The sequence below is a fragment of the Bradyrhizobium sp. STM 3562 genome, assembly GCF_045571435.1.
Lineage (GTDB): Bacteria > Pseudomonadota > Alphaproteobacteria > Rhizobiales > Xanthobacteraceae > Bradyrhizobium.
On record NZ_CP120694.1, the window covers coordinates 2,049,771 to 2,164,561 of the forward strand.

Consider the following 114,791-nt stretch of genomic DNA (forward strand, 5'->3'; position numbering starts at 1 on the left):
AATCCAGATCGGAATGAGCGGTGTGCTGCGGGCGGCGCTGCGCGAGCGGGCGCTCGATCTGGCTATCGGACCGGTGCTTCCCTCTGATGAGCAGGAATTCCGGCACGAAGCCTTCGGCATCGACGAAGTCGTGGTCGTGGCGGCAAAAAATCATCCACTGTGCGGCAAGCCGCTCACAATCAACGATCTTGCCAGCTCGAAATGGGTGCTCCCGGCGCGCAGCGTCGCGATGCGCCAATGGATCGACAATGTATTCGAGGCCCACGGGCTGCCGTTGCCTGTGGTCCAGATTGAAACCAACTCGATCACGACATTACCGAAACTGATCGCCGACACAGCGCTGCTAAGCTTCACCTCGACCCGAAACCTGCACCCGCTGCGGCTCGGCAGCCAGCTCGATCGGCTGATGATCGACACTACCACGATGCGACGGCCGCTCGGCTTCGTCACCCGCCGCGACGGCTATCTCTCGCCGGCGGCGCAGCGCGTCGTCGCCCTGCTCAAGGCGAAGGGCCGCGACTTCCTCGATCAGATCACGCTGCCGGGCATGACCGAAGCCCCGATGCCTGGGGTCATCGTCAGCCGTGCGGAGCGAGCCCATAAACGCGTGCGGCAGTCGCACTGAACAGACTGGTTAGGTCGCTGTCGCCGGCGTTTCGGGTCAGGCGCTTGAACGCGTTCCAGATGGTTCCGTAAGAATAGGACCCCTTGTCGACCGGAAAATTGCTCTCGAACATGCATCGCTGCGGCCCGAACGCCTCGATGCAGGTTTCGATATAGGGCCGCCACGTTTCAGCGAGAACTTCGGAACTCGGCGGCGCGTCTTTTTCGAAACCGAAGCCGTTGATGCGCATGCCAAGCCCGCCAAGCTTGACGCAAACATTGCCGCAGGTGGCGAGCTCGCGGATCGAACGCGACCAGCCGGCGAAAATTTCGTCGCGGCGATCCTTGTAGGCGCCGATCCGGACGATGCCGCCGAGATGATCGAGCACGATTGTGGTTTGCGGAAACGCCCGGGCGAGTTCGGTCAGCTCGGGAATTTGCGGATGAAACAGCCAGGCATCGAAGAGAAGGCCGAGCGGCGCGAGTCGCGCAAACCCCTTGCGGAATGTTTCATCGCTCAGCACGCCGGGCGGTCCGGCACTGAGCGGATTCATCAGGCTCCGGTCCGCATCCCAGACAGTGATATGCCGGATGCCGCGGAAACGATTGGGCGCAGCGGCAAGATGTGCCTCCAGCACTGGTGCGACGCCGTCACCAAGCCGAGGATCGGCATGACCGATGATGCCCGCACAGAGGCGCCGCGGGCCGTAGTTGCCGCTCGCGCTCATCGCCGCAACGCCGTTGACGAACTCGGTCTCCCCGACCACCCGCATTTCGGCCGGGCCGTCGCTGCGGTACATCGCCTGGCACTGCATGAAGACGCTGGCGGTTATGTTGTGTCCGCTGGCGGCAATGTCTGCGTTGTATTCGTCGAACAGGTATCGCCAGTTCGGCCGGTCCCAGAGATGATGGTGGGCGTCAATGATCGGAAGATCGGGCCTCAGCGCTTGCTCGACGCCGCGCGCGAGCCAGTCCGGCCGCACCGGCAGATAGTTGCTTGCGCCCGACGGCTGCGGCGCGATCATTTTACAAAATCCCGCGGCGCGTTACCGGTGTAATGGTAGGGAATGGCTGGCGGCATCGGTCCCTTGATCCGGCCACCCTGCTGCGACTGTTCCCAGGCATGCGCGAGGATGCCGACCGAACGCGACAGAATGAACAGGCCGCGCCCCAGCGCCGGCGAGAAGCCGAGCTCGGAGTAGATGACGGCAGTGGCGCCGTCGATGTTCATCGGGATCTTGCGGCCCTTGCGCCGCTGCATCAGGTCCTCGACGCCGCGGCCGATGTCAGCGAAGCGTCCGGATACGACCTTGTTCTTTCGCGCACCGTCGACCAGTTCGAGCAACCGCGGCGATCGTGGATCGATGGGATGAAAGCGGTGACCAAAGCCGGGCACGATCTTGCCGTTCGCCGCGATGAAGGCGTCGAGGCCCTGCTCGACGGCGGCGTCAAGCGTTGCGCCCGCATCCTGACGGGTCGCGATGTCGGCATAGAGGTCCATGCACTGTTCGCCGGCGCCGCCGTGGACGTCGTCGAGCACGTTGATGGCGGAAGCCATCGCGCCGTTGAGCGGCAGGCCGCAGGTCACGGCCATGCGTCCGATCGCAATCGACGGCGCTTGCGGGCCGTGATCGACGGCGGAGACCAGCGCGGCCTCCAGCAGCGCCCCTTGTTCGGCGGATGGCAGATCGCCCTTCAGCATCAGCCAGATCATTTGCGGAAACGACACCCGGCCGATCAGTTGTTCGATCGGAAAACCGCGAAACCGGATCACGCCCGGTTTCATGTCGATGATGTCGGTCGACCACCATTGGGTGGCTTTTTGCAGCGTATCGGCGGCGGTTTGGTCGGTCACGGTTGCTCTCCTCTCTCAGGTGCTCGAGGTTTCGGCGCGCGCCTTCAGGTCGGGCATCTTTGCGGTTTCCTTGACCGTCGGCTGATTGTCGAAGGCGATGACGCCGCGTTGGCCGAACGTTTCGATCTCGGCGTCCTTGAAGCCGATCTGCCGGAGCCATTTCACGGTGTCCTGCCCGAGACTCGGCGGCGGCGATGGTTCGGGGTAATCGCTCTCGAGCCGGAAGCCCGGCCGTGTGACGCGCATGGTCTGGCCGCCCGTTACTTTTGCCTTCAGGCTTTCGACGAACTTGCGGCCGGTGACCTGTTGCTCTCTCAGCACCTCCGGCACGCTGAGTACGCAGCCGGCCGGAACGCCCTTGGCGTTGAACAGCGCCTCCCACTCGACCGCCGGCTTGGCGGCCAGCGCAACTTCGAGTTCCCGCTTCAACGCCGCGCGGTGATCCTTGCGCGACTGGCGCTCGCGAAAGCGCGGATCGGATTTCAGTTCGGGCTTGCCGACGATGTCGCACAGCGCCTCATACTGCTTCTGCTCGTTGGCTGCGATGTTGAGCGGCCCGGAGCCGGTCGCGAAGGTGCCTGACGGCGCCGCGGTGAAATTCTCGTTGCCGATCGGCTGCGGATCGACATTGGCGTTGAGATGATTCGAGACCACCCAGCCCATCGCCGCCAGCGTCGCTTCGAGTAGCGACACATCGATACGCCGGCCCCGGCCGGTCTGTCGTTGTTCCACTAGGGCTGCGGCGACGGCAAATGACGCGGTGAGGCCGGCGATGGTGTCGGCGATCGGAAATCCGGTGCGTAGCGGCGCGGTCTCGGCATCGCCAGTCACGCTCATGACACCGGACAATCCCTGCACGATCTGGTCGTAAGCCGGCCGACCCGCCCACGGGCCGTCCTGTCCGAACCCAGAGATCGCGCAATAGACGATCCGCGGATTGCGCTTCGCCAGCACCTCATAGCCGAGCCCGAGCCGTTCCATGACCTTGGGACGAAAATTCTCCAGCACGACGTCGGCCTTCTCGACCAGGCGGAGAAATATCTCCTTGCCGTCATTGGCCTTGAGATCGATCGCGACCGATTGCTTGTCGGCATTCACGGCGACGAACGACAGGCCCATCAGGTTCTTCGCCATCGCGGGATCGGCGCCGAGCCGGCGCGCCAGGTCGCCGCCCTTGGGATTTTCGACCTTGATCACTTCAGCGCCGAGACGCGCGAGATGATAGCCGCAGAACGGACCGGCGAGGACGTTGGACAGATCGAGGACGCGAATGCCGGCTAGGGGCAGTGCCATGGTGTTTCTCCGGAATTTGATATCAGACGAGGCCGAGCCAGTGCCACCAGGTCGCGGCGCACAGGGCGTAAATCAGACAGGCGACAAGGCAAGCAATGATGCCGACCTTGGGAAAATCACCGACGCGCAGCCGGCCGGTTCCGTAGACGAGGATACTCGGCAGCGTGTTGTAGAACATCAGGAGCGGATAGCCGCCGATGATCATGCCAGCCGGCAGCGCCAGCGCGACCGGATTGACGCCGGCGGTGCCGGCCATCGCCAGGATGATCGGCAACAGGCTCGTCGCCATCGCCGTGGTGCCGACGAAGATCACGTGCATGAACTGCACGATCAGGATCACCACCCCGATCACGACCAGCGCCGATGCGCCGGCGAGACCGAGCGCATGGAAGATCGAATTGGCGAGCCAGTTGGCCGCGCCGGTCTTGAGCAGGATGTCGCCGAGCGAAACGCCGCCGCCCGCGATCAGGAGCACTTGCCAGGAAACGCCCTTGTTGGCGTCGCTCCAGTCCATCACGCCGAAGCGCGGCAGGAACAGTAGGCAGGCGCCCATCAGGCAGACCACCGTGGTGTCGAGCCCGGTCAGGCCCTGCGTCGCCCACAGACACGTCACCAGCACGAACAGGATTAGCGCCCGCCATTCGGCGGATGACATCCGGCCCATCGAGGCAAGATTTTTTGAAATCCGCGCCTCGACCTGCTCATGGCCGGAAGTGAACTCCGGCGGAAGCACACGCTGAATCAGCCACCAGGTGAAGAAGGTCATCGCAAGCGCCGGCGGAAAACCATAGAGCAGCCATTCGGCATAGGTGATGGTGTGTCCGCTGGCTTTGGCGATGAACTCGACTGTCACGGGATTGGGCACCGTCGCCGTCAGGACGCCGGCGCCGATAGTGGCGTTGGTCATCGTCAGCGTCAGCAGCAGGTTGATCGCGAACGGCGAACGCGCGGCGACACCGAAGATGGTCAGGATGCTGAGGCATTCCGGCAGCAGGATCGCAGTGCGCGCGGTCGAGGATGGAACGAGAAAGGCGAGCGCAATGTTGATCAGCGTGATGCCGAGAGTGATCCGTGCCGGCGCGCTGCCGAACTTTGCCAGAATGATGTAGGTGATTCGCTCCGCAAGCCGGGTTTTCACCATCGCGGTCGCGAGGATGAAGGCGCCGATGATCAGATAAACTGGCGAGGCCGAAAAGCCGTCGAGGGCGGTGCGTAGGTTGGCGGTGCCAGACAGCACCGCGAGCGGGATCACCATCAAGCTCGCAATCGCGAGCGGGATCGCTTCGGTCAGGTACAGCACGAAGATGCCGCCGAACAGCGCCATTGCCTTGTGGCCCTGCAACGACAGATCGGCGGGTGTCGGCGCAAACCAGATCGCGGCTGCGACGATGACGGCGAGAGGAACGCCGATGGCCTTCAGGATGGCCTCCAGCGACCCGGACGCGTGCGCGCTGCTCTCCACCTGGGCGTGAGATGACACGTGTTTCCTCCCATAGGAAGCATGCGGCGATGGATCGATGCCATCAGGTTTTGCAGCCGTGCTTCACGATCGGGGATAGCTCGCGCACTGAACCAGCGTCCAATCGCAAGTTTTCAGGAAATCATAACCAGCAGGAATGTCGTGAAGGCTGGCGTCCCTGTCTGCAAAGGGTCTTGGTCGTGTAAAAACGGCCTTGCAGGGCCGTCAGTCTTGAAGCCAAAACCAGGCCGGCCTCAGGCTGCGATCGCGGCGATCAGCGGCCTGATCCCGAGGATATTCATTGCTCGGGTCAGATCATAGGCCAGAACCGAGAGGGCCATCTCGGCGGCTAGCTTTGGGAGAGTTGTGGTCAGGAAGTGCGTCGCTCCCATGCGTGCCTTCATCGTGCCGAACGGATGCTCGACTGTCTCGCGACGAAGGCGCATAGCGAGCGGGTTCGCATCGAGCCGCTGCTGCACGGCGTCGAGCAGATCCTCGTGCTCCCATCGTGTGATCCGCCGCTCTGACCCGGGCGTGCACTGGGGTTTGATCGAACAATTCTTACAGGCGTTGGTCCAGTAGCGCCGCAGCATCTTGTCGGCTTCTTCGTTTGTATAGCGATACGGCAATCGCTCCCCGGCCGGACAACGATAGGCGTCTTCCTCCGGCAAATAGACAAAGTCCTGCTTACCGAAGCGTCCGTCCGACTTGGCGCCCGAAGTCATCGGCTTGGGCAGAGTTACCGTGATGCCGGCCTCGTGACAGGCGAGGATCTCCGGGCTGCTGAAGTAGCCGCGATCGGCAACGGCCTCGAGCGTCTCTGTCTTCAGAACAGCCTTCGCCTGCCTGGCCATATTGGCAAGTTGTGCCCGATCTGAGCCGCTGTTCGTCACCTCATGCGCGATGATCAGGTGATGGTCGGTATCGACGGCGACTTGGACATTATAGCCGACAACGCCGGATCCGCGGCCACTGGTTGCCATCGAACGGCTATCCGGATCAGTCAGGGAGATTTGCTGATCCGGCGAAGCAAGCATCTGCTTCTCGTAGGCAGCAAGCTTGCCCATCTCCCCCTTCAGCTTCGTCAGCTTCTCGGTAAGCCTCGTCACCTTCGCCGCCAGCGCCTCGCTCGGCTCCTGTCGGTCGGCCGTGTCAAGTTGGCTCAGATAGCGCGCGACGCTCTCATCCAACTGAGCACGCCGCCGCTCCACCTTCGCGCGTGTGAAGTTCCTGTCCCGGTTGTTCACGGCCTTGAACTTGCTCCCATCGATGGCGACGCTCGCCGTCGTGAGAAGACCCATCTCGCGGCAGAGCTCGACAAAGCGCGCACAGACCTTACCCAGCCCCAGGCTGTTGTCCTTGCGGAAGTCCGCGATCGTCTTGTGATCGGGAGCAAGCCGACCCAGCAGCCACATCACCTCGATGTTGCGTCCGGCCTCTCGTTCCAGCCGCCGGCTTGACTGCACCCGGTTCAGATAGCCGTAAATGTAAAGCTTCAGGAGCACCGAGGGGTGATACGACGGCCGGCCAGTCGCCGCCGGCGTAACTCCACCGAAGCACATCTCGGCCAGATCAAGCGCATCGACAAACTCGTCGATCGCGCGAACAGCGTTGTTCTCGTCAATGAAATCATCGAGGCATTCAGGCAGCAGCGTCCGCTGCCCACGATCCGCCTCTTCAACGAAGCGCCTCATCAATTCCCCCAAAGAATCACAGGAGAATCATAACAGCAGCCCAGCGTTTTCACACATGGGGTAATTCCGGTCAGAGCCATACTGAGGCTCTGCGAATCAGCTCTCCAAGCCAATCGATGAGGCTCACCCCTCGGGCCTGCAATGAAGGAGAACTGCAATGGAGCATTATGTTGGACTGGACGTTTCGCTGAAGCTAACAACGATCTGCATCGTTGATCGGGCGGGGAAGATTCAACGTGAGGGAGTTGTTGATTCCGACCCGGAGGTGATCGCGGCATTCATCCAGTCAAACGCGCCGTATGTCGCGCGGATCGGGCTCGAAACAGGGGCAACGTCGACATGGCTGTGGACCGAGTTGAATAAGCTGGGGCTGCCCGTCATCTGCATCGATGCCAGGCACGCCAAGGCGGTGTTGAAAATGCAGGTCAACAAGAGCGACCGCAACGATGCCGCAGGCATCGCCCGCATCATGCAATGCGGATGGTATAAAGAGGTGCGCGTCAAAGACCTCGACAGTCATGCGGTGAAGGCTCTGTTGGTCAGCCGGGCTCTGCTCGTCAAGATCAAGCGGGATCTCGAGAACGAAATCCGCGGGCTTCTAAAGAACCTCGGGCTGGTTATTGGCCAAGCAAAGATGAACGTGTTCGCATTGCGTGCTGCGGAGCTCACCAAAGATAGGCCGGAACTCGCCGTGGCGGTAACGCCGCTACTCACCGCGCGAGTTGCCATCGAGCAGCAGATTGCGGATCTCGACCGTAAGGTTATGAAGCTCGCACGCAGCAATGCTCAAGTGCGACAGTTTATGACGGCACCTGGCATCGGACCTGTCACGGCTCTTTGCTTTCTTGCAACGATCGACGACCCTATGCGCTTCAAAAAGTCAAGAAGCGTCGGGGCCTATGTCGGACTAACGACCCGACGATACTCCTCCGGCGAGATCGACTGGACGGGTCGAATCTCGAAGTGCGGCGACAAAATGTTGCGAAGTTATCTCTTCGAGGCAGCCAATGTGCTGCTCACACGCGTGGCAAAATGGTCAGCGCTCAAAGCCTGGGGCATTCGGCTGGCAAAGCGAAGCGGGCTGCGCAAAGCCAAGGTTGCGGTCGCGCGAAAGCTCGCGGTCATTCTGCATCGGATGTGGATCGATGGTACCGAATTTAGATGGTCGTCAAAGGAGACCGCCATGCAAACAATATAGCAAACCAGCGAATTCCCGCCGACCACCGGCGGAATCCAAGGTCCCTGCCGGGACGCTGGCGTTGGTGCGATCGCCCCTGGCTTTGCGATGCTCAAAAGGCAAGCGCGCTTCACACATTGATCCGCCAGCGTCATCCTACGCCATCATGCGGAGGGCATGCCCCTACCGCGGAGAGAACCATGAACCCGGCAAGGACGTCTTTGGAGAGTCTTGACCGCAGGCCCGGAATTAGAGAACAGCCAGGGTCAAAATGCGAAGAACTCAACGTGAGCAAATCGAGTCCGTTGTACCCCTCTGTCCGCACCTCGGCGGGCGGGGCAAGCTGGTACTTCGCAGAAGGGCCAAGTACGGAAGTCTTCCTGCTCTTTTAGGGACGTGGGATGTGGAGTAGCCTTTTTAAGATGAGCTGCCACCGGGTCGTGCCGCCCTCCCGCAAATAAGTCAACGGCAGCGACAGTGCCTTCGGCGGGCAAATTATAAATCTCGTTTGATCTTGATCTGCGGGCGCGATTTGGGGCGCCCGGGACTGTGTTCGTCGGCGCCTTTTGCAGGACAACCGGACAACAGGAATCTCGAAAGCATGGCGGTCGTGCAAGCTCGCGCGCCGTCGCTTGTAAGCTGGAGAGGAGGCTTACAATGGGCACTCAGTCGGTACGAACACTGTTTGCGACCGGCCTAATCACCGCCGCGTTGGTAAGCGGCGCAATCGCCCAGCAAGACCAACCGCTCGGCAAAGTGAGCTTTCCTACATCTTGCGACCCCAATGTGCAGGCCGAGTTCGACCGCGGCGTCGCCATGCTGCATTCGTACTGGTTTCTGATCGCCAGACGGAAGTTTGAAGCGATTCTGCAGCAGGATCCCACCTGCGCCATGGCATATTGGGGGGTGGCGATGGACCTCCTTGGCAACACGCTGGCAACCACGCCGACGCGAGCGGAGGCGCAGGCAGCCTGGGACGCGTTGGAGAAGGCGCGGGCTACTGGGGTCAAGACGCAGCGTGAGCGCGACTGGATCGAGGCCCTGAGCGCCTATTTCCGCGATTATGATAGAGTCGCGGTGGATGCCCGCCTGGCGGCCTACAGCGCCGCGATGGAGCGGATGGCGCAAACCTATCCTGACGACTACGAGGTGCAGGCGTACTATGCGCTAACGCTGCAAGCCTCGGCGCCGAAAAACGACCTCACCTATGTCAACCAGCTCAAATCCGCAGCGGTTCTGGAAAGATTGTTCGAGCGGAACCCGCAACATCCAGGCGTGACCCACTATCTCATTCACGCCTACGACTTTGCGCCGCTTGCCGAGAGAGGTGTTGCGTCGGCCCGTCGCTACGCCGGCATTGCTCCGGCCGTGCCGCATGCGCGGCACATGCCGTCGCACATCTATTCCATGGTCGGACTTTGGGAAGAATCCATCGCCTCAAACGCTTCGGCGCTTGAAATCCAGCCCGACTACTATCACGCGTCAGACTTTACCGTCTATGCGCATCTGCAGCTCGCGCAGGACGCCAAGGCGGACGCGATGATCAAGAAGTCACTGGCCACCGCCGATCGCGGCGATCGACCGATCAACTTCGTCAATTTCACGGCCAAGGCCGTCATGCCGGCGCGCTATGTCCTGGAGAGGGCGGACTGGGCCGGCGCGGCCGCGATGTCGATGACACCCACCAAATATCCCATGGCTGATTCACTACTCCGCTTCACACGCGGTCTCGGCATGGCGCGTACCGGCGATCTTGCCGGCGCCAAGGGAGAAATCGAAGCGATGAAGGTGTTGCGCACGACGCTGCAGGGGGCCGACCAGTCCTACTGGGCCGACCGCACCGAAGAGCAAATGCTTGCCATTTCCGCCTGGGTGGCACTGAAAGAAGGCGACCGCGATCGGGCCCTGAAATTCATGCGGGCGGCCGCCGACAGCGAAGATGGCAGCCTCAAACACGTGGCGATGGAGAACCGCTTGTTTCCGTTCCGCGAGCTGCTGGGGGAATTGCTTCTTGAGGTCGGGCAGCCCGCAGCCGCGCTGAGCGAATTCGAGACCGCACTCAAGCAAACTCCCAATCGCTTCCGCGCGTTCTGGGGAGCTGCCCGCGCTGCCGAAGGTGCCGGCGACCGCCTGAAGGCAACCGAGTACTTTGGCAAACTGGTGGAGCTAACCAAGAACGCCGATACGGAGCGGCAGGAAATTCGTGAGGCCAAGGCATACTTGCGGAATGATACTGTAGGGAGTGCACGACAATGACCGTTCGGTTGTCTGGCTCGACGCCCGGCAGCCGTCAACACCGAGATGACAACGATGATCCGCGCGATCGCATTGGCGACAGTGCCGGGTGCACTGGTCGCCGGTATCGCCGTCTATGCGATGAGCATGCCGGAGTGGAGAACCAAACCGCTAGTCGGCGGGCTCGACCGTAGAATTGAGGCCGCGATCACGCCCGAAGCCTGGCCGATCTGCACCACCATGGCGTCAGTCGCATCGGATGCCGAGTGGGCGCAGCTCGATCCCGATTTCAAGGTCGGCAAAAGGGCGCTCGCGGCAGAGGATTGGAATGGCGCTATCGCCGCGTTCGAACTCGCCGCACTGCGGGACCCCCTTAATGCCGATATCCAGAACTATATCGGCTATGCCTATCGACGGCTCCGTCAGCTCGGTCCGGCTATTGGTCATTATCAGCAGGCGTTGATGCTGAATCCCCGCCACCGCAGCGCGCATGAGCATCTTGGCGAGGCCTATCTAGTGCTTGGCGAGCCCACCAAAGCGGAGCAACGGCTTATGGCACTCGAAAATCTCTGCCTCATTCCTTGTGCGGAGTATGATGACCTCAAGCGGGCCCTTGCGGCCTACAAGAGGTTAGCAGCGCGTTGAGATCAGATTGGGCCCCGGGGGGCGAACCGCTGCGTAGAGTTAGCCCGAGTTGTTGGTACAGAAATGAGGCGCGATCCAGCGGACCGATTATCGTGCGGGATCATCCAGCCACACTCCACGTCTTTCGCCAATGCCGCCATTTCCGCTGTCTGACGACGACGGCTTGGGTTTCCAACGCGAGTCTGCTTCGGGTCCATTGGCTGCGGACCTAGAGCGGCCCCACGACATCCCCACGGCCGCAAGCCTCTGAAAGCAGACACGATCTGCGCGTCGCAACGCACGCTCGGTGCCCTCACAAACCGAGGAGTACGATCATGCCTGACGAAGACAGCCTCTCCACCAGCTCGCCGCGGCCGCTTGCCGTGTCGGCAGCCGTTGCAAACAACGACCATGATAGTGAGCAAGCTCACACTTGCTCGGCTCCGGGTCTGCTAATTCTAACAGCGTTTGGGGATTTCAGGGGCCCAGTAGCAGGTCCCGCCGGGACACAATAATTTCGAGCCCGAGGCGTTTTTTTGACGGTCGGGCCCGAGCCGAACGCCGCGCTTACTTTGAGCGGCGGTTCTCGGCCGTCACTTTTCCACATTCGCAGCGAAATATGCAAAGGGTTCGGCCGTCCTTCGGGCTGGTGATGCTGAACATTAGCTCAGCCTTCCTATCGCAGTGGACGCAGCGAGTTACGTCCGCTTCAAACGCGACACTTTGAAGGGTCATGGGATAGGCAATCAGCCGATGCGCAGATTTTCGGCAGCCGTCTTGCCATTCCGCGTCGTGACAAGCTCATAGCTGACCTTGGCGCCCTCAGCGAGACCAGTATATCCAGCCCTTTCAACAGCCGAGATATGGACGAATACGTCCGGCCCGCCTTCGTCTGGCTTGATGAAGCCATACCCCTTCGTCGCGTTGAACCACTTCACCGTCCCAATAGCCACTTCAAAATCTCCTCAGACAAAAAGAACGATTGAACGAACGTGATTCCTCAGTCGATCTAGCGGCAAGCCCGCGGCAAAAAGCCGTCGCTGAATGGTCACGGCGACGGCTGTCCGCCATAATTGTTAATAATTTATTACCGCCTAAGCCGCCTTGCTTGTCTCGCCAGCCGCTGCCGGTTCTTATGCGATCGGCGCTCGCGGTTCATGCTGCATCGCGCTCAATGGCTGCCAGCGCCTTCCGCGTGATCTTCGAGATCCGCGCGCCGCCTGCTCGTGACACAGGCGCTCCCAAGCCCGATACTCTTGGCTAGGCGGCACATGGGACGATCAGGATCAACTTTTGCGGGAAGATCAGGACCGATGAGCAGCGAGAGGGCGAACATGACGGACGATCAGGTCAATCGGATTGTCGAGCACCTTTGCCACCACTTGCACGTGGCGATCCAGTTGAAGGGCACACAGCCCGAGGTACGCCCGCCAAATCTCAAGGATCTTGATCTTAATCCTGTGTCTGTAAAAGCCGTATTGTTGACAGGCTTACATTGGGCGGGCGTCACAGTTGCCGAGAAGACAGAGGCTAGCGAGGAGCCACCTTGGTCGTGACGAAAAGCGCGGGACCGAAGCCCGAAAGCGCCGTTCCGGATCCTTCGGGCCCAACGCGCGTTGAGGAGCCTGGAGCAGGAGGATCGGAGGTGGGTCGTGTGTACCGTCCCTCTCGACCTTCAAAGAAGGTCCGAAAAGCGTTGGGCCGCGCGGCCTCAGCGGCGGGCGGAACCGGCTGCAACTCTAGACATCGGCTTAAAGAACAGGATCGCCAGCCCGCCGCGTCCAGCCACCAAGAAAACTCGGCCGGCTAAACTGGCGGGTTTGAGGTCTGCGCCCGCGGTGTGAGCGCACAATGAGCCGCGCGCCCTTGCTCGTCACCGCCTTACCGGAGCAAATCCGGCCGTGATCCAGCGAACGTTGCAGACAATCGAATGGAACGCGTATCCACTTCGAACGCCACCGGCGAAGGAGCGCCTGCTGTTGATCGTGTCCGCAGCCGGCCAACCGCCAAGTCTCAAGCTCATAGGCAAGAGTGAGGTTGCGATCGGATATTGGACGGGCGACGCCTTTCGGGTGATCTCCGGCTATTCGCGACCGCGACTGATGTCCCTCGATTGGCAGCCGACAGTTACCCATTGGGCGAGGATTGCGTCATGTTTGCCCGAGGCCATCGATCTCGTTCGCGACAGAAGATTCGACCCTGACGTTAAGGATTGAGCGCGGCATCCCGCGCCCGAAACAAAAACCCGCCGACGTTTGTGGTCGCCGGCGGGCAGGTCTGTGATCATGCGCAGCATCACGGCCAGGTTAAACCGTGATGCGGCCAGCTCGATTAAGCCTTCCCTACCGCGTGTGTCGCCAACCGCTGACGGTTACGCTTACCGCAACCAGATGGTGTCACCCGTCTCTATGGCATGAGATTGAGACTGGCTCCTTCGGGTCGGAAGCGGAACCCCGTCCTGAGGCTGGTTGAGTTCAGACCCTAGTCTAGTCTCGCAACATCTGGTGGCATGGTGGGCTGGTTGTGAGTTACGTCGAGGAAAGAATGCGAGCGCGGCACGCTCTAGCGGTCGCCTCAGGCGTTCCCGAGGCATCGATGATCGTCCAGTCGATATTGCCGAGCTCATATTGCTCCTGAAGGCGGGCGACTTCCGCCGTCGCATCCGAGGCATCGGCCTCGCGCTGCGAAACTCTTGCCTGGCGGGTTTGAAGATCGGCCACCAAAAAGATGCCGATGAAGCGAACGTTGGAACTGTGGGCGACATCGGCGATGGCCGTCCGCTCGGCCCCGCGGGCAAACACCGCGTCCGCGATCGCGGAATGGCCTTGGGAAATGACGCGACCGGCGCGCTCGGCGAGAATGTCGTAAACGTCGTGGCTGACGTCCGCGCGATAGGCGCTGCCGGGCAGTGCTTCCTTCTCGCCGATTCCGAAGAGATGCTTGCGCAGCACGTCGCTGCGCAAGACCACAGCGCCGGGTTCCGGAAGAATGCCGGGCGCAAGCGCTCGCGCCAGCACCGATTTGCCGGTTCCGGACAATCCGCCGACGGCGATCAGCGTCGGCGGGCACGGATCGATCAATCGTCTCGCCAGATCAAAATACGCGCGGGCATGCTCGGTGATGGCCGCTGCCTTGCCGGGCTTGGCCGGATCGATCCGCACCGCGAGCACATGCGCGCGAATGGCAGCGCGGATCGACATCAGAAGCGGAAGCGCCGACAGCGCGTCGAGGTTCTCGGCGGGCGTGAGCGCGAGATAACGGTTGAGAAGCGCATTTGCGGCTTCCCGCCTGCCATAACGAAGCAGGTCCATTAGCGGGAATGCCAGATCGTAAAGCACGTCAGTGGAAGCGATCTGTTCATCAAATTCAATCGCGTCAAAAAGAATCGGTCTTCCTGCGATCACGACGATGTTCGCCAAATGCAGATCGCCGTGGCAGCGCCTGACATATCCCGCTTTGCCGCGTTGCTGCAGCAAGTCGCGTACGCTGGAGAATGCAGCCTGCGAGGCCTTGCCAAGCTGCTCGACATCGCCAGCGGAGAATAGCGACGCCGCTCGCAGCGCGGCCGTATTATCTTCAATAATTTTTGGAATCGATCGCAGCCAGGATTCGGCTGCTAGCTGGCGGGCGGTCAGATGGGAGGCCGCAATGGTGTCGGCAACCGCATCGACGAGATCGCGGTTGAGCGCGCCGGCTCGTGCGAGATGATCGATCGTCTGGCGTTCGTCGAACCGTGTCATTTCGAGGGCGTACTCGACCGGTGTACCATTTCCATCGATGCTCAGTGATCCATCCGGCGTTTGGGTGATTGGCACGACGCGGCGGTAGAGTTGTGGCGCAAACTGCCGATTGACCTTCAGCTCCTCGTCGCAGGCGGCCTTTCGTTTTTCGAGCGTGGAATAGTCCAGAAACGGAAAGCGGACGGCCCGTTTGATCTTGAGCGCGCGATTGCCTTCGAGGAAAACCGACGCGGCGTGCGTGTCGATCCGCTCTACGTTCGGGTGAACGGCAGGATCGGTCAGAAAAGCAAAAACGCGCTGTTGCAGATGAGAGTCGCTCGTCGCTGAAACCATCATACCTCACCTGCCGCGGTTAAGGTCGGAGTACGGCCGCGCCCAGGATCTGTCCTGTTCGCAATCTCGTCAGAACGTCGTCGGCCTGCTCGAGCGGGAAAGCGGTCGTTTGGGTTTTGACCCCGGCTTGCGGCGCGATCTTCAGGAAATCCAATCCATCCTGGCGCGTCAGATTGGCCACGGATACGAGCTGCCGTTCTTCCCAAAGTATTGCGTAGGGAAAGCTGGGTATATCGCTCATGTGAATGCCGGCGCAGACGACGCGACCGCCCTTGCGCACAGCTCGCAGCGCCGCCGGAACCAGTTCACCGGCCGGGGCGTAGATGATCGCGGCATCGAGCGCTTGCTCGGGCCTCGTATCCGATCCGCCGGCCCACACCGCGCCGAGCTGCCGAGCGAATTCCTGCGCAGCCAGGTCACCTTGTCGCGTAAATGCGTAAACGGAGCGGCCTTGCCAAACTGCAATTTGGCAAATGATGTGGCCTGCCGCACCGAAGCCATAAATGCCCAGCCGCTCGGCGCTTCCCGCAATCACCAGCGAGCGCCATCCGATCAACCCGGCGCAGAGCAAAGGGGCAATCGAAATATCATCGCCGTCTTCGCCGAGCGGGAAGGCGTAGCGCGCATCGGCGATGGTGTGGCTCGCAAAACCGCCGTCCCGGGTGTAACCGGTGAAGAGCGGACGCTCGCAGAGGTTTTCCATGCCTTCTTTGCAGAACCGGCAAACGCCGCAGGTATGTCCCAGCCAGGGTATGCCGACTCGATCGCCGATGCGGTGAGTCGTGACATCAGAGCCGACCAGATCGACGCGGCCAACGATCTCATGGCCGGGGATGATGGGGTATTTGATGTCGGGAAGCTCTCCATCGACGACATGGAGATCGGTTCGGCAGACCCCGCATGCACTCACCGCCACGCGGATTTCTCCCTCACCCGGTTGCGGGTCGGGCCGCTGTTGCAATTGAAGGTCGGACCCCCGTTCGGGCAGTACCATCGCGCGCATCCCTGAACTCTCCTCCGCAAGGGCCGTCCGGATCAGAGAACGCAGTATACCGGCCCGGATCGGCTATCTTGACTTCTGTCAAAGCCGCTGACGCAAGAAGGGTTGCATATTTGGGAGCGCATCCAAGGTCCTGCGCGTTGGAAGCAATAATATGCTAAGCCGGTACAAACTCACCGATACCACTGATGTCGACCTACCGTTTGAAGGAGCTGCTGTCGCCCCGCTCGGTCGCGCTGGTTGGCGCGAGCCCGCGCCGGAACTCGATTGGCCGGGCTATTCTCGGGAATGTTTTAAAGGCAAAGTTCGCCGGCCAATTTGGGCTGGTAAATCGCAGCTACGCGGAAATTGATGGCATCTCCGCGGTCCGCAGGCTCGACCAGCTATCGTTCGCGCCCGAACTCGTCGTCCTTACGGCCCCGCCGGGCGCGATCCCCGAAATCATCGACCAGGCGGGAAAGCTCGGCAGCGCCGGCGCCCTGATCATAACCGCCGGCCTTGGCAGCGGGCGAGGCTCGCTCGCGGATTTGGCGGAGCGCGCGGCCCGGCGATACGGCATGCGTCTGGTCGGGCCGAATTGCCTGGGCGTGATGATGCCGGGCGCAAAGCTGAATATAAGCTTTGCTGCGCACGTGCCCTGTGCGGGCTCACTCGCCCTGATCTCACAGTCCGGTGCCATAGCTGCCGGGATGGTCGATTGGGCGGCCCAGCGCGGGGTAGGCTTTTCCGGCATCGTCTCGATCGGCGATCAGCTCGACGTCGACATTGCCGACCTGCTCGATCACTTCGCGATGGACGGCCAGACCCGCGCGATTTTGCTTTACATCGAGGCAATCAAGGACGCCCGCAAATTCATGTCGGCGGCGCGCGCCGCGGCAAGAATCAAGCCCGTGGTCGTGGTGAAGTCCAGCCGGATGGGGCAGGGCGCCAGGGCGGCTGCGACCCACACCGGAGCGCTCGCCGGCGCCGATGCCGTCTATGATGCTGCATTCCGCCGCGCCGGCATTCTGCGCGTCCCGCACCTTCGCGAATTGTTCGACTGTGCGGAGACGGTGGGACGCCTGGAATCGCCGCCAGGAAAGCGCCTGGCTGTCCTGACCAATGGCGGCGGCATCGGCGTGCTTGCGATTGATCGGCTCGTCGAGCTTGGCGGTGTTCCGGCGGCCATTGCGCCGCATACTTTCGAAAAACTCAATGCCGTGTTGCCGCGGACCTGGTCCGGCTGCAATCCGGTCGATATCATCGGGGATGCCGATGCCGCACGTTACGCGGCGGCTCTCGAACTGCTGCTCGCCGATCCCGGCAATGATGCTGTGCTGGTCATGAATGTCCAGACCGCGCTGGCGTCGACCGAGGAGAGCGCCGCCACGATCACCAGACTGGTGAGTGACTATCGAAAGCAGCAGAAGCGCTGGGCCAAGCCGATCCTTGCGGTGTGGGTCGGCGCGCGACCTGACATCATCGACACGCTGAGCAGCGCAGGAATTCCCAATTACCCGACCGAAGATGATGCGGTGCGCGGTTTCATGCATCTGCTGCGCCATCGTGAGGTCGTGGACGCACTGATGCAGGTGCCGCCCGCCATGCCGACCACCTTCGCGCCCGATGTCGAGGCAGCCAGGCGGATTGTCGATACGGCGCTCGCCGACGGCCGGCAATGGCTGGATCCGGTCGAGATCAAGCGGCTGCTCGAAGCCTACGATATCGCGATGGTGCCGACCTTTGCCGCCGCCGACCCCGATCAGGCGGTCGGTTACGCCTCGGAGCTGTTTGCACGCGGCGCAACCGTCGTTTTGAAGATCAGCTCACGCGATATCGTGCACAAATCCGATGTCGGCGGCGTCGTGCTCAATCTCACCAATCCCGACGCGGTGCGCGCCGCCGCACTCGATGTCATGGCGCGCGCAAAGGCTCTTCGCCCGGAAGCGCGGATTTCTGGTGTCATCGTTCAGGCGATGATGGTTCGAGCCAAGGCGCGGGAGCTGATCCTCGGCTTCACCGACGATCCGACTTTCGGCACCGTCGTCGTATTCGGTCGCGGCGGCACCGCTGCCGAAATCATCAATGACAAGGCTCTGGCACTGCCGCCGCTCGATCTGCAATTGGCGCGAGACCTGATCGAGCAGACCCGCGTCTCCCGATTGTTGCGCGCCTATCGCGACGTGCCCGCGGTCAAGCAGGATGCGGTGGCGATGGCGCTGGTCAAGCTTTCGCAGATGGCCGCCGATATTCCCGAGATCCGCGAGCTCGACATCAATCCGCTGTTGGCGGACGAAAACGGAGTCATGGCAGTCGACGCGCGCGTTGCCGTCGGGCGCGTGGCGCCGAAGTTCAGTGGCGCAGGTCCGGCCAATTTTGCGGTGCGTCCCTATCCGTCGCGATGGGAGCGGCACATTCAGATCAGGGATAGCTGGCGGGTCTTTGTGCGGCCGATCCGCCCCGACGATGAGCCGCTGATCCACGAGCTGCTGCGCCACGTCACGCCCAACGACCTGCGTCTGCGTTTTTTCGCGCCGATGAAGGAGTTCACCCATCAGTTCATTGCCCGTCTGACCCAACTCGACTACGCGCGCGCGATGGCCTTCGTCGCCTTCGACGAGGCGAGCCACGAGCTGGTCGGCGTGGTGCGCATCCACTCCGATTCGATTTACGAGAGCGGCGAATACGCGATCCTGCTGAGGTCGGATCTCAAGGGCAAGGGATTGGGCTGGGCGCTGATGCAGCTCATCATCGAATATGCGAGATCCGAAGGGCTCAAGGCGATCTCGGGCGATGTGCTGCGGGAGAACACCGTGATGCTCGACATGTGCAGGGATCTTGGCTTCGAGGTGAAGTCGGATCTCGGCGAGGCTGATCTCTGCAAGGTGCGGCTGACGCTGTAAATCACGCGGCTCAGCGACCTACTCGGTCACAGCGGGGGTCGGCCGGCGCAGCCGTTGCCGGTTTCCTGATTCTCACGATGATCGTGATCAATGGGATAATCAGCGACGGCAGAATCCCGTTCAACGGATGATGAACTGGGCCGGAAATTCCGCCTGCAACGTGCGTGCCTCAAGCTGTAGCGCCTCCAGAGAGGTCGCGTGAATTTCGGTCGCAAGCTCCAAGTCGCGTCCAAGTAATTTGAGCCAAGTCAATTGCGCCGCTGCGCGAAGGCTTAGTAGCTGCGGGAGCTTCGCAATTGCGCGCAAGCGACGGCCGCACTGAAGGAAGGTCAAGCCTTGGCATCCGAACCCGTTTTGACGGCCACGCCGTCACGCAATTTGCTTGAGCTGCGCCCGGAAGGAGCCTGGATTGCGACGAATGTCGCGCGCCTGGAGCATCTCACCGGAGCGGTTGTATCCGAACTCGATCGGTCGGAGACCGTACGCGTGAACATGGCCGGGGTGGGCGAACTGGATACGCTTGGGGCTTGGCTCCTGGAAAAGCTGTCTCGGCGCGCCGCTTCCGCCGGGCATTCGTCGGAAATCATCGGTGTTGCCGACAATTATTCCGGCCTGATGGAAGAGGTTGGTCAGGTCAACCGTCACAACCCGGCGCCGACCCCTGCGCCTAATCCGGCCTTGGCCAAACTGGGTGATCTTGGCCGCGCCACGGTAGGGGTGCGCGCGGACGTCGCCGTTTTCATGGAGATGCTGGGCGCATTGTTCATGGCCCTCGTCAGCGTGGTGCGCAGGCCTCGAACCCTGCGCTTCACATCCGTGGTCTATCAGTTCTACCGGGTCGGATGGCAGGCAATCCCGATCATGGTGCTGATCACCTTTATGATCGGCGCGATCGTCGCGCAACAGGGATTCTTTCACTTCCGCAAATTCGGCGCCGAGTCCTATACGATCGATATGGTCGGCATTCTGGTGCTGCGCGAGCTCGGCGTTTTGATCGTCGCGATCATGGTGGCCGGCCGCTCGGGGAGCTCCTGTACGGCCGAGCTCGGCTCGATGAAAATGCGCGAGGAGATCGACGCCCTCTCGACGATGGGGCTCGACCCGATCGCCGTGTTGGTTCTGCCCCGCGTCGCCGCGCTGGTGTGCGCGCTGCCTATTCTAACCTTCATCGGCTCGATCGCCGCGCTCTACGGCGGCGGTTTGGTGGCGCAGCTCTATGGCGACATGTCGCCGGCGATCTATATCGCGCGCCTGCATGAGGCCGTGTCCGTCACCTCCTTCAAGGTCGGCATTCTCAAAGCGCCCTTCATGGCGCTGGTGATCGGGATTGTCGCGTGCAGCGAGGCCTGCGCGTCCAGGGCAGCGCCGAATCGCTCGGCCGCCAAACCACGACCTCGGTGGTGAAATCGATCTTCCTGGTGATCGTGCTGGACGGCTTTTTCGCGATCTTCTTCGCGTCGATTGGAATGTAGCCGATGCAGCGGACAGCAGAGCCTTTCGCGATCCGCGTCCGCGACCTGGTGGTCGGTTTCGGCCGCCAGGTGGTGATCGACCATTTGTCGCTGGACGTGCGCGGAGGGGAGATTCTCGGGCTGGTCGGCGCATCGGGCGGCGGCAAGTCGGTGCTGATGCGAACGATTATCGGGCTGATTCCCCGGTGGGGCGGCGAAATCGAGGTCATGGGCAAGCCAATCGGAGATGCGCTGGATCGCGCTACACGGAACGTCGCCGGCCGATGGGGAATTCTGTTCCAGCAAGGTGCGCTGTTCTCCTCGCTCACGGTGCGGCAGAACATTCAGTTTCCGCTGCGCGAAAACCTGGTGATGTCGCAGGCATTGATGGACGAGATCGCCACCGCAAAGCTCGAGATGGTCGGGCTCGCGCCGGAAGATGGCGACAAGTTTCCCTCTGAACTGTCCGGCGGCATGACCAAGCGCGTCGCGCTGGCACGCGCGCTCGCGCTCGATCCTGCGATCGTGTTTCTCGATGAGCCAACATCCGGCCTTGACCCGATCTCGGCGGGCGATTTCGACGCGCTGATCAAGACATTGCAGAAGACGCTTGGGCTGACGGTGTTCATGGTGACCCATGATCTTGCGAGCCTGAACACGGTCTGCGATCGCGTGGCGGCGCTGGCCGACGGCAAGATCGTTGCGATCGGGCCGATGCGCGAACTGCTTCAATCCGAGCATCCTTGGGTGCGAGCCTATTTCCACGGCAAGCGCTCCCAGATGCTGCAACCTCGAGCGAGCTGAATATGGAAACCCGCGCTCCCTTCGTCCTGATCGGCGCCTTCGTTCTTGCGGCGATCATCGCCGTCTTCGGCTTCGTCTACTGGCTGAACAATACCGGCGGGCTGGGGCCGCGCACGACCTACCATGTGCAATTCGACGGCTCGGTGCCCGGGCTTTTGGTGGGCGCCGCGGTGCTGTTCAACGGCATCCGCGTCGGTGAGGTGACGGAGCTTGCGCTTTCGCCGGACCATCCGCGGCGCGTCAACGCCACAATCGCAGTGGCCACCGGGACGCCGGTCCGGCCCGATAACAAGGTCGGGCTCGAGTTCCAGGGCCTGACGGGCGTTCCCGTGATTGCGCTGGAGGGCGGTTCGCTGCCGCCCTCGGGCCAAATGTCCACGCTGATCGCCGAGCCCGGCGCTGGCCAGAGCATGACTCAGGCGGCGCGTGACGCACTGCGCAAGGTCGATGCGGTGCTGTCGGAGAACGCCGAGCCGTTGAAAGACACTATCGCCAATTTCAAGGTCTTCTCGGAAGGCTTGTCGCGCAACTCCGGAAAGCTCGATGGCATCGTCGCAGGGCTGGAAAAGATGACCGGCGGCGGCAACCCCGCCCAGAAGATCACCTACGACCTCCGCGCACCACAAGATTTCGGAGTTCCGGCCAAGGCGCTGAAGGGCCTGCTGGCAATCCCCGAGCCGACCGCCGTGGCCATGCTTGAGACGCAACGCATGCTGTTTTCCCAGGCGAAGGACTACCCTGGTTTCGCCGATTTCCTCTGGGCCGACAGCATCCCCAAACTGCTGCAGGCAAGATTGCTCGATAGTTTCGAAAACTACGACATCGCGCATGCGCCGTTGCGCGGCGTCGACGTCGGGCAGACGGACTTCCAGCTCCTGATCGATCTCAGGCGGTTTCGGATCGCGACAGATGAGGGGCCCGCGGCGGAGATCGCGCTGTCGGCAAGGCTTCTGGACAAGAGCGGCAAGGTGATCGCCTCGCGCCTGTTCGAGCAGCGCCAAAAGCTGGATCAGATCGAGCCGGCAGCGGCGGTCGCGGCTTTCAATGACGCCTTCGGCCGGATCGCCAAAGACGTGATCGACTGGACTGCGCGCGCGCTGTAGCGGTGGTGTCGTCCAAAGTGGGAGCTGCCGATCTCATTGATTTTGCCGCCAAATTGGGACGGGAACCGTCGCTGGATTTGATCTGCATCAATCGCAAATTGGGCATTCGACTAAGATGTCCCGGATCGACGGAATCGGCGAGCTCGGATGCGGCCGCCTGACAGCTCGGAGCTATGGATGAAGGCTTCCCTGGCCGCAATCGAGCCCAATGGGCAACCCTGTGCCGATTGCGCGGTACGCCAGTTCAGTGTCTGCGCCGCACTCGACAAGGCGGAGATGCAGGAGTTCGAACACCTCGGCCGGCATGTCCAGTTCGCGGCCTGCGAAACGGTATTCGCCGAAGAGGAGATGACCACGTGGTTTTACAGCCTGCTTGCCGGCGTCATGCGTCTTTACAAGCTGCTGCCCGACGGACGTCGGCAGATTGTTGGCTTTTCCTTGCCCGGCGATTTCCTGGGAATGACAACCTCGGGGCGCAATAACTTCTCGGCCGATGCGATCGGATCCGTCGAAGTGTGCCGTTTCTCGAAAGCCCCCTTTCTCCGTTTTGCCGAGGACAGGCCGCATTTGCTGCGCCGTATCAATGAGTTGGCCATCCGCGAATTGAGCCAGGCAAGGGAACACATGGTGCTGCTCGGCCGTCGCTCCGCCGAGGAGAAGGTCGCGATCTTCCTGATCAACTGGCGCGACCGACTGGCACGGCATGCCGGCCCTTCCGCTACCCTGCCGCTGCCGATGAGCCGCCAGGATATCGCGGACTACCTAGGCCTGACGATCGAAACGGTCAGCCGAACCTTCACCAAGCTGGAGCGTGACGGTGTGATCGAGATCATTCAAGGCGGCATCCGCCTTTTGGATCCGGCCCGCGCGGAGGCGCTGACGGCCGCGTAGGAAATCCTGCCGGGCGTGCCCGCGGCTTGATCCGCATCAACGACCACCGCTCCCCACAGGCAATATGTCTTCAGGTTGATAAGGGGAGATCATGATGCCGTTTGATGCATTGGTCGTGAGCGTAGCCGTCACCGTCGTGTTTGTTGGATTTGCAATCGTGCTGGCCTGGGCCGATCGTCGCACCCGACCGGCTCAGGCGCGGCCGTCGCCGGCACCAAGGCGACGCAGCTTCTAAGCGCGGGCCAGCTCGCTTGAAAGACGCGAACATGCCAGCGATTGAGCCGGCTTCCGCCACGCGAGCGTATACGCTGACGTTGTAAGGACGTTGAAGAGCACGAGGAGATTGTGACCTCCGTGCGTTGACAGCCTTCGAATTCGGCGTGTTCTGCGCCGCCGCCGGGCGCTTTACGGTTGAAAATGACGCGCTCCTTGACTAGGGAAGGGACTGCGTGCCCAGCAGTTCCTCCAGGAGTTCGGCGTGCCCCAGGAAAAGGCAGGAGATGCTCGCCGCCCCTCGAGCAGCAAATTATCGGTTCTGCGCGAGCATCCGATCTTCCGCGATCTCGAGCCCGAGGCGCTCGACCAACTCTGCCGCTATGCCAAGCACACCGCCTTGAAACGGGGCGCTTCGATCTTTGCCAAGGACGATCCCGGCAACAGCCTTTACGCCGTCATCAGCGGCACGGTGAAGATCAGTATCTCATCGCCCGACGGTCGTAACGCGATCCTCAACCTGGTCGGGCCCGGCGAGGTATTCGGCGAGATGTCGGTCCTGGACGGCCAGCCGCGCTCCGCCGACGCCATCGCAAACACCAATTGCGAGATTTTCGTCATCGATCGCCGCGACTTTCTTCCCTTCGTCCGCAGCCAGCCGACGCTGGCGATGAAGTTCATCGAACTCTTGTGCGCGCGCCTGCGGTGGACGAGCGAGCAGGTCGAGCAGGTCATTCTTCAGGATTTGCCGGGTCGGCTCGCGAGCGCGTTGCTGGGTCTGATCGAAAAGCGCAAGCCGGATCCCGAGAGCCACACCATCGCCATTACCCAGCAGGAAATCAGTGAAATGGTCGGCATGACCCGCGAGAGCATCAACAAGCAGCTCCGCGCGTGGGCCGCGCGCAGCTGGGTTCGGCTGGAGCACGGTGCCATCATCGTGCTCGATGCGTCGGCGTTGCGCGATCTCGCTGAAGCAGGCGCAGGCGGCGAGGGCTGAAAGTGCCCTCTCGACTTCGTTCGGATTTGCGCGGGCTATCTCAAAGATAACCTTCGCCGGCTTCCGCGGCGAAGCGGCCGGGATCTCCCTCCCAGACGATGCGCGCATGCTCAAGAACATAGACACGGTCGGCGTGGGGCAGCGCGAAAGTCACATTCTGCTCGCCCAGCAGCACCGTGATGGACGTGGTCTGCCGAAGCTTTTCCAACGCCTTGGACAATTGCTCGAGAATGACGGGCGCAAGCCCCAGCGTCGGCTCGTCGAGAATGAGGATCTTCGGCTGCATCATCAGCGCACGGCCGATCGCCAGCATTTGTTGCTCGCCGCCAGACAAGGTCTGCGCTAGCTGGTCTTGGCGTGCTTTGAGGATGGGAAACAGCTCGAACAGCCAGGTGAGCTGCCGCTCCCTTTCGGCTTCGGACAAATGTTGCCCGCCGAGATCGAGATTTTCCCGCACCGTCATCTCGCCGAACAACTCGCGCGATTCAGGACATTGCACGATGCCGGAGCGCGCGATCTTGGCCGCGCTGATGCCACGCAGCTTCTCGCCGTCGCGCACGATGTCGCCGCTATAGGGCAGGAAGCCGGAGATGGCATTGAACAGGGTGGTCTTGCCGGCTCCGTTCAGCCCGACAATCGAAACGAATTCGCCGTGATGGATGTGAATGGAGACGTTCTCCAGCGCCTGCGCCTTGCCGTAGCGGACGTCGAGGTTCTTGACCTCGAGCGCCGGCACCGCGTCCTTGAAGCTGGTTTCTGGGCGAGCGTGGGTTTCAAGGGCGCCCCCGAGATAGACGCGCCGCACCGTCTCGTTGCGCATCACCTCGTCGGCGCGCCCGGTGACGATTTCCTCGCCGAGATACATTGCAAGCACGCGATCGACCAGTGCGGCCACGCTCTTGACGTTGTGGTCCACCAGAAGCACGGCGCGCCCCTCGTCGCGGAAGCTGCGGATCAGTTCGGAGAAGGTGCCGACTTCGGCCAAGGTCAGGCCGGCGAAGGGCTCATCCACCAACACCACTTTGGGGTCGCGCGCGATCGCCTTCGCAAGCTCAAGCCGGCGCAGATCGGCGAACGGCAAGGTCGGCGGCTTGCGATCGATGACCGGGCCGAGGCCGACGCGTTCCGCGATCCACTTGGCGCGTTCGGTCAGCGCCTTGTCGGGAAACAGCATGAAGAGGCTGTCGGGAAGCAGCGCGACCATGATGTTCTCCAGCACGGTCTGCCGGTTCAGCGGCCGCGAGTGCTGAAACACCATGCCAAAACCCTTGCGCGCGATCTTGTGCGCGGGCAGGCCCGCAAGGTTTTCGCCCTCGAAAGTGACTTCGCCCGCAGTTGGCCGCTCGATGCCCATGATGGACTTCATGGCGGTCGACTTGCCCGAACCGTTGGGGCCGATCAGGCCGAGGATCTCGCCGTCGTGCAGGTCGAGACTGAGGTTCTTCACCGCGGTAAGGCCGCCAAAGCGCTTGACTAGGCCGCGGACCTGAAGCGTGGGGCGGGAGTTGATGCGGGCATCCATCACGAACGAGCCTCGCGCGACAGGGCGGCTCCGAGGAAGCCGCCGGGAAAGAACAGCACGACCAGGAGCGCCACGAAGGAGACGATGAAGGTCGCAAGCTCGCCGGTTGGTCGCAGGAATTCGCCTGCTACGATCAGGAAGATCGCGCCGAGCGCCGCGCCCAACACGGTGCGGCGGCCGCCAAGCACCGCGGCGACGATGACGTTGACGCCGACAGCGACGTCGACCACCGTCCCGACCGACGCGGTACCGAAATAGAACACCAGCAAAGCGCCTGACAGCCCCGAGAAGAACGCGCTGACGATAAAGGCGAACAGCTTGTGCTTGACGATGTTGAAGCCGAGCGCGCCGGCCTGCACCGGGTCCTGGCCGCTCGCCTGCAGCACGAGACCGATCGGGGATTGCGACAGGCCGTAAAGGATGGCCGCGCTGATCGTCATGAAGCCGAGCGCGATCCAGTAATTGATGTTCGCGCTGATGGTGATGACGTCAGGGATAGTCAGGCCGATCTCCCCGCCGGTGAGATCGGCGAACACCACGACAAAATTCTGCAGCATCAGCACGGCGACGAGCGTGGTCAGGCCGAAATAGGGGCCGCGGACGCGCAGTGCGGGAAGCGCCAGCACGAAGCCGGCAATCACGGCCGCCATCGCGCCGAGAAAGATGCAGAGATAAACGGACCATCCATACTGATTGTTGAGGATGCCCGCCGTATAGGCGCCGACCCCGATCAGGAAGGTCGGCCCGAAATTGACCTCGCCGGCGAAGCCGAACAAGAGATCCCAGGCCATCGCGAACACGCCGAAATAATAGGCTACCGTGAGCAGCCCGAGCACATAGCCGGAGACGTAGTACGGCAAGGTCGCTGCGATGGCGATCACGATGATCGAAACCAGGAACAGCCGCGATTTGAAGAAATCGGTCATGCTCATCGCCTCCCCAGCAGGCCTTGCGGCCGGATATACATGACGAAGACCAGGAGCAGCAGGGCCGGGATGGTCCGGTAGGCGGGCGAGATCAGATACGCCGTGACGGTCTCGAGGTAGCCGACCACAAAGGCCGCGATCAGCGAGCCTGACACGCTGCCGAGGCCGCCGAGCACCACGATCGAGAACGCGCTCGCCGTGAGCGGGCCGACGCTGTAGGAGCTGACCCCTAAGAACATGCCGAGCAGGACGCCGGCGATGCCGGCAAGCACGCCGTAGATCGCCCAGACCACCAGGTAGATGTTGTTGAGTTCAAGCCCGAGCAGGGTCACGCCACGCGGGTTCATCGAAGCGGCCAGCACGGCCTTGCCGGTGCGGGTGCGGTTCACCATGAACCACAACAGCCCGATGACCAGCCAGCAGACGATCGCGGTGAAGATTTCATTTCTCGGCGTGCGCACGCCGAAGATGTCGACGACGCCTTCCACGATCGGGAGCACCGTCTTCGCGTTGTTGGTGAAGAAATACGCGATCAGCTCCTGAATCATGATCCCCCAGAGCAGCGTTCCCGTGAGGACGAAGATCTCCTTCTCCTCGTTGGGGATGCGCTTCGATCTCTGGATCGGCTGCACCACCGCGAAATAAGTCGCAAACGCCGCAATCAGCGCGACTGCGACCCCGATCAGCGCGCCGGTATAGGTGTCGGTGTGCAGCATGCTTGCGGCAGCCCAGGCCGCCACCGCACCCAGCACCATAATGGCGCCGTGCGACAGATTGAGCACGCCCGAAACGCCGAAGATGAGGGTGAAGCCCGTCGCGCCCAGCGCATACAAGGCACTGACGGCGAAGCCGTCGATCAGGATCTGTAAAGCAAGCATCTAAATTCGGCCGCGGCAACGCCGCTACCTTCACTCCACCAAATAGCAGACAGGATGATGCTCCCGGGCTGAACCCGGGAGCGCGCTCGCTTTCGCCGTCACTTGGAGGTGACCTTGATGAAGCTTGGGAACTTCAATTCGGCCTTGGCCACTTCCTTCGGCCAGACGGCCACTTGCTGGCCGTCCTGCCACTGCAGCATCAATCCCGTGATCAGCCCCTTGCCGTATTTGATCGAATGGGTGAACGGATCGTCCTTGCCGTAGAACTGTACCCGTCCGATGGTGCCTTCCCAATCCGTCTTCTCCAGCGCGTCGATCAGCTTGTCGGCATCGCTCGAGCCTGCCCGCTTCACCGCATCGGCGATGTAATAGACCTCATCGTAAGCAGTGTAGCCGGCATAGGATGGATAATTGCCGAACCGCTTGTTGAAGCCTTCCGCGAAGGGGACCGACTTCGGTGTGACCGCCACGCCGGTGCCGGAGACACCCTGATAGATCACGCCATTGGCCGCCTCGTTGGTATCCTTGCCGAAGGTCGAATTGGTTGCCTGCGAGCTGATCCCGAACATCGGGATCGGAACCTGCTGGTTCTTCCACTGTACCGTCGGCTGCACGCCGACATGCGAGATGCCGGTGATGATCACGTCGGGCTTGGCGGCCTCGATCTTGTTGAAGATCGGGGTGAAGTCGGTGGTATCGGGCGAGAAGCGGATGTGATCGAGCACCTTCAGGCCGACTTTCGGCAGGCATTCCTCGTATCCGACATCGAGCGGCTTGGTCCAGGCGGCGTCCTCGCTCATGATCACCGCGCTCGACATGTGCTTCTGATCGACGAGCAGCTCCTTGGCGGCGTCGCAGACCGATTGCGCCAATGCGGCCGACGTCAGATAGCCATGGAAGGTATATTTGTTCTTCTCATAGTCGGCATGCACGCTCTTGCTGATCTCATTGGAAGCCGCGCCCGGCGTGATGAAGGGCGTTTTCAGGCGTGAGGCCCACGGTTCCAGGGCCAGCACGACCTCGCTGATATAGCTGGCGATGACGATGTTGACCTTGTCCTCGTTGACCGCGCGCTGGAACGCACGAACCGAATCCGCCGACGAGGAGTGATTGTCATAGGTGACGATTTCGATCTTGCGGCCGTCGACCCCGCCCTTGGCGTTGATCTCGTCGGCGGCCATTTGCGCGGCTTGCGGGATGGATGCGCCGGCGATGGCCTGGGCCTCGGCAATGACACCGATCTTGATCGGGTCTGCGGCGCGCGCCTGTGGGGAAGCCATTGTGACCAGGCCCAGGGCGGTCGCTGCCAAGAGCCCGCGCAATGACCAAAAAACAGGCGATTGGGGTATCGTTTTCATATGTGTTTCGCTCCACTTGTTATTCTTTTCGTATGTTGGAACTATTGTAACGGCGCAGCCGATCTCATCAAGCAAAACTGCGTCTCATCCCGGCCTAACAGGCCGGAACTAAAGTCGCAAGCATAGGGGAAAGATCAGGCCTCGATGATCGCGACCGCCCGGGTCCAGCCCGCGGAGGCGCGCTCGATCTTCACCGGGAAACACGAGACGGTGAATCCGGTGGATGGTAGAAGCTCAAGGTTGTGCAGCTTCTCCAGATGACAATAACCGATATGGCGGCCCGCCTTGTGACCTTCCCAGATCAGGCTGGCATCTTTGGTTTCGGCGTATTTCTTTGCCGTGTACACAAAAGGCGCGTCCCAGCTCCAGCCGTCGGTGCCGGTGAGGCGCACGCCGCGTTCGAGCAGATACATCGTCGCTTCATAGCCCATGCCGCAGCCGGAATTGACGTAGTCGGGCCGGCCGAATTTGGCGCCGGCGCTGGTGTTGACCACCACGATCTCGAGCGGGACGAGCGTGTGACGGATGCGCTTGAGCTCGTCCTCAACGTCTTTTGCGGTTGCGACATAGCCATCCGGCAGGTGACGGAAGTCGAGCTTCACACCCGGCTGCAGGCACCATTCGAGCGGCACTTCGTCGATGGTCCATGACCGTTCGCCCCGGTTCATGGTCGGGTGAAAGTGCCAGGGCGCATCGAGATGCGTGCCGTTGTGCGTCGAGAGATTGATCTGCTCGACCGCCCAGCCTTGGCCGTCGGGCAAGTCGTCCGCCTTCAACCCTGCGAAGAACTGCAGCATGCGCGGCAGCCCCTGCTGGTGATCGAGGTACTGAATGGTCGGATGATTGCCCGGCGGGTCGGCCGGTACGTCGTTCTGCAATGGCACGGAGATGTCGATCAGCTTTCGCGCCATCGCGCGTCCTCCACTCTGGTTTCGCAAACAGTCTAGGCGGCGACATTGAACAGCTTTGCGGCGGTGCGCCCGAGAATATCAGCCTTCTCGTCATCGCTCAGCGAGTTGCAGGCGAAAATGTGATCCACGGGATGCAATTGCCAGGGATAGGGGTAATCGCTGCCGAGCACGACCTGGCTCGCGCCGACCTGTGCCACCAGATGCCTGATGGCTTCGGGCGAGAAGATCAGCGAATCGAAATAGATCTGCTTGAGATACTCGGTCGGCTGCTTCTTCAGTTTGATGTCCGGATTGCAGCCCCTGGGCCCGACCAGGCAGGCGTGGTCGGAACGGTCGGCATAAGAGGGCAGATAGCCGCCGCCATGCGCCGCGATGATCTTGAGACCCGGGAAACGATCGAACGTGCCTTCATAGATCAGATGCGACAGGGCCAGGGTCGTGCCCAGCGGATTGGCAATGGTATTGGCGAGCCAGCCATTGCCGGCAAGGCGCTTGCTCAATTCCGGAATGCCCTGCGGATGAATGAACAGGGGCACGCCCAGCTCCTCCGCCTTGGCCCAGACCGGATGGAATTTCGGATCGGAAAATTCGACGCCGTTGACGACGTCGCCGATGGCTGCGCCTTTCAACCCCTGCTTCTTCACCGCCGTCTCGAGCTCCTGCACGGCAAGATCAGGCGCCTGCAGCGTGAGCGAAGCAAAGGCGGCGAACCGGTCCGGCTTCGACGCGCACAGCTCGGCCAGCTTCTCGTTCTGGATCTTGACGATTTGCGCGGCAAGGTCGCGATCGCGGTCATACCAGAAGGGATTGATGGAGAGCACTTCGAGATCGACGGCCTGTGCGTCCATCGCGGCGATCCGCTTGTCGACCTCGATGAAGGCTTCCTCCGCGCCGTTGACCGGCGGGACCTGTAATTTGGGACCATCGGCGCCGAGCAATGCGCCGGCTTCATGGAAATGGCAGTGGGCGTGAACGTCGATTGTCTTGATGCGCTTGCCGCCGACCGTAACCGGCAGCGTCTGACGTGCGCCCTGGGCGTGGGCTCTCTGCAGAAGACCGCAGCTACAGAAAACGATGCCTGCGGCAGCACCAGCTTTGAGAAAATCGCGGCGCGTGGTCATGACGGCTTCCTCCATCGCTGTTGTTCTTCTTAAAAGCCAGCCTAGGCAGGCGGGAGTTCGGCAGCAAGATGCAGAATAGGATGTGCCGTACACAATCCGGTCAGACAGGCTCGCCAGCCGGCACTATAGCATGTCGAACACCGCCACCGCGCGGATCGGCGAGGCCGTGCCCTCGCGCATCTTCAGCGGCAATCCGACGAAGGTGAATGGCCCCTGGCCAAGCAGGGCCTCCAGATTACACAGGCTCTCGATGTGAGTGATGCCAAGCTCGAGGCAGGCCTTGTGAACCATCAGGTTCACGTCGCCCATCGGGCCCGGCCGCATGGAATCGATGCCGAAATGCACGACGCCCTGTCGGACGAGCCATTCGGTTGCGGCGACGTTCACGCCGGAATTGTCCGTCGCATATTCCTTGTGCGGGAAGGTGCGGGCGTGATGACCGGTGCAGAGCAGAACCGTGCCGTCCCTCGGCACGGACGCGCCGGATTGTTGCACCGCGGCTTGCAGATCGGCCGGCGTGATTTCGGCGCGCGGCGCGATATGGCGCAGATCGATGCAGATGCCCGGGACGATGCAGTTCTCCAGCGGATATTCGTTGATGGGAATACCGTGCTTTCCGAAATGCCTGGGTGCATCGATATGCGTGCCGGCATGGTCAGGCATCGAGATGAACATCGATGCCAGCCCGTACACATTGCCGGACTCGACGAAGGCATCGTCGTGGTTCTTCCAGATGCCGTGGATGATGGGCGGATGGCCGGGATAGGTCGGTGCGCGATGGTAGAGCTCGCGGCTGAGGTCGACGATCTTCATGCGGCATACCTTTGCAGGACGGCACAAGAGCTCCTCTCTATCGCAAAACGTGGCTCTATCGCAAAATGTGGCCTGGCAGCCAGAGCGAGATTGAGGGGATGTAGGTCACGAACATCAAGACCAGGAACATCACGGCATAGAACGGCCAGATCTTGCGCATCACCTGTTCGATCGTGACCTTGCCGACGGCGCAGCCGACAAACAGGATCGATCCAACCGGCGGATGACACAAGCCGATGCCGAGGTTGAGCAGCATGATCATGCCGAAATGCACGGGATCTACACCGAAATTCTGCATCACCGGCAACAGGATCGGCGTGGCGATCAGGATCGAGGGCGCCATATCCACCAGCGTGCCCAGGAGCAGCAGCAGCACGTTGATCAGGAACAGGATGACGTATTTGTTGCTGGAGATTGACAGGAAGAACGCCGTCATCTTCGCCGGCATCTGCGTCAGCGCCATGATGTAGCCGACGCTGGAGGCGCAGGCGATCAGGGTCATCACCATGGCAACCGTGCGCAGCGTCCGATGCAGCAGCACGGGGAGGTCACGCCAGCGATAGTCGCGATAGATGAACATGGTCACGAAGAACGCCCAGAGACAGGCCACGGCGCCGGCCTCGATCGCGGTGAAGATGCCGCCCAAAATGCCGCCGAGAATGATCACGAGCGTAATCAGCCCCCAGGCGGCATCGATGGTGATGCGCAGCGCATCCTTCATCGGCACAGTCTGTCCCTGCGGATGGCCTTCGCGATAGGCAATCACAAGGCAAAGTACGATCAGCGAGAGACCGAGCAGCAGGCCCGGGAAAACGCCGGCCATGAACAGCGCGCTGATCGAAATCGTCCCGCCGGTGGCGAGCGAATACAGCACCGCGTTATGACTTGGCGGCACCAGCAGCGCCTGCACCGATGAGGTGATGGTGAGATTGGTCGCGAACACCCGCGGATAGCCGGAGCGCTCCATTTGCGGGATCATCACCGAGCCGATCGCCGAGGTGTCGGCGACGGCCGAGCCGGAAATTCCGCTCAAGAATGTGGTCGCCAGCACGTTGACGATCGACAAGCCCCCGCGAAGCCGCGTGAGGCCGACCAGCACGTCGGCAAACGCAACGAGACGCCGCGCCATGCCGCCTTCCGCCATGATTGCGCCGGCGAGCACGAAGAACGGGATGGTCAGCATCGCGACCTTGCTGACGCCGTCCGAGATTTTCAGCATCAAGGCTTCGAGCGGGATCCCGATCGACCACGCGCCGGCAATCGCCGCCAGCGCAAGCGAATAGGCGATGGGCATGCCGATCACGAAGCAGAATGCCATCGTCGCGAGCAGGATGAAGATGTCCATGTGTCTCTCTCGTGCCGATCAGTCGAAGGGCGTGGCTTCCGGTCCGTGGGCGATCGGGTCGGGTGGAAGCCCGAGGAAAATCCGCTCGATGATGAAAAGCAGCAGGCAGACGCCGCCGAGGGGTATCGGCAAATAAGTGAGACCGACCGAGAGGAACGGAAAATCGGCGATGGTATTGTGCCAGGTCACCTCGACCAGCCGCTCGCCCCAGATGATCATGAAGAGTGCAATCAGCGCCATCAGGAGCTGCACGAGCAGATCGAGCAGCCGCCGCCCCAGGGGCGGCAGCTTGCTCGCGAAATAGGCGACGTTCATGTGCAGGTTGAGCCGGTAGGCCGCGGCGGCTCCGATGAAGGTCAGCACGATGGTCAGAAGGATCGCGAGGGGCTCGGGCCATGATGCCGCGCTGTTGAGCACATAACGCGTGAACACCGCATAGGGGATCACGGCCGAGATCAGCACCAGCGCGGTGGCGCCGACCAGGACGCAGACGAAATAGAGGTAGTCCATCGCTCGGCGAAACAACCCGGCCATTTTTAAGGCACTCCCGATGCAAGATAAGCAATTCGCGCGCGCCGTCGCCTCAGATGGCCTGGATGCGCTTGATCATGTCCTGGTATTTCGGGCCATACTTGTCCCACACCGGCTTCACCGCGTTCTGGAACGGCGTCTTGTCGGCGATCTCGATGATCTCGCAACCGGCCGCCTTGGCTTTCTCCATCGCCTCCTGCTCATATTCCTTCCAGCGCTCGCGCTCTTCGAACTGCGCCTCGCGGGCAAATTTCTTGATCAGGTTCTGGTCGTCAGGTGAAAGCGTGTTCCAGGCCCTCTTGGAGAACAGCAGCACCTCCGGGATGATCAGGTGCTCGGTGAGCGAATAGTGCTTGGCCGCCGTGTAGTGATTGCTGAAGACATAGCTCGGCGGATTGTTCTCGGCGCCGTCGATCACCCCGGTCTGAAGTGCGCTGAACACCTGATCATAGCCCATGGCGACGCCGTTGCCGCCGAGCGCGTTCATCATATCGATGAAGATCGGATTGCCGATGACGCGGATCTTCAGGCCCTTGAGATCCTCGATCGTGTGGATCGGCTTCTTGGTGTCGTAGATGCTGCGCGCGCCGGAGTTCATCCAGCACAGCCCGACCATGCCGGCCGACGGGCTTGCGGTGATGCGGTCGAGCAGCTGCTGGCCGATCGGACCATCCATCATTTGTTCCGAATGCGCGATGCTCTTGAACAGAAAGGGCATGTTGACGACGTTGATGTCGTCGACGATCGGGCCGAGCGCGCCGGCGGAAACGCGCAGGAGCTGGATGGCGCCGATCTGGGTCTGCTCGATGGTTTCCTTCTCGCCGCCGAGTTGCGCGGATGGATACATCTGCAGCGACAGCCGCCCGTTGGTGGCGGCTTCGAGCTTCTTGCCAAGACTCTCGGTCGCCGCGACCGTCGGATAGCCGGCCGGCTGGACGTCGGATGCCTTGAAAACGGCCTTGGACTGCGCCGATGCGATGGAGGGCGGCGTTGCGATGGCGGCAGCGGTTGCGAATCCTGCGCTCAACCTGATGAAGTCACGGCGTTTCATGATGTCCTCCCGGGTGGTTATTGTTGGCTTTGATGTTGTGACCTGCGCGACTTCTCTGGTCGTGTGCAGGATCGATCAGTCTGGTTCGTCGAAGAACTCCGGATTGATATCGTGAGTGACCGAGATGTCGCGCAGCAGGTGCTCCAGATGGCTCTCCATCGCATCCCGTGCGGCGGATGCGTCATGTGCCTCGATGGCGGCGAGGATCGGCACATGTTCGGCGATCACCTGCGCCATGCGCCCGGCCTGCGGCAGGGTCAGGCGGCGGTAGCGATCGACGTGAACCTTCACCTGCTGGATCAGCGACCAGATTCCCGGATGCCCGGCGACTTCAGCGATGGTGGCGTGAAACGCTTCGTCGGCCTGATGAAAGCCGTCGCGATCGCCGGCCGCATCGCATTCGCGCTGGCGCTCGAGAATGGAACGCAATTTCAGGACCTGGCTGGAGGTAGAGCGCTCCGCGGCCAGCCGCGCCGTCGTTTCCTCCAGCGCCTTGCGAATGATGATGGCTTCCGGCAGCGCGCCAAGGGGAATGCGCGAGACGAAAATGCCCGACTGCGGAAAGATATCGACTAGGCCCTCGTCGGCGAGTTTCAGGATCGCTTCACGAACCGGCGTGCGACTGAGGCCATAGGACAGCGCGATCTGCGCTTCGGAGATCGGCTCACCGGGGCGCCTTTGCAGCGATACCAGCTCCTCGCGCAACTCGGCATAGATTCGCGACGAAGCGGTGGTCCGACGCGGCCGGCCATTGCGGCGAACCGCGGGGCTTGAGGGGCGGGGCGCCGCCTCGGCTTTCTTGCTGGTTGCTCGTGGGCGCATGACTCTGCTTCGACTAATATATTAGTATATGATATGGGGCGGATTGGCAAATGAAGAAGCGCTGCCAGGATCACGGGGCTGCATAGGGAGGGTTTGACGTGACGGACTATCGCAAGCTGTTCGATCTCACCGGCAGGACGGCGGTCGTGCTCGGCGCCGCGTCCGGCATTGGCAAGTCGTCGGCCGAGGCGTTGGCCTCGCTCGGGGCAAGCGTGTTGTGCGCGGACAGGTCGGAGGAGGGCGCGCAAGCGACCGTGGCCGCCATTCGCGAACGCGGCGGCTCGGCTGAAGGAGCGGCTTGCGATGCCGCGAACGCAGCCGAGGTCGCGGCGCTGGCGCAAACCGCGATGCAGAAGTTTCCGCGCCTCGAGATCGCGGTGACAACGCCGGGGCTGAATATCCGCAAGACCATCCTCGACTATACGGAGGAGGATCTCGACCGCGTCATCAACCTCAATATCAAAGGCACGGTTTGGTTCTTCCAGGCTTTCGGCCGCCTCATGGTCGAGCAGAAGGGCGGCAGCCTGATTGCCTGCTCATCCGTCCGCGCGGTCACGATCGAGCCGGGCCTTGCGGTCTACGGCTCGACCAAGGCGGCGATCGGGCTCTTGGTGCAGGGATTTGCCTCCGAGGTCGGCCGCTTCGGCGTCCGTGTTAACGCGATCGCGCCGAGCATCGTCGAGACCGCGCTGACGGCTCCATTCAAGCAGCGGCCGGACATCTACAATCTCTATGCCGGGCACACCGTGTTCAACCGCTGGAGCAGCGCCGACGAGGTCGCGACCGCGGTGGCATATCTGGCGTCGGATGCAGCGAGCTATGTGAGCGGCAGTACGCTGTTCGTCGACGGCGGCTGGACCGCGGTCGACGGCCCGCCAACCGGATTGACGCAGCTCAGCAAATAGCATCGAGCGGGGGCAGACCTTCGCGTGAAAGAGGCTGCGAACTGAGGCGCGCCTTACATAATGTCCCATACTCCTCCGCGCAGAGCGCCGAAATATATCAGCACTAAAGTCACGACCAGGGCTGGCCAAAGGGCGGCAGTTGCTAGGTGAATGGTGCCAATAATCAGCAGGTCACGGGCAGTGTGCTCGCGCCAGAATCCGCCATTTTCATATGCGCCATAGAGCAGGGCGATTTCGGTGGCGAGCGCACCAATCGGATAGATGAAGCTGGCGTATCGCCCTTTCCTAGCCATGCTCATGATCGAGGTGATCCCACCGAGGCGGGGCTTCCCATCTGCGTTGTATGAGATCTTCGATGGTTCGGTATCCATGGCAGCTTCGGTTTACGTCGATACGACGGCGACCAGTTGCCGCGGGCTCAGCCCCTTCGAAGCTGATTTCCGCCGATCGAGCACATCGGCAAACGCATCGATCACGCGAACGGGGGTTGCTCTCGTTGATGAAATCATCGAGGCATTCGGACAATAGCGGTCTATTGCACTCGATCCGCTGCATCAGCGGGGCGCCTCATCAATTCCATCGCAGGATCACGCGAGAATCATAGCAGCGGTTTGCCGGTCCGGTTCTCTGATTCGTCAACGTTACTGACGGTAATCCACCGGAATTGCTGTTCCAGGAATGCTTTGATGGAGTCTGCGCGAACCAGCGAAGGCGCTCAACGTTGCAAGCCGTGATACTCGGGCGAGGTCTCGGCGGATCAGAAATATCGTTTCAAAGCAGTCGATATCACTCGGCCACGGAGGAGAGCGCATGCACCGAAAGGTCTTGAATGCTCTGACGGTCGGTAGATCCGTCGCCAAGCGGATGACAATGAGCCTGGCTTTGGCCACTGCGCTTTCATTTGCGCTCCCATCACAATCTATGTTGTCCGCCGACAGCGCCGATGAGCCGGCGTGGGCGTACCCGATCACTCCTCCGGATTTCAAGCTTCCGCCGGACGACGGCAAGGTCCATCATCTGCCGGACAGTTCGGCCGCCTTCACAACAACTCAACTGCGGGATCGTTTTTTCGCCAAGGACTGGCATCCTGACGATCATCCCCCGATGCCGGACATCGTCGCTTTTGGCAGGAAGCCCGATGTACTGGCGTGTGGTCACTGCCATCGCGTGGATGGATCGGGCGGCCCCGAAAACTCGAGCCTCGCCGGGCTTCCTGCGGCTTACATCGCGCAGCAGGTGGCCGACTTCAGGGATGGAGTGCGAAAGAGCTCCGTTCCCCAGCGGATCCCGGTGGCGTTGATGCTTTCGGTTTCCCGCGCCGTAACCGACGCCGAGGTGGCGCAGGCGGCGAAATATTTCTCCTCTTTGAAGCTCAAAAAGCGCATCAAGGTCATCGAGACTGACAGCGTCCCCAAAACATACGTGGCGTGGCTGATTTATGCTGTTTCGAAAGGCCAAGGGCGGGAGCCGATCGGCGGACGTATTGTCGAGGTGCCCAATGATCTCGATCAGTTCGAGGCCTATGATAATCGCGCCGAATTTACGGCGTACGTGCCAGTCGGCAGCGTTGCAAAAGGAGAGGCGCTGGTCACGAGGGGTGGTGCCGGCAAGACTGTCCAGTGCGGAATATGCCACGGTCATGATCTCAGGGGCCTTGGCCCCATACCGGCCATCGCCGGCCGCTCCCCAAGCTACATCGCTCGGCAACTTTATGATTTCAAACATGGCGCGCGCGCCGGGCCCTGGAGCGCCCTGATGGCCGGGGTCATCGCTAATTTGGACGAGGAGGACCGCGTGTCGGTCGCCGCCTATCTCGCTTCTCTAGAGCCGTAGGAAGTCGCATGAGGTAAGCCAGCAAACCTCGAGGTGGTTCACGATGCTTCACGTGGCGCTCCTATCGCAGGGACTCTTGGTTGGAAACCTCAGAGATGAGACGACGTGAGTTCACCACTAGCTCAAAAAGCCCGCGCGGTTTCGCAGGGCCTGCTGATCGCGGCTGGTCAATAGCTCGATCAGCATCTCTGCCTGCGCCGGATTTGCCGCCTGCGTCGCGATCGCTGCCGTATAGGTCGTGGCGAGATCGCAGCCCGGTGGCAGCGAACCGGAGAGTTCGACGCCCTGCGTGCTGATGATCTCGGTCGCTTGCGTGCAGCCGATCGGCCTTGCGGCCTCGGACGCTGCAAGATGTCGCATCGCAGTCGCGCCATTCGGATAAATGTTCAGCCGCGCGGCCACGGCGTCCGCGATGCCGAGTTGCTGCAGCACTTTGGCGACGTGAATCCCTGCCGTCGAGGCCTTGGTGTCGGGTACGAAGATCGCATCCGCAGCCAGGAATGCCGCGCGCAGATCGGCGGCGCCGCTGACCGGCACTTTTGGATCACCACCGCGCACCGCGAGCGCCGTTTCGACCTTGCCGATATCCGCAATGGAAGAGGCCAGCAGCAGCTTTTCCTCGACCAGGCTTGCCACAAGCGTCGCGGTGAGGATGACGAGATCGGTCGGCGTGCCCTCACGCAATCTGCCGGCCATGACGCCGACGGCGCCAAACTCGCCGGCGATCTCCAGGCCGGTTCGTGCCTTGAAGGCGGATGCAAGGCTCGCGACGAGGCCCTGCGCCGCGCCGCCGCTTAGGATGTGCAGAGTGCTCATTTGGAAAGGTCCATTGTTGCGATCAGAAATAGCCTCTGCACTCACCAAAACCGCTGGGCACGGTGGCCGCATCGTATCGCCCGCTCGGCGCTAAGATGACGCGAAAGCGGATGCGGGGCATGGGACGTCGCCTCTTTACTGCTTGTCGAATCTCCTGACGACGTCAGCCCATTTCACAATGTCGTCGCGCAGGAATTTGTCGAATTCGTCCGGCGACATCGACATTGGAACGGCGCCCTGTTCGGTCCACAATCTGATGATGTCGGGGCGCTTCACGATCGCATTGACGGCAGTGTTGAGCTTCTCGATGATCGGCTTTGGCGTGCCCGCCGGCGCCACCACGCCGAGCCAGATGGTTGCCTCATAGCCGGGAACGCCGGCTTCGCTTGCCGTCGGCACGTCGGGCAGGACGCTCGAGCGCGTTTTGCCGGTGGTTGCGAGTGCGCGCACCTGCTTCTCCGCAACATTGGGCGCCATCGCCGGAACCGCGTCGATCATCATCTGCTCCTGTCCGCCGATCACGCCGCTGCGCGCCTCGCCGCTGTTGCGGTAAGGCACATGCACGACGTCGATGCCGGCCATCGTTTTGAACAGCTCGCCGGCCATATGGTAGGGCGTGCCCTGGCCCGAGGACGCGTAGTTCAGCTTGCCCGGCTGCGATCTCGCAAGCGCGATGAATTCCTGCAGCGTTCTGGCGGGGACGGAAGGGTGCACGACAATGACGAGGTCGGAATAATTCACCGGTGCGATCGGCGCGAGGTCGCGCATCAGGTCATATTTGCGCTGCGCCAATGGGATCAGCGATTCATTCGCGGTCTGGGTGTTGGACATCATGAGCAGCGTATAGCCGTCGGGTGTGGCCTTAGCGGCCTCCTGCGTCCCGATCACGCCGCCGGCGCCGGTCCGGTTTTCAATGACAAACGGCTGGCCAAGACTTTGCTGCAGGATGTTACCGAGGAGGCGCGCGGCGACATCAGCAGGCCCGCCGGGGCCGAAGGGGACGATGATCTTGACGGGCCGGCTCGGATAATCGTCGGCGTAGGATGACGCACTCGTCACGGGTGCTGCAAACAGCAATGCGAGCAGCGCCAGCACAACCCGCGGGCCGGTCATTTCGGCCTCCCCACAATCGTTTGTTCGTTACCCAGCAATCTAGCTGCAATGCAAACAGGCTGTCGACGATAGACTGGCTGGACCGCGCAGGAATAAGGACTAATTTGCGGTGTCGCGGAGATCGCCAATCACTTAAAGGAAACGCCCCATGAAGACCCCTAAGGTCTCGCGTCGTGATCTGCTCAAGGGCGCGGGCGCCGCGCTGATCGGGACGACCTTCTCGACCCGCGTGCTGGCAAACGCGCCGCCACCGGAGGCCGTCACGCCGGCGCTGATCGATGCGGCGAAGAAGGAAGGCCAGGTGGTCTACTATACCTCGACTGACCTGCCGGTCGCGGAAAAGGTCGCCAAAGCTTTCGAGGCAAAATATTCAGGGATTTCGGTGCGCGTCGAGCGCACCGGCGCGGAGCGCGTGTTTCAGCGCATCGGTCAGGAATATTCCAGCAACATTCATGCGGTTGACGTGGTCAATTCATCGGATGCGGCGCATTTTATCGTCTGGAAGCGGGACGGCATCCTGTTGCCTTACGTACCCGAGGATGTCGCGAGATTTCCGGCCGAGCATCGCGACGTCGATGGTCAATATGCGAGCTTCCGCGTCTGGCTCTCGATTATCGCTTACAACACCAATCTGGTGAAGCCGGAGGAGGCGCCGAGGAGCTTCGCCGATCTGCTCGATCCCAAATGGAAGGGCAAGATCGTGAAGGCGCATCCCGGCTATAGCGGCACCATCATGACCGCCACGTACCAGATGCAGCGCGATCTCGGCTGGGGCTACTTCGAGCGGCTTGCGAAGCAGAACGTCATGCAGGTGCAATCCTCCGCCGATCCGCCAAAGAAGCTCGATCTCGGCGAGCGCGCCGTGATGGCCGACGGCAACGAGTACAACAGCTTCGAGCTGAAGGAGAGGGGCCGCGCGGTCGAGCCGGTCTATGCAACCGAGGGCTCGCCGCTGATCGTGGGTCCTAACGCCGTCTTCAAATCCTCGCCCAACCCGAATGCGGCCAAGCTGTTTCAGTCCTTCTGCCTCGGCCGCGAGGCGCAGCAGCTCATCGTCGATGTCGGCGGGCTACGCTCGGTGCATCCGGATACACAGGATAAGCCCGGCCGCAAGCCGCTGAAGAGATCAAGACCATGAAGGACGACCCGGAGGCGGTCGTGAGGGAGGGCGAGGCGATCAAGGCGCACTATACGAAGATCTTCCACGTCTGATCGGTTGGGGACAGGAGAAAGCGAAGGGGCACGTTTGAAAAGCTACTGCAACACGAGCTCAAGCACCGCAACGTAATGGCAGGCCGCACCAAGAAGCACAAAAAAATGCCAGATCGCGTTCTGGAACCGCAATTGCTGCCAGAGATGGAACACCAGGCCAAATGTGTAAAGCGCGCCGCCGATGATGACGAGCCTCAGCTCCCCTGGCGGAAATAATCCCTTCGCTCCCTCATACAGCAGGATCCCGCTCCAACCCATCAGAAGACAGAAGCCGATTGAGGTGCGCTCGAAGCGACCGGGGCAGAGGAGCTTTATCATGATCCCGAGGACGGCAGCGCTCCACAGGCCGATCAAGAATAGGCCGGCAAGAGAACTGTTCTTCAGATCGACGATGAATGGCGTGTAGGTCGCAGCGATGAGGAGAAAAATCGCCGAATGATCAAACCGCCGCAGCAGCCATTTGGTGCGGGACACCGGCCACAAATTAAAGGCGGCTGAGAAAGAGAGCATCGACAACAGACCCCAGACATATATCACGACGGCGATAATGCTCAGCAGGGTCGCTGAAACCAGGCTGAGGACAATAAGCATGGGGCCGGCGATTAATCCGAGGCACACGCCGGTGAGATGGACGATACCATCAGCGATTACCTCGAGCGGATCGTAGTCCCAATCGATTGCACCAGGCTCTGCCGCGATATGGCGGCGGCCCGGGGCGGTGAAATCACTGCTCATATGCTAGAAAGGCGAATGAGCCTTGAACGTTCCACGTTCCGGAAGCAGCAATCGCGCGGGAATAAACAACGTTAAGATTCGATGCTCGTCAGCGTCGAACTGCCGATGCCGTAGGATTTCGTTGAGGGCGAGGCCATCAAGGCGCGCTATGCGAATATCTTCCACGTCTGATCGTTGTGGGTGTCCTCCCGGCAGGCGCCACGGCTCGTTACCTCGTTCGCGGCGCGTCCGCCTCGTCATAGGCGAGCAGTGCCGCCTCGATGAGGCTCGCCGACAGCGCGCATGCATGGATGGCGAGACCCAAGATGACCATGGTTGCGGGGATCATGATTTCGAGCAGTGGAAAGCCCGACAGGGGCCGGCGCCGGTAACACTCGTGACCGCAATACCGCCTTCGCGTGGCAACGTCTCGCAAGTAGGTTGTTTGCAGCGGATGACCGCACCTGTCGCAGGTGCAATTCGCGTTGGGCGCGCTGTGGTTGACGAGCACGTATTTCACGACGTCAACTGCACGGCTCGGCGCGCTTTTCAAGAGCTCGCGCGGGCAGGATCGGGCCGTCCGGCAGGAGGGCCGCGCTGCTCTGGCGCAGCAGCGCGTAGCAGCGCTGATCACAGAAGGGGATTCGCGTTCTGATGTCCCGCAGATAGCTCGTTCCGATCGGCGAAAGGCACAGCATGCAGAACGTTCGCGGGTGAGGCGTCCTGCCGTTCACGCAGATGAAGTTCATGTCGCGCCTCCCAGGGCAAAGCAGTAAACGGTGTCGGGTTGCCCGTATGCGCTCGGCGGCGGAGCGCAGAGGTGATTTCGCCCGTCGGGGTTATCCCTGTTCCGCTCGACCTTCTGCGCGGGGATGAGAATGTATTTACCGTCCTCCCTGCGCTTTGCGTAGATTTTGCCGTCCACATATCTGATCTCGGTCGGATAGCAGTCCGCGTCGTTGCAGCAGCTCAGCGCTGGGTTATCCGGCATGTGCCAGTTCGAATAAAACTTTTCGTGCAGGGCCTGGTCCTCGGGCGGATGATGGCGATGCGCCGCCTCCGCGCCGGTTTCCCCTCGGATCTCCTGCGCCTGGACCGGGACGACCAGGGAACCGCAGAGCCCGCCGCACATCAGCAAGGTGTAGAGCAGCCTCATGCGGTCCCCCGCCTTCAGCCCATTGACGCGGCAAACTCGCTGCGAAGATTGCGGCCGTCCTCCCCGTACGCCTGAAACCGGAACAGCCAGCGGCGATCGCGCTCGCGGCGGGCCCTGAACTGGTCGAGGCATCGGCCGGAGCAGAGCGCCGTGCGCCAGGAATAATGGCGGATCAGACCAAACTTACCGCCGCAGATGGCGCAGCGCTTCGATCCGTTGTGGTGAGGACATTCCGAGCTGCTATGCATGTTGGCTCCTGTTGACCTCGCAGGGACGGAAGCTCGGGACCGGCTGATCGCCGTCGCATGGCGCGCGCAGAAGAAGCGTTAGCTCCGGTTCGTGGCGGGATGTCACGTCTTCCGGCGCGCATGGCGGCAGCGAATAGAGAGCGTCACCCTCTGGGCCGCTTGTCTACCCGGGCCCGATTGGTGATCACACTAGCGGGCGCCAAGCCATCTGCTCAATCCTACGGAGGTTGGCGCCTGCCATCAAAAGGCATAGAGGGGCTATACGAAGGTTTGGCGGGCATCAGGCGGGCCTTAAGGAGGTATTCCTAGACGCATCGGTTGGGAATGCGGTGCAGTGCCAACCTGACGTAAGTAGGGGTTGCGGCGCGCCGACCCGAGCGTTTCGTTTACCGGAAACGAATTGTCGCGTCTTTCGCAAAGTGCTCTACTTCCTACACCGGATAGCGCCGGATGGTCTGCCATGAAGCTCAGTCAGGCCACAAGTGTCGGGAATTCGGCCGCGCAATTGCTCTTGGGCAGCGCTGCGCTGGCGCTGGTGACGCTAGGCGTGTTTTCGCTTGGCCTTGCTCCGAGCGCCTTGGCCTACCTGCTCGTGATCGTGGCCGTCTCCGCCATCGCCAGCTTTGCGGTGTGTTCCATCCTGTCTCTCCTGGCCACTCTGGCGCTGATATGGCTTTTCACTCCGGACATCCTTCGCTTGCGGATCGACGATCCACGACAGATCGCAGCAGTGGCCGCTTTCTTCCTCGCCGCCCTGATGGCGAGCGGCGTAATCGCTCATCTGCGTAACGAGAAGAACAGCGCGCTCGAGTACGCAGCCAAACGGAGCGACGGCGAGGTCGATTTGCGCCATGCGGTCAAGCAATGGCAGGAGGTCTTCGAGCACAATCCAGTGATGTATTTCATGGTGGACGCCTCGGGAACGGTCCTGAATGTGAATAGCTTCGGCGCGGCGCAACTCGGCTATTCGGTCGCGGAACTCACCGGTCAATCGGTGCTGAACGTCTTTCTTGCCGAAGATCGCGACTTCATCCGCAAACAGATGGGCGTCTGCCTCGAGTCGGTCGGTCGGTCCCATACCTGGGAGGTTCGCAAGATCAGGAAGGATGGCTCGGTGCTTTGGGTCCGGGAAAATGCCAAGGCGATGACGCGACCGGGCGGCGAGCCGATCGTGCTGGTGGCCTGCGAAGACATCACCGAGCGCAAGCAGGCCGAACAGAAACTTCGCGAGAGCGAGCAACGCTTCCGCGATTATGCGGAGACCGCTTCCGACTGGTTCTGGGAGACCGGCCCCGATCACCGGATCACCCGTATCTCCGAGCATCCGGAGACGGCAGGCATGGCGCCTTCCGGCGTCATCGGGCTGATGCGCTGGGACATCGCGCCTGACCTCTCGCTCGAGCCGGAAAAGTGGCGGGAACATCGCGCAATCCTCGATGCTCACCTTCCGTTCCGCGACTTCGTGTACCGGACCAAGGATCGCAATGCAGTCTCGCTTTACGTTCGGACCAGCGGCAAGCCGTTCTTCGACGCGGACGGCAAATTCCAGGGCTATCGCGGCGTCTCGACGGATATCACCGCGGCCATGCGCGCCGAGCAGGCCGAGCAGGCATTGCGCAAAGCGCAGGCCGAGCTGGCCCATGTCACGCGGGTGACCACGCTCGGCGAGCTGACGGCTTCGATCGCCCACGAGATCAACCAACCGCTCGCGGCGGTGATCGCCAATGCCGATGCCTGTATAAGCTGGCTGGAACGCGATCCTCCGGATCTCGCCGCCGCCCGCACATCAGTGGAATGGATCATCGAGGACAGCAACCGGGCCGGTGAAGTGATCCGGCAGGTCAGAGCGCTGGCCAGGAAGACGGAGATCGAGAAGGTGTCGCTCGATCTCAATCAGGTCATTGGCGAAGTAATGCCGCTGGTTCAACGCGAGTTCGTGAGCCACGCGGTCGTGGCGCGAACCGAGCTTTCCCCGGCTCTTCCCAGAATTATCGGCGATCGCATTCAGCTCCAGCAGGTGATCATCAATCTCGTGATGAATGCAATCGAGGCCATGGACAGCGTAACGGATCGGCCGCGTGAGCTCGTCATCCACTCGAGCGGGGACGAACGCGGCGTGCTGGTCAGCATCGCGGATTGCGGCGTCGGCATTGATCCCGACGTTGCCGAGTCCATGTTCAACCCGTTTTTCACGACCAAGCCTGGCGGCATGGGCATGGGCCTGTCGATCTGCCGCTCGATCGTCGAAGCTCATGGCGGCAAGCTGTCCGCTCGCGGCAATGGGCGCGGCGGCGCCACTTTCGACGTCACGCTCCCGCTGCGCCAAGAGGATGCGCCGTGAGCGAGCGCGCTAAGCCATCAAGTGATCCGGCTACAGGCGATGATCCCGTCGTGTTCATCGTGGACGATGACCCCTCGATGCGTCGTTCGCTCACCAATCTCCTGCGAACGGTGGGATTGCAGGTGGAAGCGCTCGGCTCGGCTCAGGAGATGTTGCGGTGCAAGCTTCCGGACCAGCCGAGCTGCATGGTGCTGGATATCCGCCTGCCGGGACTGAGCGGGCTCGATCTGCAGGTCGATCTTGCAAAAGCCAAGGTCAACATTCCCATCATCTTCATTACCGGCCACGGCGACATTCCCATGACCGTCCGTGCGATGAAGGGCGGCGCCGTCGATTTCCTCACCAAACCGTTTCGCGATCAGGATCTGCTCGATGCGGTCGCCGCCGCGATCGAGCGCGATCGCAAGCGCCGCGAGTCCGAGAAATCGCTCGCCGATCTGCGCGCGCTGTTCGAGACCCTGACCCCGCGCGAGCGCGAGGTTTTGGCCCTGGTCGCCTCCGGGCTGATGAACAAGCAAGTGGCGGCCGAGCTTGGTCTCGCGGAGATCACGGTCAAACTCTATCGCGGGCAGATCATGAGGAAGATGCGTGCGAGGTCGCTTGCCGATCTCGTCAGAATGGCCGAGACGCTTGGCGTTCGTCCGGCCAAGCCCGACGTACAAACCTAAGTATGGTTTTACAATTGCTCGCGGCGGGCTCAGTTTCCTTGCTGGGTTGCGGCGCTTGGCGCATGGGCTTCCCATCTGAGGAGCAGTCGGTTTGTCAGCGCCTTCGGTGATCGCGGTGATCGACGACGATGCCGCCGTGCGTGCCGCGACCAGGAATCTGCTGATCGCACGTGGCTATGTTGTCCATGCCTTTGCCTCTGGCGAGGACTTCCTGCGCTCGCCCGAGCTGCAGGACATTTCCTGCGTGATTGCCGATGTCCACATGCCCGGCATGAGCGGGCTCGACCTGCTGGCCCACATGCGCGGAAACGGCATCCGCACTCCCTTCATCTTCATGACCGCCTTTCCCGATGACCAGGTGCGCGCCCGCGCCCTGAAGCAGGGCGCGATCGGATTTCTCGCCAAGCCGTTTGCGCCGCCGGCCTTGGTGAGCTGCCTTGATCAAGCACTGAAGCGCGAAAGCGGAGAGACGTGAGCGGGTAGGCTCAGCTCCGTGACTGCTCAGGCGTATCTGCTTCACCAGCGTCGCTTCCATTCATGACTTTGCGCGGGGCAAGTAGCGGTGTGTGCTGGCGCACTTCGCGTGGGGCCGCCCGGACGGGCGTGGCGCGCCCGATCCTTGGTTTCAAATCGGCGAGATCGATGAAAGCGTCGGCCTGTCGCCGCAATTCGTCCGCGACCATCGGCGGCTGGCTGGTGATCGTGGAGACAACCGTGACGCGGACGCCGCGGCGCTGCAGGGCTTCGACCAGGGAGCGGAAGTCCCCGTCGCCCGAGAACAGCACGATTTCGTCGACGAGCCCGGCGAGCTCCATCGCATTGACGGCGAGCTCAATTCCCATGCTGCCTTTCAGCTTGCGCCGGCCGGTCGCGTCGACGAACTCCTTCGCCGCCTTGGTGACGACGGTGTAACCGTTGTAATCGAGCCAGTCGATCAGAGGGCGAATCGATGAAAATTCCTGATCCTCGATTATCGTCGTGTAAAAGAAGGCGCGCAGCATCGCGCCGCGGTTCTGGAATTCGTTGAGCAGCCGCTTGAAATCGACGTCAAACCCAAGCGCCCGAGAGGTCGCATGGAGATTGGTGCCGTCGATAAAGAGCGCGATCCGGTTGAACGCTGACATCGCGGCGCTGATCTCCAACTCGGGATGCGCTAGCAAAATGGTCTCTCTGCTCACGTCGTACTTGCCGGTCGGAAGACGCCGAGCTGGAGAGAAGCTGAAAAAGGCCGCATCGACGACCCCAGGAGGAGGAGGAGGGTCGCCGATGCGACGGTACATCGACCAAGTCCCAACTTCGCCAACGCACCGAATGCCCAAGCCGTAAGCCGGGCCGCCGGCGCGCTCAACTGTACGAACGTAAATGGCCGCCATCGAAACGGATGGATGGACTATACGAAGGTTTGACGGCCGCTCCGTCCTGCGGCAGGGCCGAGGCCAATTGCCGCCATTATCCCCTGGCACTAACTCATGAACTGACGGGCTTGGCATTAGGCTGTCATCGCGAGCGCGAGGGCCGATCATGGAAGACTTGAAAGTCACGGCCACAGGATACGACTTTCGGCCTGCGCACGTCGCCATGCAGCGGTACGTTGACGGCAATCTTCTTTCTGGAGTCTCTTCCGCGGTACTCGTCGGCAGAGAGCTGGTCGATGTGACATGCATCGGATGGGCCGACAAGGAAGCGCAGATACCATTGCGGGTCGACCACATCTTCCGCGTCTTTTCATACACTAAGCTGGTGACATCCTGTGCCGCGCTTCTCCTGTTCGAGGAAGGTTGCTTCCAACTGGATGATCCGATTGACGCGTTTATTCCGCAGCTAGCGAACCGCCGTGTGCTGCGCCGCGGAGCGACGTCGCTGGACCAGACCGAACGGGCCGTGAGGCCGATCACCATTCGCCACCTGATGAGTCACAGTTCGGGGCTGAGCTACGGTCTTTTCGACCCCGGCACGTTGATTTTCAACGCCTACACCGAGCGAAAGGTGACCAATCCCGCCACCACGCTTGCAGAGATGGTGGATGCGCTGGCCGACCTGCCGCTGCTCTATCATCCCGGAACATCCTGGGAGTACTCGGTGGCGACCGACGTCTTGGCGCGTCTTGTCGAAGTGATAAGCGGCCAGCGCTTCGATGCGTTCATTCAGTCGCGAATTCTTGGACCGCTTGACATGGCGGACACCGGGTTTGTGGCGTCGGATCCCGATCGCCTCGTCGCCTACTACAAGGGCGCCGACCTGCTCGATCCCATGAAGCCGGGACTGAGGCGCGCGGACGACGCGCCATATCCGGGGGCCTATTTGCGTCCCTTCCCGAGGCAAAGCGGCGGTAGCGGACTGGTCTCAACCTTGCCGGACATGGTCGCGCTCATCCGAAGCCTGCTTCCGGGCGGTCCGACCTTGCTTAAGCCGGACACCATCAAGCTGATGACGACCAACCAGCTACCGGAGGGGGTGTGGATGCGCTTTCCTCCTTACGGCGAACTGCAAGGCAAGGGGCACGGCCTCGCGGGCGCGGTGATCGCAGAGCCTGCTGCATATGACCATCGGGACGCGAGAGGTGAGCTGTTCTGGGGGGGACGTGGAGGCACCCAATGGTGGATTTCACTCAACGCGAACACCGCGGGCGTGATCATGGCGCAGCGTGATATGGGGCATCCATTCGTGGTCGAGTTCAAGCGGCTCGCCTACGAAGCGGTCGAGCGCAAGAGCTGACAAGAATGGCCTCGCATGATGATGGCAAGGCTGGACGACTTGGAGCGCTGTGGCGGATTGGCCATCCACCGCTAACGGGCTATGATCAAGCTGGATCTGAACGAGTCCTTCTGCCTGAACTTCAAAGAGTCGAATGGAGGAATGGTCATGTCGGTCCCTTGCAAATTCGAACGCAGCCTCCTCAGCCACGAAGAATATGAGACGATCCGCCTGACGCACCATCCCGCCATCTATGACGTCGAGGTGGTTGAGCTTGAGGCCATGCGGCAGAGGTTGCGCAAGATGCGTGATAAGGAGCGAACGCTCACCCGGCAAAAGCGGCGAGAGGGACGCGGAAAAGCCGAGGCTCGTGGAACGAGCTTTCCAGGAAACACCGAGCATGCATCAGAACGAAAGCAAGTCTTCGCCGCCGCGCTGAAGCGGGTGAACACGGAGCTCAGGCGCCTTCACAATCTCGCAGCCCGGACCGCACATGTCGAAGCGGCGCGAAAGGCTCTCGTGCTGCATCGAGCCGCGAACTTCGCGACTTATCCTCCTGCCGGAGCCACCGCGGACGAAGGCATGGTGCCGAAGGCGAGCAAACGCCGAAGAAAGATCATTACAGGCGCAACAATTGGACGAGTGTCGCAGGCGACCAAAGTCGCTCAGGCGGTGCGAGACGCGCGAGGTGTATGAGCCTCGACCGACGCACCCTGACAAGCGACCGCCATCGCGACACCGCCCTCGCTTGTTCTGGACGGCCGCCGCCATCATCACCGTGCAAAGCGCGTGAATACCAGATCGTGATCTCTAACATGCGCCTCGTGGCAGGGAAGGCAGGTGCGATGTTGCATCTCATCGACGGGCATGCCGTCGACGAAGCGGCCAAATCCCCAGCCGCCGGTCGCTGCGTATTTGGTGGCATCCTTGACCATGACCTGCACCGTCGTCGCGGCGCCGGTAACGAAGGCACCGTCCAGCCCCTCCAGCGGCACATGCTTCCAGGCGAGTTTCACCAGGATCGTGCCATCGGGAAACGGCAGCGTTCCCTGCTGATAGGCCTTCACGGCAACATCATTGCCGAGAACGCCTCTCAGCTCGTCCAGCCCCTCTTCATGGGCGACGGCGATCATTTTCCAGTCGCGGTATCTATCCGGAATGGTGACGCCGAAGATCGGCGAGGCCGCGCGAGCGGTTTGCCCTCGCACCAGCGAGGGACCGAATTGCGCGATCATGAGCAGCAGTACGACGATGAGCACGCCGATGACGGTGATCCTGCGCATGGCAATCCTCGTCAAGCAAGCGCAGCGGCGTCGATGACGGCTTCTGCGAAGGCTTGCGGGGCCTCCTGCGGTAGATTGTGACCGATGCCGCCCTTGATCTCGCGGTGCTCATACTTGCCTGTGAACTTCTTGGCATAGGCCGCCGGCGGCGGATGCGGCGCGCCATTTGCATCGCCTTCCAGCGTGATCGTCGGCACGGCGATGACGGGAGTTGCCGCAATGATCTTGTCGAGATCGGCATAGCGCGCCTCGCCTTCGGCAAGCGCCAGCCGCCAGCGGTAGTTGTGGATCACGATCGCGACATGGTCGGGGTTCTCGAAGGATTTGGCGCTGCGGTCGAAGGTCGCGTTATCGAACTTCCACTGCGGCGAGGCGAGCTGCCAGATCAGTTTTGAGAAGTCGCGGCGGTATTTCTCATAGCCTTGCCGGCCTCGCTCGGTAGCGAAATAGAACTGGTACCACCATTGCAGCTCGGCGGATGGCGGCAAGGGGAGCTTGCCGGACTCCTGGCTCGAGATCAGATAACCGCTGACCGAGACCATCGCCTTGCAGCGCTCAGGGTAAGCCGCGGCGATGATATTGGCCGTCCGCGCGCCCCAGTCGAAGCCGGCAAGCGTCGCGCTTTCGATTTTGAGTGCGTCCATCAGCGCGATAATGTCTGCGGCGATCGCTGCGGGCTGGCCGTTCCGGAACGCATCGTTCGAGAGGAAGCGCGTCGTGCCGTAGCCGCGCAGATAAGGCACAATGACGCGATAGCCGGCCTGTGCGAGCATCGGCGTGACATCGAAGAAGCTGTAGATGTCATAGGGCCAACCGTGCAGCAGAATGACAGCGGACCCATTGGCCGGACCAGCCTCGGCGTAGCCAACGTTCAACAGCCCGGCGTCAATCTGCTTGAGCGGAGCGAAGGAGGTATTGGTTCCCGGCTTCCCCGGGTGCAGCGCCGGCTTCGCCTTGGTTTGCGCGCTCGCGGCGCCGATCGCACCAAGCTGAGCGGCGGCGAATGTTGCCGCGGCGACGCCAAGAAAATCCCGGCGGCGATGATTGATGTCCTCGGACATGTCGATCTCCCTCTTTGACTGTCCCGGCGCGCTCATGCACGTCACTGCAGCCGGGACTGGGAAACCATAACTTCATGCCGTGTCTCGCGCTTTCAGAATGCATGGATTTGTACTTCGGAACACTATGATTTCTGCGGCAGAGGGGCTGTGCTAGATTGCGAACTCGCTTGGAATGAGCCCGCAGGATTGACGATTTGCTCTATGTTTTCAGTGACTTCGTTCTTGATTCCAGCCGACGCGAGCTGCGTCGCGGCCAGGATCAGGTTCCCCTCGAGCCGCAGGTCTTCGATCTCCTGGAGTTTCTCATTCGCGCGCGTGAGCGCGTGGTCAGCCGCGACGAACTTCTGGAAGCCATCTGGCACGGGCGCACGGTCTCGGACGCCACCCTCTCCAGTCGCGTCAACGCGGCACGCACGGCGGTCGGCGACAATGGCGAGGCGCAGCGGCTGATCCGCACGCTGCCCCGCAAGGGCATCCGCTTCGTCGGTGAGGTGCACGAAGCTCCGGACTCGCCCTCTGCGGCCCCACTCGGAGAACCAGCCGGCCCGGCTAAACCGGAGGAGCCGTCGATCGCGGTCCTGCCTTTCACCAACATGAGCGGCGATCCCGAGCAGGACTTCTTCGCCGACGGAATGGCCGAAGACATCATCACCGCACTATCCCGCTGCAGCGGGCTGTTCGTCATCGCGCGCAATTCCTCTTTCCTCTACAGGGGCAAACCCGTCGACATTCGAGAGGTCGGACGCGAGCTCGGCGTCGCCTATGTGCTGGAAGGGAGCGTCCGCCGCGGGGGCAGCCGCTTGCGGATTACGGGACAACTGATCGATGCCGGGTCGGGCCGGCACCTGTGGGCCGACCGTTTCGAAGGCGATCTGAGCGACGTCTTCGACCTGCAAGACCGCATCACCGAACGCGTGGTCGCCGCGATCGAGCCGACCGTGCAATCCGCCGAGGTCGAGCGTCAGAAGTCGAGCAAGCCGAGCCGGCCTGACGCCTATGATCTTCTGCTGCGCGCCTACGGGCTCGAGCACGCCTTCACCGCCGAGAGCACGGCGGCTGCGCTTGCCTGCCTCGACCAAGCGATTGCGATCGATCCATCCTACGCGCCGGCGATCGCGATGGCGGCCTATTGTCATGCGCTGCGCCATTTTCAGGGCTGGATCACGCCCGATGGTGCGCACAGCGCCCAAGGCGTCAGGCTGGCCTGGCGCGCGGTCGAGCTTGCGCCGAACGACGCCCAGGTGCTGTGGATGGCGGCGTTCGCGATCTGGAACATGTCGCACGAGAAGCGCGACGCGGCGGTCGAATGGTTCGCCCGCTCACTGCTGATCAATCCAAACTCGGTGATGGCACTTTCGCTCGGCGGCTGGATCGAGATCATGCGCGGCAACCAGAAAGCCGGCCGCACCATGATCGAACGCGCCCGACGCCTCAACCCGCGAGACCCGCGTGGCTGGTTCATTTCGGGTGCTATGGCGATCGCCGCGATCGCCGACGAGGATTATCCAGAGGCCATTCGTTGGGCCGAAAAGGCGCTGACGCAGAACCGGCGTTTTGCCGTGGCCTTGCGGGTGCTCATCGTCGCGCTCGTCAAGCTCGGTCAGAAGGATCGCGCAGGCGCAATCGCGCGAGAGTTGCTCGACGTCGAACCGGAGTTGACGATCTCCAGTTTCTTCCAACGCATCCCTTTCCCGCGCGATGCGATGGCGACAACCTATGCCGAGGCTCTTAGAGCCGCCGGCGTGCCGGAGTGATCAGGCGGCGAGTGTATAGAGATTCTTCTGGATTTTCAGCGCAAGCTGTGAAGCAGCAGAAGCAAAATAGCCTAATAAGCTACCAGCAAAGAAAGTTCCATGCATTGTTGCATGCCCTGGGGGGCAATCAGGAGGAACGCTGCCCCGAATGCAGGCGTTTGTACCCTGCAAAGGAGGGACGACTATGCAACATTATCGGGCGTTCATGTTGGACACTGCAACTCTGCGCGAAGATCTTGCCCTTATGGAAAAGCAGATTCAGTTCAATCCGAACGACAACGATCTTGTCAACAGATACCTGACATATGCTCGCAAGATTCGTGAAATTGAATATCGCGAGAACGGTTATGTCACTGCACGGAACGAGTCATCTAGCAATGCTAGCTTGGAAAGGATGAGACGATTGCCGGAGGATTTGGCCATGCTGTTAGCTTATTTGCCCGCCCTGATATTCGAAGCGGTTTTGGAGATGCTGAGTGAGCCTCCTCGACGTGCAGATGCTCAGAGCAAATGTGATGATCCGGAAGGCGACCATCGCCAGGGCGGCTGAAGATGGTCATCATGATCAGTTCGTCTCGCGGGCGAATCACGTTGGCTCAAGGACGTTTTACCCTCGCGTAAGCCGGGTGTGTCCAATCCGTTGCTGCGATGATGGCCGCCTCAATTGGCGGCCTTTTTAAGTTTCGAGTGTCGCTTATTTGCGCCCTGAGCTGAACAATGCACGGCCGTCGGGAGCTGGCGGGGTCTTGGCTCTGAGTGGCGACGACTTCCGAGTCTGACACATCAACGAAGTGCCGGCACGCCTGGTTAAGGTCCGCTCAAATGGGCATGGCGGGCTAGCTTTGCTCGCCCTGAGCTTTTCGCATTCTGACACCCGTTGCGGAAGTCGGGCGCGCCCTCTAATCTCGACGACATGACGAGCGAAGGCGCATCAGTTCTTGCCTCTAAGCTGTCGGCGTTCCCGCGCTTGGGGCTCGCCAGCCTGCCCACGCCTCTCGAACCAATGAGTCGGCTTACGGCGCATTTGGGCGGGCCACGCTTATGGGTGAAGCGTGAAGACGCGACTGGTCTTGGCTTTGGCGGCAACAAGCTGCGTAAGCTCGACTATGTACTTTACGACGCCGTTTCATCCAAGGCTGACGTGCTGGTGTCCGGCGGCGTCGTCCAGTCCAACAGCCAGCGCCAAGTTGGTGCCGCAGCGGCCAAGCTCGGCATTGAGTGCCATCTGGCTGTCTACCACGGTCGTTTGGCTCCGCCGACGCCCGAGTACGCGTGTTCGGGAAATGCGCTGCTCAATCGGCTCTTCGGAGCGCATCTTCATGACGTGCCGTGGACAGGAAATCGCAACCTGGCGATTGAGGAGCTAGGAAGTCGGCTTAGAGAAAAAGGTCGTCGGCCTTATTTCGTCCCATACGGGGTGTCCAGTCCACTCGGCGCGGTCGCCTACGCATCAACGATCGTGGAGATCGCGGAGCAGTCGCGGGCACTCGGCGTTCGGCCCGCCGCGATCGTACATTGCACCGGCAGCGCCGGAACACAGGCCGGTCTTGTTGTCGGCGGATCGGTTGCGATGCCTGAGACGCGGATCGTCGGCATAGATATCGATGCCGAACCAGAGCGCGTACGTTCAGACGTTATCGCTTGCGCAAGAGCGGCAGCCGATTTGATCGGCACCCATTTCGATGAGAACGATGTCGAGGTCGTCGCCGGGCACGCTGGTCCCGCCTATGGCGTGCCGCACGCGGCGACCATCGAGGCCATCAAACTTGCGGGAGCGCTCGAGGCCTTGCCCGTTGACCCAGTCTACTCTGGCAAGGGATTGGCGGGCCTGATCGCGCTTGTTCGGGAGAGACGATGGCCACCCGACACGGACGTTATTTTCATCCATACCGGCGGAGCACCAGCTCTGTTCGCCTACCACAGTGTGCTCGGCATCTGATCGGCCATTCGCTTGTTCGTTGTTGGCAAATCAACGAAGTGCCGGCCCGCCTCGTTGAGGCCGCTCACGTGGGGCATGGTGAACTAGTGTCCTGAACCAGAAGTTCGCAACATCTCGTCCTGTTGTGCCGGGGTATTGTAACGGCAGAAGCGCTCGATGGAAGCAAGGATGTCATCGGCGGATTTAGTCCACCGGAACGGCTTGGGATTGGCGTTGTGTCGGTCGATGAACGAAGTGATGTCGGCCCTGAGGGCGGCGACGCTGCGATAGACGCCGCGCCTGATCTTTTTGTCGGTAAGGAGCGCAAAGAAGCGCTCGACCTGATTGAGCCATGACGAACTGGTCGGGGTGAGGTGCACATGCCAACGCGGCCTTTTGCGAGCCATTTCCGGATCAGCGGGGTCTTGTGCGTGGCGTAGTTATCCATGAGGAGATGGACGTCGAGGTCGCGCGGCACAGCGGCCTCGATCTCGTCCAAGAACTTGCGAAACTCGGCGGCACGATGGCGTCCGTAGCACTTGCCGATGACCCGTCCGGTCGCAATGTCGAGGGCGGCCAACAGCGATGTGGTGCCGTGCCTTTTGTAGTCATGGCTCCTTCGGGCTGGCTGGCCGAGGCGCATCGGCAGCATCGGCTGGCTGCGGTCCAGTGCCTGGATTTGGGACTTCTCATCCACACACAGAACGATAGCGTGCTCTGGCGGCGAGACGTAAAGACCCACGACGTCGCGCACCTTGGCCACGAAGTTCGGATCGCTCGATAGCTTGAACGTCTCCAGCCGGTGCGGCTGGAGCCCGAAGGCCCGCCAGATGCGTTGTACCGTCGACACCGACAGGCCGCTGGCCTTCGCCATGCCGCGGGAACTCCAATGGGTGGCGTTCTCGGGGCAGTTCTCCAGCGTCCGCACGATCACGGCTTCGATGCGGGCATCATCAATCGTACGCGGCGCTCCGGAGCGCGGCTCGTCATGCAACCCGGCCACCTGCGCCGTCTTCCGCCGCATCGTCAGCGACTGCAGTTCGGCACGCTCGTCATCGCTCAATATCATGGGTGCTAGTTGCTGGGCTGCCATCAGATCCTCCGTCGCTGTTGCAGCCGCCATCTCTGGCACAGCGACGCGAATCTACGGCGAATCTACGATTGCGAACTTGTGACTCGGGACACTAGATTTGCTTGGTCTGAGCTTTTCGCGTTTTGACTTCAAGCGCACCTCGGCCATTGGTTCTGCTGTTCATTTGTTCATTTCGGGAATTGGGCCCTTGATCGGCGGCTTCTGCTCGCATGACAAGCGCCTCGACGACGCCGGAGCGTCAATCCTCCTTTCGCCCATCGTGGTGGTGTTGTTTCTGGCAGGACGCGGTCGGCTTCTTTTGCTGCCGTTTTGTTGGTTGACCGTTGTTCTGATCAGCGGTCGGGGGTTTCATCTCCGCACGCAACATGCTTGGCCTACCTGTGAGCACTGCCGTCACGGGGGCTCTCTTCATTGCCCTCCTGGCAATCTAGAGGGAGCAGTCGAGATAGGGAGAGAGCCATCGCTTCCTGATGAGGCCTGCCTTGCGCCATAGCGCGCCACGCCGCTATGCTGCCGCGCGCGGCGCTGTACCGCGCGGTCGAGTCACTACCGGTGATGGCGGCGGGCATGGTGACGCCCGAGTGCGTCGGGCGCAAAATCATAAGAGCGGTAGCGCTCGCCGCTTAGAGATGCCGCCGCCGGCCGACGCACACGCGCCCGGCTGATACCGGCGCGACAGGACGTCGTGGCGAAAATCATGCCGCGTGAACACGGGGTTGACCCGACTCTTGAAGGGTCCTCGATCCCTCGCGGACTGGTTATCTGACTCCCGTCGATTACCGTGTAGTCGCGCGGGTAGCGCTGCCCGGTTCAACCAGTCCGACATCGTTTCATTTTCCCGATGCGGTTGGAATCGATGAAAACCTTTGCAAGTGTCTGGTTAGTGGCTAATGCGGGGCTCGTCTGTGAGCTGTCCCACTCCTCGTATTTTCGTGATGTTTTCTTTCGTAATGTTTGCTTTTTGCCGTGCCGCGGCCAATTCCGTCCTGACGCGTCAGCTGGCAACAATAGCGCTTACTGCGGTGGATGAGTCTGCTGTTGGCCGCATGCGAAGTACGGCGTCATTCTGAAAAGGTCTGCTTGTCGGGCTGGTGCGGAAGGTGACGGGTGCAGTTCCAAATTCGCGGTTTTGACCTTAGCGGACCATCGGGGGGTTAAACTTACGCGGACGTTGCGCTAATTGTCTTCGATTATGAGCAGACCACGTTTTTTGTCGCCGTCGAGGGTGTCCATCGCAGAGAACAGTAGCTGGCGCTGGATCAGCCAAGGCTTGTAACGTTCATTCACATCAAGAACGAACACCAAATCCTCGGCCTCCAAATACCCTCCGATCGGTGAAAAGTGGCCGACGCCGGCGCCAAAAATTGTCTCTCGGGCAAAATTGATAATGTAACGGCGGCCGGGGTCGTTGCTGCGCTTCATATGCTCGCGGAATTCCTCGCCCGTCAGATTCCGAAGTACGGTGATCCTCCGACGGGTTTTGGCTCGCGCGACGTCCGCAAGCTCATCAAGCGTAAGCCCCATAAAGCAAATGCCTGTCCAACACTTACCTGTTCCTTCGAGCACCTGGGTCTCGGTTGTCTTCTGCTCGCCCAGCGAACGAAGCGTGTTCGCGACACTCGCTGGGCCACAGCGCGAGCTATTCGATTGCCACGTGATTTCCGTCTTAAACGTAGTCGCGACCGGAAGTCGCCATGCGCGCTCGATCAGTTCTGGTCTGTGAATGACCGAAGATTGGATCGCCTCTGGCGGCACGCCCGGCCGACTAACGGCGAAATAGCCAGAGCCGCTAAGCAGAACGAAACCGACTGCTACACCGAAACGTCCGACGGGCTTCATGGAGGGGACCCTTAGAAGCGGCTGGAGGCCATAACGCGATCACACCCAGATGCATCCGCCAGGAATGAGAACGTCCGCTTTCGGATTCCTGTCTGCATAGAGTTTTAACAGTTACCCGGTTCGGGCGCATGTTCGGCAGCTCACATCACGCAAGAGAATCCTGAGTTCCCGAACGCAATATCGACAGGTTGTGACCGAGACCGGTCAGGCAGCCTAGACAAGCTATCTCCCCTGGGGAATTATACGAGGCAAGCGAACTGGGGCGCCATCATGGACCTCGGAGGTTGGCTACGGAGGCTTGGCCTCGAACAGTATGAGGCAGCATTCCGAGAGAATAAGATCGACGACACGGTCCTGCCGAGCTTGACGTCGGAGGATTTAAAGGAGCTCGGTGTCGTATTCGTCGGGCATCGTCGTAAGCTGCTAGATGCCATCAGCGCCTTGCGCGCTGAAGCGAGCGCACCAGCGCCCTTATCTAAGACACCTCTGAGAACCGACAAAGTCCCCACCGACACCGCTGAGCGGCGCCAAGTCACGGTGATGTTCGCCGATCTTGTCGGTTCGACAGCGCTCTCAACACGTATGGACCCTGAGGACCTGCGCGAGATCATTTCAGCCTATCACACGTGCGTCGCCGATACTGTGTGCCGTTTCGGGGGCTTCGTAGCCAAATACATGGGCGATGGAGTTCTCATCTATTTCGGTTATCCGGCAGCCCATGAGGATGACGCCGAGCGTTCAGTTCGGGCCGGCGTCGCGCTGATCGATGCGGTTGCAGCCCTCCCGGCTCCCGAGCCGCTGCAGGTGCGGGTTGGGGTCGCCACGGGCCTGGTTGTCGTGGGCGATTTGATTGGGTCCGGAGAAGCGCAGGAGCGCGGCATCGTCGGCGAGACGCCCAACCTCGCGGCACGCCTGCAGGCCGTTGCCGCGCCAAATACCGTTGTCATTGCTGAGAGCACGCGCAGGCTCGTCGGCAATCTCTTTGAACTGCAGGACCTCGGGCCAAAGGATCTTAAGGGGATTGGAGGACCGGTGAGAGCTTTCGCTGCGGTGCACGCAAGTTCCATCGCAAGCCGCTTCGAAGCGATGCATCCCGGCGGACTGACCGCACTGATCGGACGAGAAGAAGAGCTTGAGCTGCTTTTGCGACGCTGGAGTAGAGTGAAAGCCGGAGAAGGCCAGGTGGTGTTGCTATCCGGTGAAGCCGGCATCGGCAAATCGCGACTCGCCGTGGCGCTACTGGAGCACCTCGCTGGCGAGCCACACACGCGCTTGCGGTATTTCTGCTCAGCGCAGCGTACCGACAGCGCCCTTCATCCATTCATCGCACAAATGGAGCATGCCGCCCGACTCGCGCGCGACGACACACCCGCAAGCAGGCTCGATAAGCTCGAAGCGGTACTCGCGCACGCGGCGGCGTCGATCGAAGATGCTGCGCTCTTTGCCGCGATGTTATCGCTTCCAAATGATGGCCGCTATCCCGCGCTCGAGCTGACGCCGCAGCAGCGACGTGAGAGAACCCTGGAGGCCCTCGTTTCGCAGCTGGAACCACTGACACGTCAAAGTCCGGTGCTAATGATCTTCGAGGATGCTCACTGGGCCGACCCGACGAGTTTGGAAGTGCTCCGTCGGGTCGTAGACCGAATTCGCGCACTTCCCGTTCTGCTGGTTGTGACGTTCCGGCCGGAATTTGAGCCGGAGTGGTTCGCTGAGCCCCACGTAACGGCTCTCATCATTAATCGACTGGCAGAGTGCGAAGCCAGCTCCATGATCGACCATATCGTCGCCAGCAAGCTGCTGCCGGAAAGCATTCGGCAGGACATCATCGAGCGCACAGACGGTGTTCCCCTGTTCGTGGAAGAAATGACTAAGGCGGTCCTGGAGGCCGGAGGCGAGAACGCAGAGCAGCGGACCATCCTCGCATCGCCGTTGCCGGTCCTCGCGGTGCCCGCAAGCTTACATGCGTCCCTGATGGCACGGCTTGACCGGCTCGGTGCCGCCAAGGAGGTTGCGCAGATCGGAGCGGTGATCGGGCGGGAGTTCTCATATGAGCTTCTGGCTGCTGTCTCAGAAAACGGAGATGAAGCACTTCAAGCGGCCCTGGAACGGCTTCTCCATTCTGGACTGATACTCCGTCGTGGAACAACTTCGCGACCGACTTTCCTGTTCAAGCACGCTCTGGTTCAAGACGCGGCGTACAGTAGCTTACTGCGCAGCAAGCGCTCCATGTTGCATGGCCAAGTTGCTCGCGTTTTGCAGCATCATTTTCCTGATCGTGCGGAAGCGGAGCCGGAGCTTGTAGCTCGTCACTTCACGGAAGCCGGACAAGCAGAGCCCGGCATTTTGTACTGGTTGAAAGCTGGCCGACGTGCCGCGGAGCGCTCGGCGAACGCGGAGGCATTGCGACACCTCAACCGCGGCTTGGCTTTACTGCTAAAGCTGCCCGGCTCGATTTGGCGGGATCAGAGCGAGCTCGAATTCCAGGTCGCTTTAGGAACGCCTTTGGTAGCCTCGCACGGTTGGGCCAGCCCAGAGGTGGCGACTGCCCGTGCGAGGGCGGCTGAGCTATGTGAGAAACTGGGTGATCCAGAGCACCTTCTGCCTGTCCTGTTTGGACAGGCCATCTACTGCCTCAACCGCGGGAAGACCCTGGATGGACTGGCGATCGCTAATCGCTGTTGGTCGGTGGCCGAGAACAGGGGGGATCGGGTTGCGCTACTAGTAGCGCACCGCGCAATGGGCAGTGCACTCCTTCAGATGGGAAGATTTGCGGACGCCAAAGCGCACCTTGAGCCGATTCTTTCGCTTCACGACGCGGAGCGGGATGGCGCCCTAGCTTCCCAGTACGTAGTCGATCCGGGTGTTTCGGGAGGCTCGTTTTTCGCGTTGACGCTTTGGATTTTGGGATACCCAGAGCAAGCATTAGCAGTTCGTAATAAAGTATTCAGTTTGGCGCCGAGACTGAACCACGCAAACAGCAGTGCGTTTGCTTATTTCTTTGCGGGGGCCCAATTGAGCGAGTTGATTGGCGACCTTGATAGCCTGAACAATTTCGCCGGAAGCGCCATCGAGCTCTCGCAGCGATATCAACTACCAACTTGGAACGCGCATGCATCTGTCTTGGTGGGATGGGCGCTGGCTCAGACTGGTCAACTCGAACGAGGAACCATGCTTTGTGAGGAGGGAATAGCCAAGCTGCGAAAGACCGGGACCGAATATCATTTATCGCATTATTTTTGCCTATTAGCGGTGATGTACGCAAAGATGGGCAATCGTCAAGCAAGCTTGCGGGCTTTGCGCGAATCAAAGGATAGCGTCACAGCGACCGAAGAACATTTCTGGGGAGCGGAGCTACATAGGACGGAGGGAGAAATAGGTCTGTCACTAAGCGAGCATAGGAGCAGGTGCGAGGAGTGCTTCTTGCAAGCAATGAACTTGGCCCGTAAGCAACGGGCAAAATCCTTTGAACTCCGAGCTGCCCTCAGTCTTGCTCGGCTCTGGAAAAGTCAGAATCGGATTCAGGAGGGCCGCGAGCTTCTCAACCCGCTCTACGGCTGGTTCACCGAAGGCTGCAATACGCGCGATCTGAAGGAAGCTAAGGCGCTGCTTGACGAGCTTGCGTGAAGAGGTAATCCGTCGTGTCCCTTGAGATGGTGTAGCTCGGTTTAGCGCAGCCGCTCGCGACGCGCGCGCCCACATAGCGCCGTAGCGAGCGAGCGGTTTCGCGGGGCGGTCATCGATGATTCGTCGGTAAGGTTTGGGTTGCGACGCCAACCTGATTTCGAGGAACCACCGATGAGTGACGACATGATGAACCTGCGCGCGCTCGTGGAGAACCCCTGATGCCGATCTGTTGCGCGAGATGATCGGCTTTGCCGCCCACCGGCTGATGGAGCTCAAGGTCGAGCGCCTGACCGGGGCCGCTTACGGCGAGAAGAGCCAGGGGCGCCTGGTCCAACGCAACGGTTACGGCGATCGGAGCTGGGAGCGCCGGCACCGTCGAGCTGCGCATCCTCAAGCTGCGCGAGGGCTCTCGCCGAAAATCTGACTGATGAACTCAAGGCAGTCTGGGCGGAGCGAAAGGCGGGTCATCAGCCGATCGTTGCGGATCGACCTACCTCTCTGAGGTTTTGGAAGCCTGCACCGCGGCGCCGCTTGACTCAATGCAGACCACCTCGAAGCCGTTCGGCCCTACAGGGCTGGGTCCTCAACCATAGTTTCGATCGCGCCGTACCGGCCGCCGCTTTTACCGCCATGTGCAATCTCTATAGCATCACCACCAACCAAGCGGCCATTATTGCCCTGTTCCGGGTCGTCAATCGCTACGTTGGCAACCTGCCGCCGATACCCGGCGTGTTTGCCGATTACCCCGCACCCATCATCCGCAACACCGATACCGGCCGCGAGTTCACCCTGATGCGCTGGGGCATGCCGCCACCGCCGCGCACGGGTGGGCTTCCGGTCACGAACATCCGCAACACCTCGTCACCGCACTGGCGGGGTTGGCTCAAACCTGAAAACCGCTGCCTGGTGCCGGCGAACAGCTTCGCCGAGTACGCGCCGGAGCCGAACCCGGAGACGAAAAAGAAAGACGTCGTGTGGTTCGCGCTCAATGAGGACCGGTCGCTGTTCGCGTTCGTCGGTCTCTGGACCACGTTCAACGGCGATCGCGGCCCCAAGTCGAAGCCGATCCCGGGACCGCACCAGGTCTACGGCTTCCTGAGTACCGAGGCGAATGCAGTCGTGAAGCCGATCCATCCGAAGGCAATGCCTGTGATCCTGACCACAGAGGAAGAACGCGACGTATGGATGCGCGCGCCTTGGGATGAGGCGAAGGCGCTCCAGCGGCCGTTGTCGGATGATGCGCTCAAGATCGTGATGCGTGGGGCGGAGAAGGAAGATCAGCTCGTAATCACCGCCTCGAGATAGCTGCCAGGGACAACGAGGCTGTCGCAGCCACCCCAATTCGATTTCTCGAGCAGATCGAGAATGTCGGCTTCCAGTGCAGCCGCGCTCTCGGTATCAAGCGCGGCGAACGCGCGGTTGGTGGGACCATAGAACGAGCGAAAGACGTGAAGCCAATGCTCCGGCGACTCGTAACGGAAGGTGAAGGTCTGCTCCGAGACGTTGATTTGATGCCCCGGAAACAGCTCGCCAAGACCTGCCGCGGTGCCCCACAGGGTAGGCGACTGGATGCCGGGTGGAGGCGCCGCATACCTTCCGACAAGCTTCAGGAGCTGACCGATGAATCCGTCCGGCGTCCAGTTGGCGAGCCCGATCTTTCCGCCTCTGCGCACCACACGGACGAGCTCGGCGGCCGCCTTCTCCTGGTTCGGGGTGAACATGACACCGAACGTGGACAAGGCCACGTCAAAGCTGCCATCAGCAAACGGCAACGCTTCGGCGTCAGCTTCCTGAAAACTGACGGAAAGGCGCTCTGCGGCGGCGCGCTCCTTGCCCCGCTCAAGAAGCGCACCGACATAATCCGTGGACGTAACGCGTGCGAAGCGGTGGGCTGCCGCCAGCGTCGCATTCCCGTTGCCGGCAGCAACGTCGAGAACGGCGGTTCCGGCGCGCATATCGACAGCCTCGCACAGTCGCTCGCCGACAATCTGAAGTGTCGTTCCGATCATCGCATAGTCACCCGCCGACCAGACAGCGTGCTGGCGTTGCTTGATGGCCGTATAATCGAGGGGTGGCGTCATCACTGACATTGGTCATCTCCCTTTGCCCGGATAATCCGCCCGAAAGCGGCCTCGCGTCTCGCGAATGCGCACAGGACATCTCATGGCCCCCCGAATGCATCCAGTTCAGGATCTGAACGTCACTGGTACAGATTCTGAACTGGTCAAGCGGTGGGGCAACTCGTAGCCTGCCGGGCTCCGGAGGTAATGGCCGAAGGGAGGCGCTCGCATGTCCGATGGCGGTTACAATCAGTTCTGCCCGGTTTCTATGGCAGCGGAGATCATCTGCTCCCGCTGGACGCTGCTCGTCTTGCGCGAGCTCGTGATAGGATCGACCCGTTTCAACGAATTGCGGCGAGGGGTGCCGAGCATGTCGCCTGCCCTTCTTTCCAAGCGGTTGAAAGAGCTCGAAGCCGCCGGGATCGTCATGCGCGTCGCCGCTGAGCGCGAGCCTGGCGTCCACGAATATCGTCTCACTGAAGCGGGAACGGAACTGCGTCCTATTATCGAAGCGATCGGGGTCTGGGGACATCGATGGGTTACAACGCAAGCCACGTTGAAGAACCTCGATGCCAGTCTACTGATGTGGGACATCAGGCGAAATATAAATACCGACCCAATGCCGCCACGCCGCAATACCATTCAGTTCATCTTCAGGGACAGGCCGGTCTCGGAGCGCAATTATTGGCTCATAGTGGAGCCTAGCAAAGAGGTTGATCTGTGCCTAGTCGATCCGGGGTTTGATGTTGATCTTTACGTATCGACTGATCTGCAATCGATGACCGAAATTTGGCTCGGATATAGGACCATCGACCAAATGTCTGATGATGGTCGACTTGTCTTGACGGGAAGCACTACGTTGACCGCCGGTCTACGCGCGTGGTTGAAGCTCAGTGTGTTCGCCAATCTCGAGAAGAAGGTCGCTTAGGCGACGTGGCCGTTGATCCGGGACTGGCGTCTGCCTGGGTTTGGCGCAGCGACCAACGCTTGCGGCGATCCCGAGTGGAGGGACTGCTGAGAATGCGGTCCGGAATGTCGCTTGTGGGCCATCTCGGAAGTATGGCTCATGTCTGAGCTTTCGCATTCAGCGGACCGAGACGGTGCAGCTGTTGGCGTGTTGCGCGTCGTGAGCGAAGCAGCTAACTCCGAACCATGAAGTTCGTCAGCGACCGCTCCTTCGCCGATCCCGAAGCCGCCGCGCGCAAGCTCCTCGAAATCGCCCACAGCATTGAGGCGGTCCAGGACGGCCGGATCCACATCGAAAGTATCCCTGCGGCGGCGGCCACCTTGTGCAATTCCGCGGCCTTTCTGAGGATGTGACCTTAAGTCTAGCCTTAAGGTCATGTAGCGAATGCAGGTCAAGGTCTTAGGTGCTGAACGTCGGCGCCGATGGAGTTACGACGAGAAGGTCCGCCTAGTTGAGGAGACCTTGCAACCTGGCGAGACGGTCTGCGGCGTCGCCCGCCGACATGGAATGGCTCAAAGCCTGCTGTTCACGTGGCGCCGACAGGCACGCCAGGGCTGCTTAGGCGGCGAGACCGTTCCGGCGCTCGTTCCGGTGGAGATCACTTCTACGCCGGCTTCAGCATCGACGTGCGCGCCGCAACCGTCGTGTTCGCCTCCTGCGCAGCGTGCAAGGGCTGGAATCATCGAGATCGAGCTTGGCGGCTGTCGGGTGCGGGTTGACCGTGACGTAGACAGCGAGGCGCTGCAGCGGGTTCTTGAGCTATTGAGGCGGCGATGATCCCGATCCCGAGCGGCGTCAGGGTCTGGATCGCCACGGGTCACACGGACATGCGCCGCGGCATGCAAAGCTTGGCTCTTACGGTTCAGGAGAGCTTGAAGCGCGATCCTCATGCCGGTGATCTCTACATCTTCCGGGGCCGCCGCGGCGATCTGGTCAAGATTTTATGGCATGACGGGCTAGGCATGTCGCTCTATGCCAAGCGTCTTGACCGCGGCAAGTTCATCTGGCCCTCGGCATCGGGCGGTGCGGTGTCGATCTCGGCGGCGCAGATGGCCTATATGCTCGAGGGCATCGACTGGAGAAATCCACAACTAAGTTGGCGGCCGCAGAGCGCGGGCTGAGCGAAGAAATCTGCGAGCGTTTCCATTTTAGGGAGTCCCAACGCGTCCAATCTGTGATTCATTGCGTCGCATGGATGGTGGTCGCGACGGGATTCCGGATGAGGTCGCCGCCTTGAAAGAGGCGCTGGCGATCGAGCGCGCGAACGGCTTGGTGATCGCGGCCGAACTTGCGGTCGCCCGCGCCAAAGCGTCAGAAGACGAGGCGCTGATCGCCCAGCAGAAGCTGCAGATCGCCAAGCTAAGGCATCAGATCTACGGCCAACGGTCAGAGCGATCGTCCCGCCTGATGGATCAGTTAGCGCTGACGTTCGAAGAGCTGGAAAGTAACGCCACTGAAGACGAATTGGCAGCCGAACGTGCCGTGGCCAAGACGACGACGGTGCGCGGATTTACGCGCAAGCGCGCCGAGCGCCAGACCTTCCCCGAGCATCTTCCACGCGAACGGGTGGTGATCGATCCACCGACGGCTTGCGAGTGCTGCGGCAGCAAGCGCCTGCGCAAGCTCGGCGAGGACGTGACCTGGACGCTGGAATCCGTGCCGCGCCAGTGGAAAGTGATCGAGACGGTGCGGGAGAAGTTTAGCTGCCGCGACTGTGAGAAGATCAGCCAGGCTCCAGCGCCGTTCCATGCTGTCGCACGAGGCTGGGCCGGTCCGAGCCTGCTGGCCATGATCATGTTCGAGAAGTTCGGCCAGCATCAGCCGTTGAACCGCCAGGCCGAGCGCTACGCCCTGGAGGGCGTGCCGATCGCGCTCTCGACCATGGCCGACGCCGTGGGATCGGTCTGCACGGTACTGGATCCTCTGCTGCGCCTCATCGAAGCCCATGTCATGGCGGCCGAGCGTCTTCATGCCGATGATACGACGGTGCCGGTGCTGGCCAAGGGAAAGACCGACACGGGACGGTGCTGGATTTACGTCCGGGACGACCGACCCTTTGGTGGCGCGGGTCCGCTTACGGCCATGTTCTACTACTCACGCGACCGCAAGGGCGAGCATCCTCAGGCGCATTTGGCCCGTTATGCCGGCATCCTGCAGGCCGATGCCTTTGACGGGTACAACCAGCTCTATCTGGCTGGGCGCCAGCCCGGACCGATCCGGGAGGCTGCTTGCTGGGCGCATGCGCGACGTCCATTCTTCGCCATGGCCGACATCGAAGAGAATGCGCGGCGCAAGGCCGCTGGCAAAAAGGAAATCCCGATCTCGCCGATCGCGATCGAGGTCGTGCGCCGGATCGATGCGCTGTTCGAGATCGAGCGCTCGATCAATGGCAAGAGCACACAAGAGCGCCTGGAGGTTCGGCAGACGCTGAGCCGGCCCATTGTCGAGGATCTTCAAATCTACATGCGGGAGCAGCTTGCCAAGCTCTCTCGCGGGCACGACCTGGCGAAGGCGTTCACCTACGTCCTGAAGCGCTGGCCGAGCTTCACCTTCTTCCTCGAGGACGGGCGTATCTGTCTCTCCAACAACGCTGCCGAGAGAGGCCTAAGAGGCATAGCTCTTGGGCGAAAATCCTGGCTGTTCTGCGGCTCTGACCGCGGCGGACGGCGTGCCGCAGCCATGTATACCTTGATCATCTCCTGCAAGATGAACAGTGTCGACCCGCAGGCCTGGCTGGCGGACGTCCTCGCCCGCATCGCCTCCCATCCGGCTCATCGGCTGGACGAGCTGCTGCCCTGGAATTGGAAGCCAGCGACAGCAACGATCTCCGCTCGAGCGGCATGACCACGCACGTCAACAAGTCCATCACGTCACCACCATCAGTCAGGTCGCCAAGGACCTCGGCGAAGACGAAGAATGGTTGCGGGATATCGCCATCGAAATGGAAATCGAGGACGGTGTGATCTGGGTCTATGGCGTCGGCGAAGACGGCATCCAGGCGTTCACCGACTTCGGATCGAAAACCTGATCGAGCTCATCCGGATGTACAAAGAAAATCCGGAATGGCTCAAGCGCTGGCAATCAGAATAATCTAGTTGGCCAGCGGCCCACGCCGCATGCTTACCATCGAAAAGATTAACTGGCCTTTCTTAACAGACCCTGCAATCAGGGGCACACCGTCCGAATACAAGGCCGGCCTTGAGTTTGCCGTCGCCAAGGGCTGGTTCTGGATGCACGAGAGCGGGGCTTACGTGAAGATCACTGAGGTTGGCGCTGCGGTGTTCGCATAAGAACGGCCCCGTCGCGAACGCCGTAACCGCGAGCGGGGCCGCCAACTCCTCGGCGCCAGGGGACGTTTGCCGAGGAGCCGACCACAGGCTACCGAGCAAGCCGGCGCTCAACCTTCCTACGGCTGCTGCCGACCTTCTTAACGACCCGCTTCACTGCGGCTGGCGATCGACGCGTCTTTTTCGCCTCGTAGCGCACCTCGTAGTCCTGGCCGCCGGCAACGCGGGCGCGATCCTGCTTGCGGCCGCGGGCGGTTTTCTTTTTGGTCTTTTTCGCCATTGCTGATCCTCCAGCTTGGCGGATAATGGAGATTGCGCGTCAAAGTTCCCGAACTCGGAACGAATGACTTCGGTCCGAGTTCGGCGCTCATTGTGTGGCGGAGTTGCGTATGGACTGTGACGACTCGCAAGGTCTTTGAAATTTGACCAGCCGATTCGGCTCGCCAACAGAAAACTCCTGCGCACACTGCGCGACGCCGGCGAATACGCTGCCGTGTTGCCGACGAAGGAAGCCGCGCTCGAGCGCTGGCAGCTCCCGGCGCGATGCCTGTTAGCGGCCGCTGAGGGGAAAGGCCTGGTGATGATGGCGCGGATCGCAATGTTGCAGGCACTGACTGCCGAACAGGCCGAGACCGCGCTGACGCCGCGGAAGAAGCCGGCCAAGAAATACAGGATCATCCGATGACAACCGTCCGGATCTACCGCAATGGCTGCAGGGCGAGGCAGGCCCAGTGCTGCGGGTCAGCGATGTCGATTGCGTGAGGATGTTCGGACATGCCAACCGCTGGCTTGAGGTGAACGATCCGGAAGGCGCCGCGTTTGAATACCATACGCGGTGGAGCAAGCGCCGCCGAACGCGAGCGTTGCTGTTCCAATGACGGACCAGGAACAGAAGCAGCCACCCAAGCCGCAGACGCAGGACCCTCGCCCGCGCTGTCCGACTTGTGCCACCTTTCCCCGACTTATTGGCGCGTTCCTCGATTCAGCTCGCGGCAGGAGCATGCGCTTGTACGAGTGCGAGATCTGCGGCGAACGCATCTGGAATGAGTAGCCCCCTTTGAACCAAAGTGGAGTGTGGTAGTCTAGCTGCATCACCGGCCAAGGCCATGTCCGTAGGCGTCGGTGGCTGAGAGACCAATCGCGCTCCCGCCTGCAAAGAAGGGAGCGCCGCGTGCCGGACCCATTGAACATCGCCAAGCAGATCGATTTTCGTAGGCGGCTGGCGGCCAACGATGCCGAGTTCATTGCACAGGCTCAGGACGTGGTGGCGCGATGCAAGACGCTCCTTGAAGAGGACCCGCCCAACACGTTTCTGGGGGAGCGCCATCATTGGCCGCTGCCCAAAGAGTAAGGCGGCCTGTTTATTGGGTTTCTGGAGGCCGCCTAGTGGCCCGAGGCGATGCGCTCCCCATAAGAGAGCGCGACAAAGATGCGCATACCCCGAGGCAAATACCCCGGAAACGCGTCAGGAGGACAAGTCCGAGCATTTGATAAAGTGCCCCGCCTGCGGCGCCGGGCATGCGCGATCTCGGAACGGTGCTGGACCATGAAGGGCCGCTCCCGCATCCGACAGAGGACCAACCTCAATGAAGGAGGGCCATGATGGATCAAACAACCAGAATCGACTTCAGGTTGAACCGATTCTAGGTCGTGAGAACACAGTTAGATAAAGGGGATAAGATCGCACTCAACATCTTGGCAAGACAATGAGCAAGCGGGCGGCCTATGAAAAAGCACAGTTCAAGTTGGCATTCGTGGCAGCTTGGGATTGTCTTTCTCGTGATCGTAGCAGGGACTCCGATGGCCGTCCGAGCTGCCGACAGTTGTCCTGGCGAACCCAATTATTATCCGCAATGTAATAAGGGCGGACGTGTCTGCTGCTGGGCCGGTAGCCGCGCATTCGCCGGTTTGTTCCGGCAGCTGCTGCGCTGACGGCACATCTCCCGCAAGCGGTCAAAATTGCCCCACGAACGAAGTTTGTACCAACGGAAAGTGCGTTTGTCCTTCGGACATGGAGATCTGTAGTGGCGCCTGCGTCGACACAGACACGGACGTGGCCAACTGAGGTGGCTGCGGCAACAAATGCGATACCAAAGGCGGGCAGGTCTGCAACGAGGGCAACTGCGAGTGTCCGCCAGGACAGCCAACCAATTGCTCTGGATTTTGCGTTAACACCGACATCGATCCGAAGCATTGTGGCTCATGCGCCTATGCCTGCGGGCCGAGCGACAAGTGAGTTGCCGGACAGTGCCTACCAGGGCCAGTGCCCGTCCCCGGACCCAATAACTCTCCAAACGGCCCCCTAAGCCGATGCCATTGCCGAACGGCGGGCGCCAACTCTTCTGTCAACTCGAAAACAAATCAAACTGGGACCACTGCCCTCAACGAAGTGGCGGTCCGCTTCCTTGAGGTCCGCTCAGATGGGGCATAGCGGACTAGATTTGCTCGCCCTGAGCCTTTCGCATTCTGACCGAAAGCAGGCACGGGCAGCGCATCGTCTAGGCAGGAATGTATGCGGTGCAGCGGGCCGGTCGGCAGCGGATAGCTCGCGACGAGCCGGTGAAGCTGATAGATTGTTATCGTCAGGAGCTGATCGATGACATCCATTAACGAACGGCTTCTCGAAAACAAGATGACACAGATCGAGCAGGCCCGCACTTGGAGCCCGCGCGTCATCTCCAAATTCGAAACGCTGATCCGCGGCGGCGACGAGGTCAGCCTCTACCGTGCCAATCCGCTGGCGTTCGCCCGCGATCGCGGTGTGGCTGAGCCGGAGTCGATCGATCTATTCCTCCACGCCGCTCGCGCCGGGCTGGTCGACATGCATTGGGACATTCTCTGCCCCCACTCGGGCCTGGTGTTGGAAAGTTTCGGGAGGCTCCGTGCGCTTCGGAGTCATTTCGTCTGCGGGCTATGCGATATCGAGGGTCAGACCGAGCTCGACGACTTCATCGAGGTTTCCTTTTCCGTCTCGCCGCAGGTCCGGCGCCTCGCTTTGCATGACATCGACAATCTCTCGATCGAAGATCTGCACTGGAAGCTCAAATTCGCCAGCAGCGGACGGCTGCCCGGCGGACAAACCCGATTTGTCGATTTCCTGCGCAGCCTGGTCCGCGGAATGACTTATCTGCCATCCGGTCTGACTACGACACTGCAGGCCGAGATTGGGCCCGGCTCACTCTCAGGCGTCAACGTCCAGACGCAGGCGGGCTTCACACTTCAGGTCGTGCTCGCTCCCACTACCGTGCAGATGCCGAACACTCCGACGATCATTCGCATCACCTATGACGGGCAGCGTTTCACGCCTGCCGTTTCGGCCGTGCCGTCGGGAGCTGCGGTCTTCGAGATCAGCAACACCGGTGCCACGCGCGGTTCGCTGCTCGTAATCAATTGGCCTCCCGAAATCGTGTCCATGCCAGAGAAGCCGACGCTCGAATTCGACCCCTACGTCTCGGGCGGCATGCTGCTGACGCGTCAGACCTTCCGCAAACTCTTCCGCTCCGAGCGAGTGGATGAGGAGGAGGGCCTCGGTGTCCGGCAGGTGACGTTCCTGTTCACGGACTTGAAGGGTTCGACCGCGCTCTACGAGCGTCTCGGGGATCTCAACGCTTATGCGCTGGTCCGGGAACATTTCGCGCTACTCGACGCAATTGCCCATCGGCATGGCGGTGCCATCGTTAAGACCATCGGCGACGCCGTCATGGCAGCGTTCTTTCGACCGGTCGATGCCGTGGCGGCAGCGCTCAACATCTTGCAGGAAATCGGTCGGTTCAACCACGAGCACGGCCCGCCCACTATCATTCTCAAGATGGGCGCCCACTGCGGGCCTTCGATCGCTGTGACCCTCAATGAGAATCTCGACTATTTCGGCCAGACCGTGAACATTGCTGCGCGGGTGCAATCATTCGCCGACGCTGGCGAAATCTGCCTCACGGAAGCGCTTTATACGGCCCCCGGTGTTCGCAAACTGCTGGTGGGCCACGATGTCGAGGAGTTCGGCGCCCCGCTGCGCGGCGTCGAGGGCGAGGCGCGAGTCTATCGGGTCACCGGCTGATCGTAGCGTTCGCCGCGTCAATCCGCTCAGGCGAAGCGTACTGATCGAAACGTGCTTCGGACGTCTGACCGACAACGGCCCCCCGCCACTACCGGCCATCCCTGAAAGCGGGCCTGGGCTAGAAGAAAGTTCAGGGACGGGTGATGGTGAACTGCGTGAAAGAGGACTGCCGTCCTCCGTCGTGAATGTCGCGTCGTGGCCCATCAGCAAGTGGATACCTGCCTTGAGGGTCCGCTTAACGTAGCATGGCAGATTAGATTTGCTCACCCCGAGTTCTTCGCATTCGACCGAGAACGGACCTAACGCCGGCTGACGGGAATATGCTAAGCTCCCACCCAATGCCGCCCGGGGATGCTGACATGATGAAACGCCGCGCCTTCCTGGGTAGCACATTGAGTGCTGTCGCGTTGGGCACTTGCAATGCAGAAGCGGCAACAACGATAGCGCAAAGTGCGAGCGCAAACGCGCCGGTTGAGCCGCTTGTGTGGCCAATTGTAACGAAGCTACCTGCGGGCGTTACATCTTTCGTCGGCCACGCAGATACCGTGCTTGACGTCATCGGTCGGATCGGAGCGCCGGCAGACTTGGTTATCTTTACCGAAGGCAATCACCTGATGGTGTTGTCGAGTGACGACATTCTCGGCACATTTCCGTCATGGGCCAAATCCCAGTCGCAATACGCCAATCTCGATCTAACCAACATCATCCTGGTCACCCTGCCTCAGCCCATCCTCGTGAAGATGATAGGTGCTGGAGGGGTTGCGCTTGGTAACCTCTCGCTCGAGGTCAGCCGTACGTCTGGCTTCTATCCTGATATCTTCATGGGCTACCCGCAGCCCTTGCGGCAGCTGCATCGGCTGGGCGTCATCGAGCGTCAGGCGCGTTTCTTCTGTAAGAATCGCGGAGTTGCGCTGCTTGTCCGAAAAGGTAATCCACTCGGCATTCATAACCTGGTTGACGTGACACGTACAGGTACGCGGGTCGCGCTGTCGGACACCGGCGATGTTCGAGCGAAGTGTCTCGCTGCCACAGCGGAGTTGCTTGGAAAACCCGCGGCCGATGCTCTCGTCGCAGCTGAGGTGAACTTTCCAGGTCGCCTTGGTATCATGCATCGCGATCTTCCCGAGATGGTCGCCCGCGGTTACGCCGACGTGGCCTTCACGTGGTATCATCTTGTTTCGTATTGGGCGCGGATATTCCCGAATCACTTTGAGTTTGTTGCCGTTCCGGGCGCAGAGCCCTTCTCCACCCAGATCGCGCTGGCTCGGGTCAACAATCCACTGCGGTCAGATGCCATGAAAGCGTTCGACGAATTCTTCTTCAGCCGGGCAAGGGACGTCTATCCCCGCTATGATTTTGCGCCCATGAATGAGGATGAGTTTGGACTGACCTTGGCGCTCGATTGATCTGTCACAAGTGAGGATGTCGGCATTTGGCCGATTTTGTTGAAAAAGGCATCAGAAACGACCTCACCTCGTCCCGGACAAGCGACTCCCGGCAACGCCAACGGGTCGCGCGAACGCGCGCCCGATGACAGGCTCCGCGTTGTCCGGGGCTGAGCGGGATCCGCGACCCATAACCACAGGCCGTGTTGTCGCGATGATTGTCTAGCGCCGAACACCGCAGATAAACTCCGCGGATTGCCAGCCTGCGCCGCTGGTGCGAAACTCACCAAGGAAGCAGCATGAGCAAAGAACTGGCCGGCAAGATTGCCATCGTCACCGGCGCGGGGCGCAACATTGGCCGCGCCATTGCCTTGGCGCTGGCCGAGGCCGGTGCCGCAATTCTCGTGGGTGCGCGCAGCAATCGTAATGAAGCTGACGCAGTCGCCCGCGAAATCGAGGCATCCGGCGGCAAGGCGCTGGTCCATATCGGCGATGTCGCCGACGCCAAATCTGTGCAGGCGATGGTGGAAGCGGGCCTCAATGCTTTCGGCCGCATCGACATCCTCGTCAACAATGCGGCGCTGCGGCGGGAAAAGCCCTTTGCGGAGATGGACTATGTCGAGTGGCGCGCGATCCTCGATGTGACGCTCGACGGTGCCTTTCACTGCACCAAGGCCTGCCTTGCGGCGCTGCGGCAAAGCGGTGCGGGACGCATCGTCAACATCGGCGGCTTGAGCGCGCATACCGGAGCCCGCAACCGCGCCCATGTGGTCACGGCCAAGGCCGGTATCGTCGGCTTCACCCGCGCGCTCGCAACCGAACTTGCCACCGACGGTATCACCGTCAATTGCGTGGTTCCGGGGTTGATCGGCACAGCGCGGCCGAAAGATCAGCCGGAACCGGCGCATCGTCTGACGCATCAAAGGCGGACGGGCCAGCGTGGCAAGCCGGAAGATGTCGCCGCGGCCGTCCGTTTCCTGTGCGGTCCGGGCGCGCGATACATCACGGGTCAGGCTATCCATGCCAATGGCGGCGCCTATTTCTCCGGTTAACGCATGGCTTGCGTGCGAATTTTGCGCGGGGACTGCCGGACAATTGCGCTCGGCTGCTCCGATTTTTGATGCTACTAATTCGCATCATGAATAAGCACGCCAGCATCGACATTCGCCACTCCACGTGTCCGCATGATTGCCCATCGGCCTGTGCGCTCGATGTCGAGGTGATCGATGGGCGAAGCATTGGGCGGGTTCGCGGGTCCAAGCGGCAGACCTACACGGCGGGTGTCGTTTGCGCGAAGGTCGCGCGCTACGCCGAGCGCATCCATCACCCCGAGCGGCTGATGTATCCGCTGCGCAGGACAGGCCCGAAGGGTTCCGGCCAATTCGCGCGGATCTCCTGGGATGAGGCGCTGGACGAAATCGCCGATCGTTTCAACGCGGCCGAGCGCGAATTCGGCTCAGAGTCCGTCTGGCCCTACTACTACGCGGGCACGATGGGCATCGTGATGAAAAACGGCATCAACCGCCTCACCCATGTGAAGAAGTATTCCCGCTTCTATGCGACGATCTGCTCCAACATCGCGCGCATCGGCTTTGCCATGGGAACCGGAAAGATCGCCGGCGTCGATCCGCGCGAGATGGGCGTGTCGGATCTGATCGTGATCTGGGGCACCAATCCGGTAAACACCCAGGTCAACGTGATGACGCATGCCGCCCGCGCGAAGAAGGAGCGCGGCGCCAGAATCGCGGCGGTCGACATCTACGAGAACGAGACCATGAAGCAGGCTGACATCAAGATCATCCTGCGACCGGGCACCGATGCCGCGTTTGCTTGTGGCGTCATGCACGTGCTGTTCCGTGAGGGTCTTGCCGATCGCGACTATCTTGCGCGCTACACCGATTGTCCCGCCGAGCTCGAGGCGCATTTGCGGACGCGGACGCCTGAATGGGCCTCGTCGATTTGCGGTGTGCCGGTTGAGGAGATCGAGGCGTTCGCACGCGCCGTCGGCCAAACCAAGCGCACCTTCTTCCGCCTCGGCTACGGCTTTACCCGCAGTCGAAACGGCGCGACGCAAATGCATGCCGCGCTATGCATCCCGGCGGTCACCGGCGCCTGGCAGCATGAAGGCGGCGGCGCCTTCTTCAACAATGCGGCGCTCTGGCGCTTCAATGAGGCGATCGTCGAGGGACACGATGCGATCGACCCGAACATTCGCCTGCTCGATCAATCCAAGGTCGGGCGCATCCTGACCGGAGACGCGCAGGCGCTGCGCGGCAAAGGCCCGGTCAAGGCGATGCTGATCCAGAACACCAATCCGGTGACGGTCGCGCCCGAGCAGACGCTGGTCCGCCGAGGCTTTGCGCGCGAGGATCTGTTCGTCGCCGTGCACGAGCAGTTCATGACCGAGACGGCGCAAATGGCCGATATTGTGTTGCCGGCGACGATGTTCATGGAGCATGACGACCTCTATTACGGCGGTGGGCATCAGTATATTTCGGTCGGCCCGAAACTGGTCGATCCGCCCGGCGAATGCCGCAGCAATCACGAGGTGCTTCAAGGCTTGTCCCGGCGGGTCGGCGCAGTTCATCCCGGCTTCGAGATGACGCCGCGGCAATTGATCGATGCCACGCTGAAACTGAGCGGGCACGGCGCTATCGAAAATCTGCAAGCGGATATGTGGCGAGACTTGCAGCCGGATTTCCGCACCTCGCACTATCTCGACGGCTTCGCGCATGCCGACAAGAAATTCCATTTTAGGGTTGATTGGGCGCATCCGCTGTTCGGCCAGGTCATGGGCGAGGTGGACAAGATGCCGTCCTTGCCGGATCACTGGACAGCCATCGAGGAAGCGGACGAGGCGCACCCGTTCCGCCTCGCCACCAGCCCCTCGCGCAGTTTCCTCAACACGACATTCAACGAGACCCCCTCATCGCAGGCACGCGAGGGCAGGGCTTCCGTGATGATTCACCCGCGCGACGCCGCGGCCCTCGGGATCGCCGACGGCGATGCCGTGACGCTCGGCAACACGCGCGGCGAGACCACGCTGATCGCAAAGCTGTTCGAGGGTGTGCGTCGCGGCGTTTTGATCGCGGAATCCATTCATCCGAATCATGACCATATTGGCGGTCGCGGCATCAACACATTGACGGGAGCCGAGGCGGTCGCGCCGATCGGTGGCGCGGCCTTCCACGATAACAAGGTTTGGGTGAGGAAGGCGGCGCTTGCCGCGACCGCCGGGAATTGAGCAAAGGCGGCGGCTGGAGTGGGTGTGGCATTGTTTCAGCGGGCAATAGGCCGCATCATGATGCGGCGAAGATGCGCATGGCCCATGCGCCACACTTTCGGTCCATAAGCGTCAAAATGGCCGCCTTAATTGCCCACACACTCTCGCTCGTCCGATTCGCTAAACTGTTGCAAAGAGGCCTGTTTCACGGCCTTTGTCTGAGGGGTACGCCGATTGTTCTTGTCGACGGTCTGGACTAGGTTGCACTTTTGTTTCTTGCTTGCCTTTTTCTCAGGATCGCATAACCACCCATTTTGACATCGGCGGGAGGAGTAGCTTAAGTAGCAGGGCTTTCTCGCCGGAGACCCGTGAAGATGCTGAAATGTGCTGTCGTTGTGGCCAATCGCCCGACCGCATCTTCGCGTCTCTAACCGAAAGAGGGGTTCGCATGACCGCCTATTTCCGGCATCAGCTTGCCGATTACGTTGAATATCACCGTGATCCCAGGAACTGCGCGGCTCATGTGTTTGGTATCATCTTCCTTTTCCTTGCCGCGGTCCTTCCGCTGACGATGGTGCCCATTCCGGGGTTCGATGGCCATATCACGCTGGCCACGCTGCTGGCGCTGCCCGTCCTGATTTACTGGTTGGCACTTGATCCTCCGCTTGGACTGGCGATCGTCGCGGCGGCCGTTCTGTTATTGTCGACCGCCTCGGCCATTGTGGCCAATGTGGGCGTCGCCGGCGTGTGGACGCTTGCGGTGGTCTTGGCGGTGTGCGGCGTCACAGCTCAAGTCGTCGGCCATAAGGTCTTCGAGCGGCGGAAGCCGTCGATGGGCGATCATCCCGTGCATTTTTTGCTCGGCCCGATGTTTGTTATGGCCAAATTGTTCATCGCGTTCGGTTTCCGACACGATCTCGCAGCCATCATCGGACCGGTGCCTGAGCCGGCTCAGGCCAATCGCTGAGACGCGCCGAATTCTGCTTCATGACACGCATTCTCGTCACTGGCGGTAGCGGCTTTATTGGCCAGCATTTGGTCTCCGAACTTGTCGGTGCTGGCCACAGCGTGCGCGTGCTCGATGTCCGCCTGCCCACCCGCCCGATGCCGGGCGTGGACTATGTCGAGGGCTCGGTGCTCGATCAGGGCCTCGTTCGGGAGGTCATGAGGGACGTCGGCGAGGTCTATCATCTGGCCGGACACCCGGGGATGTGGAAGCGCGATCGGGACGAATTCTACGCCATCAATTTCAAGGGGACCGAAAACGTGCTCACCGCCGCGCGGAAGCGCGACGTCGCCCGCTTTCTGCACTGCTCGACCGAATCGATCCTGTTCCGTAGCTCCAAACCGGGGCAGCCCGCAGCGGAGAATGCCGAGCTTTCGGTCGACGAAATGCCGGGCCCTTACACGCGCTCCAAGATGCTCGCGGACAGGTTGGCGCTGCAGGCGGCGGCGTCGGGCTTTCCGGTTGTCGTCGGTTGCCCCACCATGCCGATCGGCACGCACGATCATAACCACACGCCGCCAACGGCGATGCTGCGGCATTTCCTCGGCGGCGGGCCGGTGCGAATCTATCTGGATTTCATCGTGAACCTGGTGGATGTGCGCGACGTCGCGCACGGCCTTATTCTCGCGATGGACAAGGGGCGGGTGGGGAACCGCTACGTCCTCGGTGGCGATTCCATTCCACTCGGGCAGGTCTTGGCTCTGATGGCATCCGTCAGCGGCCGTCGTAAGCTGTTTATTCCTATACCGGGCCGACTCGCGGAGTTGGCGGCATCCGTGATAGAGTTCAATGCGAATTATCTGACCCGCCGTACCCCTGCGGCGACCGTCGAAGGGGTCCGCATCGCGCGGCGGGCGAGCGCGCTGTCGATCGAGAAGGCGCGGCGTGAACTCGGTTATGCACCCCGTCCGGTCGAGCCGGTCCTGCATGAGACGATCGCTCGCATGATGGCTGCACCCGTTAGCGAGGTCTTGAAGCATGCTTAGCAGTTTGGGCGATATCAGCGATGCGCTGTTGAGCGGCTGGATCGTCACTTGGCCTACCAAATTGCTGGCGCTGATTTGGCTTGCTTGGGTCGTGAGCTGGGTGGTTGCCTCGTTCTGGTCGGGCCGGACCAAGACACATGTGCGGACCTGGGATTCCTGGGTCTATCGGCTGCCGATCCTGCTCGGCGCGATTTTGCTGATGCCTTTGACTGCGCAGGTCCTCGGAGCGAAGCCGCTCTACAATCCAGGCACCTTTGGCACCTACGTGCTTGCGCTGGTGACCTTGTTCGGCATCTCCTTCACCTGGTGGGCGCGGATCCATCTTGGCCGCTTCTGGTCCAATGCCATCACCCATAAGGAAGGGCATCGGATCATCGATACCGGTCCTTACGGAATGGTGCGCCATCCGATCTACACCGGGCTCATCGTCGGCATGCTCGCGACGGGCCTTGCGGTCGCGACGTGGCCCGCGCTGCTCGGCGCGCTGTTCGTCTGTTTTGGAGAATGGCAGAAGGCGCGGATGGAAGAAGGCTTTTTGTCCATCGAACTGGGCCAAGAGGCGTACCGAAACTACAGTCGCCGCGTCCCGATGATCGTGCCGTTCCTGCGCCGCTCGTAAGCACCCGCTGGCCAGCTCGGCACCGTCAGTAACATCAGTTACCGGCCCGAGGATATCGGTGCGGCAGCGGTAGTGACCGGCGGTTCGAGATGGCGCGGCACCGTGACGCGCTGGCCGGGAACGAGCGGCAGATCAGCCGCCATCGGGTTGACCTGGGTGAGGGCCCACAGCGGCAGGTGATACTGGACGGCTAGCGCCTGCAGCGTATCGCCCGGACGTGCCGCGACCGCCATGCCGCTGTCCCACAGCTCGATCTCCTGCTTGGGCGGAACGGCATAGCGAAGCGGCAAGATCTCATCGCCCGTTTTTGCTGGCGTTGCCGTGAGTTGCAGGATCTTGGTCACAAGCTGCTGATGGATCGCATCAACCTTGTCGATCGTGATGTGCGAGATCTCGTCGTGCTGTTCGACGTCGTAGCTCGCATAATGTCCCGGAAAACCCGCAACCGGTTTGATGTCGCCGCCGCCGAGCACGTTCTTGGACAAGTAGATATTGATGAAGCGCTCGACATTGGCGGGCACGTCCGGGCTCAAATGGGCCGGGTCGATGGTGACGACCAGGCTGACCGGAATGCCCTCCTCCTGGAGCTTTTCAGAGAACTGTAGCGCGCAGCGTCCGCCCATGGAATGGCCGATCAGGATGATCGGCGCAGGATCCTGTCGGTAGCTCTCGATCGCCTTTGAGGCGATCAGCGGGCACAGCGTGAACTCATAGGTCGTGGCCGGGATGCCGGCGCGCTCGATCTTCTCGGTCAAGCGGTCCATGCCGGTCGAGAAGATCGGCCCCAAGGCGCCGCGAAACACGTAGGCGCGTCCGCGCGGGACGACCGGCAAGGACCCGCTCGCGGACGGCGCAACCGCTGCCGCCGAAACCGCGCCTTTCGCCTGCGGCTGTGATCGACCTTCGGTCCCTTGCGTGACGGCCTGCTTGATCGGGCGGGCCATCACCTGTTGCGCGTGCGTGCCCAACAAACAGGCAAGCACCGTTACGCCCGCCAGGAGGCTTGCGACCCGCTTTGGGCTTCTCGGTTCAGCTCTCACGGCCCCCCACATTCGCGGCTCTTGGCGCCGGCGACGCCGAGGCGCCTCATCGGGCGCATTTTCAATGCATCGCAAACGAATGGGCGGAATTTGAGGCACCTTCCAAGGCCGGGTCGGCGCGCCGGCAACCTCAATCAGTTGGCCGCAGCCGCGCGCCTGGGTCCAGATGCTTGTGGGGCGACGCCGGGCGCCAGTTTCCGCACCGCAGGCCTCGTTGTCGGTGTCACGCTCGGGCCGCTCGCCACCGCCGCGTCGATGGCCGCGATCACCTTCTGCTGAATCAGCTCGTTCTTGTCGATCGTCAGATGGCCGACACCAGGCACGCTCTCGACGTCCACATTCTCAAGCGTCCCCTGGAAATTCTGAGCTCTGTCCACACGGGTGCCGGCGCCATTGGCGACGTAGAAGTTGATGTATTTTCCCACACGCCCGGACAGGCTGGTGTGGAAGACCGAATCGAGCCCGATCGCGAGCTTCACCGGCACGCCCTGCGCACTCAGCCGCGCGACCATGTCCGGCAGGCAGGTCGCGCCAGAGGAATGGCCGACCAGGATGATCACCTTCGCGCGCCCACTGCGATATTCGGCGGCGGCGTCATCGGCGACCGAGGCCCAGAGCATATGATTGTGGACGCTGGCGGGGATGCCCTGCTGCTGCAGGCGGCTGGCGATCTGGTCCATGCCCAGTGAGAAAATGTTGAGGACCCCGCGCATCAGATAGACGTGCGCGCTGGGCGGCGCCGCCGGCGCGGCATGGACGACCCGAGCCGACGCCATCGGCATCGTCACCAGGAGAAGCGCAAGCAGCGCGGCCTTGAACCGGCCGACCCCCAGCGCAGCCAGCGACGGAAATCCGCCGAAACGCGCCACATTGCCGCTATTCGATGTCATGGATGCCTCTGCCGATACGCACTGTTTGTACAGGGTATAGGATTCCCGCATTCGCATCCGCAATAGAGGACGGTCCGGCCGGCTCACTTTCTGGCCAGGCGCGGCTCTCCTGCAACACGCCGGCAGGTTCCAGGGCTGGCCTTTCAGCATCCCGAGCTCACTGGCCAACCCATTGATGAGGCTGCGAATGTTCGTTTGCCGGGCAGGGCGTCCGCGGCTCTGACGCAAGACTGTGCCCTTGCGATTGGCTACGCTGCCGGCGCAAATGGTTGCGCGAGGAAAAAGAAAGCAGGCCGTTCGATGAGCGAAAATAGCAGCGTCATCCTGGAAAAGCGCGGACAAGCGTTCTGGATCACGATCAACCGACCGGAGAAGCGCAACGCGCTTAACGCAGATGTGATCGCGGGCATCGCGAAGGGCTATCGCGATGCCCATGAGGACAAGAGCGTGCGCGTCATCGTGTTGACCGGCGCCGGAGAAAAGGCCTTTTGCGCCGGCGCCGATCTGCAGAACTCCGGTGCCGCGTTCTCGATGGATTTTTCCAGGCCGAATGTCGATTACGCCGACCTGCTCAGGCTGTCGCAGAACGCGACGAAACCCGCGATCGCGCGTGTCGGCGGCGTGTGCATGGCCGGCGGCATGGGGCTGCTCTGCATGACCGATATGGCAATCGCGGCCGATCATGCGATCTTCGGCTTGCCCGAGGTCAAGGTCGGCGTGTTTCCGATGCAGGTGATGAGTCTGCTGCAGTCGATGGCGCCGCCGCGGCTTGTGAACGAGTGGGCGCTGACGGGTGAGCCGTTCGACGCAAACGCGGCGCAAGCCGCGGGCCTGCTCAACTATGTGGTACCGGCGGCCGAGCTCGATGCCAAGGTCGAATGGCTGATCGGCCGCATCGTCGACAAGTCGCCGACGGCGATCCGCCGCGGCAAGTATGCGATGCGCGCGATTGCCGCGATGTCGTTCGATGAGAGCATCGCCTACACCGAAAGCCAGATCGCGCTGCTTGCGATGACCGAAGACGCCAGGGAAGGGCTGAAAGCCTTCGCGGAAAAGCGCAAGCCGGTGTGGACGGGGAAGTAGTTTTGAGCGAGAGGCATCGTTGCGGGCGCTCGCGAAGCAATCCACTGTTAGGCAAGGGCCCTGGACTGTCTCGTCGCTTCTGCTCCTTGCAGTGACGTCCATCGCGCATGAACCCGCATTCTCGCTGCGCCCGAGCTTTGCGAAGAAACCAACGTCACTCGAGAGCAAAGGGCGCAGGGAAGGCTGGCTGCACCCATGGCCCTGCCGCGAAACTAGCAGGTCGTATACGGGCCGAAGGTGTCGGGCAAGTCGGGCCGCCCCGGATCGCAAGACCCGGAAGATGCCACTGAGGACACGACGATCATTCACCCGTGGTACGCCGCGCGGCTTATTCGGCAGCATTGGGTTGATGGCGCCCACCCTTCGTCAGTGAGTTCGTAGCGCATGATTCGCCCCCTCGATTTCGGGGGCTTAAGTCAGGGCTTGGCGTCCGGGCTCAACTTGGCTCGCTAAGGAGAGGTCTGGTCGCTATCAAATATATGGTCCGGCCGTGCGTTGCAAAACGTTTGATCGATCCGGCAGATTCGGTGTTGCATCAATGTATCCGGCCTGCGGTTTGCAGCGCGTTGTGCTCCGGGCCATCATCGATATCAGCGCGCGTGCGACGTCATTAGCGGACAGGCGTCAACGAGCCGTTCGGGTCGCCGGTATTCGCGTGCGCGGGAAGACCGATCTCCATCCTTGTCTCATCCTCTTCGCAGACCTCGGCAGGCAGACTGAGCTACATCATCGATAGCTCCTCCTGTTCGAGCACGGCTGCATGTCAGCTCAGGGTCGCGCCATAGATGGGGTGTTGCCATTCGGGCCAAGCTTCGCTATCTTACTTTTGTCTTACCGATGAAGGCACCATGCCGGCCAAACAGAAACTGACCACCACCATCTCGACCAAGGGCCAGGTGATCCTGCCCAAGGCGATCCGGGAACAGCGGCACTGGCCTGCTGGAACGGAACTGGTGGTGGAGGATACTCCCGAGGGCGTATTGCTGAAGGCGAAGCCCGCCTTTGCACCCACCCGACCGAAAGACGTATTCGGCTCCCTGCAATATAAGGGGCCGGCAAAGTCGATCGCGGATATGGAGGCGGGGATCGCCGCCGAGGCGAAACGGCGGCATGCTCGCAATCGATACTAATCTCATCGTGCGCTATCTGGTGGGCGACGATCCCGGACAGGCTGCCCGGGCACGCAGGCTGATCGACAACAATGACGTCTTCGTCTGCACCACAGTCCTGCTAGAGACCGAGTGGGTGCTGCGGAGCGTCTATGGGTTTTCTGCTGTCCAGTGTGCCAAGGCCCTCTCCGATTTCGCGGGGCTGCCGCGCGCGAATCTGGAAGATGCGACCGCCGCGGCAAAGGCGTTGGGCTGGATGCGGCAGGGCGTGGACTTTGCGGATGGCCTGCATCTGGCCAAGGCGGAAAGCTGTGAGGCCTTCATCAGCTTTGACCAGGACTTCACCAGAGCCGCCAACGCCCTCGGCGGCATCAAGGTGCGAGCGCCCTGACAACGCGCAGGCGCACAGCTGATATAGGGCGTACCTGACTGAGATCAGAATGCCAGTCGCCGAGGACACCCAGCGCGCACGCTACAATGTCAACCGGCGGTTTGGCTGACGCCCGATGTTTCGACACGAAATTCCGAATGGCCCTTGTACCTGAATGGCCGAGGTTCGCTCCTGGGCCCTTCGCGACCTCCAGCGAGATCCGCTATTGCCCGCTGTCGGCGGACAAGCAGACATCAGGCGTGCCACGGGACACAACCAACCACCTTATGATTGGGATGGACGCCCCGCCGACGGCATCGATGTGCAAAAGTGGAGGTGTTTAGCACCACTAAGGGAGGCGTCCGTGTCAGAGGTTATGACAATCGGTCTGCATATCGCCAAGCATGTTTTTCACGTTCACGGGGCGGATGAGCGTGGTCGAGCGGTGTTCAGCAAGAAGATTAGCCGAGCAAAGCTGCTACATTTCTTCGCAGCGCAGCCGAGTTGCAAGGTAGCACTGGAGGCATGTGGCGGAGCCCATCACTGGGCTCGTCAGCTCACGCAGCTTGGCCATGAAGTTCGGCTAATCCCGCCCACCTATGTAAAGCCGTTCGGTGCGCCACGACGGCGCGCATCACCAGTGGAGGAAGGATCCACCCAGAGAGTTGTCGATTGATCTGGTAGCTGACGAGCGGTTTGGACGAGCAATCGGACGGATCGAAGCCTCGTGACAAAGGCCGCTTTTGGCGGCCGAGCAATCCAGCGGGCCGTAACGTGAGTGAAGCCTGAGCACGCCTCGAAAATTACGATGCCATCGTACCAAGGTGTTTGCTGACGGCACGATACGGAAGATTCATGCGTGACCCCAGGAGACCTGCCTGTGTCCCGGCCAGCAACCGGGCAAGCAACCCTATAAGCGGAAGCGAAATGGGAAGTGATGCACAGGCAGGAGTCGGAGAACGTAATAGTACCTGAAGCGCGAGACGAACAACTCGCGTGACCAGCAATGGCGGATCGAGAGTGGTCCGGGGAAGGACGTTCGTGAAAGGATCGAGGCAGGATACGTCGAGATAGATGAGCAAGAAGCGTGAAGATGGAAAATTCCCTTTGTGAAAAACCCGAACGTCACGCTTCGAGGAGACTATCCGATCATCTGGTCCTCGAAGGTCAGAAGCAGAAGGTCCACTCTTTGGTGGACAAGGTATACTCACGCAAGAATCTGAAGCTTGCGTGGGAGCGTGGCCGACGAGCTGCACCTCTCCGGTCTGGCGCGAATGTGCGATGGAGGAGGCTACACCGGCTGGCTCCGATCAGCCCGAGCCCAGCGGCAAGCCGCTCTGAAAACTCCTGTTCGGGCTTGCCCGGCTACGACGCAACCACGGCGCAGAGAATTGCCATCGGCAGTAGAATGGATCCGAGATTGAGATAGCCCTGCACGTCGCCGACCGGAAAACGGGATCCGATCTGCGGGCCGATGCCTGCCGGCTGGGATTGGAAGCAGCCGACGCGGTCGCCTGAGCCGCTGGTCGCGGCCAATCTCTTTTTAGACGTAGCCTACCAGCCCGACTTGAACCTGCTTCCTCAGGAGTTGCGAAACGCCCAAGTCGAAGTGCATGTCGACGCCGCTCTGATGCTGCGTATCAGGTTTCTTGAAATTCTAGGTGAAGCCGAGCACACCGGAGAATTCCTGTCCGGTCTCCGGATTGAAATAGGTGCAGCCGCCGACGGCATCGATCGCTCCGTGTCCGATCCGGAATATTGGCAAGGCGCCTCGAGCTGGAAGCAGCGCTCAATGACGAGTGGATGGCATCACCGGCTGGTTTGATCCGCAGCGGCATGGCTGTCAGACTTATGCCGGCTTGTTCCGGGCAACGTGCGGCGTGCTGTGCGCCGCAACAATTTCTGTTGATTATGACCTCTGTATGTATTGACAGTTTTAAAAAAATTTTTCTGCGAGAGTCGCAAACCGAACGGACGACAACCGCCGTCTCGGACATAGTTGCACTCGGGGTTGGCTAAAACTCACCCAAAACTGATCAACGGGAAGGCGGGACAACCCTCCGCCTCCAGGAACTCTCGCGGCGCAGCTCGCGTCCGGGAATAATCACGCTTGAGAAGGAATAGAGTGCTGTGAGTGAAAGTGACCGCAAAATCGAAACGAACGGAACGAATGGTTCGGCCATGCCGCTATTCGGATTGTCGAAAATCGCGTTCTCGGGTCCGTTTGGCGAGCTTGCCGAACGGGGCGTCGCCCGTGCACAGGAAGGCTGTGAGAAGATGAAGACCGCGTCCGAAGAAATGGCGGAAGCGATGCGTGAAATCTATTCGAGCAATGCCAAGACCGCGACGGATTACGGACTCAAGGTCATGGAGATTTCCAGGGTCAATACCACCTCCACGCTCGATTTCTTTTCCCAATTGCTCGGCAGCAAGTCGATGTCGGACGTCGCGGCGCTGTCCGCGACGCAAGCCCGCAAGGCATTCGACGCCACATCCGCCCAGAACAAGGAATTGTGGGAGCTTGCCCAGAAACTTGCGACTGATACGGGCGAGCCGATCAGGAAGCACTTCGGCAATATATTTCAGCAGGCGAGCTGACGCAGCCGCTAGTCCGCGCTCGAGCTTCGCTCAAGAGGGCGTCTGGCCGGCTGGAATAAGCCACCGAGCATCCCACACTGCTCGATAAACAATAACAGGTGCGACCCCCCAATCACCGCACCGAGATAACAGGCGCGTTCCAGCCGGCCAGATCTTTTTGCTTCAGGAAATTCCCAAGGAGGGTGGAATGGGTATGGTTATGATCGAGTGCCCGGAGACCGGGCGTGCAATCCCCACCGGCATCAAAACCGATCGCGACAGCTTTTTACGCAGCCCGGTGTTTTTTGCGCGCACGCGCTGCGCCATCTGCAACGCCGATCATACCTGGTTCGCGACGGAGGCCTGGGTCCACGAGCCGGTTGCCGCGGCACAGCTTCGCGACCGGGCCGTCTGGCCCGTTCATCGACGCAGCTCACAATAATCCCAGCGGAGGGACATCATGGCGCAAATGCAAAGACGCAGCGAAGCCTCCCCCTTGCTGCTTCAGGCCATGGACTTTCTTCGCCAAGCACGGCGGCTCAAGCCAGGCCCCGAACGCAACGAGCTACGGGAGGTCGCCAGGGAGCTGCGCGATCTCGCCAGGTCGGAAGCGCGATTCGGATTGATGCTCGATCAGGCTCTGGACATCCCGCTCGGGGCGGCCGAATCCGCTATGGTCTCTCGGCCCGAGCCGCTCTGATTTCCGGGCGAATTTCCTCGATGGGAGCCACCCAGCGCGGCGGCCTGGACAACTCGTCGTCGTATGCCGGGCCGATCCTGCTGCGCATCGCAGTATAGCACTCGCAGGCGATGTGCTCCAATTGTGCCCGGTCGATCTCCACCAGGCCGCGCCGGTCGTTTTTCAAGGCGCCCGCCACCCGAAGCTTGCTCATCGCCAGCGTCACGGTCGTGCGCCGCACCCCCAGCAACTGAGCAAGCGCCTCCTGCGTCACGGGAAGGACATCATCGGCGACGTGGTCGTGAAGTTCCAGCAGCCACCGTGCCATACGTTGCTCCACCGGATGCAGCGCATTGCACGCGGCAACTTGCTGGAGCTGCAGGATCTGGGTGCGGATATGGACATGAACGACGTGTCTGATCGCGGCGCTGCGGCGATAAGCAGAGTGCAATTTTGCGACCGAGATTTGCGACGCGGTGCCGGCGACACGGGCGATCGCGGTAATAGGGGAATGCGAGGGGCCCAGCACCGTGAGCGAGCCGATCGCGCCTTCCGGTCCCATGAGCGTGGTCGCGACCGTTTGTCCGTTGGGCATCTCCGCCATGAAGGCTATGGCGCCGCTCTGGGGAAAATAGACCTGATCGAGTTCGTCTCCCGACTGCACCAGCGCAGCGTCGACTTCGAACGCGATGTTCTGAAGGTGCGGGGAGAGCAAATGAAAGTCTGCGGGTGGCAACGCCGCCAAGAGCTTATTCCCAACGTTGGTCGGGCGCCCCGTCACGGACCTTATCCTTGGGCAACGACACGCAACTTCCTCACGGAACGTGCGGTCATGGAACAGGTTCCTAATTTACCAAAAAGCCGGCCGGCTGACGAATCGCAATCGTCCAATTCACTTGCGGATGTATGCAGGTACCGGCTCGGATAGAGACGTTCTCGCTGCGAGTGGCGCTCCGTCTGGCGGCGTCTGAGGTGCTTGGGAAACAAGAAATCCAAGCGGCATGACGGTGATCATTTTTTGCCGCGCTCGCGCTCCACGCGCTCGGTCACGTCGCGCGCGATCGCGGCCGACCCCAGCACCTCGCCCTGGAAGTCCTTCACCAGTGCAAAGGTCATCTCGATGTAGAGCTTGCGGCCGCTCTTGTGCTGCGCCCGGGTGAGGGTGGGCCGACCCTGGAGCTTCATGGCGCCGCTGGCGATCGCCGCGTCAAAACCCTTCCAGTGTGCAGCGCGCAAATGCTCGGGAATGATCAGATCGACGGTGCGGCCGATCGCCTCCTCCGCGGAATAGCCGAACAAGGCGCTGGCGGCGCGATTCCAGCGCACGATGCTGCCGGAGCGATCGGCAAAAATGAGAGCGTCGGCGATGTCGTCGAGAATTCGCGCATTCAGGTCGGTTGGGGTTGTCATCTGTGTACGTTCGGCAGGTTCGACGGGGAAAAGAATGAGACCAACCAGCGAGGCGGTGTGCTCAGCGAACTTCGCGGAACTGCTCAGGCGGTCTTCTGGCCGGAACGAAGGCTCCCGAGGATGCCAAGATACAGTATCCCGCTTGACCCATGTTAGCGAGGGTCGCTAGTCCGATCGTCGAATATCGGAACCGGGCGAGAAACGGTGCGTTGCACCTTGGGCGCGCACGAACGACGATGTACGGGTGGGCGCCAGAAGGCAGCTACCCGCCACGGATCACCGGGAGTAGCTCCCCCTGCCGTCCACGAAAATCGACCGACATCGGCGCGCCTCGTAAAGGAGGTTTCCATGTCGACTATGACAACTTCGGAGAGTGGTTTCCAGGAAGCTGCGACTTATGGCGGGTTTGTTGATGCTATTGGCGGGGTGGCGACAATTGTCCTGGCGATCGTCGCCCTATCAGGAATCAACCAGCCTACCTTGGCAGCCATCGCGACCATCGTGTTCGGTGCCGCGCTGCTGATCCAGGGTGGGACGATGCTGACCGAGTACACCAAGCTGATGTTTCCGGCCGGCGCAGTCCAGCCAGCCCAGGAAGGCATGGGCGGCGGTGGTCTTCCGATCCTGTTTCTCGTGGGAGCATCAGGGATCGTGCTTGGCGTGCTTGCGCTGCTTGGCATCGCTGCGGGAACTCTCGTGTCCTGCGCGGTCATTGCGTTCGGGGTGGCGCTGCTCGTAAGCAGCAATTCGGTCTGGCATCTCTACCGGACGAGGCAGGCCTCACAGCAGATGATCAGCAACCGCATGCTCTCGGGCGGCGAGATTCTTGCCGGTGAAATGGCCTCCGGCTCGGCGGCGGTCCAGTGCGTCTCGGGTGTTGCCGCGATCGTTCTGGGCATTCTCGCGGTGAGCGGCGTCTATGAGGCCGTTCTCTCGCTGGTCGCCCTGCTGGTGATGGGTGCCACCGTGCTCCTGACCGGCAGCACACTAAGCGGCGCGGCTATGAGCTTTATGGAGCCTGCCGCAGTGCGCAGAGGCGGAACCTGGGCGCAGTCACCAGGCGTCGGCGAGTAAACCGAAGCCCTTCCGCGCAAGTGAGCAGCGGCTCGCGCCGCTGCTTCCCTGACTTCTACCCCGCATTCGCCTTCAGCCCCGCGGCCTCGATCCCCGCGATCGCGCAGATTTCGTCATTGTCCGAGGTGTCGCCGGAGACACCGACGGCGCCAAGCAGCGTGGTGCCGTCCTGGATCAAGACGCCGCCGGGTACCGGCACGAGGCGCCCTTGCGCCAGCGTGTTCACCGCGTCGATGAAATAGGCCTGCTCCTGGGCGCGCTGATAGAGCGCGCGCGAGCCCATGCCCATGGCGAGCGCGCCGTAGGCCTTGCCGTGTGCGACCTCGGCACGCATCAGGCTGGTGCCGTCCTGCGCCGCGGTCATCTTGACCGCACCGCGCGCGTCCAAAATGGTGATGACCAGCGGCTTGAACTTTTTCTCGATCGCCGTGGCGAGCGCGGCATCGAGGATCTTGCGGGCGATATCGAGCGTCAGTTCAGCCATTGAGCACGTCCTTTGCGAGCGGGAAGGGGAGTTTGATCGGATTGGGCGCGATCGAGGCTCATCGCCAGCACTTGCGCCGCGTGCAGCGCGCTACGCTGCGCGCCGTCTGCGATCTGGTGGCGGCAGGAGGTGCCGTCGGCCACAATCAGCGTTGTGCCATCGGCGCGCCGCACGGCCGGTAAAAGCGACAGCTCAGCCATTTCCATCGAGGCCTCGTAGGTCTCCGCGCCGTATCCGAACGCGCCCGCCATGCCGCAGCAGCTCGATTGGATGATCTCGACCTTCAGTTCGGGCACCAGCCTCAGCAGCTCTTCGACCGGCTTGAACGCATCAAAGGATTTCTGATGGCAATGGCCGTGCAGCAGCACTGTGCCTGCGATCGGGCCGAGCGGCAGGCTCAAGCGGCCGGCCTTGGCCTCGCGAGAGAGGAATTCCTCGAACAGCATCGCATGCGCGCTGACGGTTTTTGCCGTGTCGTCCTTGCGCAGGGACAGCAGCTCGTCGCGCAGCGTCAAGAGGCAGCTCGGTTCGAGCCCGATGATGGGTACGCCGCGCGCGGCGAACGGCGCATAGGTTGCGACCAGGCGATCGAGCTCGGCTCGCGCCTCCTCGACTAGACCGGCCGACAGGAACGTCCGCCCGCAGCACAGCGGCCGGCTTCCGCTCGCCGGCCTCGGCATGTGGACGCGGTAGCCGCCGGCGACCAGCACGCGCAAGGCTGCGTCGAGATTCTCTCGCTCGTAGATGCGGTTGAAAGTGTCGGTGAACAGCACGACCTCGCGGCCATCCTGCGGACCCATCGCATCACTCTCCGGCCGGAATACGTCGCGCCGGAACGCAGGCAGAGCGCGCTTGGCGCTGATGCCGGCAAATCTCTCAAACAGCCGACGCAGTATCGGGCTGCTGTTGCGCCAGTTGGCCAGCGGCGCGAAGCGCGCGGCGAGATCGGCGTAACGCGGGAGATAGCCGACCAGGCGGTCGCGCAGCGTAAGCCCGTGTTTTGTGGCGCGCGCGGCCAGGACCTCGATCTTCATCTTGGCCATATCAACGCCGACAGGGCATTCGCGCCGGCAAGCCTTGCAGGAGACGCAGAGTTTTAAGGTTTCCATCATCTCGTCGGAGCAAAGCGCGTCGGGGCCGAGCTGGCCGGAGATGGCAAGCCGCAGGGTGTTGGCGCGGCCGCGCGTCACATGCATCTCGTCGCGCGTGGCGCGATAGGACGGACACATCACGCCGCCCTCGAGCTTGCGGCAGGTGCCGTTGTTGTTGCACATCTCCACCGCGCCCTGGAAGCCGCCGCCGGCACCGGGATAGCCGGACCAGTCGAGCACGGTTTTCAACTCGGCCACGCGATAATCCGGCGGATAGCGGAACAGCGAGCGATCGTCCATCTTCGGCGCGTCGACGATCTTGCCCGGATTGAGCACGCCTTCGGGATCGAAGCGTTGCTTGACTTCCTTGAAATCGGCCACGATGCGCGCGCCGAACATCGGCTCGTGGAATTCGGAGCGCACGATGCCGTCGCCATGCTCGCCGGAATGCGAGCCCTTGTACTCGCGCACCATGGCAAAGGCTTCCTCGGCGATCGCGCGCATCGCGTGCACGTCTTTCTCGAGCTTGAGGTTCAACACCGGGCGCACGTGCAGGCAGCCTTCGGAAGCGTGTGCATACATCGTGCCGCTGGTGCCGTGCTTTCTGAACACGGCGTTGAGGCGGTCGGTGTAGTCGGCGAGATGCCGCAGCGGCACCGCGCAATCCTCGACGAAGGAGACGGGCTTGCCGGCCTCCTTCATCGACATCATGACGTTGAGGCCGGCGGCGCGGAAATCGGCAATGCCGGTCTGAAGTGCGGGATCGGTGATCTCGACCACGCCGCCCCATTTGCGCGTCGGATTATTCCAACCGAAGCCGAGATCGCCCATCAGTTCGGAAAGCTGCTTCAGCCGGCGCAGATTCTCGTCCTGGTCTTCTTCGGCAAATTCCACCAGCAAGAGCGCGTCCGGATCGCCGCGGACGGCAGCGCCAATGACCGGGACGAACATCGCGATCTCGCGCCCGAGCGCGATCATGGTGCGGTCGACCAGCTCCACCGCGATCGGCTTCAACTTGACGAGATGCTGGGTCGCATCCATCGCCTCGTAAAAGCTGCCGAAATGGCAGACGCCGAGCACCTTGTTGCGGATCACCGGCCACAGTTTCAGCTCCACCTTGGTGGTGAAGGCGAGCGTGCCTTCGGCGCCGACCAGGAGATGCGCCATGTTGTTGGGCGTATTGCGGGGCGTCAGCGCATCGAGATTGTAGCCGCCGACGCGGCGCTGCACCTTGGGGAAGCGCTCGGCGATTTCTTGCGCCTCGCGTTCGCCAAGCGCGAGCATGTCGCGGAAGAGTTGAATTCCTTGCTCCGGCGCTTCCACGCCCGAGAGATCGCGCGGCACCTCGCCGAAACGCATCGAGGTGCCGTCGGCGAGCGCCGCCTGCATCGATAGCGTGTTGTCGCGCATGGTGCCGTAGCGCAAGCTACGCCCGCCGCAGGAATTGTTGCCGGCCATGCCGCCGATGGTGGCGCGCGAGGCGGTGGAGACGTCGACCGGAAACCACAGCCCATGTTTTTTGAGCTGGCGGTTGAGATCATCGAGCACGATGCCGGGCTCGACCACGCAAGTGTGGCGCTCGAGGTCGAGCGAAATGATGCGATTGAGATATTTGGAGAAATCGATGACGATGCCGTCATTGATGGTCTGGCCGCATTGCGAGGTGCCGCCGCCGCGCGGCGTGACCTTGCGTCCCGCATCGCGCGCGACCGAAAGCGCCCGCAGCGCCTCGTCCATGGTGCGGGGGACGACCACGCCGGCCGGCATGATCTGGTAGAAGGACGCGTCGGTGGCGTAGCGGCCGCGGCTGAAGCGGTCGAACAGGACCTCGCCTGATATTTCCGACCGCAGGCGGCGTTCGAGTTGGGACTTGGTTCTCATTTCCATTTCCGGATGCACCGAGGCCCGCTCGGTTCACCTCTCCCCAGCGGGGAGAGGTCGGATTGCGAAGCAATCCGGGTGAGGGGCCGCTGCTCTCACGAGGGACCGTAACCCCTCACCCGATTTGCTGCGCAAATCGACCTCTCGCTATGGGAGAGGTGAACCATTGCAGCGGCTGCTTGATCTCATCTCGCACAATTTCAAGAATAGATGCAATCCGTTCCTGGCCACCGCCAATTATGTATTCACGGCGGGCGAGGATGCGCCGTCTACTGAGGCCATAGCTGTCCCATTCTCCGCCTCGGCCAGATGCTCGACGGCGGCCGTTCGCTTGTTGCGCAGGTGGTGAAACAGGATGTCGGAAAGCTCGCTGCCGGCGCGGCGGCGCAGCGCGTCCAGGATCGCCTCATGCTCGCGCATGGCCTCCGCCCACCGCTGCCGCTTGCGCGCGAAATTGGCGGAATAACGCACCCGGCGAATGCGCCCGGCGAAATTGGCATAGGTTGCGCGCAGGGTCTCGTTGCGCGAGGCCGCAACGATCTTTTCATGAATGCGCTGGTTGACCAGGAAATAATTGTGCATGTCGCGGTGCAGGTAATAGCCGTACATCTCGTAATGCAGCCGCTCGATGTCGGCGATTTCCTCGTCGGTGATGCTTTCGCAGGCGAGCCGTCCGGCAAGGCTTTCCAGGCCGCCCATCACCTCGAACAACTCTTCAAGGTCGCGGCGGCTGAGTTGTCGCACCCGTGCGCCGCGATTGGGCAGCAGCTCGATCAGCCCCTCGGCGGCGAGCACCTTGAGCGCCTCGCGGAGCGGCGTGCGGGAAATGCCAAACATTTCGCAGAGCTGGCGCTCCGGAACGCGCCCGCCTTCGGGGATGCTGCCCTCGACCACGTAGTCGCGCAGCCGTGACAGGATCTCACCATGCAGCGAGTTCTCCGCACGCTCGGCGCCGCCGGGGCCCGGGGTCTTGGTCAGCGGCACGCCGTCTTCGGGAATCGTCGATTTCATGCGCGCAACGATAGTTTATGGAACCGTTAACGTCGATGGGATCAGTTTTGAATGTAAAAACAGGATTGCACAGTTCGAAAATGAATGCAAAATTTGGGATTGGCCATTCGATAGCGCCAAGTTGGGAGATCATCATGGGTCAAGGACGGCACTTCTTGCAGATTCCGGGGCCAAGCCCGGTCCCCGACCGCGTCCTCCGCGCCATGGACATGCCGGTCATCGATCACCGCAGCGCCGAATTCGCCGAACTCGGACGCACGGTGCTGGAGGGCGCCAAGAAGATCTTCCAGACCTCCGGGCCAGTGGTGATCTTCCCGTCCTCCGGAACGGGCGCGTGGGAAGCGGCGATCGTCAACACGCTCTCGCCCGGGGACAAGGTGCTGATGGTGGAGACCGGCCATTTTGCCACGCTGTGGCACAACATGGCCAAGCGCTGGGGCATCGAGGTCGATTTCCTCGCCGGCGACTGGCGCCGCGGCGCCGATCCGGCGGCTGTCGAGCAAAAACTTGCGGCCGACACATCGCATGCAATCAAGGCGGTGATGATCGTGCACAACGAGACCTCGACCGGCGCCACCAGCCGGATTGGCGAGATTCGCGCGGCGATGGACCGCGTCGGCCATCCCGCGCTCCTGATGGTCGACACCATTTCCTCGCTCGGCTCGGTCGACTACCGGCACGAGGAATGGAAGGTCGATGTCAGCGTGAGCTGCTCGCAAAAGGGATTCATGCTGCCGCCGGGCCTCGGCTTCAACGCGATCTCGCAAAAGGCGCTCGCCGCCTCCAAGACCAACAAGATGCCGCGCTCCTACTGGGATTGGGAGGAGATGCTCAAGCCGAACGCGAAGGGCTTCTTCCCCTACACGCCCGCGACCAATCTGCTTTACGGCCTGCGCGAAGCGATTGCGATGCTGCTTGAGGAGGGGCTACCTAATGTGTTCGCCCGGCATCAGCGCCTGGCCGCGGCGACGCGCGCCGCCGTCAATCATTGGGGACTGGAAGTGCTTTGCCAGGAGCCGAAGGATTTCTCGCCGGTGCTGACTGCGGTACTGATGCCGCCGGGCTATGATGCGGATGAATTCCGCAAGGTGGTGCTCGACAATTTCAACATGTCGCTCGGCAGCGGCCTCTCCAAGGTCGCCGGCAAGGTGTTCCGTATCGGCCATCTCGGCGAGTGCAACGAGCTGACCTTGCTGGCCGCGCTTACCGGGGTGGAGATGGGGCTGGCGGTCGCCGGGGTCCCGCATCGCGCCGGCGGCGTCGATGCTGCGATGAAATTGTTGGAAGAGCGTCCGCAAGGCAATGCACCCGCGCGTCTCAAGGTCGTCGGCAGCTAGCGCGCGTGGTGTTCAGGTGAATCCTCGGCCCGTAAATTCGGTACACCTCTCCCGAAGGGAGCACCCGGATCGCATCGAAAGATGCGATCCGGGTGAGGGGTTACGGCCCCTCATGAGAGCCGCGGCCCCTCACCCGATTTGCTGCGCAAATCGACCTCTCCCCGACGGGGAGAGGTGAACTGCGCCACCAAGCACCAATCAAACAAGAGAGAACACAAGGTCGGGAGTAAACATGGGATTTCGGTTCAAGGCCACGCATGTCGTCTTGGCGATGCTGTGCGTGATGTATTTCATCACCTACATCGACCGCGTGAACATCGGCACCGCCGCGAGCGAAATCCAGAAAGAGCTGCATCTTTCCAATACGCAGCTTGGCTTGGTGTTCTCGGCCTTCGCGTATCCCTACCTCCTGTTCCAGGTGATCGGCGGCTGGGTCGGCGATCGCTTCGGGCCGCGCCACACCCTGTTCTGGTGCGGCATGCTGTGGGCCGCCGCGACCATCATGACCGGCTTCGTCTATAGCCTGCCGGCGCTGTTTGCCGCGCGCTTTGCGCTTGGCTTTGGCGAGGGCGCGACTTTCCCCACCGCGACCCGCGCCATGCAATACTGGACGCCCGCGACCAGCCGCGGCTTTGCGCAGGGGCTCACGCATGCCTTCGCGCGGCTCGGCAACGCGATCACCCCGCCCATGGTGGCGCTGCTGATTGTCTGGTTCACCTGGCGCGGCTCTTTTGTTGCGCTGGGTCTCGTCAGCCTGCTGTGGGGCATCGCCTGGGTCTGGTACTTCCGCAACGAGCCGCGCGACCATTCCGCCATCACCGACGCGGAGCTCGCGACCCTGCCGCCGCGCCCAACCGGGACGCGCCCGCGCGTGCCCTGGGGGCCTTTGCTGAAGCGGATGTGGCCGGTGACGCTGACCTATTTCTGCTATGGCTGGAGCCTGTGGCTCTATCTCAACTGGCTGCCGCTCTTCTTCAAGAACGGCTTCAATCTGGACTTGAAGAATTCGGCGCTGTTCGCCTCCGGCGTTTTTTTTGCCGGCGTGATCGGCGACAGTATCGGCGGGGTCATTTCCGATCGGCTTTTCAAACGCACCGGCAGTGTGCGCTTTGCGCGACTAACCGTCGTGGTGACGGGATTTGCTGGCGCGCTGGCGTCATTGCTGCCGATCCTGTTCGTCCATGACATGACCGTGGTCGCGCTCTGCCTGTCCTCGGGCTTCTTCTTCGCCGAAATCACCATCGGCCCGATGTGGTCGGTGCCGATGGACATCGCGCCGAAATACTCAGGCACGGCCTCCGGCATCATGAACACCGGGTCGGCCTTGGCCGCGATCGTCTCGCCGCTGGTCGCCGGTTTCGTCATCGACGCGACCGGGAATTGGTACCTGCCGTTCCTGATGTCCATGGGACTTCTGCTGCTGGGCCTGTGCACGGCCTTCCTGATGCGCCCCGAGCGGCCGTTCGAGGAGGACGATCGTCCGCTGGCGCTGGGAAAGGCGGTCGCCGCGGAGTGAGAGGGGGCATTCCGGGCAACATCCTCCGTCTTGGGCATTGACGGCGGTCCCCGGGGAGGGGACAAGCCGGCCGAATAATGTTATTCGGGCCGCCCAAAGTGGGCCAAGACCGGGAAGGACGCCGATGACTCTGCATACTGGAAGGCATTTTCTGCAAATTCCGGGACCGACCAACATCCCCGACCGGGTGCTGCGGGCGATGGACATGCCGGGCCTCGATCATCGTGGTCCGGAGTTTGCCGAGATCGGCTTTGCGGTATTGACCGGCATGCAGCGGATGTTCCGCACCAAGCAGCCGGTGATCATTTATCCGTCCTCCGGCACCGGCGCCTGGGAGGCCGCGATCGTCAACACCCTGCAGCCTGGCGACAAGGTGGTGATGGCCGAGACCGGGCAATTCGCCGTGCTGTGGCGCGGCATTGCCGACAAATTCAAGCTGGACGTCGATTTCGTCCCCGGCGATTGGCGCCACGGCGCCGACATCGCCGCGATCGAGCAGCGGCTCGCCGCCGACAAGGCGCACAAGATCAAGGCCGTCATGGTCGTGCATAACGAGACCTCGACCGGCTGCGTGACGCCGCCGCTCGAGGTCCGCAAAGCCATGGACCGCGCCAGACATCCGGCGCTCTTGATGGTGGACACCATTTCCGGCCTCGGCTCGCTGGAATATGAGCACGACGCCTGGGGCATCGACATCTCGGTCGCCGGCTCGCAGAAGGGACTGATGCTGCCGCCGGGACTCGGTTTCAATGCCGTCTCGGAAAAAGCGCTGGCGGTGGCCAAGGCCAATCCCGGTATGCGCTCCTATTGGGAGTGGCAGGACGTGATCGCCTTCAACAAGGCCGGCACCTTCCCCTATACGCCCGCGATCAACCTTTTGATGGGCCTGCGCGAGGCCATCAGCATGCTCGAGGAAGAGGGGCTCGCGAACGTCTTCGCCCGGCACAAGCGCCACAGCGCCGCGACCCGCGCGGCCATGAAGGTGTGGGGCCTGGAGACCCAGTGCCAAGATCCGCAGGCGCATTCGCCGGCCCTGACCGGCGTGGTCATGCCCGAGGGCCATGACGCCGATCATTTCCGGAAAATCGTGCTGGACAATTTCGACATGTCGCTCGGCACCGGGCTGAACAAGATCAAGGGCAAGGTGTTCCGCATCGGCCACATCGGTCATTTCAACGATCTGATGCTGATGGGCACGCTCTCCGGCGTCGAGATGGGCCTCGAACTCGCCAAGGTGCCGCACCGCAAGGGCGGCGTGCTGGCGGCGATGGAGGTGCTCACCGCCCGCGAGGCGGCGCCGCTCCGTGAGGCGGCGGTGGCCTGAGCGAATTGTTATTTGATCAAACAAGAAGGACGAGCGCGATGAACGCACCGGTGGCTGCCAACGAAGACCTGATCTATTCCGTCCAGGACGGCATCGCGCGCGTGACGTTCAATCGCCCGCAGGCGCGCAACGCCCTGACCTTTGCGATGTACGAGCAGCTTGCCTCGATCTGCGAGAGCATCAATGCCGATCCTTCGATCAAGGCGTTGATCCTCACCGGCGCCGGCGACAAGGCTTTTGCGTCGGGGACCGACATCTCGCAATTCCGCGCCTTCAAGACGGCACAGGATGCGCTGGATTATGAAGCGCGGATCGACCGGGTGCTGGGCAAGCTCGAACAATGCCGGGTGCCTGTCATCGCCGCGATCGCCGGCGCCTGCACCGGCGGCGGCGCCGGAATTGCCGCCTGCTGCGACATCCGGATCGGCACCGAGAGCACGCGGATCGGCTTTCCGATCGCGCGCACGCTTGGCAACTGCCTGTCGATGTCCAACATCTCGCGCCTCGTCTCGCTGATCGGGCCGGCACGCACCAAGGACCTGATCTTTAAGGCGCGCCTGGTCGAGGCGCCGGAGGCCTTGGCGCTGGGGCTGCTCAACGAGGTGGTGCCCGACATCGAGACATTGCAGCGCCGCGCCGATGAGACCGCAAAGCTCGTGGCCTCCCATGCCCCGATCACGCTCGAGGTCACCAAGGAGGCGGTGCGCCGTATCCGGCGGACGCTGTCGCGCGACGAAGGCGAGGATTTGATCCTGCGTGCCTATATGAGCGAGGATTTTCGCGAAGGGATGGATGCCTTCCTCAACAAGCGCACCCCGAACTGGAAGGGGAAGTGAAGCGCAGAGCGGGATGACGAACCCTCATCCCGCTCCATTTTTTTGTTTAAGCATGATCGCTCGGATCAAGTCCGGCGGAATGGCTTTCGAAACGTCGGTATCCCATTTTTCCAGATCATGCTCCGGCCTTTCGCCTCATGCGAAAGTCATACGCGCCGCTGGCGGGAGCCTGCTTGAACTGACTGTCATTCCTTCGCACAATGGCGGCCCTATTCTCTTCGGCCATGCCACCCTTACAAAGAACGTATAAGCATTCAGGGATTAAGCACGTGCGAAAGATCATTAAAGCCACCGCTGCGCTGGCGGCCGCGTTGACGGCGATGCCGGCGCTTGCCGCCTGGGAGCCCACAAAACCGGTCGAGATCGTGGTTGCAGCGGGCGCCGGCGGTGCCTCCGACCAGATGGCGCGGATGATGCAGGCGGCGATCCAGAAAAACAATCTGATGAAGCAGCCGATGGTGGTGTCGCTGAAAGGCGGAGCCTCCGGCGCGGAAGCCTTGATGTATATGAAATCCAGCGAAGGCGATCCCAACAAGGTGCTGATCGCCTATTCGCTGATCTACATGCTGCCGCTCTCGGCCAAGATTCCCTTCAACTGGCGCGAGCTGACGCCGGTGTCCGTGATCGCGCTGGACCAATTCGCGCTGTGGGACAATGCGAAGGGGCCGAAGACGGTGAAGGAGTTCATTGACGCAGCCAAGGCCGCAACCTGGCCGTTCAAGATGGGCGGCACCGGGTCAAAGCGCGAAGACCACGTGCTGACCGTCTTCATCGAACAGAAGACCGGCGCGAAATTCTCCTATCTGCCCTACAAGTCCGGCGGCGAGGCGGCCACCCAGCTTGTCGGTGGTCACATCGAGTCCAACGTCAATAATCCTTCCGAAAATCTCGAGGTCTGGCGCGCCGGGCAGGTGCGTCCGCTTTGCGTATTCGACAAGGAGCGGATCTCCTACACGGCCAAAGTGACTGACACTCAATCCTGGCACGATATCCCGACCTGCAAGGAAGAAGGGCTGGACATCCAATATCTGATGCTGCGTGCCATGTTCCTGCCAGGTAAGGTGACCCAGGAGCAGCAGGAGTTCTATGTCGATCTGTTCCGGAAGGTGGTCCAGACGCCCGAGTACAAGGACTACATGGAAAAGCAGGCGCTAAAGCCGATCTTTCTCACCGGCAAGGACATGCTGCAGTTCCTGGAAGATGACGACGCGCTGAACAAGTCACTGATGACGGAAGCTGGGTTTGTTGCGAAATAGACTCTCGTCATGCGCCGCGAAGGCGGCGCATCCAGTCTTCCGGAATGTTGCTGAAAACAACGAACTGCGCGGACTAGTAAATCATCCGCTGGAGCCTGCCATCGGGCAGCGCTTCGCGCTGACCCGTTGGCAGATGATGACGACTGCGCAATGAAAGAGCCATGTCTGACACCGATATCGAAATCATCGTCGACGACCCGACTGCACCGGAGGATGATTCTCCGGCGGTGACCAGCGGCCGCGCGGTCGACGCCATCGTGTCGCTGCTGCTGCTCGCGCTCGCGGCGACGCTCGGCTACGACAATTGGCGCACGGGCATCGCGTGGGATGCGGCGGGGCCGCAGCCCGGCTATTTTCCCTTCTATCTCTCGGTGGTCCTCGCCGGCGCGAGCCTGTATGGCCTGCTCGCCGCCTTTCTGTCGCGAAAGGCGGCGGAGCCGTTCGTCACCCGCGGGCAGATCCGGCGGGTGATGGCGGTGTTCGTGCCGACCCTCCTGTTCTGCCTGGTGACGCAGTTTCTCGGGCTGTATGTGGCGAGCTTTCTCCTGATCGGCGGCTTCATGCGCCTGGTCGGCAAGATCGCGCTGTGGAAGTCGCTGCTGACCGCATTCGTGTTCACCGCGATCATGTTCGTCACCTTCGACATCGTGTTCGACGTCATCATGCCGAAGGGGCCGCTTGAAGCGGTCCTCGGTTACTAGCAGGCCGACATGGCTCTGTCGGTCATTGCCAGGAGCGAAGCGACGAAGCAATCCAGAGCCGGACGCGCGGCTCCTGGATTGCTTCGCTTCGCTCGCAATGACGAGAACCCCGGGGTGAATTGATGGAAGCTTTCGGTCTTTTGCTGCACGGCTTTGCCGTTCTTCTGACCTGGAAGACGCTCGCGCTGATGATGCTCGGGCTTGTGCTCGGCATTTTCGTCGGCGTGCTGCCGGGGCTCGGGGGACCGAACGGGGTCGCGATCCTGTTGCCGCTCACCTTCACCATGGACCCGACCTCGGCCATCGTGATGCTGTCGTGCATCTATTGGGGCGCATTGTTCGGCGGGGCCATCACTTCGATCCTGTTCAATATCCCCGGCGAAGCCTGGTCGGTGGCGACCACGTTCGACGGCTATCCGATGGCTCAGCAGGGCAGGGCGGCCGAGGCGCTCACCGCGGCGTTCACGTCCTCCTTCATCGGCTCGCTGGCCGCTGTGCTCCTGATCACCTTCCTGGCGCCGCTGATCTCGTCCTTTGCACTCAAATTCGGGCCGCCGGAGTTCTTCGCGGTCTACCTGCTCACCTTCTGCTCCTTCGTCGGACTCGGGCGCGAGGCCAAGCACAAGACGGTGATCTCGATGACGCTCGGGCTGCTTCTTGCCGGTATCGGTATGGATACTGTCTCGGGGCAGTTGCGCATGACCTTCGGCTCCAGCGAGCTGCTCCGCGGCATCAACTTCCTGGTCGCGGTGATCGGGCTGTTCGGCATCAGCGAGATCCTGCTCACGATGGAAGAGCGCCTTGCGCTGCGCGGCCATGCCGCGGCGATCAGCCTGCGCGTCGTGCTCTCGGTGTGGAAGGATTTGCCGAAATACTGGATGACGCTGTTGCGCTCATCGGTCATCGGTTGCTGGCTCGGGATTACGCCGGGCGGCGCGATCGCCGCCTCGTTCATGGGCTATAACCTCGCCAAGCGCTTTGCCAAGGACCAGGACAGCTTCGGTAAGGGTCGCATCGAGGGCGTGTTCGCGCCGGAAACGGCAGCGCATGCCTCCGGCACTTCGGCGCTGTTGCCGATGCTTGCGCTGGGGATTCCCGGGTCCGGCACCGCGGCGATCCTGCTGGGCGGGTTGATGGTCTGGGGCCTCAATCCCGGGCCGCTTCTGTTCGTCGAGCACAAGGATTTTGTCTGGGGCCTGATCGCCTCGATGTATCTGGGCAACGTCGTCGGTCTGGTGCTGGTGCTCACCACCGTGCCGGTGTTCGCCTCCGTGCTGCGGGTGCCGTTTGCGGCGGTGGCGCCGATGATCGTGGTGTCCTGCGCAATCGGCGCCTATGCGATCCAGAATGCCATGTTCGACATCTGGCTGATGCTGGGCTTTGGCGTGGTCGGCTATGTCTTCAAGAAGATCGGCATTCCGCTGGCGCCGCTGACGCTCGCGCTGGTGCTCGGCAGCCGCGCCGAGGACGCATTCCGGCTGTCGATGATCGGCTCCGGCGGCGAGATCAAAGTGTTCTGGTCGAACTATCTCGTCGGTTCGATCACGACGCTTGCAATCGTGCTGTTGTTCTGGCCGCTGATCGACAAGGCCTTGGGCGGCGTGCGGCGGCTGTGGCGGCCAGAGAAAGTGTAATAGCCGTCATCCCCGCGCAAACGGCGTCCGCCGTTTGTCGCTGAAGGTGCCGTAGCGCAGCGGAGGCTTCGAAGGATGACCGGGCCCCGGTGCGAAAGCCGGGCCGTCGCCCTTCGAGACGGCCGCGTCGCGGCCTCTTCAGGGTGACGGTTTGAGATGGGTGATCGGGTGGATACAAGGACCTCGCTCTCGAAGTTAGAGAAGTTGGCGGCGCCTACACCACCTTTCGCTGCTTCAACTCGGCGATCTCGTCCGCGCCGAAGCCGAACTCGGTGAGCACCTCTTCGGTCTGCTCGCCGAATTCCGGCGGCCGTGCCACCAGCTTGCTGGGTGTGCGCGAGAGCGTGACCGGCTGGCTGACGAGGCGAATGTGCCGGCCTTCTTCGTTCGGCACGTCCTGCGCCATGCCGAGATGCTCGACTTGCGCATCTGCAAACACCTGGTCGATGGAATAGATCGGACCGCAGGGCACGCCGGCCGCGTTGAGCTCCTTGACCCAGTACTCGGTGGATTTCGTCTGTGTGCGCTTTTCGATCTCGGCGTTCAGCGCATCGCGGTTCTTCGAGCGCGCAGGTGCGGTCGCGTAATCGGCATGGCTCACGAGTTCGGGCGCGCCGATCGCCTGTGCGCAGCGCTCCCAGGTGCGGCCGCCGGCGGTCGCGATGTTGATATAGCCGTCGGAGGTCTTGAACACGCCGGTGGGGATGGAGGTCGGATGGTTGTTGCCGGCCTGTTTTGCTATCTCCTTTTCCATCAGCCAGCGCGCGGCCTGGAAATCCAGCATAAAGATTTGTGCCTGCAACAACGAGGTCTGCACCCACTGGCCTTCGCCCGACACTTCGCGCTCCAACAGCGCGGTGAGGATGCCCATGGCGCAGAACAGGCCGGCCGTGAGGTCGGCGACGGGAATGCCGACCCGCATCGGCCCGCCGCCCGGCGCGCCGGTAATCGACATCAGCCCCCCCATGCCTTGTGCGATCTGATCGAAGCCGGGACGCTTGTGATAGGGGCCGTCCTGGCCGAAGCCGGAGATGCTGCCATAGACGATGCGCGGATTGACCTTGCGCACGCTTTCGTAATCGACGCCGAGCTTGTTCTTCACGCCAGGGCGGTAGTTCTCGACCACCACGTCGGCCTTCGCGACGAGCCGCATGAAGACTTCGACGCCCTTGGGGTCCTTGAGGTTGAGCGCCATCGCCCGCTTGTTGCGGTGCAAATTCTGGAAATCCGCGCCGTGGCGCGGGCCGCCCAGGGCTTCACCGCTATCCTCCAGCAGCGCGTCGATCTTGATCACATTGGCGCCCCAATCGGCAAGCTGCCGCACGCAGGTCGGACCGGCACGGACGCGGGTCAGATCGAGCACGGTGAAGCGGGACAAGGCTCGCGAGGCGTGCGGAACGGCCATTGCGGGGGGACTCCAGGGACGGGAATTGCGAACCGGTATAGGGGACCTCCCCACTATCGACAATCCCGGGATTGACTGCTAGCCGCTGTGAAAGCAGTGAAGGTTTGCAAATTTGGCACATTCTGTTCAGGCCGCGGCAGGACCGACGCGGAGGCTCTCATGAGCGGCCGCGCGCTTCCTCGCGTGCAAAGACTGCTCAGTGGCTGGTCGGCCAATCTCGTGCAGCTCGGACTCGCCGTCACACAACAGGTCGTGCTTGTTCCCATCTTTCTTCGCTTCCAGTCGAGCGAGGTGCTGGCGGCCTGGCTCGCGATTTATGCGGCCGGCAACCTCGCACTCGTCGCGGACTTCGGTCTGCATTCGCGCGCCATCAACCGTTTTCTGGCGTTCAAATCATGCCGCGATGCGGACGGCCGGACGGCCCGCTATTACGCGGCGATGCAGCGGGTTTATTGCGGACTAGCGGGCCTGTTGATTGTGTCCGTTCTAATAGGGGCGTTTTTGCTGCGCCCCTCTGCCGTGTTCGGATTTGCCGGGGTTTCCGAATTCGATGTCTCCTTCCTTGTCGCCATTATATGCATGCTTCTGATCCTGCCCTCTACATTGGCGGCAGCTCTTTATCGCGCGCGTGGTCACTACGCGCGCGGGGTGTGGATGGCGTGTGCGGCGAGCCTCGTTGGGCAGATCGGCCAGATTATTGCGCTAGCAAAGACGGGAAGCTTGACCGCGGTCACTCTGGCCTACGCGCTGCCGCAGCTTGCGGTTGCGACCTACATCATGTTGGTCGATGTGCGCCGCTTGTTTCCATTCGTGAGGGGGGTGTCCATAGGCGACCACAAATCGTGGCACTGGATTGCGGGACAGTTTCGGCGTGCCTTTCCCTTTGCGATCGCGAGCAGCACCGAAATGGCGCTGCAGAACCTGCCGGTGTTGCTGGTCAGTGCGTTTGTGGCCGATCGCATCGCAGTTGCGCAATGGGGACTGACTCGCGTAGTGGCGGGCTTGATCCGGGGCCTGAGCATGCAGGCAACAATACCGCTCGCAGCCGAGCTCGGCCACGACCATGCGGTTGGGGCCAAGCTGCAGCTGCGGCGGCTCTACGCGCGCGGATCGGCCCTTATTACGGTGCTCGCCAGCCTCGTGGTGTCAGGGATTTTGGCCTTCTGGCCGGATTTTTTTGCACTCTGGACCCACGGCCTCGTCCCCTACGATCCGTTCCTCGCTGTGGCCCTCCTGGTCGGCTCTGCTATGATAGCGCCTGCGATGCTGGCACTTGGCTATGCCTATCACAGCAACCGGGGAGAACTTCTCGCGCGAGCCAAAGGACTGCAACTTGTGGCATTCGTAATTCTGGCGCTCCTGCTGACGCCGTGGCTAGGACCGTTGGGAGCCGCAATTGCCCTGGTTGCGACCGATCTCCTGGCTCAATTTGGTGTGCTGGCACTCAGTATCATCTGGCAGACCCTCAGGCGGCCGCTGCGTCACCTCGCATTCCTGGTACTGCTCATTCTATTCGTCACGACCACGGGCTGGGCTCTGGGGCTCGCTATTCGTTCCCTCCTGCCGGGGAACGGAGTTGCGCATTTTATTGCCGAGTGCGCCCTGTGGCTGGCGTTAGTCGCCCTGGCAGCGGGACCGCTACTCCACCGACGCTTGCGCGTCTGCTTGATGGATATGGTTCCAGACTGACGATACGGATTGACTTGACCTCCCTAGGCGCTGAAGGCAACTACCCAACCGACAAGAGAAGGGGAACACCGTGATGTGCCGATCGGCAAAGAAAAGGGCGCCATAGCCGTGTGCGGCATCGCTGGCATTCTTAATCTCCGCGGCGAGCCCGTCGAACCGTCAGAGATCTCACGGTTGACCGGGCAGCTGGCGCATCGCGGACCCTTTGGGGAGGGCCTTTGGTTCAGCGACGATCGTAGCGTGGCCTTCGGCCATCGGCGTCTGGCGATCATCGATCCGACGGACGGCGGCTACCAGCCGATGCGCTCCGAGGACGGCCGTTACATCATCGTGTTCAACGGTGAAATATACAACTTCCTCGAGCTGCGGCGAGAGCTCGAGGCGCAGGGCGCGATCTTTCGCTCTCAGTCGGACACGGAAGTCATCCTTGCGGCCTGGCGCCGCTGGCGGGAAGACATGCTGCCGCGCTTCAACGGGATGTGGGCGCTCGCGATCTATGACACCGTTGCCGGGGATCTATTTCTGGCGCGCGACCGCTTCGGGATCAAGCCGCTGCTTTATTTCAGTTCGCCCAGGCGGTTTGTTTTCGCCTCGGAACAGCGCGCGCTGGTGCGCAGCCGACTATTCGATTCATCCCTCGATCCCCTTGTCGCGCGAAGGATGATCGTCGATGCGTTTGGGATCGAAGCTAGCGAACGGACGCTCTTTAAGGAAATTCGGCGCCTGCAAAGCGGACATTACATGTGGATGAGGCAGGGCCGAACCGAAATTACGCGCTGGTGGCGTACGCTCGACCATTTGCCGGCGGTTCCTAACACGGAGCCCGAACGCATAGAGCGCTTTCGCGAACTCTTCATGGATGCCGTCGCGCTGCGAATGCGCAGCGACGTTCCCATCGGCACCTGCCTTTCCGGAGGATTTGATTCCTCAGCCGTCGTTTGCGCGATGGCCGAACATGAGAAAGCCGGCCTCGGCCCGCGCGACAGCGCATCGTGGCGTCACGCCTTCGTCGCGACATTTCCTGGCGCGCGCAATGACGAGCGCCCCCAGGCCGAGCAGGCGGCGGCGTGGGCGAAGGTTGTCCCCACCATCGTTGAGATCGATGAGACCTGCGCGTTGAACGAGATCGACCGCATTCTGGAGGATAATGACGATCTCTACATCATGCTGCCGACTGCGGTTTGGCTGACCTATCGAGAGCTGCGGCGGCACAATGTGACGGTCTCGCTGGATGGACATGGCGCGGACGAACTGATGGGAGCCTATCTGCAGGAGGGGGCGGGGGCCGCCTTTCGGATCCGAAATTCGTTGGCCGCGCTCACGTCTCGCTCGCGACTGGCCGGACGCTGCCTCGACCTTCTGCGTGCTACGGTACTGAACTGTCGCGGACACTTCTTCTTGCGCGAGGGGCTTGCGCGCCTGCCGCAACCGCTCGATCTGGTCGCCGCCGAGGATCATCTCCCTCCCGATTGGGGCCCTCTAAATCGGCGTCTTTATAAAATGTTTCACAGTACCGTACTGCCTACGATCCTGCGCAACTTCGATCGTCTGTCGATGGCTCACGGTATCGAAGTGAGGATGCCCTTCATGGATTGGCGCCTCGTGACATACACGATGGCACTTCCCGCAGCGGACAAGTCATCTGCCGGCTATACGAAACTGATTGCGCGACGGGCCATGAAGGACCGGATGCCCGAAGCCATCCGTATGAGCCGGCGGAAGGTGGGATTCAATTCGCCCATGCCAGAGTGGTTGAACGGGCCGCTTTCGGGCTGGACGATGTCGCTTCTCGATAGGAAGGTCCCTGCGTTTGCCGAGCTGGTCGATGAGGCAAGGCTGCGTCGGGAGGTCCAGCGCCTCAATCTATCGAAGGCGTGGAATTGGGAAACGGCTGGACGAATCTGGCCTTATCTCAATTTGAAATGGGCCATGTCGAGGATGTCCTAGCATGCGCTTGCTTCAGAACTGTGGGCTGATGCCGTCCTATCTATTGCGTCTGCACGACCTCGCAGCCACGGCGCGGTCCTTCGAAGAGAGGCGCGGAATCTTTGTCGACGATCGCTTCGGAGCGATTCATATCCTCAAGCCCTTGCTGGACAATGAGCCGGATGGCTTTCTCGCCTGCGGCAATGATGAAACGATGCAGCGACAATGGGCGAAAGAGAACGGCCTATCCGCCAAAACATCTCTGGCCGACATTCTCCTGGCTCAGATCGAGCAGCATCGAACGGAGATTTTCTATAATCTCGATCCCGTCCGATTTCCGAGTTCGTTCGTCCGCCGCCTGCCCGGATGTGTCCGAAAGACACTGTGCTGGCGAGCCGCGCCGTCCGGGCAGGCCGACCTCACGGCCTACGGTGCGGTTCTGGGCAATTTCCCGTCGATCCTCGAGGGTTGGCGCCGCAAAGGCTGCAGGGCCGAGTGGTTTGCGCCGGCAATCGATCCTGTGATGGCGGCCTATGGGCATGGCGAACGAGCTGTCGATCTGTTGTTTGTCGGCGGATATTCGCGGCACCATTCGGCACGCGCGAAAATTCTCGAACACGTCGCTCGCCTAGCCGGCAGTCCGAATGTCGTTTATTGCCTGGATTCATCCCGGCTGACGCGCCTTGCGGAGAGCGCCCTCGGGCGCCTGCTGCCGCCGCTAAAGAAGCACCGCCGTCCGCAGGCGATTTCAAAAATCGCCCGATCGCCGGTGTTTGGACGCCAGCTTTACGACCTGATCGGGCAATCAAAAATCGTCCTGAACGGGGCGATCGATATGGCGGGCGCCGATCGCGGCAATATGCGTTGTTTTGAAGCCTTTGGGTGCGGCGCGTTGCTGCTGTCCGACGAGGGCAACTATCCCAACGGAATGCGAAACGAAGAGACCATGCTGACCTACTCGGATGCGGAGAGCTGTATTCGGCAAATTCAGCGGTCTTTGCACGACTGGGACCGTGTCCAGTGGATCGCCGACAATGGGCGAAGGCAGATCGGCAAGACCTATAGCAAAGCGCGCCAATGGTCTGCGTTCGAAGCCCTCGTGGCGCGTCTTTAAGCAATGTCGATAGGCTTTGCGGGTAAACCGGTTATGCTAGACAGTCGGCTGATAGGTTCTCGCGGCCGATCTGATAGAGCGATGGGAGGTTTATATTGGGCGCAAGCGATTTGACATCGGCGGGTGGAGGGCACTCGACGGGCCGGATTGCTACATTGAAGCGTTATTGCGCGCACGCGCTTGACGGCGTGAACCTGCATTTCATCATTCAGCGGCTGATTGGGCGAGCAACGTGCCGCCTGGAAGACGGCGCCTTCATAAGCCATACCGCGCGCATCAGGAATGCATCGGGCGATAGCAGCCAAATCGTCATCGGTGCCCACTCACATGTCCGAGGCGAGTTGATGATCTACGCTCACGGGGGACGAATCTCCATCGGCGAATGGTGCTATGTGGGCGTCGGCACGCGCATCTGGTCGGGGGCATCCATCGACATTGGAAACCGCGTCCTGATTTCTCATTCCGTCAATATGTTCGACAATCTGACCCATCCCATTCCGGCATCGGAGCGCCACGCGCACCATAGGCGGATCTCCACGACGGGTCATCCCAAGGACGTTTTCCTCGACGACAAACCGATCAGGATCGGTGATGACGCCTGGATCGGGGCGTGCGCAATCATCACGCGCGGAATTACCATTGCCGAGGGAGGGATCGTCGCCGCAGGTGCGGTGGTGACGAAGGATGTGCCACCCTATTCGATCGTCGCCGGCAACCCGGCTGTTGTCGTGAGGGAGCTCGCGCCCGATGAGCGGTGATCGAATTTCACGGTGTGGGAGCAAGCTGTGGTCTGGCTGCGCGAGCAGCCGCAGCAGCGGCAATTTGCCAGCAACGCCTTCTACCATGATCCCCCAAAGGCTTGAGCCATGAGCGTTTGGATTACCGGCGCGAACGGGTTTATCGGCCGTTATCTGATAAGCGAATTGGCCAGGGCTGGCGATGCGGTTCACGGCCTCGGTCATGGCGCGTTCGACGAGTCTGATCGGCGCCGTCTTGGTCTAAAAACCTGGATCAATGGCGAGATCGAGGCCGCCAATCTGAACGCGCTCGCCGCCATGCATGGCTTGCCGTCCAAGATTTTCCATCTCGCGGGCGGCTCTTCGGTTGGGCTATCTATCGAACTGCCTCTCGAAGACTTCTCGCGGACGGTGGCGAGCACCGCAAGGCTTCTCGAATGGCTGCGCAATTCCGCGCCGCATTGTCTTTTGGTGGTGGCCTCAAGTGCGGCGGTCTATGGCGCCAACCATGACGGGCCGATTTCCGAACATGCGGCATTGGCGCCGATGGCGCCTTACGGCCATCACAAGCTGATGATGGAGCAATTGTGCAAGAGCTACGCGCTGAGCTACGGGATATCCAGCGTGGTCGTGCGACTATTTTCGGTCTATGGCGCCAATCTTCGTAAGCAATTGCTCTGGGATGTCTGTTCCCGGCTCAGCCAGGGTGGCCCAAGCCTGAACCTGGGTGGCACTGGCAGTGAAATGCGGGATTGGACTGACGTGAGAGATGTGGCGCGGCTGCTTGCGACACTGGGTGCGCTGCCCTGCGATGAGCGCTATCGCGTGATCAATGGCGGATCGGGTAGCGGGACGCGTGTGGCCGATATCGCCGACATGATGGTGCGGCATTTTGGCGGAGAGACGACTGTCAGCTATTCCGGTCGCGCGCGTCCCGGAGACCCGTACAGCCTGGTCGCCGATGACAGCACGTTGCGCCGCATCGGGTTCGAATGGCGGATTCCCCTGGAGCGTGGGATTATGGACTATGTGACCTGGTTCAAGGGGCAGGCGCGTGGATGAGAAAAGTCATGTTCGCGTCGCGTTCACCCACATTTCTCGCCAGCTTTGGGCAGGCGGCTACAACTATCAAAGCAATCTGTTTGCGGCGCTCAATCGATATTGCCCAGGCCAAATTTCGCCGGTTCTCTTTGCCGGAGCTTACGCACCTCCCGATGAACTCGATGCTCTCGCGACCATTCCTGGCGTCGAAATTTTAAGATCGGCGGCCTTCGATCGACGGCATGCGGGCCTGATAAGCGCAGTTGCGCTCGGGCTTGACGGTCAGGCAGCCGAGGCGTTTCGAGCCGCCAAAATCGACGTGGTGTTCGAATCGGCGCGCTTCTTCGGACGGCGCCTGCCGTTGCCTGCGATCGCATGGTTTCCTGATTTTCAGCATCGCAAGCTACCACATCTGTTTGCGCCGATGGCGCGGTGGCGACGTGATCTCGGCTTTCGCGCGCAAATCGCAGGTCAGCGGACGATCCTCTTAAGCAGCAACAGCGCTCTGGCCGACTTGCGGAGCCTTTACCCTAGGCTGACGAACAATATCGCGGTGGTGCAATTTGCGAGCGAGCCTGCGTCCCATTTGCTGGCGGTGGATGCTTTGCAGGTTCTGGCGCAGTATGCGGTGCCGCCGAAGTTCTTCTTCCTGCCCAATCACCTTTGGGTCCACAAGAATCACCGTCTCGTCATCCGGGCGCTCGCGCTTCTGAAACAGCGCGGCGTTGACGTCTTGGTCGTTGCGTCCGGGAGCCTCGAGGAGCCGCGCGAGCCCGGCTACTTCGAAAGCATCACGCGCGACATCAAGGCCCAAGGTTTGGAGACGAATTTCCGTCATCTCGGAATGATTCCGCTTCCCCACGTCTTTGCGTTTTTGCGCACGGCGATAGCACTGATCAATCCCTCAAGATTTGAAGGCTGGAGTACCACAGTCGAAGAGGCCAAGTCCTTCGGCGTGCCGATGGTTTTGTCCAACATCGAGGTCCATGTGGAGCAGACGAACGGAACGGCGCGCTATTTCGGGGTCGATGATGCCGAAACCCTGGCGGACCACCTCGCTGATACCTGGGCCGCGAGCGGATCCCCGGTGGTTCGAACCTTGCTGCCGAATGTCGAGGTACGAGTTGCGGCGTTCGCAGAAAATTTTGCTCGGCTGATCCGAAGCGCCCGCGAATGGCATGCGGCAAGGCGCTAGAAGCGTTTCACGATTTGGCGGAAGCGTAACCTGCGTTGGCGAAATAGTTGCTGCATTCGCGGGGCTGGATAGTTGTGACGAGGTCGCCGATGCAACGCCAAGTGTCTTCGATGGTGCGCTTCTGGGCGATGCGCATCCAATGCTTGATCTTGGCAAAGGCCTGCTCGATCGGATTGAGATCTGGTGAGTAAGGCGGCAGGTACCAGAGCCTGGCGCCGGCGCCGCGGATGATGCGGCGCAGAGCGGCCGACTTATGGCTGCCGAGATTGTCCATGATGACGATGTCGCCGGGCTTGAGAACGGGAACGAGTTGCTGTTCGACATAAGCTCGGAAGCAAGCACTCGCCGTTGATCGGCCCGTCGAAGACGCAAGGGGCCGTGAGACCATTGCAGCGCAGAGCGCCGAGAAAAGTCAGCGTTCGCCAGTGGCCGTGCGGGGCAAAACCTCGCACCCGCTCGCCCTTCGGTCCCCATCCGCGCAGCGGGGCCATGCTGGTTTTGATCCAGGTCTCGTCGATGAAAACCAGGCGCTGGGGATCCAAGCTGGCCTGCCATGACCGCCAGCGTCGCCGCCGACGCGCAACGTCAGCGCGGCCTTGCTCGAGGGCGAACAGCGTTTTTTTGAATCGCAGTCCTTCGCGCCGCAGGAATGTCCAGACCGCATTGTGCGAGACCTTGACCCCGCGCGCGGCGAGTTCGTCCTTCAGCTTGTGCAGCGTCAGATGCGGCGTCTGTCGGATCCGCTCTTTGATGAAAGCGCGGTGTGGTTCCAGCACCGGCTTGCGATGCCCGCCCATTTTGCCCGGGCTCACCGAGCCGGTCGCCCGATGGCGCTGCGACCACTTCACCACCGACGACACTGCAACACCAAACCGTGCCGCTACCGTACGGCAGCTCTCGCCAGCTGCCACCGCCGCCACCACTCGCTCTCGCAGATCATTGGAAAGAGGTCGGCTCATCAGATGCTGGCCCCCAGCCCAGCCAGCATCTTGAATCACAAACCAACCCTTAGGGGAATCTCTCCCGATTCAGCCTAGCCATGAATTGCTCTAGAGCGGCCCATTCCGATCTCACTTGCGCTGGGAGAACTCGGGAACGAGAGCCGGTCCAAGCAGGGAAGCTTGCTCCGGCAGCATGCCGCGCGGCGTGATATACCAGAGTAGGAACAGCAACGCAGCGCCGTGGGAAAGCAAGGTCGTTGTCAGCGGAACATTCAAAAGAAGCTGTCCGAGAACCGAACTCGAGATCAAGACAAGGCGCAGGGGCAGGCCCGCGGACAGGCGATTGGCGAACCCGATCACCAGTCCGCACAGCAAGACTGACAGCGGCGCGAACAGAGGCCCGACCGAGGCAATGCCTTCGGTCGAAAATAGTGAGGCGTTGAAGTTACCGAAGCCAGGATAGGCCTGGTTCATCACGACCCCTAATTGATCCTGATAGGGGCAGGAGACGATCATCTTGAGAAGGTTGATTTGACAAAAATAGGTGTAGGGATGGTGGAAAAAGAAATCGTTGTAGACGTCCATCGCATTCGACGGCGTCGCGACCATTCGTAAGTTGATCAGTTCGAAGAAAAACCTGGCTGATTGACCGAGCGTCGTATACGCAATCGTCCCAGCTGTGAGCGGCAGCAACAGCGAGATGACGGTTGTTATGCGGCAGCCGAACAGACGCGAGAGGATCGCTATGATCAAGAGCCACACAGGCGTGAAGAGGGCTACCTTATTGAGAGTAATCGGATAAAAGAACACCAGAACGGCGAGCGTGAGGACCGCGCGCCAATAGTTTCGACGCACGGCAAAGCAGGCGAAAGCGAAAGGCAGCAGCGCGTTCGATACGATCCCGATTGCGTAGTTCAGCATGCCAGGCATACTGAGCTTGCTGCGGAATTCATACATCTGCGCCAGTGAAACGAGTTTAAAGTTGTAGCCTGCACCAACGAGGACGGTCAGGACGCCCGCAACCAAAATGGCAGTCAGGAGGCGATCGAATGTCGCGGCTCCGATGATGCTGCTGCCATGAATCGGCCTTGAGATGAATAGTGCGGGGATGAGGAAGGTGACCATCGCGGCAGCCGCAGAGGCGCCACTCAACGAGTGATTATAGTTGAAATCCGAGAAGCAGTTGAGCCAGAGATAACCGGTCACCATCGTGTAGAAATAGAAACCGACGAGATAGCCGAAGCTGAAAGGAAATCGCACAAACAGAAGCGAGAGGATCGAAAAAGCAGCAACAACTGCAATCGCGCCGCTACGCAGAGCCGGATCAAAATAGATATGGTAGCCGGAGTAGTTGCGACTGAGATAGACCAGCGAAACGCAGCAGAGGACGATGTGAACGGCGATCAAGAGGACCAGAGCAGCGCGCTCGGAAAGCGAGCCTGTAACGGGCGAATCCTTGTTAACGATCATGCGGATGGTCCTGTTGCGGGACGGTCGGGCTGGTGCCGTTCACTTGCCTGCCAGTCCGAGCCTTGAGAACTCGACCGGCTTCCAGCCGAGCGCCAGCAGCTTGTTGGGCCGCGCCACCAGCGGGCAGCCGATCCGCTGCCAGATCGGCGTCTGCCCAGCAATTTTCAGGGCCAGCTCGAACAGCACTTTCGGCGCGGGGAAAAGCCAGGCGGGCCGGCCGAAACCTGCACGGTAGCGCGCGATGAGATCGGCGACAGTGACCGGCGTCGGGTCCGAGACGATGAAGGTCTGTCGCCGTGCGCGCGGATCGGTCAAGGCGGTCGTGATCGCCGAACTCAGATTCTGCACCGACAGGACCGAGCGCCGTGCGGTCAGGCCGCCGAACGGCAATGGAAGGGGCAGCCGCGCGATTTTCCGGATCGTTGCGAGATTGCCTTTTTCGCCCTGGCCGTAAATCACGACCGGGCGCAGGATGGTGA

99 protein-coding genes and 6 pseudogenes (2 of these 105 cut by a window edge) are annotated in these 114,791 nt (G+C 61.5%); 61 read left to right on the forward strand and 44 right to left on the reverse strand.

The window, feature by feature from the left end; all coding sequences use genetic code 11:
* Nucleotides 1-625, forward strand: partial view of a LysR family transcriptional regulator gene (locus tag P6U23_RS09485; RefSeq protein ID WP_407179327.1) — the 3' portion only. The gene continues 368 nt to the left of window position 1, outside the view; the window shows 625 of its 993 coding nt (coding positions 369-993); the start codon falls outside the window, past its left edge; its stop codon occupies nt 623-625.
* On the opposite strand, the gene P6U23_RS09490 is transcribed toward P6U23_RS09485, so the two are convergent.
* The 5 genes from P6U23_RS09490 to P6U23_RS09510 form a co-directional block, all read right to left on the reverse strand.
* Entirely contained in the window at nt 579-1,628 is a 1,050-nt protein-coding gene (locus P6U23_RS09490) for an amidohydrolase family protein (protein ID WP_407179329.1), read from the reverse strand. The two genes, P6U23_RS09485 and P6U23_RS09490, sit on opposite strands and share 47 nt — an antisense overlap.
* Entirely contained in the window at nt 1,625-2,458 is an 834-nt protein-coding gene (locus tag P6U23_RS09495) for a citryl-CoA lyase (protein WP_407179331.1), read from the reverse strand. Before P6U23_RS09495 ends, P6U23_RS09490 begins: the two co-directional genes overlap by 4 nt.
* Nucleotides 2,459-2,473: 15 nt before the next feature.
* Entirely contained in the window at nt 2,474-3,751 is a 1,278-nt protein-coding gene (locus tag P6U23_RS09500) for a CaiB/BaiF CoA transferase family protein (RefSeq protein WP_407179333.1), read from the reverse strand.
* Between the two features lie 22 nt (nt 3,752-3,773).
* A complete protein-coding gene (locus P6U23_RS09505; protein WP_407179335.1) occupies nt 3,774-5,231 on the reverse strand; it encodes an SLC13 family permease in 1,458 nt (485 codons plus the stop codon).
* Nucleotides 5,232-5,464: 233 nt separating this feature from the next.
* The gene (locus tag P6U23_RS09510) at nt 5,465-6,904 is read right to left on the reverse strand and encodes an IS1182 family transposase (protein ID WP_407179336.1); all 1,440 of its coding nucleotides are present in this window, start codon (nt 6,902-6,904) and stop codon (nt 5,465-5,467) included.
* Between the two features lie 157 nt (nt 6,905-7,061).
* On the opposite strand from P6U23_RS09510, the gene P6U23_RS09515 reads away from it, so the two are divergent.
* The 3 genes from P6U23_RS09515 to P6U23_RS09525 all read left to right on the forward strand — a co-directional run bounded on the left by P6U23_RS09515 (nt 7,062) and on the right by P6U23_RS09525 (nt 10,961).
* Nucleotides 7,062-8,102 carry an IS110 family transposase gene (locus P6U23_RS09515; RefSeq protein WP_407179173.1) on the forward strand — a complete coding sequence of 347 codons (1,041 nt, stop codon included), beginning with the start codon at nt 7,062-7,064 and terminating at the stop codon, nt 8,100-8,102.
* Nucleotides 8,103-8,738: 636 nt separating this feature from the next.
* The gene (locus P6U23_RS09520; protein ID WP_407179338.1) at nt 8,739-10,337 is read left to right on the forward strand and encodes a hypothetical protein; all 1,599 of its coding nucleotides are present in this window, start codon (nt 8,739-8,741) and stop codon (nt 10,335-10,337) included.
* Between the two features lie 54 nt (nt 10,338-10,391).
* Nucleotides 10,392-10,961 (forward strand): tetratricopeptide repeat protein, encoded by a 570-nt coding sequence (locus P6U23_RS09525; protein ID WP_407179340.1) that lies wholly within the window; start codon nt 10,392-10,394, stop codon nt 10,959-10,961.
* A gap of 725 nt (nt 10,962-11,686) precedes the next feature.
* Here P6U23_RS09525 and P6U23_RS09530 read toward each other — a convergent pair.
* Nucleotides 11,687-11,893 (reverse strand): cold-shock protein, encoded by a 207-nt coding sequence (locus tag P6U23_RS09530; protein ID WP_407179342.1) that lies wholly within the window; start codon nt 11,891-11,893, stop codon nt 11,687-11,689.
* Nucleotides 11,894-12,274: 381 nt separating this feature from the next.
* Between P6U23_RS09530 and P6U23_RS09535 the strand changes: the two genes are divergently transcribed.
* Nucleotides 12,275-12,496 carry a hypothetical protein gene (locus tag P6U23_RS09535; RefSeq protein ID WP_407179344.1) on the forward strand — a complete coding sequence of 74 codons (222 nt, stop codon included), beginning with the start codon at nt 12,275-12,277 and terminating at the stop codon, nt 12,494-12,496.
* 972 nt (nt 12,497-13,468) lie between these two features.
* Here the strand turns inward: P6U23_RS09535 and P6U23_RS09540 are convergent.
* On the reverse strand, nt 13,469-15,016 hold the full coding sequence (locus P6U23_RS09540) for an AAA family ATPase (protein ID WP_407179346.1): 1,548 nt from the start codon (nt 15,014-15,016) through the stop codon (nt 13,469-13,471).
* Between the two features lie 16 nt (nt 15,017-15,032).
* Complete coding sequence (locus P6U23_RS09545) at nt 15,033-16,016, reverse strand: zinc-dependent alcohol dehydrogenase family protein (protein WP_407179348.1); 984 nt, start codon at nt 16,014-16,016, stop codon at nt 15,033-15,035.
* A 185-nt stretch (nt 16,017-16,201) separates the two neighbouring features.
* On the opposite strand from P6U23_RS09545, the gene P6U23_RS09550 reads away from it, so the two are divergent.
* From P6U23_RS09550 to P6U23_RS09575, 6 genes and pseudogenes are all read left to right on the forward strand, one after another.
* Entirely contained in the window at nt 16,202-18,895 is a 2,694-nt protein-coding gene (locus tag P6U23_RS09550; protein ID WP_407179350.1) for a GNAT family N-acetyltransferase, read from the forward strand.
* A 336-nt stretch (nt 18,896-19,231) separates the two neighbouring features.
* Nucleotides 19,232-20,367, forward strand: a pseudogene (locus P6U23_RS09555) (ABC transporter permease).
* A 3-nt stretch (nt 20,368-20,370) separates the two neighbouring features.
* Nucleotides 20,371-21,150, forward strand: a complete 780-nt coding sequence (locus P6U23_RS09560) for an ABC transporter ATP-binding protein (RefSeq protein WP_407179352.1) — start codon at nt 20,371-20,373, stop codon at nt 21,148-21,150.
* Between the two features lie 2 nt (nt 21,151-21,152).
* Entirely contained in the window at nt 21,153-22,253 is a 1,101-nt protein-coding gene (locus tag P6U23_RS09565; RefSeq protein WP_407179353.1) for an ABC-type transport auxiliary lipoprotein family protein, read from the forward strand.
* A gap of 177 nt (nt 22,254-22,430) precedes the next feature.
* Entirely contained in the window at nt 22,431-23,144 is a 714-nt protein-coding gene (locus tag P6U23_RS09570; protein WP_407179354.1) for a helix-turn-helix domain-containing protein, read from the forward strand.
* A gap of 478 nt (nt 23,145-23,622) precedes the next feature.
* Complete coding sequence (locus P6U23_RS09575; RefSeq protein ID WP_407179355.1) at nt 23,623-24,354, forward strand: Crp/Fnr family transcriptional regulator; 732 nt, start codon at nt 23,623-23,625, stop codon at nt 24,352-24,354.
* Between the two features lie 40 nt (nt 24,355-24,394).
* Here the strand turns inward: P6U23_RS09575 and P6U23_RS09580 are convergent, their stop codons facing one another.
* The 11 genes from P6U23_RS09580 to P6U23_RS09630 form a co-directional block, all read right to left on the reverse strand.
* Nucleotides 24,395-25,876, reverse strand: a complete 1,482-nt coding sequence (locus P6U23_RS09580; protein WP_407181394.1) for an ATP-binding cassette domain-containing protein — start codon at nt 25,874-25,876, stop codon at nt 24,395-24,397.
* Nucleotides 25,876-26,802, reverse strand: a complete 927-nt coding sequence (locus P6U23_RS09585) for a branched-chain amino acid ABC transporter permease (protein ID WP_407179357.1) — start codon at nt 26,800-26,802, stop codon at nt 25,876-25,878. Before P6U23_RS09585 ends, P6U23_RS09580 begins: the two co-directional genes overlap by 1 nt.
* A gap of 2 nt (nt 26,803-26,804) precedes the next feature.
* Nucleotides 26,805-27,680, reverse strand: coding sequence for a branched-chain amino acid ABC transporter permease (locus P6U23_RS09590; protein ID WP_407179358.1), 876 nt, complete (start codon nt 27,678-27,680; stop codon nt 26,805-26,807).
* A 98-nt stretch (nt 27,681-27,778) separates the two neighbouring features.
* The gene (locus tag P6U23_RS09595) at nt 27,779-28,960 is read right to left on the reverse strand and encodes an ABC transporter substrate-binding protein (protein ID WP_407181395.1); all 1,182 of its coding nucleotides are present in this window, start codon (nt 28,958-28,960) and stop codon (nt 27,779-27,781) included.
* A 212-nt stretch (nt 28,961-29,172) separates the two neighbouring features.
* Entirely contained in the window at nt 29,173-29,949 is a 777-nt protein-coding gene (locus tag P6U23_RS09600; RefSeq protein WP_407179360.1) for a cyclase family protein, read from the reverse strand.
* 32 nt (nt 29,950-29,981) lie between these two features.
* The gene (locus tag P6U23_RS09605; RefSeq protein WP_407179362.1) at nt 29,982-31,070 is read right to left on the reverse strand and encodes an amidohydrolase family protein; all 1,089 of its coding nucleotides are present in this window, start codon (nt 31,068-31,070) and stop codon (nt 29,982-29,984) included.
* A 123-nt stretch (nt 31,071-31,193) separates the two neighbouring features.
* Nucleotides 31,194-31,883, reverse strand: coding sequence for a cyclase family protein (locus P6U23_RS09610; protein ID WP_407179363.1), 690 nt, complete (start codon nt 31,881-31,883; stop codon nt 31,194-31,196).
* Nucleotides 31,884-31,938: 55 nt separating this feature from the next.
* Nucleotides 31,939-33,228 carry a TRAP transporter large permease gene (locus P6U23_RS09615; protein WP_407179364.1) on the reverse strand — a complete coding sequence of 430 codons (1,290 nt, stop codon included), beginning with the start codon at nt 33,226-33,228 and terminating at the stop codon, nt 31,939-31,941.
* An 18-nt stretch (nt 33,229-33,246) separates the two neighbouring features.
* Nucleotides 33,247-33,762, reverse strand: coding sequence for a TRAP transporter small permease (locus P6U23_RS09620; RefSeq protein WP_407179365.1), 516 nt, complete (start codon nt 33,760-33,762; stop codon nt 33,247-33,249).
* 49 nt (nt 33,763-33,811) lie between these two features.
* Nucleotides 33,812-34,810 carry a TRAP transporter substrate-binding protein gene (locus P6U23_RS09625; protein ID WP_407179367.1) on the reverse strand — a complete coding sequence of 333 codons (999 nt, stop codon included), beginning with the start codon at nt 34,808-34,810 and terminating at the stop codon, nt 33,812-33,814.
* A 75-nt stretch (nt 34,811-34,885) separates the two neighbouring features.
* Nucleotides 34,886-35,632, reverse strand: a complete 747-nt coding sequence (locus P6U23_RS09630; protein WP_407179368.1) for a GntR family transcriptional regulator — start codon at nt 35,630-35,632, stop codon at nt 34,886-34,888.
* Nucleotides 35,633-35,730: 98 nt separating this feature from the next.
* Here P6U23_RS09630 and P6U23_RS09635 point away from each other — a divergent pair, with 98 nt between their 5' ends.
* Nucleotides 35,731-36,537, forward strand: coding sequence for an SDR family NAD(P)-dependent oxidoreductase (locus P6U23_RS09635; RefSeq protein ID WP_407179369.1), 807 nt, complete (start codon nt 35,731-35,733; stop codon nt 36,535-36,537).
* Between the two features lie 53 nt (nt 36,538-36,590).
* On the opposite strand, the gene P6U23_RS09640 is transcribed toward P6U23_RS09635, so the two are convergent.
* On the reverse strand, nt 36,591-36,908 hold the full coding sequence (locus P6U23_RS09640) for a hypothetical protein (RefSeq protein WP_407179371.1): 318 nt from the start codon (nt 36,906-36,908) through the stop codon (nt 36,591-36,593).
* 439 nt (nt 36,909-37,347) lie between these two features.
* Between P6U23_RS09640 and P6U23_RS09645 the strand changes: the two genes are divergently transcribed.
* Nucleotides 37,348-38,370: a c-type cytochrome gene (locus P6U23_RS09645; protein WP_407179372.1), complete on the forward strand. Its 1,023-nt coding sequence runs from the start codon at nt 37,348-37,350 to the stop codon at nt 38,368-38,370.
* Nucleotides 38,371-38,487: 117 nt separating this feature from the next.
* Here the strand turns inward: P6U23_RS09645 and P6U23_RS09650 are convergent, their stop codons facing one another.
* Together P6U23_RS09650 and P6U23_RS09655 are read right to left on the reverse strand one after the other, a co-directional pair.
* Complete coding sequence (locus P6U23_RS09650) at nt 38,488-39,186, reverse strand: molybdate ABC transporter substrate-binding protein (RefSeq protein WP_407179373.1); 699 nt, start codon at nt 39,184-39,186, stop codon at nt 38,488-38,490.
* A gap of 135 nt (nt 39,187-39,321) precedes the next feature.
* On the reverse strand, nt 39,322-40,299 hold the full coding sequence (locus P6U23_RS09655; RefSeq protein ID WP_407179375.1) for a tripartite tricarboxylate transporter substrate binding protein: 978 nt from the start codon (nt 40,297-40,299) through the stop codon (nt 39,322-39,324).
* Nucleotides 40,300-40,447: 148 nt separating this feature from the next.
* On the opposite strand from P6U23_RS09655, the gene P6U23_RS09660 reads away from it, so the two are divergent.
* Nucleotides 40,448-41,437: an ABC transporter substrate-binding protein gene (locus P6U23_RS09660; RefSeq protein WP_407179376.1), complete on the forward strand. Its 990-nt coding sequence runs from the start codon at nt 40,448-40,450 to the stop codon at nt 41,435-41,437.
* Nucleotides 41,438-41,553: 116 nt separating this feature from the next.
* On the opposite strand, the gene P6U23_RS09665 is transcribed toward P6U23_RS09660, so the two are convergent.
* From P6U23_RS09665 to P6U23_RS09675, 3 genes are all read right to left on the reverse strand, one after another.
* Nucleotides 41,554-42,246: a hemolysin III family protein gene (locus P6U23_RS09665; RefSeq protein ID WP_407179378.1), complete on the reverse strand. Its 693-nt coding sequence runs from the start codon at nt 42,244-42,246 to the stop codon at nt 41,554-41,556.
* 503 nt (nt 42,247-42,749) lie between these two features.
* On the reverse strand, nt 42,750-42,974 hold the full coding sequence (locus tag P6U23_RS09670) for a hypothetical protein (protein WP_407179380.1): 225 nt from the start codon (nt 42,972-42,974) through the stop codon (nt 42,750-42,752).
* Nucleotides 42,971-43,381 carry a hypothetical protein gene (locus P6U23_RS09675; protein WP_407179382.1) on the reverse strand — a complete coding sequence of 137 codons (411 nt, stop codon included), beginning with the start codon at nt 43,379-43,381 and terminating at the stop codon, nt 42,971-42,973. Before P6U23_RS09675 ends, P6U23_RS09670 begins: the two co-directional genes overlap by 4 nt.
* 708 nt (nt 43,382-44,089) lie before the next feature.
* Here P6U23_RS09675 and P6U23_RS09680 point away from each other — a divergent pair.
* The 3 genes from P6U23_RS09680 (at nt 44,090) to P6U23_RS09690 (ending at nt 47,113) form a co-directional block, all read left to right on the forward strand.
* Nucleotides 44,090-45,970 carry a PAS domain S-box protein gene (locus P6U23_RS09680; RefSeq protein WP_407179383.1) on the forward strand — a complete coding sequence of 627 codons (1,881 nt, stop codon included), beginning with the start codon at nt 44,090-44,092 and terminating at the stop codon, nt 45,968-45,970.
* The gene (locus P6U23_RS09685) at nt 45,967-46,638 is read left to right on the forward strand and encodes a response regulator transcription factor (RefSeq protein WP_407179384.1); all 672 of its coding nucleotides are present in this window, start codon (nt 45,967-45,969) and stop codon (nt 46,636-46,638) included. The genes P6U23_RS09680 and P6U23_RS09685 overlap by 4 nt, the downstream gene beginning before the upstream one ends.
* A gap of 91 nt (nt 46,639-46,729) precedes the next feature.
* The gene (locus tag P6U23_RS09690; protein WP_407179385.1) at nt 46,730-47,113 is read left to right on the forward strand and encodes a response regulator transcription factor; all 384 of its coding nucleotides are present in this window, start codon (nt 46,730-46,732) and stop codon (nt 47,111-47,113) included.
* Nucleotides 47,114-47,123: 10 nt separating this feature from the next.
* Here the strand turns inward: P6U23_RS09690 and P6U23_RS09695 are convergent, their stop codons facing one another.
* Entirely contained in the window at nt 47,124-47,762 is a 639-nt protein-coding gene (locus P6U23_RS09695; protein ID WP_407181396.1) for an NYN domain-containing protein, read from the reverse strand.
* A 397-nt stretch (nt 47,763-48,159) separates the two neighbouring features.
* Between P6U23_RS09695 and P6U23_RS09700 the strand changes: the two genes are divergently transcribed.
* Nucleotides 48,160-49,353, forward strand: coding sequence for a serine hydrolase domain-containing protein (locus P6U23_RS09700; RefSeq protein ID WP_407179386.1), 1,194 nt, complete (start codon nt 48,160-48,162; stop codon nt 49,351-49,353).
* A 147-nt stretch (nt 49,354-49,500) separates the two neighbouring features.
* Entirely contained in the window at nt 49,501-50,028 is a 528-nt protein-coding gene (locus P6U23_RS09705; protein ID WP_407181397.1) for a hypothetical protein, read from the forward strand.
* Between the two features lie 77 nt (nt 50,029-50,105).
* Here the strand turns inward: P6U23_RS09705 and P6U23_RS09710 are convergent, their stop codons facing one another.
* Nucleotides 50,106-50,567, reverse strand: a complete 462-nt coding sequence (locus tag P6U23_RS09710; RefSeq protein WP_407181398.1) for a cytochrome P460 family protein — start codon at nt 50,565-50,567, stop codon at nt 50,106-50,108.
* Nucleotides 50,568-50,626: 59 nt separating this feature from the next.
* A complete protein-coding gene (locus P6U23_RS09715; protein WP_407179388.1) occupies nt 50,627-51,676 on the reverse strand; it encodes an alpha/beta fold hydrolase in 1,050 nt (349 codons plus the stop codon).
* 194 nt (nt 51,677-51,870) lie between these two features.
* Here P6U23_RS09715 and P6U23_RS09720 point away from each other — a divergent pair, with 194 nt between their 5' ends.
* From P6U23_RS09720 to P6U23_RS09730, 3 genes are all read left to right on the forward strand, one after another.
* Nucleotides 51,871-53,430, forward strand: a complete 1,560-nt coding sequence (locus P6U23_RS09720; protein ID WP_407179389.1) for a winged helix-turn-helix domain-containing protein — start codon at nt 51,871-51,873, stop codon at nt 53,428-53,430.
* Between the two features lie 184 nt (nt 53,431-53,614).
* Nucleotides 53,615-53,980 (forward strand): hypothetical protein, encoded by a 366-nt coding sequence (locus P6U23_RS09725; protein WP_407179391.1) that lies wholly within the window; start codon nt 53,615-53,617, stop codon nt 53,978-53,980.
* A 363-nt stretch (nt 53,981-54,343) separates the two neighbouring features.
* Complete coding sequence (locus tag P6U23_RS09730) at nt 54,344-55,369, forward strand: D-cysteine desulfhydrase family protein (protein ID WP_407179393.1); 1,026 nt, start codon at nt 54,344-54,346, stop codon at nt 55,367-55,369.
* 83 nt (nt 55,370-55,452) lie between these two features.
* On the opposite strand, the pseudogene P6U23_RS09735 reads toward P6U23_RS09730, so the two are convergent.
* Nucleotides 55,453-56,441: pseudogene (locus P6U23_RS09735) on the reverse strand (IS630 family transposase).
* A 1,176-nt stretch (nt 56,442-57,617) separates the two neighbouring features.
* Nucleotides 57,618-58,280: a phytochelatin synthase family protein gene (locus tag P6U23_RS09740; RefSeq protein WP_407179394.1), complete on the reverse strand. Its 663-nt coding sequence runs from the start codon at nt 58,278-58,280 to the stop codon at nt 57,618-57,620.
* A gap of 270 nt (nt 58,281-58,550) precedes the next feature.
* Between P6U23_RS09740 and P6U23_RS09745 the strand changes: the two genes are divergently transcribed.
* From P6U23_RS09745 to P6U23_RS09755, 3 genes and pseudogenes are all read left to right on the forward strand, one after another.
* The gene (locus P6U23_RS09745; protein WP_407179395.1) at nt 58,551-61,904 is read left to right on the forward strand and encodes an AAA family ATPase; all 3,354 of its coding nucleotides are present in this window, start codon (nt 58,551-58,553) and stop codon (nt 61,902-61,904) included.
* Between the two features lie 171 nt (nt 61,905-62,075).
* Nucleotides 62,076-62,314, forward strand: a pseudogene (locus P6U23_RS09750) (transposase); the annotation flags it as partial.
* Between the two features lie 220 nt (nt 62,315-62,534).
* A complete protein-coding gene (locus tag P6U23_RS09755) occupies nt 62,535-63,209 on the forward strand; it encodes an SOS response-associated peptidase (RefSeq protein ID WP_407179397.1) in 675 nt (224 codons plus the stop codon).
* Here P6U23_RS09755 and P6U23_RS09760 read toward each other — a convergent pair.
* On the reverse strand, nt 63,182-63,994 hold the full coding sequence (locus P6U23_RS09760) for a class I SAM-dependent methyltransferase (protein WP_407179399.1): 813 nt from the start codon (nt 63,992-63,994) through the stop codon (nt 63,182-63,184). The genes P6U23_RS09755 and P6U23_RS09760 overlap by 28 nt on opposite strands.
* 199 nt (nt 63,995-64,193) lie before the next feature.
* Between P6U23_RS09760 and P6U23_RS09765 the strand changes: the two genes are divergently transcribed.
* The 6 genes from P6U23_RS09765 (at nt 64,194) to P6U23_RS09790 (ending at nt 68,221) form a co-directional block, all read left to right on the forward strand.
* Nucleotides 64,194-64,892: a winged helix-turn-helix transcriptional regulator gene (locus P6U23_RS09765; protein WP_407179401.1), complete on the forward strand. Its 699-nt coding sequence runs from the start codon at nt 64,194-64,196 to the stop codon at nt 64,890-64,892.
* A 224-nt stretch (nt 64,893-65,116) separates the two neighbouring features.
* A complete protein-coding gene (locus tag P6U23_RS09770; RefSeq protein WP_407179403.1) occupies nt 65,117-65,284 on the forward strand; it encodes a hypothetical protein in 168 nt (55 codons plus the stop codon).
* Nucleotides 65,285-65,315: 31 nt separating this feature from the next.
* The gene (gene tnpA / locus P6U23_RS09775) at nt 65,316-65,708 is read left to right on the forward strand and encodes an IS66-like element accessory protein TnpA (RefSeq protein ID WP_407175017.1); all 393 of its coding nucleotides are present in this window, start codon (nt 65,316-65,318) and stop codon (nt 65,706-65,708) included.
* The gene (gene tnpB, locus P6U23_RS09780; protein WP_407175423.1) at nt 65,705-66,052 is read left to right on the forward strand and encodes an IS66 family insertion sequence element accessory protein TnpB; all 348 of its coding nucleotides are present in this window, start codon (nt 65,705-65,707) and stop codon (nt 66,050-66,052) included. The genes tnpA and tnpB overlap by 4 nt, the downstream gene beginning before the upstream one ends.
* Before the next feature lie 70 nt (nt 66,053-66,122).
* On the forward strand, nt 66,123-67,775 hold the full coding sequence (gene tnpC / locus P6U23_RS09785) for an IS66 family transposase (protein ID WP_407179404.1): 1,653 nt from the start codon (nt 66,123-66,125) through the stop codon (nt 67,773-67,775).
* Nucleotides 67,776-68,047: 272 nt separating this feature from the next.
* Nucleotides 68,048-68,221 (forward strand): hypothetical protein, encoded by a 174-nt coding sequence (locus P6U23_RS09790; protein ID WP_407179406.1) that lies wholly within the window; start codon nt 68,048-68,050, stop codon nt 68,219-68,221.
* Nucleotides 68,222-68,309: 88 nt separating this feature from the next.
* On the opposite strand, the gene P6U23_RS09795 is transcribed toward P6U23_RS09790, so the two are convergent.
* A complete protein-coding gene (locus P6U23_RS09795; RefSeq protein ID WP_407179408.1) occupies nt 68,310-68,498 on the reverse strand; it encodes a DUF3606 domain-containing protein in 189 nt (62 codons plus the stop codon).
* A gap of 135 nt (nt 68,499-68,633) precedes the next feature.
* Here P6U23_RS09795 and P6U23_RS09800 point away from each other — a divergent pair, with 135 nt between their 5' ends.
* The 9 genes from P6U23_RS09800 to P6U23_RS09840 all read left to right on the forward strand — a co-directional run bounded on the left by P6U23_RS09800 (nt 68,634) and on the right by P6U23_RS09840 (nt 79,491).
* On the forward strand, nt 68,634-68,903 hold the full coding sequence (locus tag P6U23_RS09800) for a hypothetical protein (protein ID WP_407179409.1): 270 nt from the start codon (nt 68,634-68,636) through the stop codon (nt 68,901-68,903).
* A gap of 486 nt (nt 68,904-69,389) precedes the next feature.
* Nucleotides 69,390-69,569: a hypothetical protein gene (locus P6U23_RS09805; protein WP_407179411.1), complete on the forward strand. Its 180-nt coding sequence runs from the start codon at nt 69,390-69,392 to the stop codon at nt 69,567-69,569.
* A gap of 1,245 nt (nt 69,570-70,814) precedes the next feature.
* Nucleotides 70,815-72,272, forward strand: coding sequence for a DUF5939 domain-containing protein (locus P6U23_RS09810; RefSeq protein WP_407179413.1), 1,458 nt, complete (start codon nt 70,815-70,817; stop codon nt 72,270-72,272).
* Nucleotides 72,273-72,631: 359 nt separating this feature from the next.
* A complete protein-coding gene (locus tag P6U23_RS09815) occupies nt 72,632-73,678 on the forward strand; it encodes a substrate-binding domain-containing protein (RefSeq protein WP_407179414.1) in 1,047 nt (348 codons plus the stop codon).
* A gap of 278 nt (nt 73,679-73,956) precedes the next feature.
* Complete coding sequence (fabG, locus tag P6U23_RS09820; protein WP_407179415.1) at nt 73,957-74,709, forward strand: 3-oxoacyl-ACP reductase FabG; 753 nt, start codon at nt 73,957-73,959, stop codon at nt 74,707-74,709.
* 86 nt (nt 74,710-74,795) lie between these two features.
* On the forward strand, nt 74,796-76,901 hold the full coding sequence (locus P6U23_RS09825; RefSeq protein WP_407179417.1) for a molybdopterin-dependent oxidoreductase: 2,106 nt from the start codon (nt 74,796-74,798) through the stop codon (nt 76,899-76,901).
* A gap of 427 nt (nt 76,902-77,328) precedes the next feature.
* Nucleotides 77,329-77,847, forward strand: a complete 519-nt coding sequence (locus P6U23_RS09830) for a DUF962 domain-containing protein (RefSeq protein WP_407179419.1) — start codon at nt 77,329-77,331, stop codon at nt 77,845-77,847.
* A 20-nt stretch (nt 77,848-77,867) separates the two neighbouring features.
* The gene (locus tag P6U23_RS09835) at nt 77,868-78,872 is read left to right on the forward strand and encodes an NAD-dependent epimerase/dehydratase family protein (RefSeq protein ID WP_407179420.1); all 1,005 of its coding nucleotides are present in this window, start codon (nt 77,868-77,870) and stop codon (nt 78,870-78,872) included.
* A complete protein-coding gene (locus P6U23_RS09840) occupies nt 78,865-79,491 on the forward strand; it encodes a methyltransferase family protein (protein WP_407179421.1) in 627 nt (208 codons plus the stop codon). Before P6U23_RS09835 ends, P6U23_RS09840 begins: the two co-directional genes overlap by 8 nt.
* A 38-nt stretch (nt 79,492-79,529) precedes the next feature.
* On the opposite strand, the gene P6U23_RS09845 is transcribed toward P6U23_RS09840, so the two are convergent.
* Together P6U23_RS09845 and P6U23_RS09850 are read right to left on the reverse strand one after the other, a co-directional pair.
* Nucleotides 79,530-80,435: a LysM peptidoglycan-binding domain-containing protein gene (locus P6U23_RS09845; RefSeq protein ID WP_407179422.1), complete on the reverse strand. Its 906-nt coding sequence runs from the start codon at nt 80,433-80,435 to the stop codon at nt 79,530-79,532.
* A 230-nt stretch (nt 80,436-80,665) separates the two neighbouring features.
* Nucleotides 80,666-81,421: a hypothetical protein gene (locus tag P6U23_RS09850; protein WP_407179424.1), complete on the reverse strand. Its 756-nt coding sequence runs from the start codon at nt 81,419-81,421 to the stop codon at nt 80,666-80,668.
* Nucleotides 81,422-81,721: 300 nt separating this feature from the next.
* Between P6U23_RS09850 and P6U23_RS09855 the strand changes: the two genes are divergently transcribed.
* On the forward strand, nt 81,722-82,504 hold the full coding sequence (locus tag P6U23_RS09855; RefSeq protein WP_407179425.1) for an enoyl-CoA hydratase/isomerase family protein: 783 nt from the start codon (nt 81,722-81,724) through the stop codon (nt 82,502-82,504).
* A gap of 215 nt (nt 82,505-82,719) precedes the next feature.
* Here the strand turns inward: P6U23_RS09855 and P6U23_RS09860 are convergent.
* Nucleotides 82,720-82,890, reverse strand: a pseudogene (locus P6U23_RS09860) (transposase); the annotation flags it as partial.
* Between the two features lie 462 nt (nt 82,891-83,352).
* Between P6U23_RS09860 and P6U23_RS09865 the strand changes: the two are divergent.
* From P6U23_RS09865 to P6U23_RS09890, 6 genes and pseudogenes are all read left to right on the forward strand, one after another.
* Complete coding sequence (locus P6U23_RS09865; protein WP_407179427.1) at nt 83,353-83,634, forward strand: AbrB/MazE/SpoVT family DNA-binding domain-containing protein; 282 nt, start codon at nt 83,353-83,355, stop codon at nt 83,632-83,634.
* The gene (locus P6U23_RS09870; protein WP_407179429.1) at nt 83,615-84,004 is read left to right on the forward strand and encodes a type II toxin-antitoxin system VapC family toxin; all 390 of its coding nucleotides are present in this window, start codon (nt 83,615-83,617) and stop codon (nt 84,002-84,004) included. The genes P6U23_RS09865 and P6U23_RS09870 overlap by 20 nt, the downstream gene beginning before the upstream one ends.
* A gap of 343 nt (nt 84,005-84,347) precedes the next feature.
* Nucleotides 84,348-84,596, forward strand: a pseudogene (locus P6U23_RS09875) (IS110 family transposase); the annotation flags it as partial.
* Between the two features lie 861 nt (nt 84,597-85,457).
* Nucleotides 85,458-85,808 (forward strand): hypothetical protein, encoded by a 351-nt coding sequence (locus P6U23_RS09880; protein WP_407179431.1) that lies wholly within the window; start codon nt 85,458-85,460, stop codon nt 85,806-85,808.
* A gap of 356 nt (nt 85,809-86,164) precedes the next feature.
* Complete coding sequence (locus tag P6U23_RS09885; protein WP_407179432.1) at nt 86,165-86,581, forward strand: phasin; 417 nt, start codon at nt 86,165-86,167, stop codon at nt 86,579-86,581.
* A 187-nt stretch (nt 86,582-86,768) separates the two neighbouring features.
* Entirely contained in the window at nt 86,769-87,002 is a 234-nt protein-coding gene (locus tag P6U23_RS09890) for a hypothetical protein (RefSeq protein WP_407179434.1), read from the forward strand.
* A 229-nt stretch (nt 87,003-87,231) separates the two neighbouring features.
* On the opposite strand, the gene P6U23_RS09895 is transcribed toward P6U23_RS09890, so the two are convergent.
* Nucleotides 87,232-87,984: a Crp/Fnr family transcriptional regulator gene (locus P6U23_RS09895; RefSeq protein ID WP_407179435.1), complete on the reverse strand. Its 753-nt coding sequence runs from the start codon at nt 87,982-87,984 to the stop codon at nt 87,232-87,234.
* A 266-nt stretch (nt 87,985-88,250) separates the two neighbouring features.
* Entirely contained in the window at nt 88,251-88,649 is a 399-nt protein-coding gene (locus P6U23_RS09900; RefSeq protein ID WP_407179437.1) for a PAS domain S-box protein, read from the reverse strand.
* Between the two features lie 348 nt (nt 88,650-88,997).
* Between P6U23_RS09900 and P6U23_RS09905 the strand changes: the two genes are divergently transcribed.
* Nucleotides 88,998-89,723 carry a hypothetical protein gene (locus P6U23_RS09905; RefSeq protein WP_407179439.1) on the forward strand — a complete coding sequence of 242 codons (726 nt, stop codon included), beginning with the start codon at nt 88,998-89,000 and terminating at the stop codon, nt 89,721-89,723.
* A 55-nt stretch (nt 89,724-89,778) separates the two neighbouring features.
* Here P6U23_RS09905 and P6U23_RS09910 read toward each other — a convergent pair whose 3' ends face one another.
* From P6U23_RS09910 to P6U23_RS09920, 3 genes are all read right to left on the reverse strand, one after another.
* Nucleotides 89,779-90,207, reverse strand: coding sequence for a GlcG/HbpS family heme-binding protein (locus P6U23_RS09910; RefSeq protein ID WP_407179440.1), 429 nt, complete (start codon nt 90,205-90,207; stop codon nt 89,779-89,781).
* Nucleotides 90,195-93,179, reverse strand: a complete 2,985-nt coding sequence (locus tag P6U23_RS09915) for an FAD-binding and (Fe-S)-binding domain-containing protein (protein ID WP_407179441.1) — start codon at nt 93,177-93,179, stop codon at nt 90,195-90,197. Before P6U23_RS09915 ends, P6U23_RS09910 begins: the two co-directional genes overlap by 13 nt.
* Before the next feature lie 237 nt (nt 93,180-93,416).
* Nucleotides 93,417-94,190: a GntR family transcriptional regulator gene (locus tag P6U23_RS09920; protein ID WP_407179442.1), complete on the reverse strand. Its 774-nt coding sequence runs from the start codon at nt 94,188-94,190 to the stop codon at nt 93,417-93,419.
* A 134-nt stretch (nt 94,191-94,324) separates the two neighbouring features.
* Between P6U23_RS09920 and P6U23_RS09925 the strand changes: the two genes are divergently transcribed.
* The 7 genes from P6U23_RS09925 (at nt 94,325) to P6U23_RS09955 (ending at nt 102,794) form a co-directional block, all read left to right on the forward strand.
* On the forward strand, nt 94,325-95,527 hold the full coding sequence (locus P6U23_RS09925; protein ID WP_407179443.1) for a pyridoxal-phosphate-dependent aminotransferase family protein: 1,203 nt from the start codon (nt 94,325-94,327) through the stop codon (nt 95,525-95,527).
* A gap of 232 nt (nt 95,528-95,759) precedes the next feature.
* Entirely contained in the window at nt 95,760-97,043 is a 1,284-nt protein-coding gene (locus P6U23_RS09930; RefSeq protein WP_407179444.1) for an MFS transporter, read from the forward strand.
* Nucleotides 97,044-97,167: 124 nt separating this feature from the next.
* A complete protein-coding gene (locus P6U23_RS09935) occupies nt 97,168-98,367 on the forward strand; it encodes a pyridoxal-phosphate-dependent aminotransferase family protein (protein ID WP_407179445.1) in 1,200 nt (399 codons plus the stop codon).
* 38 nt (nt 98,368-98,405) lie between these two features.
* Nucleotides 98,406-99,203, forward strand: coding sequence for an enoyl-CoA hydratase/isomerase family protein (locus P6U23_RS09940; RefSeq protein ID WP_407179446.1), 798 nt, complete (start codon nt 98,406-98,408; stop codon nt 99,201-99,203).
* 269 nt (nt 99,204-99,472) lie between these two features.
* Nucleotides 99,473-100,459: a tripartite tricarboxylate transporter substrate binding protein gene (locus P6U23_RS09945; protein ID WP_407179448.1), complete on the forward strand. Its 987-nt coding sequence runs from the start codon at nt 99,473-99,475 to the stop codon at nt 100,457-100,459.
* 161 nt (nt 100,460-100,620) lie between these two features.
* The gene (locus P6U23_RS09950; RefSeq protein WP_407179449.1) at nt 100,621-101,160 is read left to right on the forward strand and encodes a tripartite tricarboxylate transporter TctB family protein; all 540 of its coding nucleotides are present in this window, start codon (nt 100,621-100,623) and stop codon (nt 101,158-101,160) included.
* Between the two features lie 122 nt (nt 101,161-101,282).
* Nucleotides 101,283-102,794: a tripartite tricarboxylate transporter permease gene (locus P6U23_RS09955; RefSeq protein ID WP_407179450.1), complete on the forward strand. Its 1,512-nt coding sequence runs from the start codon at nt 101,283-101,285 to the stop codon at nt 102,792-102,794.
* A 214-nt stretch (nt 102,795-103,008) separates the two neighbouring features.
* Here P6U23_RS09955 and P6U23_RS09960 read toward each other — a convergent pair whose 3' ends face one another.
* Entirely contained in the window at nt 103,009-104,199 is a 1,191-nt protein-coding gene (locus tag P6U23_RS09960) for a CaiB/BaiF CoA transferase family protein (protein ID WP_407179452.1), read from the reverse strand.
* 159 nt (nt 104,200-104,358) lie between these two features.
* Here P6U23_RS09960 and P6U23_RS09965 point away from each other — a divergent pair, with 159 nt between their 5' ends.
* From P6U23_RS09965 to P6U23_RS09990, 6 genes are all read left to right on the forward strand, one after another.
* The gene (locus tag P6U23_RS09965) at nt 104,359-105,888 is read left to right on the forward strand and encodes a lipopolysaccharide biosynthesis protein (RefSeq protein WP_407179454.1); all 1,530 of its coding nucleotides are present in this window, start codon (nt 104,359-104,361) and stop codon (nt 105,886-105,888) included.
* 108 nt (nt 105,889-105,996) lie between these two features.
* On the forward strand, nt 105,997-107,835 hold the full coding sequence (gene asnB, locus P6U23_RS09970) for an asparagine synthase (glutamine-hydrolyzing) (RefSeq protein WP_407181399.1): 1,839 nt from the start codon (nt 105,997-105,999) through the stop codon (nt 107,833-107,835).
* Nucleotides 107,836-108,337: 502 nt separating this feature from the next.
* Complete coding sequence (locus P6U23_RS09975) at nt 108,338-108,928, forward strand: glycosyltransferase (RefSeq protein WP_407179455.1); 591 nt, start codon at nt 108,338-108,340, stop codon at nt 108,926-108,928.
* Between the two features lie 155 nt (nt 108,929-109,083).
* On the forward strand, nt 109,084-109,686 hold the full coding sequence (locus P6U23_RS09980; protein WP_407179457.1) for an acyltransferase: 603 nt from the start codon (nt 109,084-109,086) through the stop codon (nt 109,684-109,686).
* Nucleotides 109,687-109,794: 108 nt separating this feature from the next.
* Nucleotides 109,795-110,727: an NAD-dependent epimerase/dehydratase family protein gene (locus P6U23_RS09985; RefSeq protein ID WP_407179458.1), complete on the forward strand. Its 933-nt coding sequence runs from the start codon at nt 109,795-109,797 to the stop codon at nt 110,725-110,727.
* The gene (locus tag P6U23_RS09990; RefSeq protein WP_407179460.1) at nt 110,720-111,901 is read left to right on the forward strand and encodes a glycosyltransferase family 4 protein; all 1,182 of its coding nucleotides are present in this window, start codon (nt 110,720-110,722) and stop codon (nt 111,899-111,901) included. The genes P6U23_RS09985 and P6U23_RS09990 overlap by 8 nt, the downstream gene beginning before the upstream one ends.
* Before the next feature lie 7 nt (nt 111,902-111,908).
* Here the strand turns inward: P6U23_RS09990 and P6U23_RS09995 are convergent.
* From P6U23_RS09995 to P6U23_RS10005, 3 genes and pseudogenes are all read right to left on the reverse strand, one after another.
* Nucleotides 111,909-112,860, reverse strand: a pseudogene (locus tag P6U23_RS09995) (IS630 family transposase).
* 111 nt (nt 112,861-112,971) lie between these two features.
* Nucleotides 112,972-114,312 carry a hypothetical protein gene (locus P6U23_RS10000; RefSeq protein ID WP_407179461.1) on the reverse strand — a complete coding sequence of 447 codons (1,341 nt, stop codon included), beginning with the start codon at nt 114,310-114,312 and terminating at the stop codon, nt 112,972-112,974.
* A 39-nt stretch (nt 114,313-114,351) separates the two neighbouring features.
* Nucleotides 114,352-114,791, reverse strand: the end of a protein-coding gene (locus tag P6U23_RS10005) for an NAD-dependent epimerase/dehydratase family protein (protein ID WP_407179462.1). Its footprint extends 463 nt past the window's final position; the window shows 440 of its 903 coding nt (coding positions 464-903); its start codon lies off the right edge, out of view; its stop codon occupies nt 114,352-114,354.

What these genes read in the sequence shown, in the direction of transcription:
- P6U23_RS09490 (WP_407179329.1), bottom strand. Translation starts at nt 1,628, where the DNA reads ATGATCGCGCCGCAGCCGTCGGGCGCAAGCAACTATCTGCCGGTGCGG.
- P6U23_RS09500 (WP_407179333.1), bottom strand. Translation starts at nt 3,751, where the DNA reads ATGGCACTGCCCCTAGCCGGCATTCGCGTCCTCGATCTGTCCAACGTC.
- P6U23_RS09510 (WP_407179336.1), bottom strand. Translation starts at nt 6,904, where the DNA reads ATGAGGCGCTTCGTTGAAGAGGCGGATCGTGGGCAGCGGACGCTGCTG.
- P6U23_RS09515 (WP_407179173.1), top strand. Translation starts at nt 7,062, where the DNA reads ATGGAGCATTATGTTGGACTGGACGTTTCGCTGAAGCTAACAACGATC.
- P6U23_RS09520 (WP_407179338.1), top strand. Translation starts at nt 8,739, where the DNA reads ATGGGCACTCAGTCGGTACGAACACTGTTTGCGACCGGCCTAATCACC.
- P6U23_RS09525 (WP_407179340.1), top strand. Translation starts at nt 10,392, where the DNA reads ATGATCCGCGCGATCGCATTGGCGACAGTGCCGGGTGCACTGGTCGCC.
- P6U23_RS09535 (WP_407179344.1), top strand. Translation starts at nt 12,275, where the DNA reads ATGACGGACGATCAGGTCAATCGGATTGTCGAGCACCTTTGCCACCAC.
- P6U23_RS09540 (WP_407179346.1), bottom strand. Translation starts at nt 15,016, where the DNA reads ATGATGGTTTCAGCGACGAGCGACTCTCATCTGCAACAGCGCGTTTTT.
- P6U23_RS09545 (WP_407179348.1), bottom strand. Translation starts at nt 16,016, where the DNA reads ATGCGCGCGATGGTACTGCCCGAACGGGGGTCCGACCTTCAATTGCAA.
- P6U23_RS09550 (WP_407179350.1), top strand. Translation starts at nt 16,202, where the DNA reads ATGTCGACCTACCGTTTGAAGGAGCTGCTGTCGCCCCGCTCGGTCGCG.
- P6U23_RS09560 (WP_407179352.1), top strand. Translation starts at nt 20,371, where the DNA reads ATGCAGCGGACAGCAGAGCCTTTCGCGATCCGCGTCCGCGACCTGGTG.
- P6U23_RS09565 (WP_407179353.1), top strand. Translation starts at nt 21,153, where the DNA reads ATGGAAACCCGCGCTCCCTTCGTCCTGATCGGCGCCTTCGTTCTTGCG.
- P6U23_RS09570 (WP_407179354.1), top strand. Translation starts at nt 22,431, where the DNA reads ATGAAGGCTTCCCTGGCCGCAATCGAGCCCAATGGGCAACCCTGTGCC.
- P6U23_RS09580 (WP_407181394.1), bottom strand. Translation starts at nt 25,876, where the DNA reads ATGGATGCCCGCATCAACTCCCGCCCCACGCTTCAGGTCCGCGGCCTA.
- P6U23_RS09585 (WP_407179357.1), bottom strand. Translation starts at nt 26,802, where the DNA reads ATGACCGATTTCTTCAAATCGCGGCTGTTCCTGGTTTCGATCATCGTG.
- P6U23_RS09590 (WP_407179358.1), bottom strand. Translation starts at nt 27,680, where the DNA reads ATGCTTGCTTTACAGATCCTGATCGACGGCTTCGCCGTCAGTGCCTTG.
- P6U23_RS09595 (WP_407181395.1), bottom strand. Translation starts at nt 28,960, where the DNA reads ATGGCTTCCCCACAGGCGCGCGCCGCAGACCCGATCAAGATCGGTGTC.
- P6U23_RS09600 (WP_407179360.1), bottom strand. Translation starts at nt 29,949, where the DNA reads ATGGCGCGAAAGCTGATCGACATCTCCGTGCCATTGCAGAACGACGTA.
- P6U23_RS09605 (WP_407179362.1), bottom strand. Translation starts at nt 31,070, where the DNA reads ATGACCACGCGCCGCGATTTTCTCAAAGCTGGTGCTGCCGCAGGCATC.
- P6U23_RS09610 (WP_407179363.1), bottom strand. Translation starts at nt 31,883, where the DNA reads ATGAAGATCGTCGACCTCAGCCGCGAGCTCTACCATCGCGCACCGACC.
- P6U23_RS09615 (WP_407179364.1), bottom strand. Translation starts at nt 33,228, where the DNA reads ATGGACATCTTCATCCTGCTCGCGACGATGGCATTCTGCTTCGTGATC.
- P6U23_RS09620 (WP_407179365.1), bottom strand. Translation starts at nt 33,762, where the DNA reads ATGGCCGGGTTGTTTCGCCGAGCGATGGACTACCTCTATTTCGTCTGC.
- P6U23_RS09625 (WP_407179367.1), bottom strand. Translation starts at nt 34,810, where the DNA reads ATGAAACGCCGTGACTTCATCAGGTTGAGCGCAGGATTCGCAACCGCT.
- P6U23_RS09630 (WP_407179368.1), bottom strand. Translation starts at nt 35,632, where the DNA reads ATGCGCCCACGAGCAACCAGCAAGAAAGCCGAGGCGGCGCCCCGCCCC.
- P6U23_RS09640 (WP_407179371.1), bottom strand. Translation starts at nt 36,908, where the DNA reads ATGGATACCGAACCATCGAAGATCTCATACAACGCAGATGGGAAGCCC.
- P6U23_RS09645 (WP_407179372.1), top strand. Translation starts at nt 37,348, where the DNA reads ATGCACCGAAAGGTCTTGAATGCTCTGACGGTCGGTAGATCCGTCGCC.
- P6U23_RS09650 (WP_407179373.1), bottom strand. Translation starts at nt 39,186, where the DNA reads ATGAGCACTCTGCACATCCTAAGCGGCGGCGCGGCGCAGGGCCTCGTC.
- P6U23_RS09655 (WP_407179375.1), bottom strand. Translation starts at nt 40,299, where the DNA reads ATGACCGGCCCGCGGGTTGTGCTGGCGCTGCTCGCATTGCTGTTTGCA.
- P6U23_RS09660 (WP_407179376.1), top strand. Translation starts at nt 40,448, where the DNA reads ATGAAGACCCCTAAGGTCTCGCGTCGTGATCTGCTCAAGGGCGCGGGC.
- P6U23_RS09665 (WP_407179378.1), bottom strand. Translation starts at nt 42,246, where the DNA reads ATGAGCAGTGATTTCACCGCCCCGGGCCGCCGCCATATCGCGGCAGAG.
- P6U23_RS09670 (WP_407179380.1), bottom strand. Translation starts at nt 42,974, where the DNA reads ATGAACTTCATCTGCGTGAACGGCAGGACGCCTCACCCGCGAACGTTC.
- P6U23_RS09675 (WP_407179382.1), bottom strand. Translation starts at nt 43,381, where the DNA reads ATGAGGCTGCTCTACACCTTGCTGATGTGCGGCGGGCTCTGCGGTTCC.
- P6U23_RS09680 (WP_407179383.1), top strand. Translation starts at nt 44,090, where the DNA reads ATGAAGCTCAGTCAGGCCACAAGTGTCGGGAATTCGGCCGCGCAATTG.
- P6U23_RS09695 (WP_407181396.1), bottom strand. Translation starts at nt 47,762, where the DNA reads ATGTCAGCGTTCAACCGGATCGCGCTCTTTATCGACGGCACCAATCTC.
- P6U23_RS09700 (WP_407179386.1), top strand. Translation starts at nt 48,160, where the DNA reads ATGGAAGACTTGAAAGTCACGGCCACAGGATACGACTTTCGGCCTGCG.
- P6U23_RS09705 (WP_407181397.1), top strand. Translation starts at nt 49,501, where the DNA reads ATGTCGGTCCCTTGCAAATTCGAACGCAGCCTCCTCAGCCACGAAGAA.
- P6U23_RS09710 (WP_407181398.1), bottom strand. Translation starts at nt 50,567, where the DNA reads ATGATCGCGCAATTCGGTCCCTCGCTGGTGCGAGGGCAAACCGCTCGC.
- P6U23_RS09715 (WP_407179388.1), bottom strand. Translation starts at nt 51,676, where the DNA reads ATGTCCGAGGACATCAATCATCGCCGCCGGGATTTTCTTGGCGTCGCC.
- P6U23_RS09725 (WP_407179391.1), top strand. Translation starts at nt 53,615, where the DNA reads ATGCAACATTATCGGGCGTTCATGTTGGACACTGCAACTCTGCGCGAA.
- P6U23_RS09730 (WP_407179393.1), top strand. Translation starts at nt 54,344, where the DNA reads ATGACGAGCGAAGGCGCATCAGTTCTTGCCTCTAAGCTGTCGGCGTTC.
- P6U23_RS09740 (WP_407179394.1), bottom strand. Translation starts at nt 58,280, where the DNA reads ATGAAGCCCGTCGGACGTTTCGGTGTAGCAGTCGGTTTCGTTCTGCTT.
- P6U23_RS09745 (WP_407179395.1), top strand. Translation starts at nt 58,551, where the DNA reads ATGGACCTCGGAGGTTGGCTACGGAGGCTTGGCCTCGAACAGTATGAG.
- P6U23_RS09755 (WP_407179397.1), top strand. Translation starts at nt 62,535, where the DNA reads ATGTGCAATCTCTATAGCATCACCACCAACCAAGCGGCCATTATTGCC.
- P6U23_RS09760 (WP_407179399.1), bottom strand. Translation starts at nt 63,994, where the DNA reads ATGTCAGTGATGACGCCACCCCTCGATTATACGGCCATCAAGCAACGC.
- P6U23_RS09765 (WP_407179401.1), top strand. Translation starts at nt 64,194, where the DNA reads ATGTCCGATGGCGGTTACAATCAGTTCTGCCCGGTTTCTATGGCAGCG.
- P6U23_RS09770 (WP_407179403.1), top strand. Translation starts at nt 65,117, where the DNA reads ATGAAGTTCGTCAGCGACCGCTCCTTCGCCGATCCCGAAGCCGCCGCG.
- tnpA (WP_407175017.1), top strand. Translation starts at nt 65,316, where the DNA reads ATGCAGGTCAAGGTCTTAGGTGCTGAACGTCGGCGCCGATGGAGTTAC.
- tnpB (WP_407175423.1), top strand. Translation starts at nt 65,705, where the DNA reads ATGATCCCGATCCCGAGCGGCGTCAGGGTCTGGATCGCCACGGGTCAC.
- tnpC (WP_407179404.1), top strand. Translation starts at nt 66,123, where the DNA reads ATGGATGGTGGTCGCGACGGGATTCCGGATGAGGTCGCCGCCTTGAAA.
- P6U23_RS09790 (WP_407179406.1), top strand. Translation starts at nt 68,048, where the DNA reads ATGCTTACCATCGAAAAGATTAACTGGCCTTTCTTAACAGACCCTGCA.
- P6U23_RS09795 (WP_407179408.1), bottom strand. Translation starts at nt 68,498, where the DNA reads ATGGCGAAAAAGACCAAAAAGAAAACCGCCCGCGGCCGCAAGCAGGAT.
- P6U23_RS09810 (WP_407179413.1), top strand. Translation starts at nt 70,815, where the DNA reads ATGACATCCATTAACGAACGGCTTCTCGAAAACAAGATGACACAGATC.
- P6U23_RS09815 (WP_407179414.1), top strand. Translation starts at nt 72,632, where the DNA reads ATGATGAAACGCCGCGCCTTCCTGGGTAGCACATTGAGTGCTGTCGCG.
- fabG (WP_407179415.1), top strand. Translation starts at nt 73,957, where the DNA reads ATGAGCAAAGAACTGGCCGGCAAGATTGCCATCGTCACCGGCGCGGGG.
- P6U23_RS09825 (WP_407179417.1), top strand. Translation starts at nt 74,796, where the DNA reads ATGAATAAGCACGCCAGCATCGACATTCGCCACTCCACGTGTCCGCAT.
- P6U23_RS09830 (WP_407179419.1), top strand. Translation starts at nt 77,329, where the DNA reads ATGACCGCCTATTTCCGGCATCAGCTTGCCGATTACGTTGAATATCAC.
- P6U23_RS09835 (WP_407179420.1), top strand. Translation starts at nt 77,868, where the DNA reads ATGACACGCATTCTCGTCACTGGCGGTAGCGGCTTTATTGGCCAGCAT.
- P6U23_RS09840 (WP_407179421.1), top strand. Translation starts at nt 78,865, where the DNA reads ATGCTTAGCAGTTTGGGCGATATCAGCGATGCGCTGTTGAGCGGCTGG.
- P6U23_RS09845 (WP_407179422.1), bottom strand. Translation starts at nt 80,435, where the DNA reads ATGGCCCGCCCGATCAAGCAGGCCGTCACGCAAGGGACCGAAGGTCGA.
- P6U23_RS09850 (WP_407179424.1), bottom strand. Translation starts at nt 81,421, where the DNA reads ATGACATCGAATAGCGGCAATGTGGCGCGTTTCGGCGGATTTCCGTCG.
- P6U23_RS09855 (WP_407179425.1), top strand. Translation starts at nt 81,722, where the DNA reads ATGAGCGAAAATAGCAGCGTCATCCTGGAAAAGCGCGGACAAGCGTTC.
- P6U23_RS09865 (WP_407179427.1), top strand. Translation starts at nt 83,353, where the DNA reads ATGCCGGCCAAACAGAAACTGACCACCACCATCTCGACCAAGGGCCAG.
- P6U23_RS09870 (WP_407179429.1), top strand. Translation starts at nt 83,615, where the DNA reads ATGCTCGCAATCGATACTAATCTCATCGTGCGCTATCTGGTGGGCGAC.
- P6U23_RS09880 (WP_407179431.1), top strand. Translation starts at nt 85,458, where the DNA reads ATGCCTGCCGGCTGGGATTGGAAGCAGCCGACGCGGTCGCCTGAGCCG.
- P6U23_RS09885 (WP_407179432.1), top strand. Translation starts at nt 86,165, where the DNA reads ATGCCGCTATTCGGATTGTCGAAAATCGCGTTCTCGGGTCCGTTTGGC.
- P6U23_RS09890 (WP_407179434.1), top strand. Translation starts at nt 86,769, where the DNA reads ATGGGTATGGTTATGATCGAGTGCCCGGAGACCGGGCGTGCAATCCCC.
- P6U23_RS09900 (WP_407179437.1), bottom strand. Translation starts at nt 88,649, where the DNA reads ATGACAACCCCAACCGACCTGAATGCGCGAATTCTCGACGACATCGCC.
- P6U23_RS09905 (WP_407179439.1), top strand. Translation starts at nt 88,998, where the DNA reads ATGTCGACTATGACAACTTCGGAGAGTGGTTTCCAGGAAGCTGCGACT.
- P6U23_RS09910 (WP_407179440.1), bottom strand. Translation starts at nt 90,207, where the DNA reads ATGGCTGAACTGACGCTCGATATCGCCCGCAAGATCCTCGATGCCGCG.
- P6U23_RS09915 (WP_407179441.1), bottom strand. Translation starts at nt 93,179, where the DNA reads ATGAGAACCAAGTCCCAACTCGAACGCCGCCTGCGGTCGGAAATATCA.
- P6U23_RS09920 (WP_407179442.1), bottom strand. Translation starts at nt 94,190, where the DNA reads ATGAAATCGACGATTCCCGAAGACGGCGTGCCGCTGACCAAGACCCCG.
- P6U23_RS09925 (WP_407179443.1), top strand. Translation starts at nt 94,325, where the DNA reads ATGGGTCAAGGACGGCACTTCTTGCAGATTCCGGGGCCAAGCCCGGTC.
- P6U23_RS09930 (WP_407179444.1), top strand. Translation starts at nt 95,760, where the DNA reads ATGGGATTTCGGTTCAAGGCCACGCATGTCGTCTTGGCGATGCTGTGC.
- P6U23_RS09935 (WP_407179445.1), top strand. Translation starts at nt 97,168, where the DNA reads ATGACTCTGCATACTGGAAGGCATTTTCTGCAAATTCCGGGACCGACC.
- P6U23_RS09940 (WP_407179446.1), top strand. Translation starts at nt 98,406, where the DNA reads ATGAACGCACCGGTGGCTGCCAACGAAGACCTGATCTATTCCGTCCAG.
- P6U23_RS09950 (WP_407179449.1), top strand. Translation starts at nt 100,621, where the DNA reads ATGTCTGACACCGATATCGAAATCATCGTCGACGACCCGACTGCACCG.
- P6U23_RS09955 (WP_407179450.1), top strand. Translation starts at nt 101,283, where the DNA reads ATGGAAGCTTTCGGTCTTTTGCTGCACGGCTTTGCCGTTCTTCTGACC.
- P6U23_RS09960 (WP_407179452.1), bottom strand. Translation starts at nt 104,199, where the DNA reads ATGGCCGTTCCGCACGCCTCGCGAGCCTTGTCCCGCTTCACCGTGCTC.
- P6U23_RS09965 (WP_407179454.1), top strand. Translation starts at nt 104,359, where the DNA reads ATGAGCGGCCGCGCGCTTCCTCGCGTGCAAAGACTGCTCAGTGGCTGG.
- P6U23_RS09975 (WP_407179455.1), top strand. Translation starts at nt 108,338, where the DNA reads ATGGCGGCCTATGGGCATGGCGAACGAGCTGTCGATCTGTTGTTTGTC.
- P6U23_RS09985 (WP_407179458.1), top strand. Translation starts at nt 109,795, where the DNA reads ATGAGCGTTTGGATTACCGGCGCGAACGGGTTTATCGGCCGTTATCTG.
- P6U23_RS10000 (WP_407179461.1), bottom strand. Translation starts at nt 114,312, where the DNA reads ATGATCGTTAACAAGGATTCGCCCGTTACAGGCTCGCTTTCCGAGCGC.